The organism is Stenotrophomonas sp. 71799_Sma (assembly GCF_056482505.1).
In genome coordinates this window covers 282782-375000 of record NZ_CM151202.1, presented here as the reverse complement: position 1 = coordinate 375000, position 92219 = coordinate 282782, and the positions used below count along the sequence as shown (strand labels likewise).

Genomic DNA, 92219 nt, shown 5'->3' with positions numbered 1-92219 from the left:
TCTACAAAAGGAAGGGCCGGCTGCGCCGGCCCTTCCCTGGTGTCAGGCAGCGACCAGGCGCACGCGGGCGAAGGTGCGCTTGCCGACCTGCAGCAGGCCTTCGAAGCCCGGCTGCAGCACCTGCTGGCCGTCTTCGACCACTTCACCGTCCACCTTCACCGCGCGCTCCTTGAGCTTGCGGTTGGCTTCGGAGTTGCTCGGGGTCAGGCCGGCCGCGGTCAGCAGCGCGGCGATGCGCAGGCCTTCGGCCGGGATCGCCACGTCCTGCAGCGGCAGCTGGGTGATGTCGCCCTGCCCGGTCACCGCCGCTTCCCAACCGGCAACCGCCTGTTCGGCCGCTGCGGCGTCATGGAAGCGGGTCGCCAGTTCACGCGCCAGGCGCAGCTTGACCACGCGCGGGTTCAGGCCGCCATTGGCCACCTGCTCGCGCAGCTGTACGGCTTCGGCCTGGCTGATGTCGAAGGACAGCAGCTCGATCCAGCGCCACATCAGGGTGTCGTCCACCTTCATGGTCTTGGTGACGATGTCGATGGCCGGCTCGCTGATACCAATGTAGTTGCCCAGCGACTTGGACATCTTGTTGACGCCGTCCAGGCCTTCCAGCAGCGGCATGGTCAGCACCACCTGCGGCTTCTGGCCGTGGTGCTCCTGCAGGCCGCGGCCCATCAGCAGGTTGAACTTCTGGTCGGTGCCGCCGAGTTCGACGTCGGCTTCCAGGGCCACCGAGTCGTAACCCTGCACCAGCGGGTACAGGAACTCGTGGATGGCGATGGACTGCTGGGCGGCATAGCGCTTGGCGAAGTCGTCGCGCTCCAGCATGCGCGCCACGGTGTGCTGGCCGGCCAGGCGGATCATGTCGGCCGCGCCCATCTTGCCGAACCACTCCGAGTTGAAGCGGACTTCGGTACGGCTGCGGTCCAGCACCTTGAACACCTGCTCCTCATAGGTACGGGCGTTGGCCAGCACGTCCTCGCGGCTGAGCGGCTTGCGGGTCAGGCTCTTGCCGGACGGGTCGCCGATCATGCCGGTGAAGTCGCCGATCAGGAAAATGACCTGGTGGCCGAGGTCCTGGAACTGGCGCATCTTGTTCAGCAGCACCGTATGGCCCAGGTGCAGGTCGGGCGCGGTGGGGTCGAAGCCGGCCTTGATCCGCAGCGGGCGGCCTTCCTGCAGGCGCGCACGCAGATCCTCGAGCTTGAGGATCTCGTCGGCACCACGGCCGATCAGGGCAAGGGCTTCTTCAATCGAGGACACGTGACTACTCCCGGCAACGCCGATTCTTGTGTGGGGTGTTAAAGCAAAGTTAACCCGATTGGCTTCACAAAAGCCAATGGGCACAAGGGTTTGACGCGGTTTTCTCAGGTGTCTATGGTAACCGGCGATCAGGCCCGCGCTCCCGGGCTGCCAGGAAAGAACCGCCGATGCACAATTCCGAACAAGGGCGCGCACGCAAGCAGCGCTTCCAGGAACGCCTCCACGTCCTGCACGACAACGCCCTGCATCGGAAGCTCAGGCAACATCTTCCCGCCGCCTTCAATGAGCGCTGGACGCGCCGTCATTGGATGCATGCCAGCCTGTTCGCGACGATCGGCGCCCTGGTGGCGACCATCGTCCCGGGTTTCTCGCACACCATCGACGCGCCCTTCGCCGACAGCCACACCAGCCTGGCGCTGCCGTTGCCGCCGCTGACCATGGCCCGCCAGCAGCAGGTGCCCGGAGACAGCTGGCAGGTGCTGCGGGTGCAGCGCGGCCAGACCCTGAGCGACCTGTTCGACAAGGCCGGCATTCCGGCCACCACCCTGCACCGGGTACTGGACCACCCGGGCGCGCGCGAGGCCCTGACCAAGCTGCGCCCGGGTGCCGAGATCGCCTTCGACATGCCGCTGTCCGGTGACCTGCGCAGCATCCGCTTCGACCGCGATGCCGACAACCGGGTGGAACTGAGCCTGGCCGGCGATGACATCAAGGAGAAGGTGACCAAACGCGAGACCTCCACGCGCACGGTGGTCACCAGCGGCGAGATCACCAGCTCGCTGTATGCCGCGGCCCGCCGCGCCGGGCTGTCGCCGTCGGCGATCGCGACGATGACCGACGACATCTTCAAGTACGACATCGACTTCTCGAAGGACCTGCAGCCGGGCGACCGCTTCAGCGTGGTGATGGATGAAACCTGGCGCGAAGGCGAGAAGGTGGACACCAGCAAGATCCTGGCGGCGACCTTCACCACCGGTGGCAAGACCTATTCCGGCTTCCGCTTCGACCGCAACGGCAAGTCCGAGTACTACGACATCAACGGCCGTTCGCTGAAGAAGAGCTTCATCCGCATGCCGATCCCGTTCGCACGGCTGAGCTCGACCTTTGGCGCGCGCAAGCACCCGGTGCTGGGCAAGATGCGCATGCACAAGGGCGTGGACTACGCCGCGCGCACCGGCACCCCGATCATGGCCGCCGGCGACGCCCGCGTGCAGTTCGCCGGGGTGCAGCGCGGCTACGGCAACGTGGTGATCCTCGACCACGGCCGCGGCCACACCACCCTGTACGGCCACATGTCGCGCTTTGCGAACATCAAGACCGGCCAGCGTGTGGCCCAGGGCACGGTGATCGGCTATGTCGGCTCGACCGGCCTGGCGACCGGCCCGCACCTGCACTACGAATTCCGCGTCAACGGCGAGCACCGCAACCCGCTGACCGTGACCATGCCGCCGCCGGAGCCGCTGAAGGGCGCCGAGCTGGTCGCCTTCCGCGCGCAGACCGCACCGGCGATGGCGCGCATCCAGGGCATGGAGAAGCTGATCTACGCCGACGCCAGCCCGGCACCGACCAGCCGCGACGAGGCCGCCCCCGAGGTTGCCAGCGCCAAGGACAAACAGGCAACCGGCCGCAAGCGCGGCTGAGCCCCTGCGTTGACGAAGAAGGACGCGGCAGCCCAAGCTTGCCGCGTCCTTTTTTTATGCCTGCCATGAACACAACTGTCGACGCTGACGCCCCCCTGTACCTTGGCCTGATGTCGGGCACCAGCGCCGATGGCATCGATGCCGCGCTGGTGCAGTTCCCCAGCGGCGCTGGCTGCCGCTTCGTGCATGGCCTGACCGCCCGCTGGGAGCCGGTGCTGCGGGCGCGGCTGGTGGCACTGGGCGAAGGGGGCCCGCTGGACTCGCTGGAGGAGCTGGGCGAACTGGACGCGCGGATCGCGATCAGCTTCGCTGAAGCCGCCAATCAACTGCTGGCCGAGGCCGGTGTGGACCGCAGCCAGGTCCGCGCGATCGGCTCGCACGGCCAGACCGTGCGCCATCGCCCGCTGGCCAATCCGGCCTTCACCGTACAGCTGGGCGACGGCAACCGCATCGCCGAGCTGACCGGGATCACCACGGTGTGTGATTTCCGCCGCCGCGACGTGGCAGCCGGAGGCCATGGTGCGCCGCTGATGCCGGCCTTCCACCTCGGCATGCTGGGCACGGCTGATGAAGACCGCGCCGTGCTCAACCTGGGCGGGATCGCCAACCTGACCCTGATCCCGCGCGAAGGCGCGGTGCGTGGCTTCGATACCGGCCCGGCCAACGCGCTGATGGATGCCTGGTGCCAGCGCCACACCGGCCGCACCTTTGATGCCGACGGCGCGTATGCCGCCAGTGGCGCGGTGGACGAGAGCCTGCTGGCGGGTTGGCGTTCGGAGCCGTGGTTCGCGCTGCCGCCGCCGAAGAGCACCGGCCGCGAACAGTTCCACCTGGCCTGGGCCGAGGCCCACATGGGCGAAGGCCAGTACGCTGCCGCCGATGTGCAGGCCACCCTGCTGGAGCTGACCGTGGCAACGGTGGCCGATGCGCTGCTGGCGCAGCAGCCGCAGACCCGGCGCCTGCTGGTCTGCGGCGGCGGGGTGCGCAACCGGCAGCTGATGAAGCGGCTGGCTGCACGGCTGCCGGGGGTGCAGGTGGAGTCCAGCGCGGTGCATGGGCTGGACCCGGAGTACGTGGAAGCGATGGGCTTCGCCTGGCTGGCGCAGCGGACGATGGACGGGCTGGCCGGCAACCTGCCGAGCGTGACCGGGGCGACGGGGCCGCGGATCCTGGGTGCAATCCACCTGGCGTGAGGTGGTGCCATCCACGCATGGCGTGGATCTACCGGGAACGGCAGTCGAGCGGAGCTCGACGCTACAAGGGCGCTAATCGAAGCCCTGCCCTGCGGGCAGGGCCTGCAGGGCGGCGATGGCGTCGGAGAGCGCGTTCACTTCGGGATCGCCGAAGCCGGAGCGGACCTCCAGTTCACTGCTGAACAGGCCCTGCTCCAGCAAGGCGGCGCAGGTCTGTTCGTGGGTCCAGCCGCGGGCAACCGCGACACGTCGGATACGTTCCAGCAGCAGCGGGTCCAGGTCCCGCAGCACAACGTCGGCCATGCTCACTTCCCCGTTCGCAAGGCACCGCCCCCTCGGCGCGTCGGGGGCGATGATCCCGCAGACCGGGCGGGCAGGCAATCAGGCGACCGGCGGTGGCCCGCGGTCGGCGATGCGCGGCCACAGCCAGGCCAGCAGCAGCAGGGTCGGCACCACGGTGACCGAGCTGAGAATGAAGAACGTGCTGTAGGACGTGGCTTCGACGATGTAGCCGGAGACACCGCCGACGAACTTGCCGGGCAGGTTGGCCAGCGAGACCAGCAGCGCGTACTGGGTTGCGGTGAAGTTGCGGTCGGTCAGCGACGACATGAAGGCCACCAGCACGGTGCCGGCAAAGCCCTGGAACAGGTTGTCGGCACTGAGCGCGGCATAGAATGCCCACAGCTTGCCTGGGTTGTGCGCCATCAGCAGGAAGGCCAGGTTGGACAGCGCCACGCCCAGTGCGGCCACCAGCAGCATGCGGCGGAAGCCGAACGCGGCCACTGCGATACCGCCCAGGAAAGCACCGCCGATTCCCATCCACACGCCGAACAGCTTGGAGACGGTGGCGATGTCGGCCTTGTCAAACCCCGAATCAAGATAGAACGGACCGGCCATCACACCAATGACCTGATCGGGGAACTTGAAGAACCCGACAAATGCGAGCAGCGCCAGCGCCAGTGCCACACCATTGCGGGTAAAGAAGCTGGAAATGGGTTGGACGAAGGCTTCGGCAATGTCGATGCGGCGCTGCACCGCGGTGGCCGGGCGCTCTGGTTCGGCACACAGCAGGGTGGTGACGATCGGCAGCAGCATCAGCGCGGCCATCGCCAGGTAGGCGACGATCCAACCTTCGAACTGAGCCAGGTACAGCGCACCAGCGCCGGCCAGAATCAGGCCGATCCGGTAACCCAGCGTATAGGTTGCGGCCAGCGCGGCCTGCGCAGACTGCGGCGCGATCTCGATGCGATAGGCATCGACCGCGGAATCCTGGGTGGCACCGGCGAAGGAGGCCACCAGTACCCACATCACCAACGACCAGACCCCTTGCTCGGGCCGCACGAAGGCCAACGCAACCAGGGCCACCAGCACAACGACCTGCGATACCAGCAACCATGAGCGGCGGCGTCCAAGCCCGCCCAGCAACGGGAACGCATAGCGGTCCAGCAACGGTGCCCACAGGAACTTGAGCAGGTAGAAGAAGCTGGCCAGGCTGATCAGGCCGATGCTGCCCAGGTCCAGGCCGACGTCGCGCAGGCGCGTGGACAGGGTCTGCGAAGCGATCAGCAGGAACGGCAGGCCGCTACCGAAGCCAAGCATGGCCATGGTCAGCGCCGACGGGGTACCGAAGGCACGCTTGATTCCTGCCCAGCCCTTGTAGCTGACCGGCGTGGCCGCCTCGGTCACAGGTCGTAGTCCACGATGAACGGCGCGTGGTCGGAGAAGCGCTCGTCGCGGTAGATCGAGCAGCTGCGCAGGCGGTCACGCAGGCCCGGGGTGATGAACTGGTAGTCGATGCGCCAACCGACATTGTTGGCACGGGCCGCGCCACGGTTGCTCCACCAGGTGTAGTCCTCGCCGGTGGGGTTGAGCAGGCGGTAGGCGTCAGCCCAGCCACGGCCGGCGGCGACATCGGTGGCCTGGCCGTGGTCGGCGCACAGGGCGTTGAGCCAGTCACGCTCTTCCGGCAGGCAGCCGGAGTTCTTCTGGTTGGACTTCCAGTTCTTGATGTCCAGCGCCGAACGCACGATGTTCCAGTCGCCACACAGCACGTAGTCGCGGCCGCTGCGCGCCCATTCCTCGAGGATCGGCCGCAGCCATTCCATCACTTCGAACTTGAAGCCCTGGCGCAGGTCGCCCGAGCTGCCCGACGGGATATAGAAGGAGACCACGCTGAGGTTGCCGTAGCGCGCCTCGATGTAGCGGCCTTCGTCGTCGAACGGGGCCCAGCCGAGCGAGGTGATCACCTGGTCCGGCTCGCGCTTGCTGTAGATCGCCACACCGCTGTAGCCCTTCTTGGTGATGGCGTCGCGGTAGAAGCAGTGGTGGCCGTCCGGGCGGAACATCGGGTCGGTCAGCTGGTCTTCCTGGGCCTTGGTCTCCTGGATGCACAGGACGTCGGCGTCCTGGGACCGGAACCAGTCGAGGAAGCCCTTGGTCGCGGCGGAGCGGATGCCATTGGCGTTGAAACTGATGATGCGCATGCGGGGGACCTGCGGCGGGAAACCGGGCAAGCATACCGGTTGCCCGCGGGGCTGCGCAGTCCGCCAGGCCGGGCCGCGACACCCTTCACAGGGCCCCGGACGAGCGCGAAACGCCCAGCTGGATTAGGATTTGTGCTCCAAATGAAGATGAATCGAGTTTTGATGAGCGACCACCGCCACCGTTTCCTGCAGCTGGCCCTGACCGCCGACGCCCTGCGCTTCGGCCAGTTCACCCTCAAGTCCGGCCGGCTGAGCCCCTATTTCTTCAACGCCGGTCGTTTCGACTCCGGTTCGCTGCTGTCGCAGCTCGGCGCCTGCTACGCCGATGCCATCGATGCCACCGGGATCAAGTACGACGTGGTGTTCGGCCCCGCCTACAAGGGCATTCCGCTGGCCACCGCGATGGCCTGCGAGCTGGCCCAGCGTGGCCGTGACCTGCCGCTGTCGTTCAACCGCAAGGAAGCCAAGGACCACGGTGAAGGCGGCCAGCTGATCGGCGCCGACATGAACGGCAAGCGCGTGCTGATCGTCGATGACGTGATCACTGCGGGTACCGCGATCCGCGAAGCGCTGGGCATCATCCGCGCCGCCGGTGGCACCCCGGCCGGCATCGTGGTGGCACTGGACCGCCAGGAGATCGCTTCGGAAACCGATCGCCGTTCGGCGGCACAGTCGGTGGCCGAAGAGGCCGGCATTCCGGTGATCGCCGTGGCGTCGCTGGCCGACCTGCTTGATTTCGCCTCCGGCAACCCGGAACTTGTGGGTTACCGGCAGCCGCTGGAAGCCTACCGGGCCCAGTACGGCGTCCGTTCGATCCGCTGACCGACCCAGGGGAAAGGTCATGTCCCGAGTTCCTGCTGTGCTCTTTGCCGGCCTGCTGCTGGCCGTGCCGTTCACCGTACTGGCGCAGTCGCGCGACAGCGGCAAGACGGAAAAGAAGCTGTACTGCTGGAACGAGGGCAAGGAGCGGATCTGCAGTGATTCGCTGCCGGCCGACGCGGTCAACCATGCCCGCGAGGAGTTCAACGCGAAGAGCGGCCTGCGCAATGCGCAGGTCCAGCGCGCGTTGACCGACGAAGAGCGCGCCGCCGCCAGCACGGAGGCGGCGCAGCAGCAGCTGGACCTGATGGCCGCGCAGACCCGCCAGCGCACCGAGCAGGCGATGCTGACCACCTATGGCAGCGAGGACGACCTGCGCCGGGTGTTCGCCGAGCGCCAGGAAGTGCTGGACAACAACCTGAAGACCGCCGAGTACAACGTCACCAGCCTGCGTGAGTCGCTGGTGGCGCTGCTGGCGGCCGCAGGTGACCGCGAACTGGCCGGTGGCAAGGTGGCCGACAAGCAGGCCAAGGCGATCCGCCAGCGGCACGTGCAACTGCAGTCGCAGCAACGGCTGCAAGCCGGGTTCCTGCAGCAGCAGCAGGCGTTGAAGGCCGAGATCGACAGCACCCTGCAGCGCTATCGCGAGCTGAAGGGGCTGGTGCCGGCGAGCCAGGCTCCGGCGGGCTGACCACGCTCCTACCGCCGGGCATGGCCCGGCGCTACCCAGGGCCTGGTTACGGATTGGCCCACGGAATTTATGCACTCTTTACGCGTCGGCCCGGTCCGGCGCGTAGTGCGTTTATGGGCGGCAGGACGACGATGACGGCCTGAGGTGGAGGGGTTCCACCAGGACGCTATTGCAATGTCCCCCTGGCTGTCGTTGTTGTGTGGCGTGCTGGTGCTGGTCGCCGCCGCCTATCTCCTTTATGTCGTGCTGCGGCCCGAGTCGTTCTGAGCGGAGCCGGCCATGACTGAGATGCTTGTGATTATTGCCGCCAGCCTGCTGCTAGCGTGGCCGCTGGGCCTGTACCTGGCCCGCGTGATGCGTGGCACGCCGATGAAGGTCGACGTGCTGTTCCACTGGATCGAGAAACCGCTGTACAGGGTGTTCGGGGTCGATCCGTCGCGCTCGATGTCCTGGCGCGGCTACGTGCTGGCCTTCGTGCTGAGCAACGTGGTGGTTGCTGTGTTGACCCAGGCGGTGTTCATGACCCAGGCCTGGTTGCCGCTGAATCCGGACCAGATCCCGAACATGCGCTGGGACACCGCGCTGCACACGATGATCTCGTTCCTGACCAACACCAACCAGCAGCACTATTCGGGTCAGGCGCAGCTGTCCTATCTCTCGCAGATGACCGGCATCACCGGCCTGCAGGTGGTCACGCCGATGATGGGCCTGGCACTGGCGGTGGCCACACTGCGCGCGTTGTTCGCGCGTTCGCCGCAGGCCGCAGCGGCCAATGGTGCCGGTGATGACCGCCAGGTGGCGGTGGGCAACTACTACGTGGACGTGGTGCGCCTGTGCGTGCGCTTCCTGTTGCCGCTGTGCCTGGTGTGGACCCTGCTGCTGACCAGCCAGGGCGTGCCGTCGACGATGACCGGTGGGCCGCAGGCCACGCCGATCGACGCCAGCGCCGGCATGGCCGAACAGAAGCTGCCGCTGGGCCCGGTCGCGGCGATGGTCGCGGCCAAGCAGCTGGGCGCCAACGGTGGCGGCTGGTACGGCCCGAACAGCAGCTTCCCGCTGGAGAACCCGACCCCGCTGTCGAACGCGCTGGAAATCGTCGGCATCCTGTTGGTGCCGATGGCAGTGATCTTCATGATCGGTGCGTTCACCGGCCGACGTCGCTTCGGCGCCCTGGTGTTCAGCTGCATGCTGGGCATGTCGCTGCTTTCCACCGGCGCGATGATGTGGAGCGAAGGACATAGCGCCAGCGCCGCCACGCCGCTGCTGATGGAAGGCAAGGAAGTGCGCTTCGGCGCCGATGGCACCGCGCTGTGGGCGGCAGTGACTACCCAGGTCTCCAATGGCTCGGTCGACGGCATGCACGATTCGCTGGCGCCGCTGAGTGGCGGCATCGCGATGGTCAACATGCTGGTCAGCGCGATCTGGGGCGGCATCGGCTGTGGCCTGCAGCAGTTCATCGTGTACCTGCTGCTGGGTGTATTCCTGGCCGGGTTGATGACCGGGCGTACGCCGGAACTGTTCGGCCGCAAGCTGGAGACGCCACAGGTGCGCCTGCTGGCCCTGCTGGTGCTGCTGCAGCCGATCACCCTGCTGGTGTTCACTGCGATCACCCTGGCCGTGCCCGGCCTGGCGGGCACCTCCAACCCCGGCTTCCATGGCATCAGCCAGGTCTTCTACGAGTACGTCTCGGCCTACGCCAACAACGGCTCGGGCTTCGAAGGGCTGGGCGACGCCACGCTGTGGTGGAACCTGAGCTGCTCGCTGGTACTGCTGCTGGGCCGCTTCCCGCTGCTGATCATTCCGCTGGTGGTGGCCACACAGCTGGCTGCCAAGCGCCAGGCCCCGGAGTCTGCCGGCAGCCTGCAGATCGAAACCCCGACCTTCGCCCTGACCCTGGTCTCGGTGATCGTCATCCTGACCGTGCTGCAGTTCATGCCGGCGCTGGTACTCGGCCCGATCGCCGACCACCTGAGCCTGGGACTGCACTAAGGACACCCTGATGAGTACCCAAGCAAGTTCAACCCGTAGTACCCATGCAGCGCGCCCTGCCCTGCTGGATGGCGCCGGCCTGCGCCGTGCGCTGGTCGAAGCGGTTCTCAAGCTGTCGCCGATGCATCTGGTGCGCAGCCCCGTGATGGCGGTGGTGATGGCCGGCACGATCGTCGCCGCGATCGTCACCCTGACCGGCAACGCGCCGCTGGGCTTCGGCCTGGCGGTGACCGCGATCCTGCTGGTGACCGTGCTGTTCGGCAACTTCGCCGAAGCCGTAGCGGAAGCGCGTGGCCGTGGCCAGGCCGCGTCGCTGCGGCGTGCCCGCCAGGACCTGGTGGCACGCCGGCTGGCGGCGCCGCAGCCAGGCGCCGCCGAAACCCAGGTGCCGGCCGCCGAGCTGCGCCCGGGCGACCACGTGATCGTCAGTGCCGGTGAGCTGGTGCCGGCCGATGGCGAGATCGTGCAGGGCCTGGCCACCATCAACGAAGCGGCGGTGACCGGCGAATCGGCACCGGTGTTGCGCGAGGCCGGTACCGACCGTTCCGGCGTGATCGGCGGCACCAAGGTGCTGTCCGACCAGATCATCGTGCGGGTGACCGCCGAGCCGGGCCACAGCTTCCTGGACCGGATGATCGCGCTGGTGGAAGGTGCCAACCGCCAGAAGACCCCCAACGAGATCGCGCTGACCCTGCTGCTGGCGGCGATGACACTGACCTTCCTGGTGGTGGTGGCGACGCTGCCGGCGATCGGCGCGGCCGTAGGCGTGCAGGTCGATCCGCTGCTGTTGATCGCGCTGCTGGTGTGCCTGATCCCGACCACCATCGGCGGCCTGCTGCCGGCCATCGGCATCGCCGGCATGAACCGTGCGCTGGCCGCCAACGTGCTGGCCAAGTCGGGCAAGGCAGTGGAGGTGGCCGGCGACGTCGACGTGCTGCTGCTGGACAAGACCGGCACCATCACCTACGGCGACCGTCAGGCCAGCCACTTCCATCCGCTGGCCGGCATCGATGCCAGCCAGCTGCGCGAGGCCGCACTGCTGTCCTCGCTGGCCGACCCGACCCCGGAAGGCAAGTCGATCGTGCGCCTGGCGCGCGAACAGGGCTGCGCTACCGCCGAACCGCACCACGCCGAGTACCTGGCGTTCAGTGCGCAGACCCGCATGTCCGGCGTGGACCTGGAACACGGGCGGCAGATCCGCAAGGGTGCCGCCGATGCGATCCGTGCCCACGTGCAGGCGCTGGGCGGCAACGTGCCGGCGGAACTGGCCGGGCGCGTCGAGCAGGTCGCACGCAACGGTGCCACCCCGCTGGTGGTGGCCGAGGGCCGCCACGTGCTGGGCGTGATCGAGCTGTCGGACGTGGTCAAGCACGGCATGCGCGAGAAGTTCGCGCAGCTGCGGGCGATGGGTATCCGCACGGTGATGATCACCGGCGACAACCCGCTGACCGCCGCCGCAATCGCCGCCGAAGCCGGCGTCGACGACTACATCGCCGAGGCTCGCCCGGAGGACAAGCTGGCACGCATCCGCCAGGAGCAGGCCGGCGGCCGCCTGGTGGCGATGGTCGGCGATGGCACCAATGACGCGCCGGCGCTGGCCCAGGCAGACATCGGTCTGGCGATGAACTCCGGTACGCAGGCGGCGAAGGAGGCCGGCAACATGGTCGACCTCGATTCGGACCCGGCCAAGCTGCTGGCGGTGGTGGAAGTAGGCAAGCAGCAGCTGATCACCCGCGGCGCGCTGACCACCTTCTCGCTGGCCAACGACGTCTCCAAGTACTTCGCGATCCTGCCGGCGCTGTTCGCCGCGGCCGTTCCGACCATGGCCGCCTTGAACGTGATGCAGCTGTCGAGCCCGCGCAATGCGGTGCTGGCAGCGCTGATCTTCAACGCCCTGGTGATTCCCGCCCTGATCCCGCTCGCCCTGCGTGGCGTGCGCTTCCGCCCGGCCACTGCAACCGCACTGCTGCGCCGGAACATGCTGGTGTACGGCCTCGGCGGCGTGCTGCTGCCGTTCGCAGCGATCAAGGTAATTGACCTCCTTCTTGTCCTGGTATTCGGCGCATGAACCGTTCCGCTTCCACCTCCACCTCCCTGTCCCGCGAAGCAAAAGCCGAGGCCCGCGTGGCCAGCCTGCAGGACGGCGCCAGCTGGCGCCCGGCGATCGGCCTGGGCCTGGCCACCCTGCTGCTGGCCGGTGCGGTCTACGCCGGTATCGCCACCGGTTTTGCCGGCCTGGCCTACCCGACCCAGGCCGAGGGCAGCCTGCTGCGCGATGGCAACGGCCAGGTACGCGGCTCGGCATGGTTGTCGCAGCCGTTCACCGGTGACGGCTACTTCCAGGCACGTCCGTCGGCAGCCAACTACGACCCCATGGCCGCGGCCGGTTCCAACATGGCGCGCAGCAACCCGGCCCTGGCCGAGCGTGTTGCCGCCAGCACGGCTACAGTGGCCGCGCGCGAAGGTGTCGCCCCGGCGCAGGTGCCAGCGGACCTGGTCACCCAGTCCGCCGGCGGCCTGGATCCGCAGCTGTCGCCGGCGGCGGCGCGCCTGCAGGTGGCACGCGTGGCACGTGCCCGCGGCCTGCCGGTGAAGCGCGTGCAGGCACTGGTGCAGGCGCATACCGAAGGGCGCCAGTGGGGCCTGTTCGGCCAGCCGCGGGTGAACGTGGTGACGCTGAACTTCGCGCTGGACCACGCGGCCGCGGCCAAGGCACCGTGATGCCGGCCTGCACCGGCTGCGCGCACAATGGCACCCATGACTGATGCGCGTACCCGCCAGGCCGATGCCCTGGTCGAAGGCCTGCAACGCGAAGCCGGCGGCAAGCTGACCGTGTTCCTCGGTGCGGCGCCGGGCGTGGGCAAGACCTACACCATGCTGACCCGCGCACAGGAACAGCTGCGCCGCGGTGTCGACCTGGTGGTGGGCCTGGTGGAAACCCACGGCCGCGCCGATACCCAGGCGCTGCTGGAGGGCCTGCCACAGCTGCCGCTGAAGGCAGTGGCCTACCACGGCCACACCCTGCAGGAGATGGACCTGGATGCCGTGCTGGCACGGCATCCGGCGCTGGTGCTGGTGGACGAACTGGCCCATCGCAATGCGCCCGGCAGCCGCCATGAGCGGCGCTGGCAGGATGTGATGGAGCTGCTGGACGCCGGCATCGACGTCTGGACCACGGTCAACATCCAGCATCTGGAAAGCCTCAACGACGTGGTGATGCGGATCACCGGCGTGCGCGTCAGCGAGACCGTGCCGGACGGCGTGCTCGACCGCCTGCACGACATCGTGCTGGTCGACCTGCCGCCGCGCGAACTGATCGCGCGCCTGCAGCAGGGCAAGGTCTATGTGCCCGAACAGGCCGCACAGGCCCTGCAGGCATTCTTCTCGCCGGCCAACCTGACCGCGCTGCGTGAACTGGCGATGCAGGAAGCGGCCGACCGCGTCGACAGCAGCCTGCGCGAAGCACGCGCTGCACGCGGCGAGAGCAACCTGCCGCTGCGTCGCGGCGTGCTGGTGGCCATTGATGGCGGCGGTCAGAGCGAATACCTGGTGCGGGTGGCGCGTCGCATCGCCGAACGCCGCGATGCGCCGTGGACGGTGGTGACCGTGCAGGGCCGGCGCCAGGATGACGCGACCCGACGCGAAATCGATGCGGCCTTCGCACTGGCACGTCGGCTGGGCGGCGACGCCGAACTGCTGCACGGATCGAGCATCGCCGATGCCCTGCTTGACCATGCCGCACATAACGGCGTGTCGACCCTGGTACTGGGCCGCACCCGCGAGCGACCGCTGGCGCGGATGTTCAACCGCACCCTGACCCAGCAGCTGATCCAGCGCGGCGCGCATTACGAGATCACCATCATCAGCACGCCGCAGGCACGTGCGCGCTCGCGCCGCGAGGGCCTGCTGCCGCCGGTGCGCGGCATCAGCTACGAACCGGCGCAGGCACTGATCGCCACCGCGTTGGCCTGTGCGGTGGCATGGCTGGCCGAACGCTGGGTGGGCATGGCCGACCTGTCGATGGTGTTCATCGTGGCGGTGGTAGTGGTGGCCGCGCGCACGCGCGCCAGCGTGGCGGTGATGGCGGCGATCCTGTGTTTCCTCGCCTACAACTTCCTGTTCATCGCACCCCGCTTCACCTTCGCCATCGGCGCGCGCCAGGGCGTGATCACCGTGTTCCTGTTCCTGGCCGCCGCGCTGGTGGCCGGACGCCTGGCCTCGCGCCTGCGCATGCAGGTGATCGCGCTGCGTGCGGCGAATCGACATGCGCGTGCGCGCCAGCAGCTGGGACGGCAGCTGGCCAGCGCGGCCGGCAACGGCGAGGTGGCGCAGGCGGGTCGGCATGCACTGGAACAGGCCATGGACGTTCCAGCCTGGCTACGGATCGGCGCCGATACCGCAACCGGTGGCCGCAGCCAGCCCGGCGACACCGACCTGGCCGCCGCCGACTGGGCGCTGCGCCATGGCCAGCCCAGTGGGCGCTTCACCGATACCCTGGCCGGTGCGCAGTGGTGGTTCCTGCCGTTATTGGATGGCGAGGACCGCGCGATCGGCGTGGCCGGCCTGTACCTGCCCGGCGCACAGGCGCGCCTGCTGCCCGAACAACGGCAGCTGGCCGAAGCAATGGTCGATGACATCGCGCAGGCCGCGCTGCGCACGCGGCTGGTGGCGGAACTGGAGCAGGCGCACGTCAGCAACGAGACCGAGCGGTTGCGCTCGGCGCTGCTCTCTTCGGTGTCGCACGACCTGCGCTCGCCACTGGCGGCGATGATCGGCTCGGCCGACAGCCTGGCCAGCTATGGTGCGGCAATGGATACGGCCGATCGCCGTGCCCTGCTCGACACCATCCTGGTCGAGGGCGAACGGCTGGACCGCTACATCCAGAACCTGCTGGACATGACCCGCCTCGGCCACGAGGGATTGAAGATCAACCGCGACTGGATCGGCGTGGACGAACTGATCGGCTCGGCCGCACGGCGCCTGCAGCGCTACCAGCCGAAGGTGCGGCTGGAGCTGGACATTCCGGCCACGCTGGCGCCGATCTGGGTACACCCGGCGCTGGTCGAACAGGCGGTGTTCAACGTGATGGAAAACGCGGCCAAGTTCTCACCGCCGGATGCTGCCGTGCAGGTGCAGGCGCGTGAACTGGACGGCCAGCTGCGCATCGACGTGATCGATGCCGGCCCCGGCATTCCCGACGACGAGCGTGCGCGCATCTTCGACATGTTCTACAGCGTTGAACGTGGCGACCGTGGCCGCCATGGCACCGGCCTGGGCCTGACCATCTGCCAGGGCATGATCGGCGCGCATGGCGGCAGCGTGCAGGCGCTGCCCGGACGCGACGGTCGCGGTACCCTGATCCGCATCACCCTGCCCCTGCTCAAGCCAGCCTCCCACGATGAGCCCGACCCCGATTGATGCCAGCGTGCCGGCCGCGCGCGTGCTGGTGATCGATGATGAAACCCAGATCCGCCGGTTCCTGGACATCAGCCTGCGCGCGCAGGGCTACCAGGTGCGGCAGGCCGCCACCGGCCAGGAAGGCCTGCAGCTGGCCGCCAGCGAGGACATGGATCTTGTGATCCTGGATATCGGCCTGCCGGACATGGAAGGCCACGAGGTGCTGGAACAACTGCGGCAGTGGAGCCAGGTGCCGGTGATCATGCTGACCGTGCGTGCCGGCGAGGCGGAGAAGGTGCGTGCGCTGGATACCGGCGCGAATGACTACGTGACCAAGCCGTTCGGCACGCAGGAGCTGATGGCGCGGGTGCGGGCGCTGCTGCGCACGCGCAGCGTACCCAGTGATGGCACGCCACCGGTATTCGACGATGGCCACCTGCATGTGGACCTGGTCCGCCGTGAAGTGGCGCTGGATGGCGAGCCGGTAGCGTTGACCCGCAAGGAGTACGCGCTGCTGTCGCTGCTGCTGCGCAACGCCGGGCGGGTGGTGACCCAGCCACAGATCCTGCAGGAGATCTGGGGCCCGACCCACCAGCACGACACCCATTACCTGCGCATCCTGGTCGGCAAGCTGCGGCACAAGCTGGGCGATTCAGCGCTGGATTCGCGCTACCTGTTCACCGAACCGGGCGTCGGGCTGCGGTTCAAGGGGTGAGGGTGTGCCGACCAACGGTCGGCACCCACCAAAGCGAATCCGGAAGAGCATCCACGCATGGCGTGGATCTACTGTGTCGACCAAGGTCGACACCTACCAACAGCGGTCCATGCCGTTCCGACAGATCGCGGAAATTGTCAGGGGTGGGGCGGTGTCGGAGTGCGGGGTGTCAGGCTGCCAAGCCTACAGGGACGTACTTGCGGCGTCCCCGCACTCCGACACCGCCCCGCCATCCCGCGGATAGCTCGCTTTTGATGTTGATGTTGATGTTGCTGCTGCCGTTGCTTCGGCGGGCGCCGGGCGCAGCCCGGCCCCACCTCAGAACCCCAGCGGGGTTTCGCCCAGCACCGGCTGCAGCTGGCTGCGGAACAGCGCCTGGATGCGTTCCAGCGCCGCCTCGTCATTGCCCTCGAAGCGCAGCACCAGCACCGGCGTGGTGTTGGAGGCGCGCACCAGGCCCCAGCCATCGGGGAAGTCCACGCGCAGGCCATCGATGGTCGACAACCGACCGCCCACATACGGGTTGTCCGGCGACTGCGCCGCCGCCACCAGCATCGCCACCAGCGCGTGCGGCGTACCGTCGGCCACCGGCACCTTCAGTTCCGGCGTGGCCACCATCTCCGGCAGCTCTGCCAGTACCTCGTCCGGAGTCTCCTCGCGCTGGGCCAGGATCTCCAGCAGGCGCGCAGCCGCATACAGGCCATCGTCGAAACCGAACCAGCGCTCCTTGAAGAAGAAGTGGCCGCTCATCTCGCCAGCCAGCTCAGCATCGGTCTCGCGCATCTTCGCCTTCATCAGCGAATGCCCGGTCTTCCCCATCAGCGGGCTGCCACCATTGCGCAGCACGTGGTCGGACAGCTTGCCGGTGCACTTCACGTCGTAGATCACCATCGCGCCCGGATTGCGCATCAGCACGTCGGCGGCGAACAGCATCAGCAGGCGGTCGGCATAGATGATCTTTCCTTCGCCGGTGACCACGCCCAGGCGGTCACCGTCGCCATCGAAGGCGACGCCGAGATCGGCACCGAAGCGCTTCACCGTCTGCACCAGGTCTTCCAGGTTGGCCGGCTCGCTGGGGTCGGGATGATGGTTGGGGAAGGTACCGTCGACATCGCAGTACAGCGGGATGACTTCCGCACCGATCGCTTCCAGCAGCTGCGGCGCGAGCGCGCCGGCCACGCCGTTGCCGGCATCGGCCACGACCTTCAACGGGCGGTCCAGCTGCACGTCGTCGGCAATGCGCTGGATGTAGTCGGCACTGACATCGCGCTGCTGGTAATCGCCCGGCTCGGCGGCCTGTACCAGGCGGCCTTCGACGATGCGCTGGTACAGATCGGTGATGGCATCACCGGACAACGTCTCGCCGCCGATGACCACCTTGAAACCGTTGTACTCGGGCGGGTTATGGCTGCCGGTGACCGCCACGCAGGTGCCGGTACGCAGATGGAAGGCGGCGTAGTACACGACCGGGGTCGGTGCCAGGCCGATGTCGATCACCGCGCAACCGGCGCGCCTCAGGCCCTCGGCCAACCCTGCGGCCAGTTCCGGGCCGGACAGGCGGCCGTCGCGGCCGATCACCACCTCGCGCAGGCCCTGCTCCAGGGCCACGGTGCCGATGGCCTGGCCGATCAGCGCCGCCGTTTTCGGCGTCAGTTCACTGCCAACCACGCCGCGGATGTCGTAGGCGCGGAAGATACCGGCCGCCAGTTCCTCGGCCGGAACCGGTGGCGGGGGCGGCGGTGCACTTTCAGTTGTGCTGGCCTCGGCCACCGGCGGCGGCGCCATCTGCAGGCTCTCGCTCAGGGTCGGGCCATGATCGGCTTCCGCCACGGTCGCCCGACGCGGCAGCGGCAGCGACTTCGGCAGGCGGCCGCGCCCCACCACCAGCAGCACGGCGATGAACGCCAGCAGCAGCGCAACGATGGCGCTGGCCAGCGAACCCAGGCCCAGCGGACCAGGTTCGACATTGGGTACCGCGGCCACCAGCCGCAACGGCGTCCCCGAAATCGGCCGCGCCAATGCTTCGGCGCTTTCGGCCAGGCCGGCATCGCCCTGGGCGACGAGGTCATGCGCGCCCTGGCGCAGGCCAAGGAAACCGGCCGATGGCGCACTCACCTGGTCCAGCGGCGAGGTCAGCCGCAGCAATGGCTGGCGCACGTAGAGCACCGCCGGGCCGAGACTGCCCAGTTGAACCGGCGCTGCCAGGCCCAGGCGATTGCCACCGCCATCGCGGACCACGCGCAGGCTGGGCTTGCCTTCGGCCAATGCCGCTTCCAGCAGCGCCAATCGGGCATAGCCAAAGGCGGCCGGGTCGGCGTAGGCGTTGGCCAGATCGGCGGTCAGTACCTCGGCGTGCTCGACGCCGGTCCAGCTCTCGCGGACCGCGAGTGCCGCCGCAGCGGCATCACCGGCCTGCAGCGCCTGCTGCACGCGCTCGTTCTTCAGCTGCTGCTGCAGCTGCTTCAGCTGGCCGGCAGCGGCCTCCTGCAGGCCCTGCACGGCCTGGTCACGAGCAGCTTCCAGCGCCTGGCCGTTGGCCTCCTGGCGCCATTGCTGCACTGCGCTCCATCCGAACCAGCCGGCCAGCAGGATCAGCAGCACCCCCAGTAGTGGCGCACTGCGTCCCAACGACCGTCCCCGCTGTCCTTCCCCGATGCCGCTCATCGATGTCCCCTGTCAACGCACCCCGGTATGGCCGAATCCACCCGTTCCCCGCACGCTGTCGGTGAAAGTATCCACCACCTGCAGGCTGACGCGGGCAATCGGCACGACCACCAGCTGCGCGATGCGATCGCCCGGCTCGATGGTGAAGGCCTCGCGACCACGGTTCCAGACGCTGATCAGCAGCGGGCCCTGGTAATCGGCGTCGATCAGGCCGGTGCCATTGCCGAGCACGATGCCGTGGCGATGGCCCAGCCCCGAGCGCGGCAGGATCACCGCGCACAGGTTCGGATCGGCGATGTGGATGGCCAGGCCGCTGGGAACCAGCGCGGTGTCGCCCGGCTGCAGGGTCAGCGCGGTATCCAGCGCCGCGCGCAGGTCCATGCCGGCGCTGGCCTCGGTGGCGTAGGCCGGCAGCGGCCAGCTGTCGCCGAAGCGCGGATCGAGCAGCTTGACCTGCAGCGGTTGGGAAGTGGATGCCTGGGTCATGCCTGGAGTCTCCGCGCGATCAGCGCCAGCAGTTGTTCGGCCAGCTCGCGCTTGGAGGTGGCCGGGAATACCTGTTCACCGTCCTGCCAGAAGGCAGTGGCCGCATTGTTGTCGCTCTCGAAACCGCCGCCGCTGATGCCGACCTGATTGGCGATCACCAGGTCCAGGCGCTTGTCGACCAGCTTGCCACGCGCGTATTTCTCCACGTCGTGGGTTTCGGCGGCAAAGCCGACCACCAGCTTCAGCGACTGGGTCTGCGCAGCCACCTCGGCAAGGATGTCCGGCGTGCGCACCAGCTCGATCACCAGCGACTGGCTGTCGGCGGTCTTCTTCAGCTTCTGCGGCGCGACCTGGCGCGGCGTGTAGTCGGACACTGCAGCGGCACCGATATAGATGTCGGCCGGCAGCGACTTCAGCACGGCATCGCGCATCTGCGCAGCCGAGCGCACGTCGACGCGCTGCACGCCGAGCGGCGTCGGCAGCTGTACCGGGCCGCTGACCAGCACCACCTGTGCGCCCATCGCGGCGGCGGCCGCGGCCAGGGCAAAGCCCATCTTGCCGCTGCTGCGGTTGCCGACATAGCGCACCGGATCGATGTCTTCATAGGTCGGGCCGGCGCTGATCAGCAGGCGCAGGCCCTGCAGCGCGCGGGTTTCCGGCGCGGCAACGGCCGCGGCGCTGCTGCCATTGGCGGCCAGCGCGGCCACGATGTCGCCCGGTTCGGCCAGACGCCCCGGACCGGACTCGCCTTCGGCCAGCGGGCCGTCGACCGGGCCGATCACCTGCGCGCCGCGCTGGCGCAGCAGGGCGATGTTGGCCTGGGTGGCCGGGTGCAGCCACATGCGATGGTTCATCGCCGGGCAGATCGTCAACGGCGCGGTACTGGCCAGGCACAGCGTGCTGACCAGGTCATCGGCATGGCCCTGGGCCAGCCGGGCCAGCAGATCGGCGGTTCCCGGGGCAACCACGATGCGGTCGGCCCAGCGCGCCAGCTCGATGTGGCCCATGGCCTGTTCGGCGGCGCTGTCCCACAGCGTGGTGCGGGTGGGCTGCCCGGACAGGGCCTGGAAACTGAGCGGAGTGACGAACTGCTGGGCACCGGCGGTCATCGCCACCTGCACCTGGGCACCGGCGTCGCGCAGGCGCCGCACCAGTTCCAGGGCCTTGTAGGCCGCGATCCCGCCTCCGACGCACAACAGCAGTTTCTGACCTTCCAGCGCGCGGGCCTGCGCGGGGGAAGCGTTGGGGGAGTCAGCCACCTGGAATTCCTGTGCAAACGAGGGCGCTAGCTTACCCGATGGTCGGTAATGTCCCGGTGCAGGGTGCACATAGCGGACAGCTATCAGTAGATGGAGCGCGCTGCGCCTGACCCTGGGTTAGCCGGGCATCGGTTTCGGACCTTTCCTATACCTCTACGGGTCTGCGCTTTTGCAGAATCAGGCATTGGCTGCCGTCTGCCGTGGCCTGTTCGACCTTCGAGGAGCCTCGTGCATCCACGCATCATCATTGCCGACGACCATCCCGTGGTCCTGCATGGCATCCGTATCGTGCTGCAGACCCAGCTGATGGACATCGTCGGCAGTGCACGTGACGGCGCCCAGCTGCTGGAGCTGGTGGACCACCACGACTGCGATGCGGTGTTGACCGACCTGTCCATGCCGGGTAACGGCCCGGACGGTCCAGAGCTGATCGACGCGCTGCGCGTGCGTCACCCCGGGCTGCCGGTGGTGGTGCTGACCGGCGCCCGCCATCCCGGGCTGCTGGACGGACTGCTGCGCGAGGGCATCAGTGGGCTGGTCGACAAATGCGCCGATTTCGCCGAACTGCCGCAGGCACTGAACGCCGCACTGGCCGGGCAGGTCTTCGTCTCCCAGCAGCTGCGCCACCACCTGCAGGCGCGCGACCTGCTGTTTCCACGCGAACCGTCGCCGCTGTCGGCACGCGAACAGGAAGTGCTGGATCTGCTGGCGGCCGGGCTCAGCGTGAATGCCGTCGCCGAGCGTTGCGGGCGCAGCCCGAAGACCATCAGCCGGCAGAAGGCCGAAGCCAAGCGCAAGCTGGGCCTGCAGAACAACCAGGAACTGTTCGACTATCTGCAGACCCGACGCGGGTGAGGCATCGTCCGACCCGGTGCTGCGGTATGCACCGATGGGAGCCGTCACGCAGGCTGGCGATGATGCAGGCATGCCCATCCATGACTGGCCCGAACAGGAACGCCCCCGCGAGAAGCTGATCGCGCGCGGGCCCACGGCACTTTCCGACGCCGAACTGCTGGCCCTGTTTCTCGGCTCCGGGTTCGGTGGCCGCGATGCCGTGCAGACCGCGCGCGACCTGCTGCAGGCGCACGGCCCGTTGCGGGTGCTGCTGGACCGCCCCGCGCGTGACCTGGCCCGCCTGCCCGGGCTCGGCCCGGCGCGCAGCTGTACGCTGGCTGCCGGGCTGGAACTGGCCCACCGCTACCTGGCTGCCGAGCTGGAACACGGCGAAGCGGTCGGCAACAACCCGGCCGCGGTCGGCCGCTATCTGCAGCACCGCCTGCGGGGGCAGGCCCGGGAGATCTTCATGGCCCTGTTCCTGGACAACCGGCACCGCCTGATCGCCTGCGAGGAGCTGTTCCACGGCACCATCAACGCCGCACCGGTCTACCCACGCGAAGTGGTGCGGCGCGCCCTGCTGCACAACGCGGCGGCGGTGATCCTCAGCCACAACCACCCTTCCGGCGACCCGGAACCCTCCAGCGCCGATACCCGCATCACCGACGAACTGCAGCAGGCACTGGCGATGGTGGACGTGCGCCTGCTGGACCACTTCGTGGTCGGTGAGGGCCGCCCCGTTTCGTTTGCTGAACGAGGCCTGCTGTCGCCGCCCCAGCCCCGCCTGTTCGGCTGAGCGCCCGCCCTCCAGGCGCCATCGGTCGCCCCCACAGGCAGGTTTCGGTCAGCGTGGCCGCTGGTATCTGCGCTAAAATGGGCGATTCCGCCGCTCATTCTCACAGCAGGCCTCGTGAAAAATCTCCTCCGCGCCCTGATCAGCCAAGGCATCGAAGCCTTGCGCGCCAATGGCACCCTGCCCGCCGACTCCCTGCCGCCGGACTTCGTGGTCGAGCGCCCGAAGACCCGTGACCACGGCGACTTCGCCACCAATGCCGCGATGCTGCTGGCCAAGGCCGCGCGCAGCAATCCGCGCGCACTGGCACAGGCGCTGGTCGAGGCACTGCCGCGCAGCGAGGACGTCAGCAAGGTCGAGATCGCCGGCCCCGGCTTCATCAATTTCCACCTGGCGCCGGCCGCGTACCAGCGTGAAGCCGCGTCGGTCATCAAGGAAGCCCACGACTACGGCCGCAACCTGTCCGGCAATGGCCGCACGGTGGGCGTGGAGTACGTGTCGGCCAACCCGACCGGCCCCCTGCATGTCGGCCATGGCCGCGCGGCGGCGATCGGCGACTGCGTGGCGCGTGTGCTCGACGCCAACGGCTGGAACGCCAAGCGTGAGTTCTACTACAACGACGCCGGCGTGCAGATCGAGAACCTGGCGCTGTCCACCCAGGCGCGGATCAAGGGCATCGCGCCGGACCAGGATGGCTGGCCGGAAGGTGGCTACCGCGGTGAGTACATCGCCGACGTCGCCCGCGCCTACATGGCCGGCGCCAGCGTCGATCTGGAAGGCAGCACCGTGGTCGGCGCCAAGGACCCGGACGACATGCAGGCGATCCGCCGCTTCGCCGTGGCCTACCTGCGCAACGAGCAGAATCTGGACCTGGCCGCGTTCGGCGTCGACTTCGACATCTACTTCCTGGAAAGCTCGCTGTACGCCGATGGCAAGGTGGCCGAAGCGGTGGCCAAGCTGCAGGCGTCGGGTCATACCTATGAAGAAGGTGGCGCGCTGTGGCTGCGCAGCACCGACTTCGGTGACGACAAGGACCGCGTGATGCGCAAGTCCGACGGCACCTTCACCTACTTCGTGCCGGACGTGGCCTACCACCTGTCCAAGTGGCAGCGCGGCTACGAGCGCGCGATCACCGAGCTCGGCGCCGATCACCATGGTTCGCTGGCACGCGTGCGCGCCGGCCTGCAGGCGATGGAAGTGGGCATCCCGCAGGGCTGGCCGGAGTACGTGCTGCACCAGATGGTCACCGTCATGCGTGGCGGCGAGGAAGTGAAGCTGTCCAAGCGTGCCGGCAGCTACTTCACCCTGCGCGACCTGATCGAGGAAGCCGGCCGCGATGCCACCCGCTGGTTCCTGATCGCGCGCAAGCCCGATTCGCAGCTGACCTTCGACATCGACCTGGCCCGCCAGCAGAGCAACGACAACCCGGTGTTCTACGTGCAGTACGCGCACGCCCGCGTCTGCAGCCTGCTGCGCCAGGCACAGGAGAAGGGCCTGGTGTACGAACAGGGCAATGGCCTGGCCAACCTCGGCCGCCTGGCCGACGACGCCTCGCTGCTGCTGATGAACGAGATCTCGCGGTACCCGGAAGTGGTGGAGGCGGCCGGCGTGGCGCTGGAACCGCATCTGGTGGCGCAGTACCTGCGTGAATTGGCGCACGCGTTCCACACGTGGTATCACGGGACGCCGGTGCTGGTGGAAGACGCTGCGGATCGCAACGCCAAGCTGACCCTGGCCTGCGCCGCGCGCCAGGTGCTGGCCAACGGCCTCGAACTCCTGGGCGTCAGCGCCCCGGAAAAAATGTAAGCATCAGGAGACGCAGTACACATGGCAGCACGACGCGGCAAAAACCAGGCACGACGCAACAGCAGCAGCCAGGGCACACCCGGATGGGTGTGGCTGGTCGCTGGCGTGGCGATTGCGGCCGTGGTGTTCCTGGCGGCGCCGAACCTGTTCAAGGGCGAAGGCGATGGCTTCCTGCGCGCCGGTCCGCAGCCGAACCCGAACGCGCAGCCGGCCCCGGTCGCAGATGCCGACAGCGATGTCGGCACCCAGCCGGCCGCGCAGCCGGCCACGCCGAAGCCGGCCGAACCGGAAAAGCCGGCCGCCACCCAGTACGACTTCTACACCCTGCTGCCGGGCAAGGAAGTTGAAATGTCCGACGCCGAGCTGGCTGCCAGCGCGCGTGCTGAAGACCAGCGCCGGGCCAAGGCTGAAGCGCAGCGCGCGCAGGCGGCACTGGAAGGCAAGCCGGTTCCGCCGCCAGCGGCTACCGCGCCCGCACCGACGGCAACCGCCAGCGTGGCCAGCACCGCGCCGGTGACCGCCACCAGCCGTCCGCTGCCGGCACCGCTGAGCGAACGACCGGCTGCGGCAACGCCTCCGGCCAGCACGCCGACGGCGTCGACCAGCACCGCCGCCGCCACTCCGGCAGCGCGTGCGGAAACCGCGCCGACCGCGGCCACTACCCCCGCCGCTGCGGCACCGGCTGCCGCCGACAATGCCCGCTACATCCTGCAGGCGGGTGCGTTCGGTGCCTCCGGCGATGCCGAAGCGACCAAGGCCAAGCTGGCGATGATGGGCCTGGCGGCACGCGTCGAATCGGCGCAGATCAACGGCAAGACCGTGTACCGCGTGCGCATGGGACCGTATGGCAGTGCAGGTGAACTGTCTGAAGCCAAGCAGAAGCTGGATGGCACCGGCCTGCAGGCGATGGCGATCAAGGCACAGTGAGTCTGCCGAAGTGAATGAAAAAGCCGGGCACTGCCCGGCTTTTTTTGTCTGTGTAGAGTCGAGCTTGCTCGACTGCCGTTCAAAGCAGTCGAGCAAGCTCGACTCTACAAAGGGCGAAGAGCAGTCGAGCATGGCTCGACTCTACAAATGAACGTCAGCCTTCGCGGGCGACCTGGAAACCGGCGAAGGACTGGCTGACCGGCATCAGTTCCAGGCGATTGATGTTCAGGTGCGGCGGCAGGCTGGCCACCCAGAAGATCTGTTCGGCGATGTCTTCGGCGGTCATCGGGTTGGCGCCGGTATAGAGCTTGTCCGACGCCGCCTGGTCGCCATGGGTTCGCACCACGGTGAACTCGGTTTCGGCCATACCCGGCTCGATCGTTGTCACGCGCACGCCGGTGCCGTGCAGGTCCGAACGCAGGCCGAGCGAGAACTGGCTGACGAAGGCCTTGGTGCCACCGTAGGCGTTGCCACCCTGGTACGGGTAGACGCCGGCCACCGACGAAATGTTGATGATCGCGCCCTTGCGCTCCACCAGCTGCGGCAGCAGGCGGTGGGTCAGCGTCACCAGCGCGGTGATGTTGGTGTCGATCATCGTGGTCCAGTCCGACAGCTTGGCGCTCTGTGCCGGCGCGGTGCCCTGCGCCAGGCCGGCGTTGTTGACCAGCAGATCGATCTCGCCGAAGGCCGGCGGCAGTGCCAGCAGCGCCGCTTCCATCGCCACCGGATCGCGGATGTCGAAGGCGGCGGCATGCACCACGTCCTTGCCGTAGCGCTCGACCAGCGGCTGCAGGCGTTCAGCGCGGCGGCCGGTGGCGATCACCTTCCAGCCCGCCTGGGCGAAGCGGTGGACGGCGGCGGCGCCGAAGCCGGACGTGGCGCCGGTAATCAGGACAGTGCGGGTCATCAGGCAACTCCAGGGGGAAAACCAGACCCCCATTCTGGCACCGTCGGCCGGGGGTTGCGTTGCCTGATCGGCCAGATCCGGCCCCACCTGTCGGGGTGACCGGTACAATTGGGGCCATGATCAACAACGATGTCCTGCGCAGCGTGCGCTACTCCCTGGACCTGGGCGACCACCACGTGGTGACCCTGTGCCAGATGGCCGACCCGGCCTTCGCCGTAGATCCGGAACAGGTGAAGGCCTGGCTGCGCCGCGAGGACGAAGCCGGTTTCGAGGCGATGAGCGACAGCGCGCTGGCGCACTTCCTCGACGGCCTGATCGTGCACCTGCGCGGTCGCGACGAAAGCCAGCCGCAGCGTGCGGTGGAAACCCGCATCGACAACAACCTGGTGCTGAAGAAGCTGCGCGTGGCCTTCCAGCTGCGCGACGTCGATCTGATGGAGATCTTCGCCAGCGCCGGTTTCAACGTCTCCAAGTCGGAAGTGGGCGCATTGTTCCGCCAGCCCGGGCACACCAACTACCGACGCTGCCTGGACCAGATGCTGCGCAATTTCCTCAAGGGCCTGAGCCTGCGCCTGCGCGGCTGAGCACGGCCTCGACGAACGCCCGCGCCGCCGGTGTCGGCAGTCGCTGCCAGACCAGGTGCACGCGGCGGGTCGGGGTCGGCTGCAGCGGAATCTGTACCACCCCCTGGAACCCGTCGGCGATCAACGCTGGCACGATGCCAACCGCCAGCCCATGGCGGACGAAGCGCTCGATCAGTTCCATCAGATTGACCTCGAAGCGCACCGTGTGCGGCAGGCCAGCGGCAGCGAAGGCATCGTCGGTCTGCCGCCGCGCACCGGTGCCGCGCGGAAAGTCGACCAGCGCCTCGTCCTGCAGTTCGGTCAATGGCAGCCGCTTGCGGCGGGCCAAGCGGTGCGACGGCGCCAGCACCGCCACCAGGTCTTCTTCCTGCAGCATCTGGTGGCAGACCCCGTCCAGCCCTGCCGACGGCGCCAATCCGACCAGCGCCACGTCCAGCTCTCGCGACTGCACCTGCGCGATCAGGTCCTCGCTCTTGTCGACCCGCAGCTGGAACTCCACCTGCGGGTGCGCCTGCTGGAAGGCCGCCAGCATCGCCACCACATCGATGTCGGTCAGCGAGGAGATCTGCCCGATCGCCAGCAGGCCACGCACCTCGCCAGTGACGGCGGCCACGTCGGCGCGCAGGTGGCGCAGGCTGGCCAGCACCTGGCGTGCATGCACCAGCAGCGCCTCGCCGGCGGCGGTGGCCCGCACCTGGCGCGGCAGGCGCTCGAACAGCGTTGTGCCCAGTTCCTGCTCAAGATGGGCGATCTGGTGACTGAGCGCGGACTGCACCACGTGGCAGCGCTCGGCGGCGCGGGTGAAGTTGCCCTCCTCGGCCAGGGCGACGGCGAACTCGAGCTGCTTGAGATTCACGCAACCATCTCATTTCCAGATGACAGGGATGATGATGATTCATTTCCATCATGACTGCAGCAGGCGGACACTGTGCTCCCCCGCTTCCTGGAATACCGCGTGAGTCCGTCCCTCCCCCCTCTGCACCGCTGGCAGGTGCTGCTGATGTCGGTGGCTACCGGCGTGGCCGTGGCCAGCAACTACTATGCGCAGCCACTGCTGCACACCATCGCCGATGCCTTCGGCGTGCCGTTCGGCCAGGTCGGCATGGTGGTCACTGCCGCACAGCTGAGCTATGCCGCCGGACTGATCCTGCTGGTGCCGCTGGGAGACCTGTTCGAACGCCGCCGCCTGATCGTGGTGATGAGCCTGCTGTCGGCAGGCGGACTGGTGATCAGTGCCTGTGCACCGTCGCTGACCTGGTTGCTGGTGGGCACCGCGATCACCGGCCTGTTCTCGGTGGTGGCGCAGGTACTGGTGCCGTTTGCGGCCACGCTGGCCGCGCCGGAACATCGTGGCCGCGTGGTCGGCACATTGATGAGTGGCCTGCTGCTGGGCATCCTGCTGGCGCGCACCGTGGCCGGCCTGCTTTCCAGCCTGGGCGACTGGCGCCTGGTGTATGCGATCGCCGCCGGCACCCTGGTGCTGACCGCGCTGGCGCTGCAGCGCGGCCTGCCGCGATTCCACCACAGCGCCGGCCTCGGCTATTTCGCATTGCTGCGCTCGATCGGCGTGCTGTTCGTGCAGGAGCCGGTGCTGCGCCAGCGCACCCTGCTGGGCGCCTGCAGCTTCGCCATGTTCGCGATCTTCTGGACGCCGCTGGCGTTCCTGCTGGCACAACCGCCCTACGCCTACAGCGATGCCACCATCGGCCTGTTCGGGCTGGTCGGCGCCGCCGGTACGCTGGCGGCCGGCCTGGCCGGGCGCATGTCCGATCGTGGCCAGACCGGACGTGCCACTGCCATCGCACTGATGCTGTTGCTGCTCTCGTGGCTGCCGTTGGGGCTGTCGGCACACTCGCTGCTGGCGCTGCTGGTCGGCGTGGTGGTGCTGGACCTGGCCGCGCAGCTGCTGCACGTGAGTAACCAGAACCTGATCTATGCACTGCAACCGGCAGCGCGCAACCGCCTCAATGCCGGCTACATGACCGGCTACTTCATCGGCGGTTCGCTGGGTTCGCTGCTGTCGGCGCAGGTCTACCAGCGCTTCGGCTGGACCGGCGTCTGCGTGGCCGGTGCTGCGGTGGCCATGCTCGCCCTGCTGCTGTGGCTGCCCGGCGCGCTGCGCGCGCGCCAGGCTTCGGTGACTGACTAGAAGCTGCCCTGCAGCGCCAGCTCCCAGCGTCCGCCGGCATTGCCCGGAAACAGCCGCTTCGCTGCGTTGTCGGTGTCATGCACGGTGGCGCGCAGTTCCCATGCCGGGGTCAGCGAGGCGATGGCACTGAGCTGGCCATGCAGGTAATCAGGCCCCTGTGCGGTGGCCAGCCAGTACTGGCCTACCGCCGCTTCGAGGCGGAACCGTTCGTGCAACGGCACCCGCACACCCAGCTGGGCGTAGGTGCCGCGACGGCCGCCCGCCAGCGCGTCGTTGGAATGCGCCAGCTGCAGCCAGGCGCGCTGCTTCCAGGTCGCGGTGGTGTTGAGCTCGGTCCAGTCCAGCGCGCGGCCGGTGCCCGGGTACACGTAGCGGGTCAGGTTGGCATCCAGTGCCCAGTCCGGTGCCAGTGCACCACTCCAACCGGCCACCAGGTCGAACTCGCTGCGCGCGCCGTTGTCCGGCTTGAACGATACGTTGGACCCCCAAACGCTGGCGTACCAGCCCGATGGGATCGAGACCTTCGCGCCGGCCTGCACCGCCGGGTCGCCGTCGCTCTGCGAGCTGCCGCGCCACACGTAATCGCTGGTCAATGCGGCACTGCCACTCACCTGCGCCTGGGCGGTGCCGATGCCGAGCAGCCCTGCCAGGGCGGCCACCACTGCCGCCATCATTCCCTTGCTGTTCACTGCACTGTGTTCCTCGTCGAAGGCGGTCACGCCGCCGGGACCGCAGTGTCGAGGCGGTGGCCGTAACGGATCGAGGGTGCTGCCGGGCCCGTGGCGCAAATTCGGCGTAAATCCCGCGGACCGGGGCCACATGCCAGCAGCGCGGTATCATGGCGCCCTGTTTCCAGGAACCAACCGCGTGGACGCCATCCTGACTCCGGTATCGATCGGCGAGCTGATCGACAAGATCACCATTCTCGAGATCAAGGCCGAGCGCATCGACGATGCCGCCAAGCTGAGCAACGTGCGCACCGAGCTGGACGGCCTGCTGCCGTTGCTGCAGCTGCAGCTGCAGACTCAGCCGGCGCTGGCCGTGCTGAAGCAGCAGCTGAAGGCGATCAACGAGCGCATGTGGGACATCCAGGACCAGCTGCGCGACAAGGAAGCGGCCCAGGTGTTCGACGATGCCTTCATCCAGTTGGCGCGTGGTGTCTATGGCACCAATGGCGAGCGCGTGCAGGTGAAGAACGAGATCAACCGCGTGGCCGGTTCGGCTCTGGTGGAAGAAAAGCAGTACCAGGGCGAGTAACGCCACCTCAATCAGCGTCGATCAGATGGCGGAAGCGGAACAGCTCGCCATCGTTGCGGATGCCCAGCTTGCGGTACGCCGCTCGCTTCTGCGTGCTGATGGTGCTGGCTGCACGCCCACTGCGGCGTGCCATCTCGCCGGTGCTGCAACCACGCAGCACCCACTGCAGGACGGTGCGCTCGCGGGTACTCAACCGTGGTGAACGCATGGACTGCTGGCGCTGCCGACGGGACTGGTTCAACTGTGCACGCAGATCCGGCGGCACGAAGCGCCCGCCACGGGCAACCACGCTCACTGCCCGCAGCAGCATCTGCGGCGCGCAGGCCTTGGACAGGAATCCGCGCGCACCGGCCTGCAAGGCCAAGGACACGACACCCGCGTTGCAGTGTGCGGTCAGCACCAGGATCGGCACTGCCGGCCAGTGGCGTGATAGGTGCCGCAGCAGTTCCAGGCCTTCGCCGCTGTCACCGATCGGCAAGGCGTCGACCAGCAGCAGATCGATCGCGGCCGCCTGCTGCTGCAGGCGCTGCAGCAGATCACCGCTGCGGCCGTAGCTTCCATCGACCTGCAGGCCCGCCTGCCGGGCCAGGACTTCCTGCACGCCATGCCGCAACAGCGGGTGTGGATCCAGCAACAAGAGGCGGCAGGGAGAATCGCGGGGCGACGGAAACGTGGGCATCGTTGCATTCCTGCAGAACAGGCCACTCACCCTAGGGCGCAGCCGACGCCTGCGGAATCCAATTCGTTGCAATGCCGCCCTTCCGCCGCGACACGGTCAGGTAGCGTTTGCCCAGCCGGAAACGCAACAGGCCCGGCATGGGCCGGGCCTGTCGAGGCATCTTCGGCGCGCAGGCGCGCCGAGGAAGCAATTACCAGCTGAAGCGCGGGCCGACGGTGTATTCCTTGTCGCCGTCGCGGTTCATCTTCAGCTCGCCATTCAGGCCCCAGTTCTGGTTCAGCTTGACCTGACCACCCAGGCGGCCGTACCACTGGCCTTCCGGATTGATGCCGTGCTTCTTCGAGAAATCTTCGTAGCCGACCATGCCGTAGACTTCGGCGTGGGCACCGAAGGCGGTGCGGATACCGGCTTCAGCGCTGTAGCCATTGAAGTCCAGGCCGTGCTTCTGGTCGCGCTTCTGGTAGGCAACGCGGGCAACGAAGTCGGTGGTCGGAGCGATTTCAACGTTGTAGCCGGCACCGATCTTCCACTGGTCCAGCTTGATGTTGGTGTTGTCGATTTCCTGGCGGCTGTAATCACCGAAGGCGTGGAAGTTCGGCAGGAAGCCGTACGAACCCTTCACGCCCCAGCCGTCGGCCTTGAACGCGTCGATGTCGGTCTTGGCGTAGTCGGCTTCGGCGTAGTTGTACGACAGGTTCTCAGCAGCCGAGGCGGTGAACGGCAGGGCAGCGGCCAGCGCCAGAGCAATCAGCGAATTCTTCATGGGGGTACACCTTTACTTTCTTATGGTGTGCAGCAGCGCCAAGGCGCCATCGCATCGGGAATGTAAATTCTCCGTTATTCGCCACAACGCTCCCTGAAAACAGCGGTCTTCGCATTGCTGAATTTTTTGCCTTGATTCAGGCTGTCTCTGGCATACGCGCGAGGCGCGCGTGCATTTGTGATTCGTCGTCGATTGCAACAGGAGGTTGCCTTGTACGTTTCCGATCCGCCGCTGGTGCCTGTTCGCGCCGCGCTCCTGGCATGCGCTGCCCTGTTTCCGATCCACGCTGCGCACGCACTGCAGGCCGCTGACTACCAGCGCGCCGAACGCGTGCATGACAGTCACCTTCGCGGTGCGCTGCGCAATGCTTCGGTGCTGCCCCACTGGCTGGCCGATGGGCGCTTCTGGTACGAACGCGAAACCACGCAGGGCCGGCGCCAAGCGGTACTGGTCGATCCAGTCCAGGCCACACGCCAGATCCTGTTCGAACCCGATGCGCTGGACGCTGCGGTTGCACCTCTCGGCGCCAGCGGACCACGCCTGCGCTTGAACAACGTGCAGGTACTGGATGGAGGCCTGCGCCTGCAGTTCAACGGCGAGGCGGCGATCAGCTGTCAATGGCCACGCCTGCAGTGCGTGCCTTCGCAGGATGCAGTGCCAGCGGGCGATGCACTGCCATCGCCCGGCGGTGATGCCTGGCTGCAGGTACGCGATCACAACCTGTGGCTGCAGTCGCCCGGAATGGCAGCACGAGCGCTGACCAGCGGCGGTGAACCCAATCATGGCTTTGGCGTGCTGCCGGACTTCACCCTGCGCGGCATTCCACGCCGCCAGGGCCGGATGCCGACGCGGCCGTTCGCGGTCGGCTGGTCACCGGATGGCCGCTACGTGGCCGGCATCCGCTACGACGAACGCGCGCTGCAGGACTACCCCTATCTGGAAAGCAGCCCGGCCAACAGCGCGCGGCCGCGCGTGCATACGGTGAAGCTGGGGCTGCTGGGTGACACCCGGCAGGTGCGCGACAGCCTGTATGTGGTCGACACCCGCAACGGCCAGCAGCATGACATCGCCTTGCCGGAAGGCTGGAACACCCTCAGCGAGGCCGGCGTACTCGGCTGGGACGGCGACCGGTTGTATGCCGTGATCGCGCACTTCGGCGCACCGCGCAGGCTGCGTCTGCTGGAGATCGATGCCAACAACGGTGCGTTGCGCACGGTTCTGGAAGAAGCCAGCGACACCCGCCTGCAGCTCAACGTGTATTCCTACAACCGGCCAGCGGTGGCCATCCTGCCCGGCCAGGACACGGCGGTGTGGTTCTCGCAGCGCGATGGCTGGGGCCATCTGTACCGGGTCCGCCTGTCCGACGGCAAGGTGCTGCGCCAGCTCACCCGCGGCCAATGGGCGGTGCGCTACCTGCTGGGCGTGGACGCTGCGGGTGGCCGGGCGTACTTCAGCGCCGGCGGCGTCGACGGTGGCGACCCCTACGTACGCGGCCTGTACCGTGTATCGCTGCAGGGGGGACCGGTCCAGCGCCTGGCCGCCGATGGCAACGACCATCTGGCCGATGCCGGCACCGGCGCGTTGTTCGGCGGGCGCGCCCCCCAGGCGCTGTCGCCTGGCGGTGGCTATCTGGTGGATACCGTTTCCCGTCTCGACCAGCCACCACGCACCGTGCTGCGGGCCAGCGATGACGGTCGCGAGCTGCTGTTGCTGGAAGCGGCGGACAACCGGGCAGTGCTTGCTGCGGGGTGGCGCCCACCGCGGCGCGAACGTCTGCTGGCCGCCGACGGGCGCACGCCGATCTTCGCCACCGTCTACCTGCCCCGCGACTATCGCGATGACGGCAGCTTCCCAGTGATCGATGCGATGTACGGCGGCGCCTTCATCAGCAATGCCCCGGTGACCTACGCCGAGGCGGTGTCCGCGCTGAATCCGGTGTCACGGGCCAGCCTGGCCGAGCTTGGCTTCGTGGTGGTCAGCATCGATGCGCGCGGCACCGGCGGCCGCGACAAGGCCTTCCATGACAGCAGCTTCCTGCACGGCGCCGATGTGCAGCTGGATGACCATGTGGCCGCGCTGCGCCAGCTGGGCGAACGCTACCCGGGCATCGACCTGCAGCGGGTCGGCATCTACGGGCATTCGTTCGGCGGTTACAGCGCGGCGCGGGCATTGCTGCGCTACCCGGCGTTCTACAAGGTTGGCGTGGCCTCGGCCGGCAGTCACAATTTCCAGGGCATGTACGGCGGCGCCCTGCACGGCATGGACCGGCTGTTCGGTGGCGTGCTGCCAGCCACGGCCATGACCGATGGCGTGCCGGCGCCCTTTGCCGGGCTCGACAACGCAGCGCTGGCCGACAACCTGCGCGGGCATCTGATGCTGGTCTATGGCGAGCTGGACGAAAACGCACCGCCGGCGCTGACCCTGCAGCTGGCCGCCGCCTTGAACAAGGCCCAGCGCAGCTACGACCTGCTGTACCTGGCCCGGCAGGACCACGAGCTGTTCCGCAACGACGCCACCTACACGCACCGCATGTGGGACTACTTCGTGCGCCACTTGGCCGGCCAGCAGCCACCGGAGACGGTGCTGGCGCCGCTGCCCGGTGGGCCGGGCTGAACAGGCGCACACAGGATGTCGATCCACGGCGCCCTGGTTCGTCGGGTACTTGAAGGCCGTGCATGCGGCACGGTCCATCCGGAGGCAGGCAATGAGCTACATCGATGGTTTCGTCCTGGCGGTGCCCACCGCCAACAAAGAGAAGTTCCTCGCCCATGCACGCACAGGGGATCCCGTTTTCATCGAGTACGGCGCGCTGCGCGTGGTCGAGTGCTGGGGTGACGACGTACCGCACGGCAAAACCACCGACTTCTTCGGCGCGGTGAAAGCCACGCCAGATGAGACGGTCGTGTTTTCCTGGATCGAATGGCCAGACAAGCCGACCCGCGACGCCGGCATGAAGAAGATGATGGAAGACCCGCGGTTTGATCCCGCGACGAATCCGATGCCGTTCGACGGCGCGCGGATGATCTACGGTGGGTTCGTGCCGATCTACGAGCTGACGCGCTGAACCGGGCGGACGTGCTCAGCGCGCGTCCGTCTCATCGCTGGCGGAGGCATGGCCGGCGCCCAGTGCGGCGCCGGCGCCGAGGCCCATGCCGCCCATTCCGGCCCCCATTCCGCCACCGCCGCCACCGCCACCACCCGCACGACCGCCCTTGGCATCGCCATCGTTGCGGCCCTTGCCACCGCCACTGGCAGCGGGCCGGGTCGGGCCCTGCGGTGGAATCTGCAGGTCGGTCGGAATCGGCGCCAGATCCAGCGCTTCGCGCACGAAGTCGCGCAGCGAGACCACCAGTTCGTGGAGGTGCACCGGCCGCCCCTGTGCCAGTTCGTTGGCCGCACGCGCGGCCAGCCGCACCTGCTCGTCGGTGCCCAGCAACAGGATGTCCGACAGTGCCGCTTCAACCGCATCGCGGATGCGGCGCGCGCGATCCGAGCGGGGTTCGGCGATGCCTTCGGCATCTTCGCGCTGGCGCAGGTCGCGGCGATGGCTGGGATCCACACCCAGTTCGCCAGTGAACGACCCGCCCAGGGTCTTGTAGGCCGCCATCAGCGTGCGCAGCCGTTCGTTGATCTGCCGGTTCTCGCGCTCGCGGCGCTGTTGCAGGGTCTGCATCACCAGCAGGCGGATGCCTACGCCCAGCAGGGTGATCAGGACCAGGCCGGCCAACGTGGACAGCACGCCCTGCCAGGAACTGAAGTCGATACCACGCATGCCCGGGGCTCCTGCAGGAAGAACCTGCATCTTGCCCCAGACCGTGCCCCAGAAACGCGAAAGGCCCCACCACCCGTTGGGTGGCAGGGCCTTCGGTCACGGCGCGATTACTTGCGCTTGGCGACCTTGCGCACGGCCTTCTTGGCCGGAGCCTTCTTGGCGGCGACCTTCTTCAGCGGCGCAGCCTTCTTGGCGACCGTCTTGCGGGTGGCGGCAACCTTCTTGCCCACCGCCTTCTTGGCAACGGCGGTCTTCTTGCCGACAACCTTCTTGGCAGCAGCGGTCTTCTTGCCGACGGCCTTCTTGGCGACAGCAGCCTTCTTGCCGACAACCTTCTTGGCGGCCGCGGTCTTCCTGGTGGCGACCTTCTTGGTAGCGGCAACCTTCTTGCCGACAACCTTCTTCGCAGCCACGGCCTTCTTGCCAGCGACCTTCTTGGCGGCGACGGTCTTCTTGGCCACGGCCTTCTTGGCGGTGGCGACCTTCTTGCCGACAACCTTCTTGGCGGCCGCGGTCTTCTTGGCAACGGTCTTCTTCGCGACGGCGGCCTTCTTGGTGGCAGTCTTCTTCACGGTAGCGACCTTCTTGCCAGCAGCCTTGGTGGCAGCCTTGGTGGTCTTCTTGGCAGCGGCGGCCTTCTTGGTCACGGCCTTGCCTGCAGCCGCCTTCTTCTTGGCCACTTCCTTCTTCAGGGCAGCGGCTTCGGCCTTGGCGTTCTTCTTGGCGGCTTCCAGCTTCTTCTTGGCGTTGGCAACAGTCTTGCCGACCGACTTGGCAGCCTTCTCGGCCTTCTTGGCAACGGTCTTCTCGACCTTCGCCACGGCCTTCTTGGCCTTGGCAACGCGGGTGCCGGCAGCCTTGGTGGCGCGCTTGACGGTCTTCTTGACCGACTTCACTGCGTCTTCGGCAGCGTGGGCGATGGTCTCGCCAACGTTGGTGGCGGTTTCTTTGACGTTCTCGACGGCGTCGGTCACGACCGACACACCATTACCGTTGCTCATGTTGCCCTCCTGCGGGCCTTAAGTATCAAAACGGGGCGATGCTATACCGACATTGACGATCGTGGAACGGGGCATGCGCCCGCAATCGCATCTGCTGCGACGGTAATGGTGTAGCCCAGCACCCTCTCGAGCACAGTGGGTTGACAGGAAACCCCTTTTTTTCAGTGCTGCGCCGCACGGTGCGGGTAGCGGCAGGTGCTGCCTGCGCGCACCTGCCAGAGTGCTGCGAAAGGCATGCGATATGGCGCATCGCGGCACCAGGATGCGCAGAACTGCGCAAGTATCAGCCTGTATCCACACGCGCTTCGGCAGACGTCGGCACATTGCGAAGCACGCCCGACGTTGTCGCCACCGCCCCACAGATGGCGACGCCGACCCGCGTTCCGGGCGCCCGGTTTTCATGGCGCATTTATCCAGATCGCGACACACTCATTCAGCTTGTTTTACCGTAGGGCCGAACCGCCCCCACCCACGCCAGCGAACCGACTCCCATGCGACCGCTTCCCACCCTGCTCACGCTCGCAATCGCCGCCGCCTTCGGTGGCTTCGTTGCCACCGGCATCAATGCCCACCTGGACAACCGCGCCGACGCCGCGCCGCTGCCTGCGGTACTGCCGACCACGGCGGCATTGCCGGCCTCGGTGGCCGGACAGGCGGTGCCGTCGCTGGCACCGATGCTGGAGAAGGCGATGCCGGCCGTGGTCAGCGTCAACACCAAGCAGGTGGTGCGCGTGCGCAACCCCTTCTTCAACGATCCGTTCTTCCGCCGCCTGTTCCCGGACATCCCGCAGGAACGCATCAACGAATCGCTGGGCTCGGGCGTGATCATCGACGCCAAGGAGGGCCTGGTGCTGACCAACCACCACGTCATCGACAACGCCGATGACGTGCAGGTGACACTGGCCGACGGGCGCACGGTCAAGGCCGAGTTCCTCGGTTCGGACCGCGATACCGACATCGCGCTGATCCGCATCCCGGCGCAGAACCTGACCGACATCAAGCTCGGCAACAGCGACCAGCTTCGGGTCGGTGACTTCGTGGTGGCCATCGGCAACCCGTTCGGTTTCAGCCAGACGGTCACCTCCGGCATCGTCTCGGCGGTGGGCCGCAGCGGCATCCGCGGGCTGGGCTACCAGAACTTCATCCAGACCGATGCGTCGATCAACCCGGGCAACTCCGGTGGCGCGCTGGTCGACCTGCAGGGCCAGCTGGTCGGCATCAATACCGCCAGCTTCAACCCGCAGGGCAGCATGGCCGGCAACATCGGCCTGGGCCTGGCGATCCCCTCCAACCTGGCGCGCAGCGTGGTCGACCAGCTGGTCAAGCACGGCGTAGTGGTGCGCGGCACGCTGGGCGTGGAGAGCCAGAACCTGACCGCGCAGATCGCGCAGGGCCTGGGCCTGGGTGAAACCCGTGGCGCACTGATCACCCGCGTGCTGGCCGGTTCGGCCGCTGCGACCGCCGGACTGAAGCCGGGCGACGTGGTGGTTTCGGCCAACGGCCAGCGCGTGGACAGCGCAGAAGCCCTGCACAACGTGGAAGGCCTGGCGGCGGTCGGCAGCACGCTGACGCTGGACGTGCGCCGCGAGGGCAAGCCGCTGCAGATCAAGGCAACCTTGAAGGAACAGGCGCGCGCGGTCACCGGCGAGAGCCTGGACCCGCGCCTGACCGGGGCCACCTTCGTCGACCTGCCCGAGTCGCTGCGCCAGTCCGGTGTCGGTGGCGTGCTGGTCAGCGAGGTCAAGCGCGGCAGCCGCGCGGCCACCAACGGCCTGCAGCAGGGCGACATCATCACCGATGCCACCGTGGGCGAATTCGCCGACCTGGCCAGCTGGCGCGCCAACTTCCAGCAGCGCCCGCCGACCCTGGTGATACGCGTGCTGCGCAACAATGGCCAGCAGCAGGGCCAGCTCGTGATGCGCTGATCGCCCTGCCGTAACACCCCCTATACCCCGGCAATGCTATTGCTGTCAGTCCAGGTCGGCACCGCCGACTCCCGTTCCCCCATCGCAACAGGAGTGATTCGATGAGCCCCACCAATACCGAGAACCTGAAGGAACACCTGGGTGAAGCCGGTTCCCACCTGAAGCAGGCCGCGTCGGCCGCCGGCGGTGCGATCAAGGGTGCAACCGGCGCAGCCGGCGACGAACTGCGCATCGGCAAGGCCAACGTCAAGGCTGAACTGTCCGACAGCGCGCTGTCCGGCCTGGCCGCCGCCGAGTTTGGTGGTGCAGCCGCCAAGGAACAGGTCGACGCACTGATGGACAAGGGCAAGGACCTGATCGACAGCGCCGCTGAGCTGATCCGTGAACGTCCGCTGGCCTCGTTCGGTGTCGCCTTCGCTGCCGGCTGGATCATCGCCAAGCTGGCCCGCGGCAGCAGCGACAAGTAAGCCGCGGCGTGAGCGAAGACAACGCGCAAGCGCCTGATCCGGCGGCTACCCCGCCGCTGGATGAGAGCATCCGCCAGGTCGGCGCGGCCGGTCGTGCCGCTGCCGATTCTGCCAAGCACACGCTGCGCTCGCTGCGCCGGTTGGCCTCGGCCGACTTCGCGCTGGCGCGTAGTGCATTCGGTCGCGCGCTGGCCTGGGCCGGCGTGGCGATCGTGTTCGGTGCCTCGGCCTGGCTGCTGATGGCCGCCACCCTCATCGCCCTGCTGCAGAGCTGGGGCCTGAGCTGGCTGCAGGCGCTGCTGATCACCTCGCTGCTGAGCCTGGCCGTCACCGGTTATGCGATCTGGCGGGTGTCCTACTTCTTCCACCACACTGGCATGCACGCTACCCGGCGCCAGCTGTCACGCCTGGGCCTGTTCGACGAACCCAGCGAAGACGATCCCGATGCCGAAGTGCAGCTGCCCGAGGGCAAGCCATGAAGTTCGGCGCGCTGCAACGGCGTGTGAAACGCTGCGAACAGGTGGTGACCGTGCGCCTGGGCGAAACCCAGGACCACTGGTCCACGCTCAGCGACGTCTGGCGAAAGGGCTGGTCGCCGCTGCGCATCGTGGTGGTCGGCCTGGCCGGTGGCTTCATCGCCGGCAAGCTGGAAGTGCCGGGCAAGGTCAACGGTGCCCGCTGGCTGCAGATGGTGGGTTCGGTCTCGAACCTGTTCGCCAGTGCACAGGCGGCGTTCGCCACGGCGATGGCGGCGCAGGCCGCAGCCACTGCCGACGACGCGGCTGAGGAAGCCGACGAAGCCAGCGAACAGGCACAGGCGGCGGCCTCCGCTGCCGAGCCACGGCCGGCACCGGCTCCACGTTCCGTGCCGGAGCCAGAACCGGAACCGGACCTGCGCGGACCGCGTCCGGCCGAAGCGGCTACCGAGCTGTCCGAACGTTGATCCATGGAATCCGCCGCGCCGATCGCGGCCGGCGGATAATGCGCTCCCCTTCCCGGTTGGTGCGTCGATGAGCGAGTCCCTCCTGTCCCCGTCACCGGCCGGCCCCGAACAGCCCGACGCCCCGTTGCCGCCACCGTCGCGTCCGCGCGGACCGATGTCGCTGGTGGTGCTGGCGACCCTGGCGGTGGGCTACACGCTGTGGGCGGCACAGGACATCATCCTGCCGGTGCTGCTGGCGATGTTCTTCGCACTGGTCGGCAATCCGATCCTGCGCCTGCTGCAGAAGCTGTGGATTCCGCGTGCGCTGGGCGCTCTGCTGATCCTCGGCGCGGGCCTGGGCGTGACCGGTTCGCTGGCGGTGCAGTTGATCGGCCCGGCAATGGAATGGGCACAGGAAGCACCGCAGCAGCTGCGCAAGATCGCCCGCCAGGTGCAGGACCTGACCAAGCCGGTGCAGCAGGCCAACCAGGCCGCGGAGAACTTCGCCCGCGTGGCCGGTGGCGACAGCAACCGCAAGGTGCAGGTGATCCGCGCCCAGCTCGATGACCCGTACCGCATGTTGACCCGTGCGCCGCGGCTGGCCGCCTCGGTGCTGGCGGTGGTGCTGCTGACCCTGTTCTTCATGATCTACGGGCAGAGCCTGCAACGCGCGGCGATCGCCTTGTTCCCGAACCGTCAGCAGCAGCGCTTCACCAGTGACATCCTGCGTTCGATCGAGCGCGAGGTGTCGCGCTATGTGCTGACCATCAGCGTGATCAACACCCTGGTCGGGCTGGTGTTCGCCGGCGTACTGATGCTGCTCGGCATCGGCCTGCAGGAAGCGTTGCTGTGGGGCACGGTGGCCGCACTGCTGAATTTCGCTCCGTATGTGGGTCCGTTGATCGGCGTGGCGCTGATGCTGCTGATGGGCTTCGTGGAATTCCGCGACCCGCTGCAGGCCCTGCTGCCGGCCGCCGCCTACCTGGGCCTGCACACCCTGGAAGGGCAGATGGTGACCCCGATCGTGCTGGGCCGTCGCATGAAACTGTCGCCACTGGTGCTGATCCTTGCGCTGATGGTGTTCGGCTGGGCCTGGGGCATGATCGGGCTGCTGCTGGCGGTGCCGCTGCTGGTCTGCATCAAGCTGGTGCTGGCGCGGCTGGACGGGATGCAGGGCTGGGCGCGTCTGCTGGAATGAAAGCCCGCGCGGGCAGGGGTAGAATGGCGGGGTGAATTTCCCCGTCCAAGCCATTACCCTCGACCTTGACGACACGCTGTGGCCGTTCGCTCCGATCGGCGCCCGCATCGACCTGGTCCTGCACGAGTGGATGCGTGAACACAGCCCCGCCACGGCCGAGATGTATCCGGTGGCGGCGATGCGCGAACTGCGCGAGCGCCTGTACCACGCCCATCCGCACCTCCATCACGACCTGAGCGCACTGCGCCGGCTGACCCTGCACGAAGCGCTGCACACCAGTGGTGCCAGCCTGGATCTGCTGGAGCCGGCGTATGACGTGTTCTTCGCCGCGCGCAACCAGGTCGAGTGCTACCCCGATGCGATCGACGCACTGGCGCGGATTGCCGCGCGAGTGCCGGTGGCGGCGCTGAGCAACGGCAATGCCGATCTGGAGCGGATCGGCCTGGCCCATCATTTCGCCTTCCAGCTGGGCGCGCGCGAACACGGCGCGGCCAAGCCGGAGGCGAGCATCTTCCACGCCGCCTGCACCCGCCTGGGTGTTGCGCCGGCACAGGTACTGCACGTCGGCGACCACGCCGAAATGGACGTGGCCGGGGCGATCGCCGCCGGCCTGCGCGGCTGCTGGATCAACCGCGAAGCAGCCACCTGGACCCATCCGCAGCTGCAGCCGGACCTGCAGTTCGACACCCTCACCGGCCTGGCCGACTGGTTGGATGCCAACCTCGACGCTGCCGCACCCCGGAGTACCTGACGCATGAGCGAGATCACTGGTTTCACTGCCGACACCGCCGCAGCACTGCCGCTGTACGTGCTGGACCGCGAGCAGTTCGCGTCCTGGAAGGACGGCCAGCCGGCCGCCACCCAGGCATGGCTGGCGTCGCAGGGCTTCACCGCCGGTGCCTTCACCACGGCGTTGCTGCCCGGCGCCGATGGCCTGGCCGGTGCGGTGATCGGCGTGGGTGATCGTGGCGATGCCTACAGCTACTCGCATGCCCCGCATGCCCTGCCGGAAGGCAGCGTGTGGCAGCTGTCCAGCGAACTGCCGGCCGCCGAACTGGCGCTGCTGCAGCTGGGCTGGGGCCTGGGCAGCTACCGCTTCGATCGCTACCGCAAGCGCCACCGTGCACCGGCACGCCTGGTGGCTGAGCCGACCGGCGAAGTGGCCGACCTGATCGCCGCCAGCCTGCGCGTGCGCGACTGGGTCAACACCCCGACCGAAGACATGGGTCCGCAGCAGCTGGAAGACGCCGCGCGCGCGCTGGCCGATGCGCACGGTGCGCAGGTCGAGGCGATCACCGGCGATGAACTGCTGAAGCAGAACTTCCCGGCCATCCATGCCGTCGGCCGCGCCTCGCACCGCGCTCCGCGCCTGGTCGTGCTGCGCTGGGGCAAGGACACCGATCCGGCACTGGTGCTGGTCGGCAAGGGCGTGTGCTTCGATACCGGCGGCCTGGACATCAAACCGGCCGACGGCATGCGCAACATGAAGAAGGACATGGGCGGTGCCGCGCATGCACTGGCCCTGGCAGGCCTGGTGATGGCGCGCGGCCTGCCGGTGCGCCTGACCCTGCTGGTGCCGGCGGTGGAAAACGCGATCGGCCCCGATGCCTTCCGCCCGGGCGAAGTGATCGCCACCCGCAAGGGCCTGAGCGTGGAGATCGACAACACCGACGCCGAAGGCCGCGTGATCCTGTGCGATGCGCTGACCTTCGCCAGCGAACAGAAACCGGACCTGGTGCTGGACTTCGCCACCCTCACCGGCGCCGCGCGCATCGCGCTGGGCCCGGACCTGCCGGCGCTCTTCAGCAACGACGACAGCGTGGCGCAGCAGTGGCTGCAGGCCGGCGACGCGACCCGCGACCCGGTCTGGCGCATGCCGCTGTGGCGCCCCTACCTGCGTTACCTGAGCAGCGGCATCGCCGACCTGGCCAACGCCGGTTCGCGCATGGCCGGCTCGGTCACCGCCGCGCTGTACCTGGAACGCTTCCTGGAAGACGGCCAGCGCTGGGCGCATCTGGACGTGTATGCCTGGAACGACGGCGAACGCCCGGGCCGGCCGGCTGGCGGTGAAGCACTGGCGCTGCGTTCGGCGTGGGCGATGCTGAAGCAGCGCTACAGCTGATCGGGTGGGTGCCGACCTTGGTCGGCACGCCGTCCCCGGCAAACTTGACGAAAAATTGAATACCGGGCCTGGAAGGGTTCTGCGAGGATGTGTGGGTCGACCACCCACACGCTCCGTGAAGGCAGGACTCCGACCATGTCGCTCTTCCGCTACACCCGCGCCGGCCAGACACCGGGCGCGCCGCGCAAGCATTCCCCCCTGCTCTGGATCGCACTGATCGCGCTGATTCTGGGCGCGGTCGCGTTGACCTTCGCCTGGTTGGCCGGCTGGATTGGCAACCGCCTGACCGCGCAGCGCTTCACCGACACCATCGAAGCTACCGGCCCGGCCCATCCCGGCTTCCGCCGCGCGCACAGCAAGGGCATCTGCGTGAGCGGCTGGTTCGAACCCAGTGCGCAGGCGCCTACGCTGTCCAGCGCACGGGTGTTTTCACAGCAGAAGGTGCCCGTGATGGGCCGCCTGTCGATCGGCGGTGGCGACCCCTACGGCGCGGACAACACCGCACGCGTGCGCAGCCTCGCTGTGCAGATGGTCAGCGACGACGGCCAGGAATGGCGGATGGCGATGAACAGCTTCCCGTTCTTCGCCGTGCCCAACGCCGAGGCGTTCTACGCGCAGACGCGCGCCTCCATCCCGGACCCGGCCACCGGCAAGCCCGACCCGCAGAAAATGGCCGCGGTGCTGGCGAAATACCCCAGTGCACAAGCGTTCCAGCAGTGGGCCAAGTCTGCGCCGTGGACCAGCAGCTGGGCTGACACCACCTTCAACAGCGTCAACAGCTTCTGGTTCACCAACGCGCAGGGCCAGAAGCGCGCGGTGCGCTGGCGCTGGCAGCCGCAGGCGCCGGTGGTCGAGATGGATGCGGAAACCCGCAAGCAGGCCAGCGTCGATTTCCTCAGCCAGGAACTGCAGCAGCGCCTGGCCAGCGGCCCGGTGAGCTGGAACCTGGTCGTGACCACCGCCGAGCCCGGCGATGCCATCGATGATCCGTCGGTGCCGTGGCCCGAGTCGCGTGATCAGGTGGTGGCCGGCGTGCTCAGCCTGGACCGCATGCAGTCGCAGGAACAGGGCGCGTGCGGCCAGATCAACTTCGATCCGCTGATCCTGCCCAGTGGCGTGCGTGGCAGTGACGATCCGATCCTGGCGGCCCGCTCCGCCGTGTACTCGCAGTCCTTCAACCGCCGCGAACGCGAGCGCGCCACCGGCAACGTCGAGCAACCGAAGGAGGCCGCACGATGAGCACCGGCAACGGCCACTTCAACCTGCTCGCGCGCGTGCTGCACTGGTCCATGGCACTGATGATCATCGCCATGCTGTTCATCGGCGTGACCATGGTCGCCTCGCTGCACCTGCGGCCGATGCTGATCGACCTGCACCGCCCGCTGGGCATCGCCATCGGCGTACTGGTGCTGTTGCGCCTGTACAACCGGCTGCGCCATCGCCCGCCGCCGTTGCCGGCGGATCTTCCCGTATGGCAGGCGATGGCGGCCAAGGCCTCGCACTGGATGCTGTATGCACTGATGCTGGCGATGCCGCTGATCGGCTGGGCGATGCTGTCGGCCGGCGGTTATCCGATCGTGCTGTGGGGCGGCCTGCACCTGCCGCCGATCGTGCCGCACACCCCGGCGCTGTATGCCGCGTTGCGCAACGCGCACAGCCTGCTGGCGTATGTGTTGTTCGCCACGGTGCTGATGCATGTGGGTGCGGCGCTGTTCCACCTGTGGGTGCGCCGTGATGGCGTGTTCCAGGCGATGGCGCGCGGGAAGGATTGAGCGGGTTCGCCGGGCGTTCCCGGCGGATCGTTTCCGCGACCGCGGGGGGTGTCACTTTTCTTTTCGCGCGAAAAGAAAAGTAACCAAAAGAAACGCGCCGCCAGAGCGCGAGCCGGTGCTGCGCACCGGTGCCCTGTGCTTCTCGGTGAATCAGGGGACGGCGCCGAACTCGCTGCGCTCAAACACCGGCGCCTCTTCGTCCCTGATTCCCCTGCGATGCTCGGCTCGCTCAAGGCGGACCCAAGGTCAAATGCCACAGCTGCACCCAGTAGATCCACGCCATGCGTGGATGCTCTAGCTGTTGATCTTGCCCTTCAAGTCCGCCTTGAGCGAGCCGAGCACCGCAGGTCCGGCGAGGGCGAAGAGGTGCGGGTGTCTGAGCGCAGCGAGTTCCCGCACCGTCCCTCGCCGGACCGAGGAGCGCAGGGCACCGGCGTGCGAAGCGCGCCGGCTCGCGGCCGGCGGAGCGTTTCTTTGGTTACTTTCTTGATGGCGCACATCCATGTGCGCCACCCTGCGGGCCGGCTACGCCGTTCCACGCTGCTCCTGCAGCGTGGTGCACGAGCAAAGAAAGTGACACCTCTCCGCAGGCGCGGAAATGATCCGCTACAACCACCCCTTCTGCCGCGCCAGCCGATACGCCTCGATCCGATTGGCCACGCCCAGCTTACCGATGCACTCGGACAGGTAATTGCGCACCGTACCGTGCGACAACCCCAGCTGCTCGGCGATCTCACTGGCGGTGCGACCCTCGCCCGCCAGCCGCAGCACGCGGCGTTCGCGGTCGGTCAGCGGGTCGGCCTGCGACCACGCATCCAGCGCCAGCTGCGGGTCGATCGCGCGGATGCCCCGTTTCACCTTGCGCAGGGCATCGGCCAGGTTCTCGGCCGGTGCGTCCTTCAGCAGGTAGCCCAGCACGCCAGCTTCCAGCGCGCGGCGCAGGAAACCGGCGCGGGCGAAGGTGGTCACGATCACCACCTTGATCGGCAGTTCGTGGCGGGCGATGCGCTGCGCCAGTTCCAGACCGGACAAGCCAGGCATCTCGATGTCGGTGACCAGAATGTCCGGCTGCAGCTGCTGCAGCATCCGCCACGCGGTTTCGCCATCGGCGGCGCTGCCCAGCACTTCGATGTCCGGCTCCAGGCCGAGCAGCGCCGACAGTGCGCCGCGCACCATGGCCTGGTCTTCGGCCAGCAGGATGCGGATCATGCGACACCGTCCTGCGCCAACGACGTGGGCGACAGCGGCGTGGTCGCGGCCATCAACGGCACGCGTACCGTCAGCACGGTGCCCGCCCCGCGCGGCGACTGCAGCGTCAACTGGCCACCCAGTGCTGCGGCCCGCTCACGCATGCCACTCAACCCATTGCCCTCGGCCTGCACGCCGCCACGGCCGTCATCGCGTATCTGCATCGCCAACTGTCGGTCCTCAAGCATGAAATCCACCTGCACCCGGGTCGCCTGCGCATGGCGCACGATGTTGGTGGCGGCCTCGCGCAACACCAGCGCCAGCCCGCGTTCCACCTCCACCGGCATCGCTGGCGGCGCCGTGTACTGCAGGTGCACCTGCTGGCATTCCAGCAGCAGACGCGCCGACGCCAGTTCCCCCGCCAGATCACTGGCGCGGATGCCGGTCACTGCACTGCGCACCTGTGCCAGCGCTTCGCGTGCAATGTCCTCGGCCTCGCCGATCTCCTGCCGTGCACGCGCGTCATCGCGATCGTAAAGCTTGCGTGCCAGCTCCAGCTTCAGCGTGATCAGCGACAGCGTGTGCCCCAGCAGATCATGCAGGTCGCGGCCGATACGCTCGCGCTCGGCGGTGGTGGCCAGTCGCCGCACCTCGTCCTGCGACAGCTGCAGGGCAACGTCGCGCTGCTGGCTCAGGGCCTCCACGTTCACCACCAGCCCGACGATGAACGACACCGCCGGCATCCACACCATGGCCTGCCACGGATAGCCGAAGTACAGCGCGGTGCCGCAGAACAGCAGGTTCAGCGCGGTCAGCTGCAGCAGGTACGCCCACCAGCTGCTGCGCCCGCTCATGCGGATCATCACGCAGCCGAACACGAAGTAGCTCAGTCCCGAGGGGTACCAGGGCAGCAGTACCAGGGCCATCACGATCATACCCAGCGCATAGCGCCACCCATGGTGCCGTGGCGACAGCATCACCCTGGCATAGAGCAGCAGGAACAGCGGGTAGCTGGCCAGGGTCAGCAGCAGCCAGCGCAGCGTGAAGCCATTGCCCAGCACCGGGGTGAGGAAGATCCATACCGACCACAGCAGGTGGATCGCTCCGCTCCAGGGCGACTTGCCACGTCGCAGCAGTTCGGCCACCGCCGAATCCGGCGCAGGGCGCAGCAGGGACGCAAGCCAGCTCGACGACACGGGAGAATCCAGGCGGGGACGATCGCTGCCGATCATGCCAGTTCAGCCGATCCGGCGCAGGCGACGGCGCGCCAGCAGCAGCGCCACCACCGTGACCGCCAGCAGCACCAGCAGGTGGCCGGCGAGGCTGCCCACCGACGGCAGCCCGACCACCGGCAGCGCCAGCTGCGCCAGATGCCAGGTCGGCCACAGTGGGGCCATCGTCGAGAACAGCGTGGGCAGCACAGACAACGGCAGCCACAGGCCCGACAGCAGGGCCAACGGCAGGTAGACCAGATTGACCATCGCCGGTGCCGCGCTGGCACTGACATGGCTGCCGATCAGCAGGCCAATCGCCCCCAGCGGCAGTGCCGCCAGGCCCGCCACCACCAGCAGCTGCACCATCTGCAACGCCTGCAGCTGCACACCACCGAACACGCGTGCGACGCCGATCAGCAGCAACGCCACCAGCAGCGCGAACATCACCGCCATCGCCAGCCGTGCCAGCAGCGGTGCCGCCGCCGGCATCGGCAGCGCGCGCTTGAGGGTCAGCAGGCCGCCTTCACGATCCAGCGCCAACTGCACGCCGAAGCCGAACAGGGCCGGGGCCATCGCGCCGAACACGCAGTAGGTGGCCAACAGGTACAACGGCGCATGACCGCGCCCCAGCAGCACGCCGAACAGCAGGTAGAACAGCACCGGGAACAGCAGCGAGGGCACCGCGAACGCCGGCGTGCGCCAGGCGCGGCGCAGTTCGGCCATCAGCTCGGCGCGGTACGGACGTAGTGCCTGTCGCCATGCAGGCAGCGGCAATCCGGTGGTACGGACAAGGGTGTTCATGCGGCCTCCCGGGTCATGTCGAGGAAGGCGTCGGCCAGCGCCGCGCCCTGTACTTCCAGTTCGCGCAGCTGCGCATCGGCGGCCAGCAGGCGCGCCACCACAGGCTCGGCCGGGCTCGCCAGCAGCTGCAGGTGCTCGCCGTCGCGCTGCACCTCCTGCACGCCCGGCCACTGCTGCACGTCCGCAATGGGCAACCCGCTGCGGCAGCGGATGCGGCGCGGCCGATCGGCCAGCCGCAGCTCGCTCAGCGGCGCGTCGGCCAGTACCCGGCCCTGCTCCAGCACCACCACCTGCTGCGCCAGCGCTTCGGCTTCCTCCAGGTAATGGGTGGTCAGCAGCACACCACAGCCTTCGGCCACCAGCTGCCGGATCGCCTGCCACATCGCCTGCCGCGCCTGGATGTCCAGGCCGGTGGTGGGCTCGTCCAGGAACAGCACGCGCGGGCGGCCACACAGCGCGATGGCGAACTGCACGGCGCGCTGCTGGCCACCTGACAGCTGGCCGTAGCGGCGGCGCGCGAGCGCCTGCAGGCCAGCACGCTGCAGCACCTCCTGCAACGGCATCGGGTCGGGATAGCAGGCGCTGGCCTGTGCCACCAGTTCGTCCACCTGCAGCATCGGCGGCAGGCTGGTGCTCTGCAGCATCACGCCCAGGCCGATACGGCTGGCGCGCTGCTGCGGGTCGCCGCCGAGCAGTTCGACCTGCCCGCCATCGGCGCGGCGCAGGCCCAACAACACGCTGATCGCGGTACTCTTGCCGGCACCGTTGCGGCCCAGCAGCGCCAGCACCTGGCCAGCGCGGACCTGCAGGTCGATGCCATGCAGGGCGGTATGGTCGCGGTAACGCACCTGCACCTGCTGCAGGCGGGCCAGCGACGGGGCGATCGGATCCATGGGCGGTACCGGTAGCGGGGACGTTGCCATCCTGTGCCGCCGTGGTCACATTTCGCAGTTGCCGCCGTCAGTGTCATCGGGTGACAGCTGTCACTGCCGTCATCGCTGTGCCTGCCTTCATGCTGTGCCGCACGCTCCACCGCCGGAACCGCCGCCGTCCGCCCTTCCGGTCACACCCGCCCGAACGCCTGTGATGGAACGAATGAACGCTTCTGCCGAGCTGTTGAAGGAACTCCGTATCGACCGCAAGTCCCCGCCGCCCGCCTCCGGAGGGAGTGGCAGTGGTGGTGGCCGCCGCTGGCTGTGGATCGCGATCATCGTGGTCGTCTTGTTGCTGGCCGCTGTCGCTTTCGCCCTGTTCGGGCGTACGCCAGCGGTGGACGTGGAAACCGCGCCGGCGGTGGCCATCCAGCAGGGCAACGCCAGCAGTTCGGTGCTCGACGCCAGCGGCTATGTAGTTGCGCGGCGCATGGCCACGGTCTCGGCCAAGATCACTGGCAAGGTTCGCGAGGTGATGATCGAGGAAGGCATGCGCGTGGAGCAGGGCCAGATCATGGCCACGCTGGACCCGATCGATGCCGACGCGCAGCGCAGCCTGTATGCCTCGCAGCTACAGGCCGCACGCAGCCAGGTGGCCGGTCTGGAGGCACAGCAGAAGCAGGCCGCCGCCGAAGCCAGCCGCCTGCAGGCACTGGTCGGCCAGCAGCTGGTGTCGCGCTCGCAGTACGACCAGGCGGTGGCCCAGCGCGACAGCCTGCGGGCACAGCTGGACACCGCACAGCGCAACGTCAAGGTGGCCAACGACCAGCTGGCCATCGCCGACCTGGGCGTGGACAACAACATCGTGCGCGCGCCGTTCTCCGGCGTGGTCACCGCCAAGGCTGCGCAGCCCGGCGAAATCGTTTCGCCGCTGTCGGCCGGCGGCGGCTTCACCCGCACCGGCATCGGCACCATCGTCGACATGGACTCGCTGGAGATCGAAGTCGAGGTCGGCGAAGCCTTCATCGGCCGCGTGCAGCCGAAGATGCCGGTGGAAGCCACGCTCAATGCCTACCCGGAATGGAAGATTCCCGGCGAGGTCATCGCCATCATCCCCACCGCCGACCGCGGCAAGGCCACGGTGAAGGTGCGCGTGGCGCTGAAGGTGAAAGACCCGCGCATCGTGCCGGAGATGGGCGTGCGGGTCAGCTTCCTGGAACAGGCGCAGCCGCAGGCGGCCGCCAAGCCGCAGGGCGTGCGCGTGCCGGGCGGCGCCGTGGTGCAGCGCGGGGGCGCCTCGGTGGCCTTCGTGCTGGGTGATGAGAACCGCGTGCAGCAGCGCACGGTCGAGGCTGGCCAGGCGATGGGCAAGGACCGCCAGATCCTCAAGGGCGTGAGCGCGGGTGAATCGGTGGTGGTGAACCCGCCCGACACCCTGCGCGATGGCGCCAAGGTGCAACAGAATCAAGCGCAGTAACGGCCTGGCGCCTGCGGGCGCTGCCGGCAACACCGCTCGACGCATGCCTGCGGCCACCGCCGTGGTGCTTCCCCGTTTCCCGCCTTCCGTGGAGAACCACCCATGTCGACCCTGGTTTCATTGCGCAACATCACCAAGACCTACCAGCGCGGCCCCGAAAAGGTGCAGGTGCTGCACGGCATCGACCTGGACATCGCCAGCGGCGACTTCGTCGCGCTGATGGGCCCGTCCGGCTCGGGCAAGACCACCCTGCTCAACCTGATCGGCGGCTTGGACAACCCCAGCGGCGGCGAGATCAGCATCGAAGGCGAGCGCATCGACCAGATGAGCGGCGGCCAGCTGTCGACCTGGCGCAGCCACCACGTCGGCTTCGTGTTCCAGTTCTACAACCTGATGCCGATGCTGACCGCGCAGAAGAACGTGGAACTGCCACTGCTGCTGACCCATCTCAATGCGGCGCAGCGCAAGCGCAACGCCGAGATCGCGCTGACCCTGGTCGGCCTGGCCGACCGCCGCAGCCACCGCCCGAATGAACTGTCCGGCGGCCAGCAGCAGCGCGTGGCGATCGCGCGGGCGATCGTCTCCGACCCTACTTTCCTGATCTGCGACGAACCGACCGGCGACCTCGACCGCCAGTCTGCCGAAGAAATCCTCGGCCTGCTGCAGCAGCTCAACCGCGAGCACGGCAAGACCATCATCATGGTCACCCATGACCCGAAGGCCGCCGAGTACGCCACGCACACGGTGCACCTGGACAAGGGCGAGCTGGCCGACGCGCCGCTGGCCCACTGACGGAGGCCACGGCGATGAAATATTTCTCGTTGGTATGGGCGCAGCTGTTCCGCAGCCGTACCCGCACGTTGTTGACCCTGCTTTCGGTGGTGGTCGCCTTTCTGCTGTTCGGCATGCTCGATTCGGTACGCGTGGCGTTCAATTCCGGCGGCAGCGTGGAGGGCGCCAATCGGCTGGTGGTGGCCTCACGACTGTCGATCACCCAATCGCTGCCGATCCGCCTGGAAGCGCAGGTGCGGCAGGTGGCCGGCGTGCGCGACGTGGCCTACGGCATGTGGTTCGGCGGCATCTACCAGGACCCGAAGAACTTCTTCCCCAACTTCTCGGTGTCACCCAACTACTTCGACGTCTACCGTGAACTGCAGATCGATCCGGCGCAGCTGGAAGACTGGAAGCAGACCCGCACCGGCGCCATCGTCGGCGAAACGCTGGCCAAGCAGTTCGGCTGGAAGATCGGCGACACCATCCCGCTGCAGGCAACCATCTTCCCGCGTGGCGGCAGCAATGACTGGCCGCTGGAGCTGAAGGGCATCTTCCGCTCGAAGGACCGCACACAGGCGGGCAACGAAGAACGCCAGTTGATGATGAACTGGAAGTACTTCGACGAATCCAACGACTACATCAAGAACCAGGTGAGCTGGTACACGGTGACGCTGGACAACCCTGACCAGTCCTCGCGGGTGGCGCAGGCCATCGATGCGATCTCTGCCAACTCCGACCACGAGACCAAGACACAGACCGAATCGGCGTTCCAGCAGGCCTTCGTCAAGCAGTTCGCGGACATCGGCATGATCGTTACGTCGATCATGGGTGCGGTGTTCTTCACCCTGCTGCTGTTGACCGGCAACACCATGGCGCAGGCGGTGCGCGAGCGCGTGCCCGAACTGGCCACGCTGAAGACGCTGGGCTTCAAGGATGGCACCGTGCTGTCGCTGGTGATGATCGAGTCGGTGCTGCTGGTGGGCCTTGGCGGCCTGCTCGGCATGGTGCTGGCCTCGCTGGTGCTGCCGGTGGTGGCCGCGAACTTCGGCGGCGTGCTGCCCGCGCATGTGCCGTGGAATACTTGGCTGCTGGGCGTCGCCCTGGTGCTGCTGATCGGCACCATTGTCGGCCTGCTGCCCGCGCTGCGTGCCAAGCGCCTGAAGATCGTCGACGCACTGGCCGGCCGCTGAGGAGAACGCAGACATGTTCAAGAGCAAACTCAAGAAGTGGCTGGGCAACGGCGTGACGGTGCTGCTGCTGGTGATCGGCCTGGTGCTGTGGATCAGCCTGCCGTGGATCGGCGTGCTGGCCGTGGCCGTGCTGGTGGCACTGTGGCTGCTGCTGACCCGCGGTGGGCGACTGGCACTGGCCGCCACCCGCATCGGCGTGGCCAGCCTGCCGCAGCGCTGGGGCGCGTCCTCGGTGATCGTGGTCGGCATCGCTGGCGTGGTCGGCGTGCTGGTGGCGATGCTGGCGATGGGCGAAGGCTTCCAGGCCACGCTCAACAACACCGGCGATGACACCACTGCCATCGTGCTGCGCGGCGGCTCGCAGGCCGAAACCAACTCGGTCATCACCCGCGAACAGGTGCCGACGCTGTCCACTCTGCCCGGCATCACTCGCGATGCCGAAGGCCGGCCGCTGCTGTCGCCGGAGCTGTCGCAGGTGGTCAACCTGGTATCGAAGTCCGACGGCACCGACGTCAACGCGCAGTTCCGCGGCGTCGGCCCGCAGGCGTGGGCGGTGCATGACAAGGTCAAGATCGTCGAAGGCCGCACGTTCGCCACCGGCCTGCGCGAGATCGTGGTCGGCCAGGGCGCCAAGGGCCAGTTCCGCGATCTGGACGTTGGCAAGACGCTGACCCTGGGCAACCAGACCTGGACCGTGGTGGGTGTGTTCGCCACCGGCGATGCGCATGACTCGGAACTGTGGACCGACGCCGATACGCTGGCCACCACCTACCAGCGCAGTGCGTGGCAGTCGATCAGCGTGCGCACCGATGGCAAGGCCGGCTTCGAGCAGTTCAAGGCCGCCGTCGCCGCCGACCCGCGCCTGAAACTGGACGTGGAAACCACCCGCGTCTACTACAGCAAGCAGGGCGGCGGGCTGACCAAGCTGATCGACATCCTCGGCAAGGTGATCGGCACCATCATGGCGGTCGGTGCGGTGTTCGGCGCGCTCAACACCATGTACGCGGCGGTCGCCACGCGTGCGCGCGAGATCGCCACCATGCGCGCGATCGGCTTCCGCGGCCTGCCGGTGGTGACGGCGGTGATGCTGGAGACGATGCTGCTGGCACTGCTCGGCGGCCTGCTGGGGTGCGCGGTGGCATGGCTGCTGTTCAATGGCTACAGCGTGTCCACCATCGGCAGCAACTTCAGCGCAGTGGTGTTCAAGTTCCATGTGTCGCCGGAACTGCTGTGGACCGGCCTGAAATGGGCGCTGGGCATCGGCCTGGTCGGCGGCCTGTTCCCGGCGCTGCGCGCGGCGCGGTTGCCCATCACCACGGCGTTGCGCGAAACCTGAGCATCACGCAGCGATACAACGCGCATTGCGCAGGGGACGGAGCGAACGCTCCGTCCCTTTTTCTTGCGCGTCATCCGCGAATGGCGTGGATCTACTCAGGGCGATGCAGCCAGGCCGGGTGATGAACCAGTACGTCCAGTAGATCCACGCCATGCGTGGATGGATGCCTGCGCACACGCACTGCTACAGATTGCGGGAAATCCGCCGCTATCGATGCCTCTGCCCATCGCAAACGCAGCGCGCGTGACGCTGCGCACAGCGCATCTGTGGATTGTTGGTTGCGATTCATTTTCGCGCACATCCGTGGCGCAGAGACAAACAGTTACGAATGGAAACATTCTAGAATCGCGCCCCCCACGTTGGTTTGCAGCACCCCACGCGCCCATAGAACGGGCGCTTGTTTTTACTGAAACACGAGATTTCACGGATGTCCCTGAAAACCAATCCGCTGCGCAACGCGATCGTCATCGCGCTGGCCGCCAGCTGCACCACCCCCGCCTTCGCACAGAGCACCGGCGACGCCACCACCACCCTCGACCGCATCGAAATCACCGGCTCGCGCATCCGCCAGGCCAGTGTCGAGACCGCACAGCCGGTGATCGCGCTCAACCGCGCCGAGATCGAGAAGAAGGGCTACGTCAACGTCGCCGACATCCTGCAGGACATTCCCGCTGCTGGTTCGCCGAGCATGAGCCGCGCGTCTTCGCTGACCTCCTCGCGCGACTTCGGCGGCATGTACGTCAGCCTGCGCAACCTCGGCCCGGAACGCAGCCTGGTGCTGATCGACGGCCGCCGCATGGGCGTCAGCGCCGGCGGCTACTCCGACCTGGCCTCGATTCCGTCGGCCATCGTCGAGCGCGTGGAAGTGCTGACCGATGGCGCGTCCGCGCTGTACGGCTCGGACGCCATCGCCGGCGTGGTCAACATCATTACCCGCAAGAACTTCGACGGTGGCGAAGCCAGCGTCTACGTCGGCCAGTACGGTGAAGGCGACGGCCAGAAGCGCTCCTACAGCGCCACCTTCGGCAAGACCTTCGACCGCGGCTGGTTCACCGTGGGTGCTGAGCGCACCAAGGAAGACGAAGTGCTGGGCAAGGATCGCGAGTTCAGCCGCTATCCCAACGGCCCGCGCCACCCGACCGACAACCTGAACGGCAACACCCCGTGGGGCTACGTCACCGTCGGTGGCAAGAACCTGACCGTGGGCCCGGGCGGCGATCCGAGCCAGAAGGGCAACTTCCACGCGCCGGATCCGGCCGATGGTGCCAACAGCAAGACCAACATGAGCCTGCTGACCGGCCTGGAGCGCACCTCGGTGTTCGCCAACGGCGGCTTCTCGATCACCGACGACCTGCGCATCGTCGCCGACGCGCTGTACAGCAAGCGCGAATCGACCAAGCAGCTGGCCGGCTACCCGTACTCGGTCAGCGCCGCCCAGGCGCGCAACGGCAGCCGTGCCGCCCTGTCCAAGGACAGCACGTTCAACCTGTGGGGCCAGGATGTGCTGTTCGCGCACCGCTCCGAGGAGCTGCCGCGCGGCACCGAGAACAATCTGGAGACCAAGCGCGCCAGCATCGGCCTGGAAGGCAGCTTCGAAACCGGTTCGCGGTACTGGGACTGGAACGTCAGCTACATGTACAACCGCAATGAAGGCGAGCGCATCGGTACCGGCAGCATGTACCAGCCGCACGTCAACCAGGCCGTCGGCCCGTCCTTCATGGATGGCAACGTGGCCCGCTGCGGCTCACCGGGTGCGGTGATCGCCGGCTGCGTGCCGTGGAACCCGGCTGCGCCGATGGGTTATACCGGCCCGGGCTCGCTGAGCAACCAGGACGTACAGGACTACCTGTTCGCCCGCTTCGTCGACAAGATGAAGAGCACCACCAAGGTGGCCAGCGCCAACATCTCCGGTTCGCTGTTCACCCTGCCGGCCGGCGACATCATGGGCGCGATGGGCTTCGAGCACCGCAGCGAAGAAGCCAGCTACACGCCGGACATGCGGGTGCAGAAGGGTGAGATTACCGGCACCAGCGGCCAGCCGACCCGTGGCGACTACTCGCTCAACGAGGTCTACCTGGAGCTGCAGGTGCCGCTGCTGGCCGATCTGCCGTTCGCGCGCGAACTGTCGCTGGACGTGGCCGGTCGCTACTCGGATTACAACAACTTCGGCTCGACCACCAACAGCAAGTTCGGCCTGAAGTGGAAGCCGATCGACAGCCTGCTGGTCCGCGCAACCTATGGCACCGGCTTCCGTGCGCCCACCGTGGATGACCTGTACGGCGGTACCGTCAGCACCCGCGATTCGTTCACCGATCCGTGCGATACCTCGTTCGGTACCGCGGCCACCAGCCCGACCGTTGCTGCCCGTTGCCAGGCGCTGAAGGTGCCGGCCAACTTCCGCCAGCTCAACAGCGATGGCACCGTTGCCACCAAGCCGGGCCAGCAGTCGACCGTCGACTTCAACTCGGGTTCCAACGCGGCGCTGAAGCCGGAAACCGCCAAGACCTGGACCGTGGGCCTGGTGTACAGCCCGGACTTCGTGGCCGGCCTGGATGTCAGCCTCGACTGGTGGAAGATCCGCATCAACAACGCCATCGTCTCCGAGACCACCAACAGCATTCTCGAGCAGTGCTATGTGCAAGGTTCGGACGCCGCCTGTGGTCGCTTCACCCGTGGCAGCAACGGCCAGGTCAACAGCCTGGACCGCTCGCTGGTCAATGCCGGTTTCCGCGAAACCGCCGGCTATGACATCAACGTGCGTTACCGCCTGCCGGAAACCACGTTCGGCCAGTTCGCCGTCAACTGGAACACCACCTACACCGACTACCTGAAGCAGCGCAACGACAACGCCGCGACCACGCCGGTGGAGCAGCGCACCAGCTGGGGCGGCGACTTCCGCGTCCGCTCGACCTTCAACCTGGATTGGCAGTACGGCGACCTCGGCATCGGCTGGACCGCGCGCTACTACTCCAGCATGAAGGAGAAGTGCTCGTACATGGACGAGTGCAACCTGCCGGGCTTCAGTTCGTCGTACACCAGTGCATCGCCGACCAACAAGGTAGGCTCCAACACCTTCCACGACCTGCAGGTGCGTTACAGCCTGCCGTGGGACGGCACCGTGTCGCTGGGCGTGAACAACGTCTTCGACCACCAGGGTCCGATCATGTACAGCCAGCCGAACAGCAGCTTCACCTACTACGGTGGCTTCGACATCGGCCGCTTCATGTACATGAAGTACCAGCAGCGCTTCTAAGCCTGCAACCGCGTTCCCGTCACAGCCAACTCTCTCCTGGCTGTGGATGGAAGCAGAGCGGCGCCCCTCGGGGCGCCGCTCTTTTTTGTGCACACGTGTCAGCCGAGCGGACGCGGCGCTAGCGCTTGGCGCGCATCGTGCGGATGTTGTCGCCGACGAACAGCACCAGGCCGGCCCAGATCGCGGCAAAGCCGATCGCCTTGGCGGTGTCGAACGCTTCGTGGAAGAAGAACACACCCAGCAGCAGCTGCAGGCTCGGCGCGATGTACTGCAGGATGCCGACCAGCGACAGCGGAATGCGCTTCACGCCGTAGGCGAAGCCGATCAGCGGCACGGCGGTGACTGCGCCGCCGAAGATCAGCAGCAGGTCGTTGCGCCAGCCCCAGCCATGGAAGAACGCGCCACCGTGGCCATTCTCGGCCCAGATCGCGAAGGCCAGCGCCGGCAGGAACAGGTACATGCTTTCCACGCCCAAGCCGGCCACCGGGTCGACCGAAACCAGCTTGCGCAGCAGGCCATACAGGCCGAACGAACAGGCCAGGCCCAGCGCGATCCACGGTGGTGTGCCGGCGTCGATGGTCAGCCAGGCCACGCCCACCGCCGCCATCGCCACCGCCACCCACTGCAGGCGGCGCAGGCGTTCCTTCAGCACCAGCACGCCCAGCAGCACGTTCACCAGCGGGTTGATGAAGTAGCCCAGGCTGGTCTCGATGACATGGCCGGCGTTGACCGCCCAGATGTACAGGCCCCAGTTGAAGGCGATGGTCAGGCTCGACACCAGCAGGATCGGCAGCGCGCGCGGCTGTGCGGCGATCTTCTGCCACCAGCCCAGGCGCGAGCTGATCAGCAGCCAGCCCAGCACCAGCACGGTGCTCCAGATGATGCGGTGGGCGATGATCTGGAACGAGGGCACCTCGTTGAGCAGGTGCCAGTACACCGGGACCAGGCCCCAGATCACGAAGGTGGACGCAGTGACCAGCAGGCCCCGGCGTTGTTCTTTCTCATCCATGCTCATTTCTTTCTCGTCCTTGCCATCGTCAGCACCACCACACCCAGAAGAATCACCACCATCGCCAACAGGTCGCGCCAGCCGAACCGTTCACCGTTGAGCAGTGCGCCCAGCAGCACCGCGATCACCGGATTGACGTACGCGTAGCTGCCCGCCAGCGCGGGGCGCACGTTCTGCAGCAGCCACACGTAGGCGGTGAACGCGACGATGGAGCCGAACACGCACAGGTAGGCCATCGCCAGCAGGCCACCGGTATCGGGCAGCGTGGTCGGGCGCTCGCCTACCGCCAGGCCGATCAGCACCAGCAGCACGCCACCGCAGACCATCTGCCCGGCAGCGGTCATGAACGGGCCCGGCAGGTCCAGCCCACGCGCCCACACCGAACCGAAGGCCCAGCCGATCGGCGCGATCAGCAGCAGCACCAGCCCGGTCGGCGAGGCCGTCAGGCTGCTGCCGGCGTTGAGCCAGACCACGCCCAGGAAACCGATGGCGATGCCCAGCCATTCGCCCTTGCTGGCGTGCTGGCCACGCAGCGCCGAGAACAGCGCCATCCACAGCGGCACCGAGGCCACTGCGGTGGCGGCCAGGCCCGAGGACACCTCGCGCTCGGCCAGCACCACCATGCCGTTGCCCAGCACCAGCATGGTCACGCCCATGATGACCAGGTTGCGCCACTGCCGCAGGGTCGGGTTCGGCATCTTCCAGAACAGGCGCAAGGCCAGGAACATCAGGCCACCGGCAATGATGAAGCGGCTGCCGGAGACCATCGTCAGCGGCAGTGCGCCGCCGTGCAGGGCCTTGGCGATGCCCAGGTAGGTCGAGCCCCAGACCACGTAGACCAGCAGCAGTGCCAGCGCGACAAGGCCACCCCGGGGGGCAGCCGCAGACGAAGAGGGGGGAGCCGACATGACACACCAGGGAGCCGGGGGAAGGCGGATTCTAGGACGTTTTGAGTATGGTCCGGGACCCCATACGGTGGCACGCTGTCATCCATCCATGCACCCTGCTCTGGTCTGCTACCCCGTGTTGACGGTCGATGCAGTACCAAGAGGGCTGCCCGGCCGCGCCGCCCCAAGGCCGGGCGCCGTTTTCCCTGCGCACGGACGCGCCGCATCGAGGATTCCCACCCAGATGAGCACCACGTCCCAACCTGCTGTCCCCGCGAACGACCGCGCCGCCCTGCGGCGGTCGATCTCCAACACCCTCAAAGGCTCCGCCGGCAACCTGGTGGAGTGGTACGACGTCTACGTGTACTCGGTGTTCGCCGTGTACTTCGAATCGCAGTTCTTCTCGCCCGACGACAAGAACTCCACGATGTACGTGTGGGCGATCTTCGCGGCGACCTTCCTGATGCGCCCGATCGGTGCCTGGTTCTTCGGCCGCTTCGCCGACCGCCATGGCCGCCGCCTTGCGCTGACCGTCTCGGTCACGCTGATGGCGCTGTGTTCGTTCCTGATCGCCATCACCCCCACCGCCGCCAGCATCGGCATCTGGGCCGCGGTGATCCTGCTGTTCGCGCGCCTGCTGCAGGGCTTCGCCACCGGTGGCGAATATGGTGCCAGCGCCACCTACATGTCCGAGGCCGCCATTCCCGGCCGCCGCGGCTTCCTGTCGTCCTTCCACTACGTCACCCTGGTCGGTGGTCATGTGCTGGCCCAGCTGACGCTACTGCTGATGCTGACCTTCTGGGGCAAGCCGGAAATCTCCGAGTGGGGCTGGCGCATCGCCTTCGGCATCGGTGGCATCGCCGCAGTGGTGGTGTTCTGGCTGCGTCGTGGCATGGACGAGTCGCTGTCGGAGTCGTCCATCGAGGCCGCACGCGAGGGCAAGGCGCAGAAGTCCGGCTCGATGTACGAACTGTTCGTGCACCAGTGGCGGCCGCTGCTGCTGTGCTTCCTGATCACCGCCGGCGGCACCGTGGCCTTCTACACCTACTCGGTGAACGGCCCGAAGATGATCCAGAGCGCCTTCGCCGGCAACGATCCGATGACCGGCACCCTGATCAACCTGGGCGTGCTGGCGTTCCTGATGGTGCTGCAGCCGGTCGGTGGCTGGCTGTCGGACATCATCGGGCGCAAGACCCTGCTGGTGTTCTTCGGCGTCGGCGGCGTGCTGTACAGCTGGTACCTGATCACCCAGCTGCCGCACCAGCATGACGCCACCCTGGCCTTCCTGACCCTGGCCATGGCGTTCGTCATCCTCACCGGCTACACCTCCATCAACGCGGTGGTGAAGGCCGAGCTGTTCCCCACCCATGTGCGCGCACTGGGCGTGGGCCTGGGTTACGCACTGGCCAACTCGCTGTTCGGCGGCACCGCCCCACTGCTGTACCAGGGCGCGCTGAAGACCGGCCACGTCGACTGGTTCGCCATCTACGTGACCGCGACGATCGCGGTATCGTTGGTGGTCTATGTGTTCTTCCTCACCAACAAGGGCCCGAACTGGCTCGACGGCACCCGCAAGTAAGCGCGTTGCCCTGATCGCGGCCACCGGTGCAATGCCGGTGGCCGCTGCGTCTCCCGCCACGCCGTTGATGTGGATCGCGGCGACGCTGGCCACAGCCACGGCATTGGCCTGGCTGCTGCGCCGCCCCAGCGCACAGGCCGCGTGGCCGCGCATCGGATTCGGGATTGCCCTGCTGGTGTTCTGCGCCGCGCTGGCGCTGCAGCTGGCGGTGGACCTGGGCAGCGGCCACAGCTCGCTGCAGCTGCGCCTGCATCGCGGCATCAATGCAGGGTCGCCGGTTGGACTGCGCACGATGGTGGCGTGCTATCTGGCAGCGCTCGCCGCCAGTGGCTGGGGTGCGTGGACGCTGCTGCGCCGGCGCTGACGAATACCCGGGCGTGCCGGCCGCTGGCCGGCAACGCCACCTCTTTCGGTAGTGCCGGCCGCTGGCCGGCAACCTCATGAACCTCCAGAAAGAGCAGGGAGTTGCCGGCCAGCGGCCGGCACTACCTCAACGGCGGGCCGCTTCGCTCTTGTCGCGCGCGCCGCGGAACTCCGATTCCTTTTCCCACGTCGGCCAGCGGCGGCTGTTGGCCAGCTCGGCTCCCAGGTCGTAGACCAGCAGGGTGTCGGCGGCGTGGCCACTCGGGTCCCAGCTCGGCGTCCACGCATCGCAGGCCTGGTGGTAGCAGTCGGCGAAGTACTTCTCGCGCAGCGCGCGGCCGGCTTCAACGCCACCGTCCAGCTTGTCCAGGCCCGGGCCGATGGTGATCGCCGGCACGCCCAGGCGGGCGAAGGCGAAATGGTCGGCACGGTAGAAGAAGCCGGCTTCCAGGTTCGGGTCCGGGCTGTAGCTGCGGCCGCGGACCTTGGCCACGCGCTCCAGGTCACCCTCCAGTGAGACCCGGCCCTTGCCCCACGACGCGATGTCACGGGTCGCGCCATCCGGGCTGAACATTTCGATGTTCAGCACTGCAGCGGTCTTGTCCAGCGGCGCCAGCGGGTGCGCGGCGTAGTAGCTGGCACCCAGCAGGCCCTTCTCTTCGGCGGTCAGGGCCACGAAGTACAGCGTGCGCTGCGGCTGCGGGCCGGCGGCGAACACGCGGCCCAGTTCCAGCACGGTGGCCACACCGGTGGCGTTGTCGATCGCACCGCGGCGGATGCGGTCACCCTTGGCGTCCGGCTGGCCGATGCCGAAGGCATCCCAGTGCGCGGAGAAGATCACCGCCTCGTCGGCGTGTTCACCACCGGGCAGCTTGGCCACCACGTTGCGGGTCACCACCTGCTCGCGCTTCAGCGCGAAATCAACGCTCAGCTTCGCGTTATCCAGCGCCACCGGACGGAAGTCGGCGCGCATCGCCTTGCGCTTCTCGGCATCGAAGTCGAGGCCGGCGTCGGCGAAGATCGCCTCGGCCAGTTCGCGCTGCATCCAGCCACGCAGCGGGGTGTGCTGCGCCATCGCCTCGGCCTGGCCGCGCTCGATGTCGAACAGCGGCGAGGTACCCGAGCTCTTCACCGTGGCCCAGCCATAGGCGGCCGGTGCGGTCTCGTGCACGATCAGCACGCCCTCGGCGCCACGGCGCGCGGCTTCCTCGAACTTGTAGGTCCAGCGGCCGTAGTAGGTCACCGCCTTGCCGTCGAACGCGCCCGGCGCATCGGCTTCGAAATCGGCGTCGTTGATCAGCACGACGGCGATCTTGCCGTGCAGGTCCACGTCCTTGTAGTCGTTCCACTGGCGTTCCGGCGCGTCGATGCCGTAGCCGACGAACACCAGCGGCGCATCCTTGATCTGCACGCGCTTACGCGGCTGCAGGCTCTGCAGGGTCACGTCCACGCCGTTGGCCAGCGCGCGCTTGCCCTGCTTCAGCGACAGGCTGGCCTTGGCCGCGCCCTCCAGCTGTGCGCGCACCAGCGGCACCGGCTGCACCCAGCTGCCATCCACGCCACCCGGCTGCAGGCCGTAGCTGCGGAACTGCTCGATCAGGTACTGCACCGTGCGCTCTTCGCCCTCGGTGGCCGGCGCGCGGCCCTCGAATTCATCCGACGCCAGCACATGCACGTGGCGCGATAGTGCCTGCGGATCGATACCGCCACCCGGCAGGTCGTTGGCCGCATGGGCCAGGCCACCGACGAACAGGCAGGACGACAGCAGCAACACGCGCATCGGATTCACGGCAGTACCACGGCTAGCTTGGAAGTCACCAGAGTGTAACGTGGTCGTGACATCACGGCGCAGCCTGGGCCCACGTCATCCACGCATGGCGTGGATCTACTTGCTGATGCGATCCAGCCAGCACGCCAGGCCCTGCGCGTTGAGTTCGATGTCCATCGCCAGCACTGCAGTCACCGCGGCATCGTCCAGCGCACAGCCATGCAGCTGTGCGCGTTCCAGGTACAGCGCCTGCAGCGCAGCCAGCAGGCAGCGGTGGCGGTCCGGTCGGCCATCGCACTGGCGGCCGATGGCGGCCATCGCATCGATCTGCTCGAACAGGTCGTCGGCCAGTTTCTCCACCTGTTCCACACGACCGTAGTGGGTCAGGTACATCGCTTGCGGCGCGTAATCGAGCATGCGCCGGATCGAGGCCTTCATCGCCTCCGGATCGAACTGCACCGGCGATGAGGTGGGGAAGATGAAAGCACCCTGCGCACTGTCCAGCTCACGGTAGGAGATACCGAACGTATCGCCGGTGAACCAGCTGCGGCTGCGCGCATCCCACACGCAGTAGTGGTGCAGCGCGTGGCCCGGGGTATGCAGCAGCACCAGCTCGCGGCCGGCCAGATCGATGCGGTGGCCGTCTTCGGCCACCACCACACGGTGCTCCGGAATCGCCTCGATGCGGCCATAGCTGCGCGCGATCTCTTCGGCGCCATATACCGCCGTGGCACCCGCAATCAGGCGGGTCGGATCGATCATGTGCGGCGCACCGCGCGGGTGCAGCACCGCCTTCGCATTCGGCAACTGCTGCATCAGCAGGCCTGCACCGCCTGCATGATCCAGATGCACGTGGGTGAGCAGCAGCCAGTCCACCGCCTCCACGCCCAGGCCGGCCTCCGCCAGCGCCTGCAGCATCGCCGGCACCGACAGGCCGGTACCGCAGTCGACGAACGCAGCGCGGCCGTTTTCAACGATCAGGTACGCCGCGTCGAAATCCGGGCGCTGGAAGCCGGTATCGATGGTGTGGATGCTGGGGTCGGCGGTCATCGGCACGCACCTGGCAGGATCGGGAACAGACCCCCATGGTAGGCGCGCAGGCGGCCCGGGTTCGATGCGGCTTTGGTCGGGTAGTGCCGGCCGCTGGCCGGCAACCTCGGGATAGCCAGGAGAATGTATGTGCCGGCCAGCGGCCGGCACTACCGATCAGCCGGAGCGCAATGCGAACCGCGGCCGCAGCAACAGGGCCAACACCAGCACCGCCAGGAACGCGCCGTAGGCGTACAGCACCGCCAGCACCTGCGGCCAGATCGGGCCGGCGCCCGGCTGCACCACGCCAATGCGGTAGCCCCACAGCATCGACACGATGCTCAGCGCGAATGCGAGCACCAGGGTGGTGCTGTCGAACAGGCGCCGCCGCGCGGTGCGCGGCTGGCGCGGGAACAGCCAGTACAGGCTGCCCAGCAGCAGGAACCAGGGCAGGAACAGCAGCAGCGACAACCAGGCCATCGCAGACTCCATGTCATCGCGCCGGAGGCGCGCGGACATCATGCCATGACCTTCGTTCACGGGTAGTGCCGGCCGCTGGCCGGCATCCGCCCTTCAACGGCGCCGACCAAGGTCGGCATCTACCGATCAGTCGGCTCGCAGCGCCGCCAGCGCGGCCAGCACTACATCCACTTCCGCTTCCAGCTTGAACAGCTCGCTCTGCAGCTGGTCACCCTGCTCGGCCTGCTTGATCACCGCGATCAGCTGGCCCGCATCGCGCGGCGAATCGAAACCTTCGCTCTGGATCAGCAAGGTGCCGTCACCAGCGGTCAGCTTGAAGTAGAAGCGGCCATCCTTTTCGCGGTACTGCTTGAACAGCGGCGGTGCCACGCGGGCCACGCCGGCATCCTCGCTGGCGATATCGCCCGCGCTGGACAGATCACGCAGGCCCACCGCGTGGCGCAGCTCGTCCAGCAGCGGTGCCGCCAGCTGCTCGCGCAGCTGCTGGCCACGGCGCTTGAGCAGCGCTTCGATCTTCTCCGGCTCGGCCATCAGCGCGTTGTAGCGCTCGCGCAGCGGCGACAGCTCGCTGTCGATGCGCTCGAACAGCTGCTGCTTGGCATCGCCCCAGCTGATGCCGGCGGCGAACGCCTTGGCGAATTCCGCGGTCTGTTCCGGGGTGGCGAACGCCTGGTACATCTGGAACAGCGCCGAGCCCTCGGTGTCCTTCGGCTCGCCGGGTGCGCGCGAGTCGGTCAGGATCGAGAACACCAGCTTCTTCAGCTCCTCGCGCGGCACGAACAGCGGAATGGTGTTGTGGTAGCTCTTGCTCATCTTGCGGCCATCCAGGCCCGCCAGCGTCGCCACCTGCTCGTCGATCACCACGTCCGGCAGCGGGAAGTACTCCTTGCCGTACACATGGTTGAAGCGCTGGGCGAAGTCGCGCGCCATCTCGATGTGCTGGATCTGGTCGCGGCCCACCGGCACCTGGTTGGCCCTGAAGATCAGGATGTCGGCGGCCATCAGCACCGGGTACATGAACAGGCCGGCGCTGACGCCTGCATCCTCGTCCACGCCTTCCTCGCGGTTCTTGTCCACGGCCGCCTTGTAGGCATGCGCGCGGTTGAGGATGCCCTTGCTGGCGATGGCGGTCAGGAACCACATCAGCTCGGTGGTCTCGCGGATGTCGCTCTGGCGGTAGAACCACACGTGTTCCGGGTCCAGCCCGCAGGCCAGCCAGCTGGCTGCGATCTCCAGGGTCGCGCGCTGGGTGCGCTGCGGGTCCTGCGACTTGATCAGGCTGTGCAGGTCGGCCAGGAAGAAGAAGCTCTCGATCCCCGGCGCGCGGCTGGCCGCGATGGCCGGACGGATGGCGCCAACGTAGTTGCCCAGGTGGGGCGTGCCGGAGGGGGTGATGCCGGTAAGGACTCGGGTCGTCATGACTGCGTGGGGTAACCTTCGATGAACGGGGCCAGTTTACCTTGCACGCCACCAACCCCGTCAGGGCCTGCGGCGCGTTCATTCACGCAACCCCGCTGGAGACGCCCGATGAAACGCCTGCTGCCCCTGCTGCTGATCCTGCCCCTGGCCGGCTTCCGCCCGGCCCCGATGCCGCCGCCGGTGTACGAGGGCGGCCCCGTGCGCATGGCCCTGGTCGACCGCAACCGCGGCACCGAACTGCGCAGCTACCCCGCCGAGGGCCAGCGCTGGGTGGCCGGCGAGCGCGGCCACCGCTACGCCGTGCGCCTGTACAACGACAGCCCGCGCCGGGTGCTGGTGGTGCTGTCGGTGGACGGCGTCAACGCCATCTCCGGCGAAGATGCCGATCCCTCGCAGACCGGCTACGTGCTCAATCCCGGCCAGCGCGCCGACATCACCGGCTGGCGCAAGAGCCAGGACGAAGTGGCGCAGTTCGTGTTCAGCAGCCCCAGCGGCAGTTATGCCAGCCGCACCGGCCGCCCGGACAACATCGGCGTGGTGGGCGTGGCGGTGTTCGAGGAAGCGCGCCGCTGGTACCCGCAACCGATCCTGCGCCGTGGCCTGCCGCTGCCAGCCCCGGCGGCGGAAGCGTCGGCCGATGCCAGCGCGAGCAGCAGCCGCATCGAGGGCTATTCCAGCAAGTCGCAGGCGCCAGCGCTGGGCACCGGCCACGGTGCTCGCGAGCAGTCTTCGGTGCGCGATACCGACTTCGAACGCGCCAGCCGCAGCCCCGCACAGGTACTGCAGCTGCGTTACGACAGCGCCCGCAACCTGCGCGCACGCGGCATCCTGGTGGATTCGCCCTCGCGCCTGCCGCGCGAGCCGCAGGCGTTCCCGAACCGCTATGTGCCGGACCCGCCGGCGCGCTGATCGTCCCGCCCAGACAACACAACGCCCGCAACCTCTCGGTGCGGGCGTTGTGTTGTGGGGGAAACCGAAGTGCTTACTTGTAGTCCGGGTAGTCCTTGCTCACGGCGTCCTGGAACTCACGCACTTCCTTCTCCGCGCGGTCCTTGGCCCAGCCATAACGTTCCTGCAGGCGACCGGCCAGATACTCGGCATTGCCTTCGGCCACATCGAAGTCGTCGTTGGTCAGATCGCCCCACTTGGCCTGGGCCTTGCCCTTCAGCTGCGACCACTTGCCGGAAATGATGTCTTTGTTCATTGCTGGGAGTCCTTGGTTGCAACGGCGTTCTTACCGTGGCTCCAGCTTCGCGCAGCGGCTGTTGAATACCGGTCAACCAGCAATGAAATAGATGCTCACCTGCTTGAATGGTTCACTCCGCTTCGACAGCACGCAGCGAAAAGCACGCACAAAAAAGGCCGGGGAAATCCCCGGCCTTTTCTCTTTCCGTTCCGTGCAGGGCTCAACGGCCCTTCGCGGTGTCCTCGACCTTCTCGCCCGCCTTCTGCACGTCCTTGCCGGCACCGGCAATGGTGTTGCAGCCGGCCAGCAGGGCCACCGAGAACATCGACAACAGCATCAGGGCAACTACGCGCTTCATGGGCTTCTCCTTGGGTTTGCCGCTACACCGCTTCATTCGCGGATGGGATTGTTTCGCTCGGCGGGAGAAGGCCAACGCCCACCACCGCCGCGTGAAGTGCAATCTGGCGGCAGTGGCGTGGAGCGGGCGTGAACGGATCACAGATCCGTTCAGGCGGCGCCGTCAGTCACGCATCAGGGTGGACTTGCCGAACAGGCTTTCGACCAGGTCCACGGCCAGTTCGGCGGTGGCATTCTGCTTGTCCAGCAAGGGGTTGAGCTCGACGATGTCCAGCGAACCCATGCGCCCGGTGTCGGCGATCATCTCCATCACCAGCTGCGCCTCGCGGTAGTTCACCCCGCCCGGCACAGTGGTGCCCACGCCCGGCGCGATGCTCGGGTCCAGGAAGTCCACATCGAAACTGACATGCAGGTGGGTGTTCTCGTCGATGCCGGCCAGTGCGGCTTCCACCGCGCGCTTCATGCCGTTCTCGTCGATGTAGCGCATGTCATAGACATCCACCTTGTGGGTCTTGATGAGGCGCTTCTCGTCCGGGTCCACCGAACGGATGCCGATCTGGTGCATCTGCGCCGGGGTGATCGCTGGCACGGTGCCGCCGAGGCGGGTCAACGCATCCGGGCCGAGGCCGCACAGGCAGGCCACCGGCATGCCGTGGATGTTGCCCGACGGGGTCACGTCGCTGGTGTTGAAATCCGAATGGGCATCCAGCCACAGCACGCGCAGGGTCTTGCCCTGTTCGCGGCACCAGCGCGCCACGGCGGTGATCGAACCAATGCCCAGGCAGTGGTCGCCACCGAGCATGATCGGCATGCGGCCAGCCTGCAGTTCGGCGTAGCTGGCTTCCATCAGTGCATGGTTCCACGCCACCACTTCATCCAGGTGGCGGTAACCCTCGACCGGGGCGGTCCACGGGTTGCGCGGGCCGTCCAGGTTGCCCAGGTCGCGCACGTCCACGCCGCGCGCCTCCAGCGCCTCCGGCAGGCCCGCCACGCGCAGCGCTTCCGGCCCCAGCCGTGCACCGCGATGGCCCGCACCGACATCGGTGGGAACGCCAATCAGGGATACGGAAATGGGATGGGCCATGGGTGCCTCCTGCGGTGGGGAAAAAGAAGCACAGTCTAGCCAGAGCTGTGTGACACCACTCGCGGCGGTGCAGCAGGGCGATCACATGGCATGATGCCGCGCGGACCCGACCGTCCTTCATGGAAGATTGCGATGTCGCCCTTCATCAATACCGCTTGGCCGCAATACAGAACAGTGGGATCCCCAACGTACAGGTTCAGCGCGTCACTACCCCGGCTATCGAATCAGGCAGACCCGCTCCTGGGATGAGCACACCCTATCCAAACCTGAAACCTGTTCTCGTTGAGCTGCAGCTGAACGAAGTAGATTCGCGCGGCGGCGCTGTTGCAGAGATGATCGACTCCACCGCGCGCCCCATGGCGCTTTCGATAAGCCCCGAACTCATGTGGTAGAGCTTCGTGCTGAATGACCGTGCCATCACCCGGATCACGCCTGGCACGCGGGCACACTGCGCGATCTCATTCGTCAACCATGACGGTGCGAAAGAGGTATTCCCCTGTGGCACGTTGGCCGCCTTCGGAGATGGATCGTCGACCAAGGGGTTGATCCGCATCATCCAGTTTGATTGAGCCTGTTCGCGCCTGACGTCTTGAGCTGGCAACGGTTGACAAGCAATGCATCGATGCGCCGCGTGACACACGAGCTGCTTCGAACCAGAATGGCCCAACGACTCCTCCTTTGCTGCGTCATTGAATTGACTCACCGGCTCGGGACGAAAAACCGCCGAAAGGCGGTTTTTCATGTTCGTTCCACCACCTTTGCGACCGGCGGCGCGCCGACGCATCAAGATCGGCGCATGTGCTTATGCTGCGCTGGCATGCAGGCGAACACCCAAGGCACGGGTGACTTTGAGGATGGTCGCGAAATCAGGGCTGCGCTCGCCCGACAGTGCGCGATACAGACTCTCACGCGAGAGGCCCGCCGCTCGTGCGACCTTGCTCATCCCTTGAGCGCGCGCGATGTCGCCGAGCGCCTTGGCAATGAACGCAGAATCGCCATCGCTTTCTTCGATGCAGGCATCGAGATAGGCCGCCATCTCCTCCGGTGTCTGAAGGTGCTCGGCCACATCAAATGCTTTGAGTTCTATCTTCTTCTTGATGGCCATGATGGGACAGCTCCAGTACTTCGGTATTGAGTCGTTTCACCTACAGCTAATTTGATACTCACAGGGCATGCGCAATCTCCTGGCCCTCTCGATATCGCGCTGCTGCACACCCTTGCCGCCTCTAGCCAGCAGACAAGTTAACTACCTACGCTACTGGCCGCAGCCTAAAAGCTACGCTCCTCAGAAGCTTGGTGGGCAATTCCACCGCAACAGCAGCCCGCAGGAAAATTCAGGTCGCTGGCCGCACGCCAGACTGGAGAACTTGGCAAGAACGGAAGCGAGAACGCGTTACCGGGATCAGCGTTTACTCGCTCTGATCACCTCACACAAACACGCAATACCCTGCGTTCTTATCAGTCGCATTGCGGCAACCTCCAACCCGCCCAGCCGTCTTGGCCGGGGTACATCGCAGTTCGATTGATCCAGTGAGCATCCATATCCCCAAACTCGCGCTCCCACAGTGTCCACTCCGAGGTGGCCAGCAATCGCCCGTCGCGGCTGTACACCCTGTAGTAGTAGCTGCTGCCGAACAGCGATGCGATGCGCCCTCCGAGTCCGGCGGCACTGTAGCGCCGCGTATAGGTCTTGAGCACGCAGCTGCCATTCTGGCTGTCGGCACTGCGCAGCTCTTTCCCGGCATCGGAAGCCATCTGCCGCACCATCAGCCAGCTGGCAAACAGCAATAAAAGCAACGCAACCAGGCAAATCAAGACGCCTCCTGCAGCCCGCCTAGACTTGTGGCTACCTGCATCATCTGAATTGTTACCTATCAACTTCGACTTTACCCAGAGGAACAAGCGAAAATGCTTCTAGTGGATCGCGGGCAGCATCCAATGAGAGCTGCAAACGAGGATCACCCAGCTCCAAGTCACAGGGTGAGAAGATGCGATGCGAAGCTACCAGCGTTGCACCCGTATCGAGAAAGAACGGCGCCGCCTACCTTTTTGCAGGGTGCGTCGGCGCGCAGGTCTCGAGACTAACTATCCCACCGAATCAATGGTGGGCGCTTCCCGCATCAGTTCTGGTCAAACCTTGCGTACCAGCGACTTGATGGGTCCTTGTCACGGTCCTCGCCATCGAAAGAGTAGGATTGCAGTTCGTCTTGGTCCGGCGAGCGCAATGGCCTCATCACCCGATTGACAGTTACATATCTCACAGGCGGCTCAGTCTCTGAGCCAAGCTCGGGCCGCGCACCCGCCCTGATCGCCAATCCACCGGCATACTCCAGGCATTGGATGCCTTCGTGCGACGAAAGATCGGTTCGAACCAGATCCAATCCGCCCAACCTCTCCAGCAGAGGGCGACTCACGAGGGTGAGCCAGTTGATCCCTTTGATGAAGCCGGCCAGCTTGAGCGAAGCTGCATAGGCGTGCGTATCGGCCTCCAGGCCCGGATACGTCCGCGCGATCGCATACTCCAGGTGTGAACAACTGTCGAAGTCGTAAGGCAGCACAGGAGACAGACCGGCATAGCCATGCTCAGCATCGACGCGGTCGGCTAGTCGCATCACCCATGCCTGAAAGCGGTCAACATCATCCTGGCTCTTCAGCATCTGCCAAGGCATTGTCATTTTGATGTATGAGCGGCTGACGGACTCACATACTTCACGCTCTGTCAGCACCTGCAGGCAATGCGATTCCGCTTCATGCACCGACCTCGCACTGTTGATGTTTAGCTCACGACCTTCCCCTTCCGCGCTGAATCGCTCCAGCGCGCTCTGCAATTTCCCGGGCGTCAACCGACCACGACGCCGGTATACGATCGCGCGAAGGACGTCACCGAACTCCGCATGGAAATCGCTGAAGCAGGCCGCTATCCTCTTTCTTACCGCAGGGTGGTAGCCATGTCGAAAGTAGAGCGTGGCAATCAGGCCAAGCCTGATGACTGGCCGGCCTTTTGCGTTATTGAGTTCGATCTTGTCGACTTCACGTTCGATGTCGTCGATGCAGCTCATCGCGATCTTTGGTCTCTGTGTTCCCGAATCGTGCTAGGCGCGTTCAGTCGGGATCGGTGGGGATCATCGCGACCTGCATTGCTGCGCAGCGACGATAGACGGGGCAGCCGATCCAGCGCGCCAGATGGAGACGCGGCTTGTCGCGAACCTTTGGGCAATGGGACGGGTCCGGTGAGAATGGAAGAAGGTGACGGTCACGGATCACCTTCCGCGAAGGACCGCAGCTTGCGCAGCAGGGTCTCGAGTGGATCCGTGTAGCGTGTTCTTGCGTCTACGTCCCGAATCACTGAGACAAGCCCGCTGCAAATAGCAACTCTAGAGCCACTCGGGCGCCAATGGAATGCAACAAGTTTGAAATTGATGCGGCACCTTGGTGCAGAAGAAGCGGCCGAGCTGTGCGCCGGATGCTTAGCCCGGGACACAACGGCGCTCAGGCTTGGTCGTTGAGCCGAGTCGCCCGCTATGGCTGCAACCAGAGCTCCCTGGCCCTGCCCCGCACCTAAAGACAGATACTGAACGCGATGGAGGCGATTGCGGCCTTGCCTATGACGGACTTTGTCGCTATCAGCACGATGATCGCCAGCGCCTCTGGCAGAAAGCGAGCCAACAGTGTGCCGCCACAGGCATCGCTCAATCCCGACGGGCAATCCGATACGTGTGTCAGGGCTGCCGATTTAAACTGAAGCTTGCTCGGACTCAAGCCTGCCCCTTCATTTCGCTTTATCTTGGTTACGCAGAGTCAACCGCCAGGTGATGCCATTCCGGCTGATGACCTGACCATCAGGCAGATCGATCTTACCTGGATCGTCATCCATTCGTTAGTCGACGTCAGATGCCTGATCCGAGTATGCGCTGGAGCTCCAAGGAGCACTGGACTCGGACCGCACAAGGGTGAACGCTGGCGAGGAACGGCAGGTGGAACTGGGCTTGCCAGCATTCTCCTCTCCAGTGATGGAGCACCGAGGCACATTGCACCTCCCTTGACTATCGCACAGCCACGACGCACTAGCACCCAGAGCGCGCCGCTGGGGAAGCTCAAAGCGCGCTGCGTTATGAGCTGCATCGCCACTGCAGCCAGTACCGGGCGGCACCAGACGGCGGATTCGATCAAACTGGCGGGAGGGTTAAACAGCAAGCTGTATTTGCCTAGCCCTACAGGGGGTGAATCAAGAAAAACCTGCACTGGCTTTACCGCGCGCGAGAACAAGATACAGGATCAACGGCGCTAGGCCGATCCAAGACAACCGAGGGATACAAATGAATTTTCAAGAATTCTCTAATCTTGTTGCCAATAAAATGCGCACGAACCCTATCTGGTTTCAATTGGAGAGTGATTCACCCAGCAGCAGAGAAGAAATTTCTCAGCTGGAGGCGAATATCGGCGCACAATTGCCGGATGAATACAAACAGTTCACAACCAAGTATGGCAGCGGGTACTTTGCTTTCGGGATTGTTTACTCGCCTAGCCTTAGTAGCGCCTTTCCATTGGAAAAGAAAAATCTAACAAATCAAGCCATTCGAAAGAACTACATAATATTTTCTGAAAACGGATCAGGCGATTACTACGGATTTCGGTCGACAGAAGAAAAATGCTCCTCTGAAGTATTTTTATGGGACCACGAGTCGGAAGAATGGAGTGAGACAGAGCACTTCAATCTTTTTGCATTCCTTGCCTCAACAGCGCTCAACAACAGATAAAACTCAGCTTACAACTACCGTATGTGCGCCCCAATTGCCCCCCACGCAGGCGGATGCTCATGGACAACCGGGGACAAAAAATCACAAAAAAACCCGCCATTTCAGCGGGTTGATTGTTCCCCGTGGACATGTGCGGATGCCAAGGGATCGAAGATGGTGCCGCTTATCCGAATCGAACGGATGACCTACTGTTTACAAGACAGTTGCTCTACCAACTGAGCTAAAGCGGCAAGGTTGGATCACCGGCGGCAGCGCCGCGGTGGGGGGATTCTAGCGCAACCGTGTGCATTCCAGCGACCGGCTCTGTGCCGCCCCGCTGCGCTGCTGGGCCTGGGCCGGCTGCGTGCCCGCCGCCAGCTGCCCTTCCAGCCACCACTGGCCGGCGTCGCCACTGGCGACCAGGCGCGGCTGGAAGCCGGCGGCCTGCACCGCCGCCATGCGGCGCTCGGCGCCTTCACGGTTGCGGTACTGGCCCAGCGCCACGGCGTTGATGTCCTCGCCCTGGCTGATGATGTAGTAGTCGCTCAGGCCGGCGGCGACGATACGCTTCACCGTGGCTTGGGCTTCTTCGCGGCTGGCGGCGGCCGGCAGCATCACCCGGAAACGTGCGCTGCCGCTGGCAGCAGGCTGTTCGCGCAGGCGCACCTTACTGATGACGTTGCCGGCCTTGCCTTGCGCACTGGTCGCAGCAGCGCGGTCGGCGAACGGGCCCAGCGCGATGCAGCGCGGCGGCTCGGCAGCCACGGGTGGGGTTACGGGTTTTTCCGGCGCCGGGGCCGGTGCAGGCGGCGTTACCGGCTTGGCAGCGGCAGCAACCGGCGTAGCCTCAGCCACCTGTGGCTTGGCAATTTCCGGCGTGGCCGGCGTGGCCGGTGCAGGCGTCGCAGCCACAGCGGTCTTCTCCGCCGGTTCGCGTTCCACCAGCGGCGCGGTCGGGGCGGCGGCAGTGGCCTCGGCGGCCGCAGCGGCATCCACGCCACCGGGCACCCACCGCAGCTCGGCTACGCCAGCCGGTTGCGGCGGCGGCGCGGGCGGTTGCGGTGCATCGCGCAGCAGCCACCAGCAGGCGACGCCAAGATTGAGGATGGCCAGTACGACGATCAGGGCACGGGTCAGCATGCGCGGATACTAGCCTGCGGGCTGGTGCACCGCCCAGCGGGCGAGGCCATCCAGCACCAGCGAGGGGTGGTAGTCGGCGCCGGGCAGCAACGGCATCAGCGCCGGTGCGCCGCCACCGTGCACCAGCAGCGACGGTGCCACGCCCAGCAGCGCATGCGCCTGCTGCGCGCTGCGTTCGATCAGCGCCACGGCGGCGCCATCGCAGCCGGAGGCCAGCGCATCGGCGGTGTCGTTGGCGAACTCGCTGTAGTCACCCCCGGTGGCCGGCAACTGCACGGCACGCGCGTGCAGCGCTTCGCGCATGGTGGTGGGCGACGCGGAAATGCGCCCGCCGTGATGCTGGCCATTGGCGTCAAGGAGATCAATCGTCAGTGCGGTGCCCACGCCGACCACCAGCACCGGGCGCTGCGCCTTGGCCGCAGCCAGCAGGGCCAGGAAGCGGTCGACGCCGAACTTTTCCGGCTTGGCATAGGCAATGCGCACGCCCGCGCATTCGGCGCTGGTGCGCACCACGTGCACGTGTTCGAAGCGGCGCTGTAGCTGGTCCAGCATGGCGCTGGTCAGCGACGGTGCGGCCACGCTGGCCACGAACGCGGTGGTGCCGCTGGGCAGGCTGTGCGGCGGCTGCCCGGCCATGCCTTCGGCGCCGTGCGCCCAGGCCTGTACGTCGCCGGCGCGGTCACCCTGCAACGGCGCGAACTTGAAGCGCGAGTTGCCGAGGTCGAACAACCAATCGCTCATGCCGCCCTCACGCTGACTTCGCCGGCGTGCAGCAGGCGTTCCTGGCCATCAATGCGCACGCGCAGCGCGCCGTCATCGGCCAGGCCAAGTGCGGTGCCGTGCTGCCACTGCCCGTCCAGTTCCACGCGCACTTCGCGGCCGGCCAGCATGTCGAAGGCGGCGTAGCGCGGCAGGAACGGAGCGAGGCCTTCGCGATCGAATTCTTCCAGCGCCGGCAGCAGCCGCGTCAGCACGGCAGCAACGACCACGTTGCGGTCCACCGGCTTGCCAGCCAGCGTATCCAGGTCTACCCACGGCTGGGTGATCTGCTCGGCGAACGACGGCGGCATGTGCGTGTTGATGCCGATGCCGATCACCGCGCGCGCCGGGCCGGCGTACTCGCCACCGCCTTCTGCGAGCAGGCCGACCAGCTTGCGCTTGCCATCGACGATCAGGTCGTTCGGCCACTTCAGCTGCGCCTGGGTGTAGCCCAGGTCGTGCAGCGCTTCGGCCACGGCGATACCGGCCACCAGGCTCAGCCCGGCCAGGCGGCCGAGGCCACCGGAGTACAGGCGCAGCACCGACAGGTAGATATGCGCGGCCAGCGGCGAGGCCCAAGCACGGCCGCGACGGCCACGGCCGCCGGTCTGGCGTTCGGCCAGCAGAACGCTCACCCCGCGCTGGGGCGCGCTGCAACGCAGCAATTCGGCGTTGGTCGAGTCCACCGTCCAGGCCACCTGCAGCTCGTGCAGCAGGGTCTGGACGTCGGCAGGCAAGCCGGCGCGGATCGCGTCCGGGTCCAGCAGGTCGACCGGACGGGTCAGGCCATAGCCTTCGCCAGCACGGCCCTCGATGTCCACACCGGCGGCCCTAAGTCCTTGAATACGCTTCCAAATGGCCGCCCGGGTCTGGCCCAGCTCACGGGCCAGGGCGTCGCCGGACAGGCGACCGGCAGCGAGTTTGGCCAGCAATTGGCGATCGTCCACGGCAGCTTCCACGAAGTCAGGAAGGAATTATGCGGGAAAGCCGCCAGCGACGCCCGCCACGCTGGGTTCCGCGGGGGCTTCCAACGGGGCGCCGGGTTCGGGCTAGAATCGGGAACTCACCCTCCCTTAACGTGGATGTCGTCAATGCGCCGTTATGCCCATTGCCTGATCCTGCTGCTGATGCCCTTCGCGGCGTCTGCGACGGCAGCGCTGGACGACAGCCGTGGGGCCTGCGTGTCCTCCAATGGCGATGCCGCCTCGCAGCGCGCGCCCACCGCCAGCGCATCGGCCGCCAGTACCAAGGCGGCGCCGGTACGCCCGGCGGCCAGCACCACCACCGGTGGCGGTGGCAGCGACGACGACGTGCTGCCGCGCATCCGCGCGCCGAAGTGGCACAGCTACCTGCCGGGAATGTTCCGCTGATCAAGTCGTTGCTGCAGTGGCTGCGGCCTGCGCCGCGGCCGATCGACGATGCACTTTGGGAAGACGCCTGCCGTCGCGCGGCGTGGCTGCACGGACTGGACGACGAACGCCGCGCGCGCCTGCGTGTGCTGACCACGCGCTTCCTGCATGAGAAGACCATTACCCCGATTGGTGAGCTGCAGCTGCAGACCGGCGATGGCGTGCTGCTGGCCGCGCTGTGCTGCCTGCCGCTGCTGCAATTCGGCGAGGTGGGACTGGAAGGCTGGTCGCAGCTGATCGTCTACCCGGATGCATTCCGCGTGCACCGCAGCCACATGGATGCGGCCGGCGTGCTGCACGAGTGGGATGACGAACTGATTGGCGAATCGTGGGACAGCGGACCGTTGATCCTGTCCTGGGCCGACGTGCAGGCCGACCTGGCCGCGCCACACGAGGGCTACTGCGTGGCGGTGCACGAGATGGTGCACAAGCTGGATGCACTGGATGGTGCGATGGACGGCACGCCGCCGCTGCCGCGCGCATGGCAGCGCGAGTGGGCGGCCACGTTCCAGCAGGCTTACGATGCCTTCTGTGCCCAGGTCGATGCGGGCGAAGAAACGCTGATCGATCCGTATGCGGCCGAGGCACCGGAAGAATTCTTCGCGGTGACCAGCGAGTACCACTTCTCCGCGCCGGATCTGCTGCAGCAGGCGTTGCCGGACGTCGCTGCGCAACTGCGGCGGTTCTATGGCAAGCCGCCGACGATCGAAACACGGTAGTGCCGGTCGCTGGCCGGCACCTTGGCAATGCCACCGAAGATCATGAGGTTGCCGGCCAGCGGCCGGCACTACCGGAACACCACGCGTTATTGCGCAGGCGATGGCCGGCGGACGGGAACGCGCGGCTGCGGCGGTTCTATGGCGAGCCGCCGGCGATCGAAACACGGTAGTGCCGGCCGCTGGCCGGCACCTTGGCAATGCCACCGAAGATCATGAGGTTGCCGGCCAGCGGCCGGCACTACCGGAACACCACGCGCTGTTGCGCCAGGCGATGGCCGGCGGACGGGAACGCGCAGCTGCGGCGGTTCTATGGCGAGCCGCCGGCGATCGAAACACAGTAGTGCCGGCCGCTGGCCGGCAACCTGGCAATGCCACCGAAGCTCATGGGGTTGCCGGCCAGCGGCCGGCACTACCGGAACACCACGCGCTGTTGCGCCAGGCGATGCCCGGCGGACGGGAACGCGCAACTGCGGCGGTTCTATGGCGAGCCGCCGGCGATCGAAACACGGCAGTGCCGGCCGCTGGCCGGCACCTTGGCAATGCCACCGAAGTTCATGAGGTTGCCGGCCAGCGGCCGGCACTACCGGAACACTACGCGCGGTTGCGCCAGGCGATGCCCGGCGGACGGGAACGCGCAACTGCGGCGGTTCTATGGCAAGCCGCCGGCGATCGAAACACGGTAGTGCCGGCCGCTGGCCGGCACCTTGGCAATGCCACCGAAGTTCATGAGGTTGCCGGCCAGCGGCCGGCACTACCGGAGCACTACGCGCTGTTGTGCCAGGCGATGCCCGGCGGACAGGAACGCGCGAGTTACGGCCCCGGCGGCAGGCGCACTTCGAAACGGGCGCCGCCCAGTTCCTCGGAGCGGCCCACAGCCAGTTCACCGCGATAATCCTTGATAAGGTCCTGCACGATCGACAGGCCGATGCCGTGGCCCTGCACGCGCTCGTCGCCACGCACGCCACGCTGCAGCACCTTGCCGATGTCGTCCGGGGCGATGCCCGGGCCATCGTCGTCCACCGCCAGCAGCAGGCCGGCGCGGCGCGCGTTCGGTGCCGGCAGCGGCTGCGCGGTCAGCAGCACGCGGCGGTTGGCCCACTTGAAGGCATTCTCCAGCAGGTTGCCCAGCAGTTCCTGCAGGTCACCCGGTTCGCCGTGGAAGCGTGCGGCCGGGTCGATATCGAATTCGCACAGCACGCCCTTCGAGGCATAGACCTTTTCCAGGCCACGCACGATTTCCTCGGCGTTGGATTCGATCGGCAGCGGCGCGGAGAACAGCTTGTGGCCCGACGACGCAGCACGTGCCAGCTGGTAGGAGACCAGGTTGTTCATGCGCTGCAGCTGCACGTCCAGCTCCTCGCGCAGCGCACCATCGCCCGCGCCGCTGTCCATCTGCGTGCGCAGCACCGCAATGGGCGTCTTCAGGCTGTGCGCCAGGTCGGCCAGGGTATTGCGCTGACGCTCGAGGTTCTCGCGCTCGCTTTCAATGAAGGCGTTGATGCTGTCGGTCAGGGGTTCCAGCTCGCGCGGGTGGCGCTCGCTCATGCGCGCGGTCTCGCCACGCTGCACCTTGGTCAGCTCGGTGATCACGCGACGCAGGGGCCGCAGGCTCCACTGCAGGATGACGGTCTGCAGCAACAGTAGGATCAGGCCGATGCCGCCCAGGTAGAACCAGACCCGGCCACGGAACACACGCAGCTGCGCACCCAGCGCGCGCGAGTCTTCCATCACATAGATGGTGTACGGGAATTCGGTAGCGGGGTCGGCGTCGGCGTCCCACACCAGGCCCAGGCCGTACCGGTACACCGAGCCCTGGCTGCCGTCGATCTGGATCATCGGCAACGGGCCTTCGAACACTTCCTGGCGTGGCGCCAGCAGGCCGCCGCCGACGGTGGGCAGCATCGGGCCTTCGGCGGACATCGAATTGCCCTTGCCGTGCGGCATCACCACCTGCAGGTACAGGCCACTGCCCGGCACGTCGAAGCGCGAATCCGGCGGCTGCTCGCGGATGTACAGCGAGCGGTCGCGGGTGAAGTCGATGCCGGCCGCGTAGGCCGTCGCGTAGTTCTTCAGGCGCTCACGCAGGTTCGCCTTCGCCGTATCGGCGAAGGCGGCATCGAGCGCGTAACCGGCCAGTGCCAGGAACGCGACCAGGCCCACGGACGCGGCGAGCATCTGGCGCGCCTGCAGTGAGCGCGGCCGCCAGCGTCGGAAGAACCACAGACGGCCGGACATCGTGTTATCGCCAGGGTGAGCCGGCTCAGCCCTCGTTGCGCGGGATCGCGAAACGGTAGCCGCGACCGCGCACGGTCTCGATCGGCTTCAGCTCGCCATCCGGGTCCAGCTTCTTGCGCAGGCGGCCGATGAAGACTTCCAGCACGTTCGAGTCGCGGTCGAAGTCCTGCTGGTAGATGTGCTCGGTGAGGTCGGCCTTGGAGACCAGTTCACCGGCGTGCATCATCAGGTACTCCAGCACCTTGTACTCGTAGCTGGTGAGGTCGACATTGCTGCCGGCCACGCTAACGGTCTGGGCAGCCAGATCCAGGGCGACCGGGCCGCATTCCAGCGTCGGCTTGCTCCAGCCAGCGGCGCGGCGCAGCAGCGCGTTGACACGGGCCAGCAGTTCTTCGACGTGGAACGGCTTGACCAGGTAATCATCGGCGCCTTGCTTCAGGCCTTCGACCTTGTCCTGCCAGCTCGAACGCGCGGTCAGGATCAGCACCGGGAATTTCTTGCCTTCGTCACGCAGGGCCTTGATCAGCTCCATGCCCGACATCTTGGGCAGGCCGAGGTCGATGATGCCGACATCGAACGGAACTTCGCGCCCCATGTAGAGGCCTTCCTCGCCGTCCTGCGCAGCATCGACGGCAAAGCCTTCGCGCTTGAGCCGGGCTGCCAGGGTCTCACGCAGCGGGGCTTCGTCTTCGACCAGAAGGATACGCATGAACTCTCCCTAGTGTCCTGGGTGTGGCCCGGAGGCCTGTGGGGTACGGGTTGATAGCGACGACTATCCCTGTTCAGGGGTTATCGCCGCGTAGTGATGACATATCCGACCGCGGCGTGCGCGGCTGTGAACGCGACGGCGCGGGGTCGTCCATGTAGCGGACCCGGCCCCGATCGTCCATGTACTTCACCCGGTTGATATCACGACCGTCGAACGGCACGCGCTCGGCGCCGAGGATGTGGCCGCCGGTGGTGCGCTGCACGCGGCGCACGGCATCGGACAGCGAACGCTCGTCGCCACGGCCACCGCGCTCGCCCCGCTCCATCATCTCCGCCCGCCCCTGGTCGCCGCGCGGCGGCTGTTGCGCCAGCGCCGAAGACAGCGGCGCAGCCGCCAGCACCACGCAGGTGGCCAGGGCAATGCGGCGATGGAAGGGAGCGGAAGACATCGATGCGATCCTAGCCGAGCACGGCGATTCGTTCAAAAGTCGTAAATCCGGCGCCGGGTTCGAAACCCAGCGTTTTACAAATCTTTTGCAAATTCTTGGTTTACAGCGGTGAATCCGGTCTGAACTTTTCCGGCCCTGCGCCCGAGTCGTTCAGCTAAGTGAACATTCGGGACGAATCGCCGTCCCTTGTCAAGTCAGGAATGTGACTGCGGTCACGCTGCGGCGCGATCAGCTTCGCGGTCGGTGACCGCCAGGGCCTGTTCGATCAGGCTCCAGCCGGCGCCCGGACGGTGTGCGCCCTCGCTCAGCACCTGGCGGAATGCGCGGCCGCCGGGCTGGCCGTGGAACAGGCCGAGCACGTGGCGGGTGATGTGCTTCAGCGCCAGGCCTTCGCCCAGCCGCGCCTCGATGTAGGGGCGCATCGCGCGCAGCAGATCGCCACGGGCCTGCAGCGGGACGCCGGTGTGCAGCGCGTCCAGCTGATGCAGCAGGTAGGGGTCGTGGTAAGCCGCACGGCCCAGCATCACGCCATCGACGTGCGCGGCCTGCGCCTGCACCGCCTCGAGGCTGGCCAGTCCACCGTTGATCACCACCGGCAGTGCCGGGCGCTCCTGCTTCAGGCGGTAGGCCCAGTCGTACTTCAGCGGCGGAACCTCGCGGTTCTCCTTCGGCGACAGGCCCTTCAGCCACGCGTTGCGCGCGTGCACCACCACCATCGCCGCACCGGCGGCAACCTGGCAGTCGACGAAGCTGGCAAACACGTCGTAGTCGTTGTCCTCGTCCACGCCCAGGCGGCACTTCACCGTCACCGGGATATCAACCGCGTCGACCATCGCCGCGACGCACTTGGCCACCAGCGCCGGCTCGCGCATCAGGCACGCGCCAAAACGCCCGGCCTGCACGCGATCAGACGGGCAGCCGCAGTTGAGGTTGACCTCGTCATAACCCCATTCGGCGGCGATGCGGGCGGCCTGCGCCAGCAGCGCTGGATCACTGCCACCCAATTGCAGGGCCAGCGGCTGTTCGCTGCGGTCGAAGCCGAGCAGGCGCTCGCGATCGCCGTGGATGACCGCGTTGGCGTGCACCATTTCCGTGTACAGGCGCGCGCCCGGCGCCAGCACGCGATGGAACACGCGGCAATGGCGGTCCGTCCAGTCCATCATCGGGGCAACGGACAGGCGCAGGGAATCGGCGTAACGGGCGGTGGCGGACGTCATCGGGGCATTGATCGTGGAGACTGGCATTGCCAGTGAGATCAATAGTTTACACCGGGCGGCTGAATGCGCCCGGTCAGCCGCGCGGCGAGCGCCGGTTGGGCCCGGCTCCGGCTGGCGGCCGGGGCGGGCTGGGCGGTGGCGGCGGACGCTTCCTGCCCTCGGGGAGCTTGGGGTTCGCGTTCTCCATGGATACGACCAACTGGTCCAGTGGTGGGTTGGAACCCTTCCTCAACTTAGCCATCGTCTGTCTCCTGGAGAATCTCGACCCACTGCACATCCACTGCGTGAATCAGTATGCCATCGAGCTGCGGAAGCTCGACCACGGCGGGGCTGGCCACGGGATCCGCTGCTGGATCGGCACCTTCATCGGGTGGATCCGCATCCACCAGCCAGGCCGGCATCTGCATGTAGAACTGTCCCGCAGCGGGGCTGATCGGCCACTCCTTGGGGTAGCCGGTCAATCGACGGCCATCCTTCAATTGCAGCACCACGAAGGCAGGACGCGTACCCAGCACGCAGTACCACTCGCTCGGGTGGGATGTCCTCGTGGTGAAGCCTGCACGACGGAGAACCCTGTGGAGGGAATCCTTGTTCGCAGCGAGGGCCAATCCTGCCCCCAGCAGTGCGGCGAGGACAAAACCCCATAGCAGGCTGCTGGTCTCGGTCCAGGTCCCCAGCACAAAGCAGCGACCCGCCAGCAGGAGCATCAGTTCGGTGAACTTCACCAGCACCTGGACCGCGAAGGTGAACACCAACGCTTCCACGGTCCGTTCGAACTGCGGCGGCTTGGGATGGGATGTCAGCCCATAGAACACCCATGCAGACAGGAAACCCGGCAGCAGAAAGGTCAGCAGCGTGGTGGCGTTGTTGAAGAGCGAATCCATTCCGGCAGAAGTACTCCGTCGTGAGGATCACAACGGAGCACGATCGCGGCGATTCTTCCACCTTGGGTGGGGTTCACAGGCTGAAGATGCAGCAACCGCAACAGCGGCCATGGCGTTGCAGTTGCTCCACGAGAGCCGATAGCGTCAATGCGCGCTGCCAGCAGCGCCTTTGCCACCCACCTGTTCAATGAGGGTCTGGCTGGCCGCATTGAGCCCCACCACCGTCACCTCCGCCCCATGCGCGGCCAGCTTTTCCTGCGCCCGCTCCAGCGCGGCCACGGCAGTCAGGTCCCACAGGTGCGCATCGCGCAGATCAATCTGTACCTTCGGCGCCACGTGCTGGTAATCGAACGCCGCACCCAGCTGCCCTGCCGAGGCAAAGAACACCTGCCCACGCACGCGGTAGACCTGGGTGTCACCGGCATCGTCGCGCTGCACGTCCAGCATGCGGCCGACCTTGCGTGCGAAGAACAGGGCCGACAGCAGCACACCGCTGAGCACGCCCTTGGCCAGATCATGGGTGGCCACGGTGACCACCACGGTCAGCAGCATCACCGCGGAGGAACTACGCGGATGCGTGCGCAGGTCGCGCAGCGAGCGCCAGCTGAAGGTGCCGATGCTGACCATGATCATCACCGCCACCAGCGCCGCCATCGGGATCTGCCGCACCAGATCGCTGCCGTACACCACCAGCACCAGCAGGAACACGCCGGCCACCAGGCAGGACAGGCGGCCGCGGCCACCGGAGGTCACGTTGATCACCGACTGGCCGATCATCGCGCAGCCGGCCATGCCGCCGAGGAAGCCGGTCACCGTGTTCGCCACGCCCTGGCCGACACATTCGCGGTTGCGCTCGCTGGGCGTCTCGGTGATGTCCTCGACGATCTGCAGGGTCATCATCGATTCGAGCAGGCCGACCACGGCCAGCGTGGCCGACACCGGCAGCAGGATGCGCAGCGTTTCCCAGGTGAGCGGCACATCGGGAATGAGGAAATGCGGCAGGCTGTCAGGCAACTGGCCCATGTCACCGACGCTGCGTACGTCAACGCCGAAGCCGATCACCACGGCGGTCAGCACCACAATGGCCACCAGCGGTGATGGCACGGCGCGGGTGAGGCGTGGCAACAGGTAGATGATCGCCAGCGCGGCGGCGCACAGCACATAGACCGTAGGACCGCGACCGATCAGCTCGGGCATCTGCGCCAGGAAGATCAGGATCGCCAGCGCGTTGACGAAGCCGGTGATGACCGAGCGCGAGACGAAGCGCATCAACGAGCCGAGCTTGAACACGCCGGCCAGCACCTGCAGCAGGCCGGCCAGGATGCTGGCGGCGAACAGGTACTGCAGGCCATGGTCCTTGACCAGGTCGACCATCACCAGCGCCATCGCACCGGTGGCGGCGGAGATCATGCCAGGGCGGCCGCCAGCAATGGCAGTGATGACGGCAATCGAGAACGCGGCGTACAGGCCAACCTTGGGGTCGACGCCGGCAATGAGCGAGAACGCGATGGCTTCGGGAATCAGGGCCAGGGCGACGACGATGCCGGACAGCAGGTCGCCACGGATGTTGCCGAGCCATTGCTGGCGCAGGGGGTAGGACGTTTGCATGGGAAAGCTCCGCGCACAGGCGGGCGTGGCCGCATGGCGCTGCAGTGGAAAGACACGGGTTCCTGAGCCGGGCGGGCCGGCTGCCGATGTGCGGCAAGGGTCAGGGTGGCGTGATCACTGCAGGCGGGCGTCGGTACGTGGGAGGGGCGCAGTCTACGGGAAGCGGCCCCACGGGGGTAGCGCGGTTGGCCGGCGAAGGCAGCGAAAGGCAGCGGAGCCTGGCTCCGCTCTACAATTGAACCATGGCCGCCAACCGCCCGCAGTTCTTCGACCCCGCCACCGAACAGGGCGTGCTGCGCCTGTCGATCGCCGCCTCGCTGCTGCTGGCCGCCGCCGCAGTGGTGTTCGGCCTGCTGGCCAATTCCTCGCTGATCATCTTCGACGGCATCTACGGCCTGATCGACGTGGTAATGACCTGGCTGTCGCTGCTGGTGGCGCGGTTGATCGCGCTGTCCACGCAGACCGACGCCCTGCAGTCGCGGCTCAACCAGCGCTTCACCATGGGCTTCTGGCACCTGGAGCCGATCGTGCTGGGGGTGAGCGGCACGCTGATGATCGGCGCGGCGCTGTATGCGCTGGTCAATGCGGTGGACGCGTTGATGTCCGGGGGCCGCCACATCGCCCTCGGCCCGGCCATTGCCTTCGCCGGGCTGTCGATCGTGGGCGAAGGCGCGCTGGCCTGGTTCATCCTGCGCGCCAACCGCCGCATCGGCTCGGAGTTCATCGCATTGGACGCGAAGAACTGGGTGATCGCGGCCAGCATGTCGGCCTGCTACCTGCTGGCTTTCCTCGGCGGCGTACTGGTGCAGGGCACGTCGCTGGCGTGGGTCGGGCCGTACATCGACCCGGCCATCCTCGCCTTCGTCTGCGTGCTGGTGATGATCGCCCCGCTCGGCACGGTGCGCCGGGCGCTGGCCGGCATCCTGCTGGTCACCCCGCCGGAACTGCAGGCCCATGTGGATGCAGTGGCACGCGGGATCGTGGCCAAGCACGGCTTCGTCGAGCACCGCAGCTACGTGGCCCAGGTGGGGCGTGGCGAGCAGATCGAGCTGTTCTTCGTGGTACCGGAAAACGACCCGCCGCGGCCCCTGGTGGAATGGGACCAGCTGCGCGACGAGATCGGCGATGCACTGGGCGAGGCCTCGCCGGACCGCTGGCTGACCATCATGTTCACCACCGACCGCGAGTGGACGATCTAGGCCAGCAGGACGATCGATCAAGTTTTTCGTACGCATTGCAACCCAACGTACGCAGAAACCGGGCAAAGTAGGCTCCAACGCAACACCCACCCACCGACCAGGAGCATCCCGATGTCCATCGAAAAGGTTCTGTACACCGCCCAGGCCACCTCCACCGGCGGCCGTGAAGGCCGTTCCGTCTCCTCCGACAACGTGCTGGATATCCAGCTGTCGACCCCGCGCGAGCTGGGCGGCGCCGGCGGCCCGGGCACCAACCCGGAACAGCTGTTCGCCGCCGGCTACTCGGCCTGCTTCCTGGGCGCGCTGAAGTTCGTGGCCGGCCAGGCCAAGGTCGCGCTGCCGGCCGACACCACCGTGACCGGCAAGGTCGGCATCGGCCAGATCCCGACCGGTTTCGGCATCGAAGCCGAGCTGACCATCAACGTGCCGGGCGTGCCGCGCGAGCAGGTGGAAGATCTGGTGCAGAAGGCGCACATCGTGTGCCCGTACTCCAACGCCACCCGCGGCAACATCGACGTGACGCTGATCGTTGCCTGATGCGGTGATGCCGGCCAGCGGCCGGCACTACCACTGCAGAAAAAAATGGGCGGATGCCGGTCGAAACCGAACATCCGCCCATCCCACCTTCGTTGTCCCGCACGGGGGCATGAGGTTGCCGGCCAGCGGCCGGCACTACCAGGTCACTTCTCGCTCGTAATGAGCTGCACGACGCTGGAGAAATCCAGCTTGCCGCGGCCAGCCTGGTGATTCATCGAGTACAGGTTGCGGGCCACTTCGCCCAGCGGGATCGAGGCGCCGACACTCATCGCCGCTTCCACCGCCAGGCCCATGTCCTTCAGCATCAGATCACTGCCGAAGCCGCCGCTGTAGCCGCGCGAGGCCGGGGCGTTTTCCAGCACGCCCGGCCACGGGTTGCACACTTCGGTGGCCCAGCTGCGGCCGGTGCTGACCGCCATCATCTGCGACAGCACCTTCGGGTCCAGCCCGTGCGCCACGCCGAGGGCGATGGCTTCACCGGTGACGGCCATGATCACGCCCAGCGCCATGTTGTTGCACAGCTTGGCCACTTGGCCGGCACCACTGGCGCCCACATGGAAAATGTTCTTGCCCATCGCCTGAAGCACCGGGCGGGCGCGCTCCAGCGCATCCTCCTCGCCACCGACGATGAAGGTCAGGGTGCCGGCCTGGGCACCGGCGGTACCGCCGGACACCGGTGCGTCGATCATCTGCAGGCCACGTGCGGCAGCGGCTTCAGAGACCTTGCGGGCGCTGGCCGGTGCGATCGTGCTGCAGTCGATGACCAGTGCGCCTGCCGGAATCGCGGCCAGAATGCCGTCATCGCCCAGGTACACGCCTTCGACGTGGCGGCTGGCCGGCAGCATCGAGATCACCACCTCGGCATCGGCCAGGGTTTCGCGCGCCGATGCGGCCGCGCTGGCGCCGGCATCGACGGCGGCCTGCACCGCGGCCGGGACCAGATCGAACACGCGCACGGTGTGGCCGTTCTTGACCAGATTGGCGGCCATCGGGCCACCCATGTTGCCCAACCCGATGAATGCAATGCGGCTCATGCAAGGCTCCTTTCAACAAGGGGAGTGCCCAGGTCGGCCAGCGGATGCGCGGCATCGGCCCAGGGGGAAGCGAAGAAGGTGTCGGCCCACGCGCCGGTGGCCTCGGCCAGAGTGGCCGGGTTCCACTGCGGATTGCGGTCCTTGTCGATCAGCAGCGCGCGGATGCCTTCGGCGAAATCACCGTGGGCGGCGCAATGCAGGGCGACGATGTACTCCAGGCGATAGATCGCGGCCAGGCCCTGGCCGGCACTGCGTCGCTGCAGCTCGTACGACAGCCGTGCCGAACCGGGTGCACCGGCGGCGAGGGTCTTCTGCGCCGCCTGCAGCCAAGCATCGTCGGTCTGCAGAGTGGAGATGCGGCCGATGATCGCTGAGAGGTCATCGCCTTCGCACAACGCATCAACCTGCGCCGCATTGGCCAGCAGCGGGCCGGTGACGGCGTCACTGGCATGCGACTGCAGCAGATGGCTGAGCCGTTCGTGGTTGTGTGCGGCATCGCTGGACCACGCGACCTGCAGCAGCGCATCGAACACCGCGCTGCGGCGTTCTTCGGCCACGTGCACGTCGGCCAGGCCGGCGTAGATGGCGTCGCCCGGATTGAGCAGCGCGCCGGTCAGCGCCAGGAACAGGCCGCCCTTGCCCGGCACGCGCGGCAGCAGCCAGCTGCCACCCACATCGGGGAAAAGGCCGACGGTGATTTCCGGGAAGGCCAGCTTGGAGCGCTCGCTGACCACGCGGTGGCTGGCGCCGGACATCAGGCCGATGCCGCCGCCCATCACGATGCCGTGGCCCCAGCACAGGATCGGCTTGGCGTAGGTGTGGATGAGGTAATCGACGCGGTATTCAACGTCGAAGAACTCGGCGGCGTAGTCGTTCTCGCGGATGTCGCTGCGGCCGGCCTCGCGGAAGGCGACCATGCTCTGGTACAGGCTGTGCAGGTCACCGCCGGCGCAGAACGCCTTTTCACCAGCGCCCTGCAGCACCACCATGGCGATGCCATCGTCGTCGGCCCAGGCATTCAACTGCTTCAGCAGCAGGTGCGCCATCGGCAGCGAGAAGCCGTTGAGCGTACGCGGCGCATTGAGCGTGGCGATGCCGATGCGCGTGCCGTTGCCGGCCACGCGCTCTTCGAACAGCACCGGTGCGTCGTCGGCAGCGGTGTCGGTGCTCATGCGTTCTTCCACTGCGCGGCGCGCTTTTCCAGGAAGGCGCTCACGCCCTCGACCTGGTCGGCGGTGTCGAACAGGTCGACGAAGGCTTCGCGCTCGGCCACCAGCGCCGAGGCGTGGGTGCCGGTGCGGGTGGCCTGCACCAGGGTCTTGCAGGCGGCGATGCTGGTCGGGCTCTGCTTGCCCGCCTTGGCCGCCCATTCCAGCGCCAGTGCCTTGGCTTCGCCCTTGCCGACCTTTTCTTCGGCCAGGCCAATGCGCACGGCGGTTTCAGCGTTGATGCGCTCGCCCAGCAGGATCATGCGCTTGGCCCAGCCCTCGCCTACCAGGCGCGGCAGGTTCTGGGTGCCACCGGCGCACGGCAGCAGGCCGACGGTGGCCTCCGGCAGCGCCACCTGGGCGTGGTCTTCGATGATGCGCAGGTCGCAGGCCAGCGCACATTCCAGGCCACCGCCCATGGCGTAGCCGTTGATGGCGGCGATGGACACGCCACGGAACGCGGACAGCGCTTCGAAGGCTTCGCCGAAACGGCGTGCGGCTTCGCGTGCGGCTGCCTTGTCGCCCGAGGCGAACTGGTTGAGGTCGGCACCGGCGGAGAAGAACTTCTCGCCATCGCCGGTGATCACCAGCGCGTAGATGTCGCGGTCTGCGTTGAGCGCGCCCACCAGATCGCGCAGCGCCGACAGGCTGTGCACGGTCCAGGTATGCGCCGGCGGGTTGTGCAGGGTGATGACCGCGGTGTGGCCATCGGCCTCGACCTTCAGGCCCACGTGTTCCTGGGTACGCCAATCCTTCATCGCAGTTCCTCTTCGGTGTTGAGCAGGTGACGGGCAACGATCACCCGCATGATCTCGTTGGTGCCTTCCAGGATCTGGTGCACGCGCGAATCGCGCAGCAGGCGTTCGATCGGGTATTCGCGGATGTAGCCGTAGCCACCGTGGATCTGCAGTGCTTCGTTGCAGATGTTGAAGCCGGCATCGGTGGCGAAACGCTTGGCCATCGCGCACCACACGTTGGCATCGCTGGCACCGGCATCGAGCTTGCGCGCAGCGGTGTGCACCATCTGCCGGGCGGCCACCAGCTGGGTGACCATGTCGGCCAGCTTGAACTGCAGGGCCTGGAACTCGGCCAGTGCCTTGCCGAACTGGCGGCGCTCGCCCATGTAGCGGCGTGCAGCGTCCAGCGCACCCTGCGCGGCGCCCAGCGAGCAGGCGGCGATGTTGATGCGGCCGCCATCGAGCCCCTTCATCGCCAACTTGAAGCCGCCGCCTTCCTCTCCCAGAAGGTGGCTGACCGGTACGCGGACGTTTTCGAAGGTGATGCCACGGGTGGGCTGGCTGTTCCAGCCCATCTTCTCTTCCTTGCGGCCGAAGCTGATGCCCGGCAGGTCCGCCGGCACCGCAATGGCGCTGACACCGCCGGCACCGGCACCACCGGTACGCGCCATCACCACCAGCAGTTCGGTGGCACCGGCGCCGGAAATGAAAGCCTTCGAGCCGTTCAGCACATAGAAGTCGCCATCGCGCACGGCGGTGGTCTTCAGCGAGGCCGCATCGGAACCGGCGCCCGGTTCGGTCAGGCAGTACGAAGCCAGCTTGGTGCCCGAAGACAGATCGGTGCCCCACACATCGCGCAGCGCCGGCTGGCCCCACTTGGACACCATCCACGAGGCCATGTTGTGGATGCTGATGTACGCCGCGGTCGACGGATCGACATTGGCGAGCTCCTCGATGACGACGGCGGCGTCCAGTCGGCTCAGACCGCTGCCGCCCACTTCCGGGTCCATGTACAGACCGCAGAAGCCCAGTTCACCGGCCTTGGCGATCGCCTCGCGCGGAAAGATGCCCTCCGCATCCCATCGCGCGGCGTGCGGCGCCAGTTCGGCCTGTGCGAAGTCACGCGCAGCTTCGCGGTACGCCTGCTGCGCTTCTTCCAGTTCCGTCGTCATCGAGTGGCTCATGGCTGCTCCTGCCGTTACTTCAGGCTGATCGTGGTGTTGACGCCATGGCTGAGCGTCTCGTCATCGAACCAGCGCGCGGTGACCGTCTTGGTCTGGGTGTAGAACAGCACCACCTGCTTGCCGTACGGGCCCAGATCGCCCAGCTTGGACGCGCGCGAACCGGTGAACGAGAACAGCGGCACCGGCACCGGAATCGGCACGTTGATGCCGACCTGGCCAACGTCGATGTCTTCCTGGAACTTGCGCGCGGCGGCGCCGGACTGGGTGAACAGTGCGGTGCCGTTGCCGTTCGGGTTGCTGTTGACCATCGCGATGGCCTCTTCCAGCGTCTCCGCTTCGAGGATGACCAGCACCGGCCCGAAGATTTCTTCCTGGTAGATGCGCATGTCGGTGGTGACACCGGCAAAGATGGTCGGGCCGACAAAGTTGCCCTTCTCGAAACCATCGACCTGCGGCTTGCGGCCATCCAGCACCAGCTTGGCGCCCTGCTCCACGCCCGAGGCGATCAGGCCTTCCACGCGCTCGCGGGCGCTGCAGGAAATGACCGGGCCTACATCGGTGCCGGCGACGGTGCCGCCGCTGACCTTCAGGCTCTTGGCCTTGGTGACCAGGTCCTGCACCCAGTTGCGTGCTTCACCGACCAGCACCAGGGTGGAGGCCGCCATGCAGCGCTGACCGGCCGCACCGAAGGCGGCGCCGACCATCGCGTTGAGGGTCTGTTCCTTGTTGGCGTCCGGCAGCACCACGGCGTGGTTCTTGGCGCCCATCATGCACTGCACGCGCTTGCCGGCCAGCGAGGCACGGTTGTAGACGTGGGTGCCGACGCGGGTGGAACCGACGAACGACACGGCCTTGATGTCCGGGTGGTCGCAGATCGCGTTGACCACTTCCTCGCCGCCGTGGACGACGTTCAGCACGCCCTTCGGAATGCCTGCTTCCAGCGCAAGCTCGACCAGGCGCATGGTGACCATCGGGTCTTGCTCGGACGGCTTGAGGATGAAGGTGTTGCCCGTTGCAATCGCCATCGGGAACATCCACAGCGGGATCATCGCCGGGAAGTTGAACGGGGTGATGCCGGCGCACACGCCCAGCGGCTGCATGATCGTGTAGGTGTCCACGCCATTGGCCACGTTGTTGGCCAGCTCGCCCAGCTGCAGGTTGCCGATGGCGGCGGCGTGCTCGACCACTTCCAGGCCGCGGAACACGTCACCTTCCGCGTCCGGCAGGGTCTTGCCCTGTTCGGCGGTGAGGATGTGGGCCAGCTCGCTCATGTTCTCGCGGATCAGCTGCTGGTACTTCAGGAAGATGCGCGCACGGGTGCCGATCGGGGTCTTGCGCCAGGTCTTGAAGGCTTCCTTGGCGGCGGCGACGGCGGCGTCCACTTCGCCGGTGGTGGCGAACGGCACCTTGGCCAGCACGTCCTGGGTGGCCGGATTGATCACGTCCTGCCAGTGGGAGGTGGCCGATTCAACGAACTGGCCATCGATCAGCATGCGGATACGGGGCGCTGCAACAGTCATGACGACAATCCCACAGGGTGCGAAAGATGCTTGGCATTATTCACAGCACCCACCTCGATTTCCGGGCTGAATCCGCTTAATCTGGCCAACACGCCAGACGATTCATGTTAATTCTGTGAATTATTCAGCTCCCCAGCGACAACTTGGCCTGCGCCTGCTGCGGCTGCGCGAGCAGCGCGGCTACAGCCAGGCGGATCTGGCACGGGCGCTGGGGCTGTCGGCCAGCTACCTGAACCAGATCGAGCGCAACAAGCGCCCACTGACGCCGGCCGTGCAGAAGAAGCTGGGCGAGGTGTTGGGCGATGTTTCCGCCCTGTTCGACGACGATGAGCCCGCCGCGCTGCAGGAAGCGCTGGGCGAGACCCTGCGCGACCTTGGCCTGGCCGAGGTCAGCGCCACCGAACTGCGCGCGCTGGCCGGCAACCTGCCGCAGGTCAGCCGCGCGCTGCTGGACCTGCACCGCCGCCACCTGGCGCTGCGCGAGCATGCCGCCGCGCTGGAATTCCAGCTGGGCGAGCCCGGCGCCGGCAGCACCCTGCCCGCTGGCGATCAGGTGCGCGAGTTCTTCAACCGCATGCACAACCACATTCCCGAGCTGGACGAGCTGGCCGAGCAGCTGTTCGCCGAGTGGGGGCTGTCGCCCGGGCACGTGGCACCGCGGCTGCGCCAGCTGCTGGCCGACCGCCATGGCGTGCTGGTGGAAGTGGCCGCACTGCAGGCCGGGCGCGAAAAGCGGCAATACGATGCCGGTGCGCGGCGGCTGTGGCTACCCGATTACCTGGAGCCCGGACAGCAGGCGTTCCAGATGGCGGCCGAGCTGGCCCTTCATGGCTACCTGCCGCAGATCGATGCGGTGGTGGCGCGCGCAGGGTTTACCGATGAGGCACGCATCGCGCAGGCGCGGATTGGTCTCTCCAACTATTTCGCCGGCGCGCTGGTGATGCCGTACATGCGCTTCCTGCGTGCGGCCGAAGCCAGCGGCTACGACATCGAGCTGCTGGCGCATCAGTTCGGCGTCGGCTTCGAAGCGGTTTGCCACCGGCTGAGCACGCTGGCACGGCGCAGCGCACCCGGCCTGCCGTTCTTCTTCATCCGCGTGGACCGCGCCGGCAATGTGTCCAAGCGTCATTCGGCCACCGATTTCCACTTCTCGCAGGTGGGCGGCTCGTGCCCGCTGTGGATCGTCTACGAGGCGTTCAACC

87 protein-coding genes and 1 tRNA gene (1 of these 88 cut by a window edge) are annotated in these 92219 nt (G+C 67.0%); 42 read left to right on the top strand and 46 right to left on the bottom strand.

Annotation, left to right across the window (positions count from 1 at the left end; genetic code table 11):
* Positions 1-42: 42 nt before the first annotated feature.
* Positions 43-1254 carry a tyrosine--tRNA ligase gene (gene tyrS, locus ACZK4Z_RS01680; protein WP_106466834.1) on the bottom strand — a complete coding sequence of 404 codons (1212 nt, stop codon included), beginning with the start codon at positions 1252-1254 and terminating at the stop codon, positions 43-45.
* 167 nt (positions 1255-1421) lie between these two features.
* On the opposite strand from tyrS, the gene ACZK4Z_RS01675 reads away from it, so the two are divergent.
* Positions 1422-2894 (top strand): M23 family metallopeptidase, encoded by a 1473-nt coding sequence (locus tag ACZK4Z_RS01675; RefSeq protein ID WP_032128447.1) that lies wholly within the window; start codon positions 1422-1424, stop codon positions 2892-2894.
* A gap of 65 nt (positions 2895-2959) precedes the next feature.
* Entirely contained in the window at positions 2960-4087 is a 1128-nt protein-coding gene (locus ACZK4Z_RS01670) for an anhydro-N-acetylmuramic acid kinase (RefSeq protein ID WP_293797980.1), read from the top strand.
* A gap of 72 nt (positions 4088-4159) precedes the next feature.
* On the opposite strand, the gene ACZK4Z_RS01665 is transcribed toward ACZK4Z_RS01670, so the two are convergent.
* From ACZK4Z_RS01665 to ACZK4Z_RS01655, 3 genes are all read right to left on the bottom strand, one after another.
* Positions 4160-4390, bottom strand: coding sequence for a hypothetical protein (locus tag ACZK4Z_RS01665; RefSeq protein WP_279913194.1), 231 nt, complete (start codon positions 4388-4390; stop codon positions 4160-4162).
* 78 nt (positions 4391-4468) lie between these two features.
* Positions 4469-5773 carry an AmpG family muropeptide MFS transporter gene (locus tag ACZK4Z_RS01660; protein WP_293797984.1) on the bottom strand — a complete coding sequence of 435 codons (1305 nt, stop codon included), beginning with the start codon at positions 5771-5773 and terminating at the stop codon, positions 4469-4471.
* On the bottom strand, positions 5770-6570 hold the full coding sequence (locus ACZK4Z_RS01655) for an exodeoxyribonuclease III (protein WP_032128444.1): 801 nt from the start codon (positions 6568-6570) through the stop codon (positions 5770-5772). The genes ACZK4Z_RS01660 and ACZK4Z_RS01655 overlap by 4 nt, the downstream gene beginning before the upstream one ends.
* 162 nt (positions 6571-6732) lie before the next feature.
* On the opposite strand from ACZK4Z_RS01655, the gene pyrE reads away from it, so the two are divergent.
* The 8 genes from pyrE to ACZK4Z_RS01615 all read left to right on the top strand — a co-directional run bounded on the left by pyrE (position 6733) and on the right by ACZK4Z_RS01615 (position 16181).
* Positions 6733-7392 (top strand): orotate phosphoribosyltransferase, encoded by a 660-nt coding sequence (gene pyrE / locus ACZK4Z_RS01650; RefSeq protein WP_010486876.1) that lies wholly within the window; start codon positions 6733-6735, stop codon positions 7390-7392.
* A gap of 19 nt (positions 7393-7411) precedes the next feature.
* Positions 7412-8080, top strand: coding sequence for a hypothetical protein (locus ACZK4Z_RS01645; RefSeq protein WP_293797989.1), 669 nt, complete (start codon positions 7412-7414; stop codon positions 8078-8080).
* A 174-nt stretch (positions 8081-8254) separates the two neighbouring features.
* Entirely contained in the window at positions 8255-8347 is a 93-nt protein-coding gene (locus tag ACZK4Z_RS01640) for a potassium-transporting ATPase subunit F (protein ID WP_005407770.1), read from the top strand.
* A 12-nt stretch (positions 8348-8359) separates the two neighbouring features.
* On the top strand, positions 8360-10069 hold the full coding sequence (gene kdpA / locus ACZK4Z_RS01635) for a potassium-transporting ATPase subunit KdpA (RefSeq protein ID WP_293797997.1): 1710 nt from the start codon (positions 8360-8362) through the stop codon (positions 10067-10069).
* A gap of 10 nt (positions 10070-10079) precedes the next feature.
* Positions 10080-12137 (top strand): potassium-transporting ATPase subunit KdpB, encoded by a 2058-nt coding sequence (gene kdpB, locus ACZK4Z_RS01630; protein ID WP_253146022.1) that lies wholly within the window; start codon positions 10080-10082, stop codon positions 12135-12137.
* On the top strand, positions 12134-12790 hold the full coding sequence (gene kdpC / locus ACZK4Z_RS01625; protein WP_293798000.1) for a potassium-transporting ATPase subunit KdpC: 657 nt from the start codon (positions 12134-12136) through the stop codon (positions 12788-12790). Before kdpB ends, kdpC begins: the two co-directional genes overlap by 4 nt.
* Before the next feature lie 36 nt (positions 12791-12826).
* A complete protein-coding gene (locus ACZK4Z_RS01620) occupies positions 12827-15487 on the top strand; it encodes a sensor histidine kinase (RefSeq protein WP_180838587.1) in 2661 nt (886 codons plus the stop codon).
* A complete protein-coding gene (locus ACZK4Z_RS01615) occupies positions 15468-16181 on the top strand; it encodes a response regulator transcription factor (protein ID WP_004153862.1) in 714 nt (237 codons plus the stop codon). Before ACZK4Z_RS01620 ends, ACZK4Z_RS01615 begins: the two co-directional genes overlap by 20 nt.
* Positions 16182-16499: 318 nt before the next feature.
* On the opposite strand, the gene ACZK4Z_RS01610 is transcribed toward ACZK4Z_RS01615, so the two are convergent.
* Genes ACZK4Z_RS01610 through coaBC form a run of 3 tightly spaced genes read right to left on the bottom strand, consistent with a single transcriptional unit; the run spans position 16500 to position 20590 of the window.
* On the bottom strand, positions 16500-18845 hold the full coding sequence (locus ACZK4Z_RS01610; protein WP_478451138.1) for a phosphomannomutase/phosphoglucomutase: 2346 nt from the start codon (positions 18843-18845) through the stop codon (positions 16500-16502).
* 12 nt (positions 18846-18857) lie between these two features.
* Complete coding sequence (gene dut, locus ACZK4Z_RS01605; protein ID WP_057499902.1) at positions 18858-19331, bottom strand: dUTP diphosphatase; 474 nt, start codon at positions 19329-19331, stop codon at positions 18858-18860.
* Entirely contained in the window at positions 19328-20590 is a 1263-nt protein-coding gene (coaBC, locus tag ACZK4Z_RS01600) for a bifunctional phosphopantothenoylcysteine decarboxylase/phosphopantothenate--cysteine ligase CoaBC (RefSeq protein ID WP_125894864.1), read from the bottom strand. Before coaBC ends, dut begins: the two co-directional genes overlap by 4 nt.
* A gap of 228 nt (positions 20591-20818) precedes the next feature.
* Here coaBC and ACZK4Z_RS01595 point away from each other — a divergent pair, with 228 nt between their 5' ends.
* The 4 genes from ACZK4Z_RS01595 to ACZK4Z_RS01580 all read left to right on the top strand — a co-directional run bounded on the left by ACZK4Z_RS01595 (position 20819) and on the right by ACZK4Z_RS01580 (position 24950).
* Positions 20819-21445 (top strand): response regulator, encoded by a 627-nt coding sequence (locus ACZK4Z_RS01595; RefSeq protein ID WP_125894866.1) that lies wholly within the window; start codon positions 20819-20821, stop codon positions 21443-21445.
* Positions 21446-21515: 70 nt separating this feature from the next.
* The gene (gene radC, locus ACZK4Z_RS01590) at positions 21516-22220 is read left to right on the top strand and encodes a RadC family protein (RefSeq protein ID WP_032130338.1); all 705 of its coding nucleotides are present in this window, start codon (positions 21516-21518) and stop codon (positions 22218-22220) included.
* Between the two features lie 114 nt (positions 22221-22334).
* Complete coding sequence (gene argS / locus ACZK4Z_RS01585; protein WP_012478915.1) at positions 22335-24023, top strand: arginine--tRNA ligase; 1689 nt, start codon at positions 22335-22337, stop codon at positions 24021-24023.
* A gap of 21 nt (positions 24024-24044) precedes the next feature.
* Complete coding sequence (locus ACZK4Z_RS01580) at positions 24045-24950, top strand: SPOR domain-containing protein (protein WP_049399052.1); 906 nt, start codon at positions 24045-24047, stop codon at positions 24948-24950.
* Between the two features lie 154 nt (positions 24951-25104).
* Here ACZK4Z_RS01580 and ACZK4Z_RS01575 read toward each other — a convergent pair whose 3' ends face one another.
* On the bottom strand, positions 25105-25857 hold the full coding sequence (locus ACZK4Z_RS01575) for an SDR family NAD(P)-dependent oxidoreductase (protein ID WP_125894870.1): 753 nt from the start codon (positions 25855-25857) through the stop codon (positions 25105-25107).
* A 116-nt stretch (positions 25858-25973) separates the two neighbouring features.
* Here ACZK4Z_RS01575 and ACZK4Z_RS01570 point away from each other — a divergent pair, with 116 nt between their 5' ends.
* Positions 25974-26441, top strand: a complete 468-nt coding sequence (locus tag ACZK4Z_RS01570) for a YehS family protein (RefSeq protein ID WP_005411992.1) — start codon at positions 25974-25976, stop codon at positions 26439-26441.
* Here ACZK4Z_RS01570 and ACZK4Z_RS01565 read toward each other — a convergent pair.
* Positions 26410-27297, bottom strand: a complete 888-nt coding sequence (locus ACZK4Z_RS01565; protein WP_049398095.1) for a LysR family transcriptional regulator — start codon at positions 27295-27297, stop codon at positions 26410-26412. The genes ACZK4Z_RS01570 and ACZK4Z_RS01565 overlap by 32 nt on opposite strands.
* 144 nt (positions 27298-27441) lie before the next feature.
* On the opposite strand from ACZK4Z_RS01565, the gene ACZK4Z_RS01560 reads away from it, so the two are divergent.
* Positions 27442-28590: an MFS transporter gene (locus tag ACZK4Z_RS01560; RefSeq protein ID WP_336684602.1), complete on the top strand. Its 1149-nt coding sequence runs from the start codon at positions 27442-27444 to the stop codon at positions 28588-28590.
* On the opposite strand, the gene ACZK4Z_RS01555 is transcribed toward ACZK4Z_RS01560, so the two are convergent.
* Positions 28587-29279 carry a TorF family putative porin gene (locus ACZK4Z_RS01555; protein ID WP_125894874.1) on the bottom strand — a complete coding sequence of 231 codons (693 nt, stop codon included), beginning with the start codon at positions 29277-29279 and terminating at the stop codon, positions 28587-28589. The two genes, ACZK4Z_RS01560 and ACZK4Z_RS01555, sit on opposite strands and share 4 nt — an antisense overlap.
* A 178-nt stretch (positions 29280-29457) precedes the next feature.
* On the opposite strand from ACZK4Z_RS01555, the gene ACZK4Z_RS01550 reads away from it, so the two are divergent.
* Positions 29458-29847: a DUF6165 family protein gene (locus ACZK4Z_RS01550; RefSeq protein ID WP_125894876.1), complete on the top strand. Its 390-nt coding sequence runs from the start codon at positions 29458-29460 to the stop codon at positions 29845-29847.
* Between the two features lie 7 nt (positions 29848-29854).
* On the opposite strand, the gene ACZK4Z_RS01545 is transcribed toward ACZK4Z_RS01550, so the two are convergent.
* Both ACZK4Z_RS01545 and ACZK4Z_RS01540 read right to left on the bottom strand, forming a co-directional pair.
* On the bottom strand, positions 29855-30526 hold the full coding sequence (locus ACZK4Z_RS01545) for a response regulator transcription factor (protein ID WP_100470066.1): 672 nt from the start codon (positions 30524-30526) through the stop codon (positions 29855-29857).
* Positions 30527-30716: 190 nt separating this feature from the next.
* The gene (locus ACZK4Z_RS01540) at positions 30717-31289 is read right to left on the bottom strand and encodes an OmpO family porin (RefSeq protein ID WP_012509803.1); all 573 of its coding nucleotides are present in this window, start codon (positions 31287-31289) and stop codon (positions 30717-30719) included.
* A 210-nt stretch (positions 31290-31499) separates the two neighbouring features.
* Between ACZK4Z_RS01540 and ACZK4Z_RS01535 the strand changes: the two genes are divergently transcribed.
* Together ACZK4Z_RS01535 and ACZK4Z_RS01530 are read left to right on the top strand one after the other, a co-directional pair.
* A complete protein-coding gene (locus ACZK4Z_RS01535; RefSeq protein ID WP_125894878.1) occupies positions 31500-33902 on the top strand; it encodes a S9 family peptidase in 2403 nt (800 codons plus the stop codon).
* A gap of 91 nt (positions 33903-33993) precedes the next feature.
* On the top strand, positions 33994-34353 hold the full coding sequence (locus tag ACZK4Z_RS01530) for a DUF1428 domain-containing protein (protein WP_005407745.1): 360 nt from the start codon (positions 33994-33996) through the stop codon (positions 34351-34353).
* A gap of 15 nt (positions 34354-34368) precedes the next feature.
* On the opposite strand, the gene ACZK4Z_RS01525 is transcribed toward ACZK4Z_RS01530, so the two are convergent.
* Both ACZK4Z_RS01525 and ACZK4Z_RS01520 read right to left on the bottom strand, forming a co-directional pair.
* Positions 34369-35061, bottom strand: a complete 693-nt coding sequence (locus ACZK4Z_RS01525) for a hypothetical protein (protein WP_125894880.1) — start codon at positions 35059-35061, stop codon at positions 34369-34371.
* Between the two features lie 107 nt (positions 35062-35168).
* Positions 35169-36062 carry a histone gene (locus ACZK4Z_RS01520; protein ID WP_180838490.1) on the bottom strand — a complete coding sequence of 298 codons (894 nt, stop codon included), beginning with the start codon at positions 36060-36062 and terminating at the stop codon, positions 35169-35171.
* Positions 36063-36553: 491 nt separating this feature from the next.
* Here ACZK4Z_RS01520 and ACZK4Z_RS01515 point away from each other — a divergent pair, with 491 nt between their 5' ends.
* The 9 genes from ACZK4Z_RS01515 to ACZK4Z_RS01475 all read left to right on the top strand — a co-directional run bounded on the left by ACZK4Z_RS01515 (position 36554) and on the right by ACZK4Z_RS01475 (position 44468).
* Complete coding sequence (locus ACZK4Z_RS01515; RefSeq protein WP_049421476.1) at positions 36554-37987, top strand: Do family serine endopeptidase; 1434 nt, start codon at positions 36554-36556, stop codon at positions 37985-37987.
* A gap of 101 nt (positions 37988-38088) precedes the next feature.
* The gene (locus tag ACZK4Z_RS01510; protein ID WP_032128158.1) at positions 38089-38454 is read left to right on the top strand and encodes a hypothetical protein; all 366 of its coding nucleotides are present in this window, start codon (positions 38089-38091) and stop codon (positions 38452-38454) included.
* 8 nt (positions 38455-38462) lie between these two features.
* Positions 38463-38933 carry a phage holin family protein gene (locus tag ACZK4Z_RS01505; RefSeq protein WP_049398102.1) on the top strand — a complete coding sequence of 157 codons (471 nt, stop codon included), beginning with the start codon at positions 38463-38465 and terminating at the stop codon, positions 38931-38933.
* Positions 38930-39397 carry a protein sip-5 gene (locus tag ACZK4Z_RS01500; protein ID WP_071229379.1) on the top strand — a complete coding sequence of 156 codons (468 nt, stop codon included), beginning with the start codon at positions 38930-38932 and terminating at the stop codon, positions 39395-39397. The genes ACZK4Z_RS01505 and ACZK4Z_RS01500 overlap by 4 nt, the downstream gene beginning before the upstream one ends.
* A gap of 67 nt (positions 39398-39464) precedes the next feature.
* A complete protein-coding gene (locus ACZK4Z_RS01495) occupies positions 39465-40574 on the top strand; it encodes an AI-2E family transporter (protein WP_032128161.1) in 1110 nt (369 codons plus the stop codon).
* 31 nt (positions 40575-40605) lie between these two features.
* Positions 40606-41325, top strand: coding sequence for an HAD family hydrolase (locus tag ACZK4Z_RS01490; protein WP_049398104.1), 720 nt, complete (start codon positions 40606-40608; stop codon positions 41323-41325).
* A gap of 3 nt (positions 41326-41328) precedes the next feature.
* Entirely contained in the window at positions 41329-42696 is a 1368-nt protein-coding gene (locus ACZK4Z_RS01485) for a leucyl aminopeptidase family protein (RefSeq protein WP_125894884.1), read from the top strand.
* Positions 42697-42831: 135 nt separating this feature from the next.
* Complete coding sequence (locus ACZK4Z_RS01480; protein WP_125894886.1) at positions 42832-43935, top strand: catalase family peroxidase; 1104 nt, start codon at positions 42832-42834, stop codon at positions 43933-43935.
* Positions 43932-44468 (top strand): cytochrome b, encoded by a 537-nt coding sequence (locus tag ACZK4Z_RS01475; RefSeq protein WP_032128165.1) that lies wholly within the window; start codon positions 43932-43934, stop codon positions 44466-44468. The genes ACZK4Z_RS01480 and ACZK4Z_RS01475 overlap by 4 nt, the downstream gene beginning before the upstream one ends.
* A 606-nt stretch (positions 44469-45074) precedes the next feature.
* Here the strand turns inward: ACZK4Z_RS01475 and ACZK4Z_RS01470 are convergent.
* The 4 genes from ACZK4Z_RS01470 to ACZK4Z_RS01455 are packed head-to-tail and all read right to left on the bottom strand — an operon-like array spanning position 45075 to position 48564.
* Complete coding sequence (locus tag ACZK4Z_RS01470; protein WP_125894888.1) at positions 45075-45677, bottom strand: response regulator transcription factor; 603 nt, start codon at positions 45675-45677, stop codon at positions 45075-45077.
* Positions 45674-46888, bottom strand: coding sequence for a sensor histidine kinase (locus ACZK4Z_RS01465; RefSeq protein WP_125894890.1), 1215 nt, complete (start codon positions 46886-46888; stop codon positions 45674-45676). The genes ACZK4Z_RS01470 and ACZK4Z_RS01465 overlap by 4 nt, the downstream gene beginning before the upstream one ends.
* 6 nt (positions 46889-46894) lie before the next feature.
* Positions 46895-47671 carry an ABC transporter permease gene (locus ACZK4Z_RS01460; protein ID WP_125894892.1) on the bottom strand — a complete coding sequence of 259 codons (777 nt, stop codon included), beginning with the start codon at positions 47669-47671 and terminating at the stop codon, positions 46895-46897.
* Positions 47668-48564 carry an ABC transporter ATP-binding protein gene (locus ACZK4Z_RS01455; RefSeq protein WP_125894894.1) on the bottom strand — a complete coding sequence of 299 codons (897 nt, stop codon included), beginning with the start codon at positions 48562-48564 and terminating at the stop codon, positions 47668-47670. The genes ACZK4Z_RS01460 and ACZK4Z_RS01455 overlap by 4 nt, the downstream gene beginning before the upstream one ends.
* A 202-nt stretch (positions 48565-48766) precedes the next feature.
* On the opposite strand from ACZK4Z_RS01455, the gene ACZK4Z_RS01450 reads away from it, so the two are divergent.
* The 5 genes from ACZK4Z_RS01450 to ACZK4Z_RS01430 all read left to right on the top strand — a co-directional run bounded on the left by ACZK4Z_RS01450 (position 48767) and on the right by ACZK4Z_RS01430 (position 56573).
* Positions 48767-50020, top strand: a complete 1254-nt coding sequence (locus ACZK4Z_RS01450; RefSeq protein ID WP_125894896.1) for an efflux RND transporter periplasmic adaptor subunit — start codon at positions 48767-48769, stop codon at positions 50018-50020.
* 102 nt (positions 50021-50122) lie between these two features.
* Complete coding sequence (locus ACZK4Z_RS01445) at positions 50123-50812, top strand: ABC transporter ATP-binding protein (protein ID WP_049399872.1); 690 nt, start codon at positions 50123-50125, stop codon at positions 50810-50812.
* 14 nt (positions 50813-50826) lie between these two features.
* Positions 50827-51984, top strand: coding sequence for an ABC transporter permease (locus ACZK4Z_RS01440; RefSeq protein ID WP_121505141.1), 1158 nt, complete (start codon positions 50827-50829; stop codon positions 51982-51984).
* Between the two features lie 13 nt (positions 51985-51997).
* The gene (locus tag ACZK4Z_RS01435; protein WP_032128171.1) at positions 51998-53320 is read left to right on the top strand and encodes an ABC transporter permease; all 1323 of its coding nucleotides are present in this window, start codon (positions 51998-52000) and stop codon (positions 53318-53320) included.
* A 427-nt stretch (positions 53321-53747) separates the two neighbouring features.
* Positions 53748-56573: a TonB-dependent receptor gene (locus ACZK4Z_RS01430; protein WP_125894898.1), complete on the top strand. Its 2826-nt coding sequence runs from the start codon at positions 53748-53750 to the stop codon at positions 56571-56573.
* A gap of 118 nt (positions 56574-56691) precedes the next feature.
* Here ACZK4Z_RS01430 and rarD read toward each other — a convergent pair whose 3' ends face one another.
* Together rarD and yedA are read right to left on the bottom strand one after the other, a co-directional pair.
* Positions 56692-57588, bottom strand: a complete 897-nt coding sequence (gene rarD, locus ACZK4Z_RS01425) for an EamA family transporter RarD (protein ID WP_032128173.1) — start codon at positions 57586-57588, stop codon at positions 56692-56694.
* Positions 57585-58490, bottom strand: a complete 906-nt coding sequence (gene yedA, locus ACZK4Z_RS01420; protein ID WP_125894900.1) for a drug/metabolite exporter YedA — start codon at positions 58488-58490, stop codon at positions 57585-57587. The genes rarD and yedA overlap by 4 nt, the downstream gene beginning before the upstream one ends.
* Before the next feature lie 223 nt (positions 58491-58713).
* Here yedA and ACZK4Z_RS01415 point away from each other — a divergent pair, with 223 nt between their 5' ends.
* Together ACZK4Z_RS01415 and ACZK4Z_RS01410 are read left to right on the top strand one after the other, a co-directional pair.
* The gene (locus ACZK4Z_RS01415; protein ID WP_010486964.1) at positions 58714-60048 is read left to right on the top strand and encodes an MFS transporter; all 1335 of its coding nucleotides are present in this window, start codon (positions 58714-58716) and stop codon (positions 60046-60048) included.
* Positions 60049-60115: 67 nt separating this feature from the next.
* Entirely contained in the window at positions 60116-60412 is a 297-nt protein-coding gene (locus ACZK4Z_RS01410) for a hypothetical protein (protein WP_125894903.1), read from the top strand.
* A gap of 126 nt (positions 60413-60538) precedes the next feature.
* On the opposite strand, the gene ACZK4Z_RS01405 is transcribed toward ACZK4Z_RS01410, so the two are convergent.
* From ACZK4Z_RS01405 to ACZK4Z_RS01390, 4 genes are all read right to left on the bottom strand, one after another.
* Positions 60539-62191, bottom strand: a complete 1653-nt coding sequence (locus ACZK4Z_RS01405) for a M28 family metallopeptidase (RefSeq protein WP_125895969.1) — start codon at positions 62189-62191, stop codon at positions 60539-60541.
* 105 nt (positions 62192-62296) lie between these two features.
* Positions 62297-63229, bottom strand: coding sequence for an MBL fold metallo-hydrolase (locus ACZK4Z_RS01400; RefSeq protein ID WP_049462315.1), 933 nt, complete (start codon positions 63227-63229; stop codon positions 62297-62299).
* Positions 63230-63385: 156 nt separating this feature from the next.
* Complete coding sequence (locus ACZK4Z_RS01395; protein WP_065724234.1) at positions 63386-63688, bottom strand: hypothetical protein; 303 nt, start codon at positions 63686-63688, stop codon at positions 63386-63388.
* 126 nt (positions 63689-63814) lie between these two features.
* Complete coding sequence (locus ACZK4Z_RS01390; protein ID WP_125895967.1) at positions 63815-65107, bottom strand: tryptophan--tRNA ligase; 1293 nt, start codon at positions 65105-65107, stop codon at positions 63815-63817.
* A gap of 108 nt (positions 65108-65215) precedes the next feature.
* Here ACZK4Z_RS01390 and ACZK4Z_RS01385 point away from each other — a divergent pair, with 108 nt between their 5' ends.
* Positions 65216-66016 (top strand): hypothetical protein, encoded by an 801-nt coding sequence (locus ACZK4Z_RS01385; protein ID WP_478450312.1) that lies wholly within the window; start codon positions 65216-65218, stop codon positions 66014-66016.
* Positions 66017-66089: 73 nt separating this feature from the next.
* Here ACZK4Z_RS01385 and ACZK4Z_RS01380 read toward each other — a convergent pair whose 3' ends face one another.
* The 7 genes from ACZK4Z_RS01380 to ACZK4Z_RS01350 form a co-directional block, all read right to left on the bottom strand.
* A complete protein-coding gene (locus ACZK4Z_RS01380; RefSeq protein WP_004153772.1) occupies positions 66090-66311 on the bottom strand; it encodes a CsbD family protein in 222 nt (73 codons plus the stop codon).
* Positions 66312-66513: 202 nt separating this feature from the next.
* Positions 66514-66651, bottom strand: coding sequence for an entericidin A/B family lipoprotein (locus ACZK4Z_RS01375; protein ID WP_008266021.1), 138 nt, complete (start codon positions 66649-66651; stop codon positions 66514-66516).
* A 162-nt stretch (positions 66652-66813) separates the two neighbouring features.
* Positions 66814-67734 carry an arginase gene (rocF, locus tag ACZK4Z_RS01370; RefSeq protein ID WP_049462319.1) on the bottom strand — a complete coding sequence of 307 codons (921 nt, stop codon included), beginning with the start codon at positions 67732-67734 and terminating at the stop codon, positions 66814-66816.
* A 256-nt stretch (positions 67735-67990) separates the two neighbouring features.
* On the bottom strand, positions 67991-68476 hold the full coding sequence (locus ACZK4Z_RS01365; RefSeq protein ID WP_185749984.1) for a hypothetical protein: 486 nt from the start codon (positions 68474-68476) through the stop codon (positions 67991-67993).
* A 60-nt stretch (positions 68477-68536) separates the two neighbouring features.
* A complete protein-coding gene (locus ACZK4Z_RS01360) occupies positions 68537-68839 on the bottom strand; it encodes an addiction module antidote protein (protein ID WP_125895924.1) in 303 nt (100 codons plus the stop codon).
* A gap of 353 nt (positions 68840-69192) precedes the next feature.
* Complete coding sequence (locus ACZK4Z_RS01355; RefSeq protein WP_125895925.1) at positions 69193-69549, bottom strand: hypothetical protein; 357 nt, start codon at positions 69547-69549, stop codon at positions 69193-69195.
* A 305-nt stretch (positions 69550-69854) separates the two neighbouring features.
* Entirely contained in the window at positions 69855-70793 is a 939-nt protein-coding gene (locus ACZK4Z_RS01350; RefSeq protein WP_049399856.1) for a type VI immunity family protein, read from the bottom strand.
* Between the two features lie 1257 nt (positions 70794-72050).
* Here ACZK4Z_RS01350 and ACZK4Z_RS01345 point away from each other — a divergent pair.
* A complete protein-coding gene (locus ACZK4Z_RS01345) occupies positions 72051-72491 on the top strand; it encodes an SMI1/KNR4 family protein (protein WP_125895926.1) in 441 nt (146 codons plus the stop codon).
* Positions 72492-72645: 154 nt separating this feature from the next.
* Here ACZK4Z_RS01345 and ACZK4Z_RS01340 read toward each other — a convergent pair.
* From ACZK4Z_RS01340 to birA, 4 genes are all read right to left on the bottom strand, one after another.
* Positions 72646-72721: transfer RNA gene (locus ACZK4Z_RS01340), tRNA-Thr, on the bottom strand.
* Between the two features lie 40 nt (positions 72722-72761).
* Positions 72762-73610 carry an SPOR domain-containing protein gene (locus tag ACZK4Z_RS01335; RefSeq protein ID WP_125895927.1) on the bottom strand — a complete coding sequence of 283 codons (849 nt, stop codon included), beginning with the start codon at positions 73608-73610 and terminating at the stop codon, positions 72762-72764.
* A gap of 9 nt (positions 73611-73619) precedes the next feature.
* The gene (locus ACZK4Z_RS01330; RefSeq protein WP_012509777.1) at positions 73620-74351 is read right to left on the bottom strand and encodes a type III pantothenate kinase; all 732 of its coding nucleotides are present in this window, start codon (positions 74349-74351) and stop codon (positions 73620-73622) included.
* Positions 74348-75316: a bifunctional biotin--[acetyl-CoA-carboxylase] ligase/biotin operon repressor BirA gene (gene birA, locus ACZK4Z_RS01325; RefSeq protein ID WP_125895928.1), complete on the bottom strand. Its 969-nt coding sequence runs from the start codon at positions 75314-75316 to the stop codon at positions 74348-74350. Before birA ends, ACZK4Z_RS01330 begins: the two co-directional genes overlap by 4 nt.
* A gap of 144 nt (positions 75317-75460) precedes the next feature.
* Here birA and ACZK4Z_RS01320 point away from each other — a divergent pair, with 144 nt between their 5' ends.
* Both ACZK4Z_RS01320 and ACZK4Z_RS01315 read left to right on the top strand, forming a co-directional pair.
* Entirely contained in the window at positions 75461-75739 is a 279-nt protein-coding gene (locus ACZK4Z_RS01320) for a hypothetical protein (protein ID WP_125895929.1), read from the top strand.
* The gene (locus ACZK4Z_RS01315; RefSeq protein ID WP_478451131.1) at positions 75706-76497 is read left to right on the top strand and encodes a M90 family metallopeptidase; all 792 of its coding nucleotides are present in this window, start codon (positions 75706-75708) and stop codon (positions 76495-76497) included. Before ACZK4Z_RS01320 ends, ACZK4Z_RS01315 begins: the two co-directional genes overlap by 34 nt.
* A gap of 810 nt (positions 76498-77307) precedes the next feature.
* Here the strand turns inward: ACZK4Z_RS01315 and ACZK4Z_RS01310 are convergent.
* From ACZK4Z_RS01310 to ACZK4Z_RS01285, 6 genes are all read right to left on the bottom strand, one after another.
* A complete protein-coding gene (locus ACZK4Z_RS01310) occupies positions 77308-78732 on the bottom strand; it encodes an ATP-binding protein (protein WP_032128221.1) in 1425 nt (474 codons plus the stop codon).
* Between the two features lie 25 nt (positions 78733-78757).
* A complete protein-coding gene (locus ACZK4Z_RS01305; RefSeq protein ID WP_004136763.1) occupies positions 78758-79441 on the bottom strand; it encodes a response regulator transcription factor in 684 nt (227 codons plus the stop codon).
* A gap of 73 nt (positions 79442-79514) precedes the next feature.
* Positions 79515-79889 (bottom strand): hypothetical protein, encoded by a 375-nt coding sequence (locus tag ACZK4Z_RS01300; RefSeq protein ID WP_005407693.1) that lies wholly within the window; start codon positions 79887-79889, stop codon positions 79515-79517.
* 212 nt (positions 79890-80101) lie between these two features.
* The gene (gene dusA, locus ACZK4Z_RS01295) at positions 80102-81133 is read right to left on the bottom strand and encodes a tRNA dihydrouridine(20/20a) synthase DusA (RefSeq protein WP_293794165.1); all 1032 of its coding nucleotides are present in this window, start codon (positions 81131-81133) and stop codon (positions 80102-80104) included.
* Between the two features lie 206 nt (positions 81134-81339).
* Complete coding sequence (locus ACZK4Z_RS01290; RefSeq protein ID WP_049399849.1) at positions 81340-81990, bottom strand: DUF6338 family protein; 651 nt, start codon at positions 81988-81990, stop codon at positions 81340-81342.
* Positions 81991-82134: 144 nt separating this feature from the next.
* The gene (locus ACZK4Z_RS01285) at positions 82135-83598 is read right to left on the bottom strand and encodes a SulP family inorganic anion transporter (protein ID WP_125895196.1); all 1464 of its coding nucleotides are present in this window, start codon (positions 83596-83598) and stop codon (positions 82135-82137) included.
* A 242-nt stretch (positions 83599-83840) separates the two neighbouring features.
* Between ACZK4Z_RS01285 and ACZK4Z_RS01280 the strand changes: the two genes are divergently transcribed.
* A complete protein-coding gene (locus ACZK4Z_RS01280) occupies positions 83841-84797 on the top strand; it encodes a cation diffusion facilitator family transporter (RefSeq protein ID WP_032128195.1) in 957 nt (318 codons plus the stop codon).
* A gap of 111 nt (positions 84798-84908) precedes the next feature.
* Entirely contained in the window at positions 84909-85334 is a 426-nt protein-coding gene (locus ACZK4Z_RS01275; protein ID WP_065724136.1) for an organic hydroperoxide resistance protein, read from the top strand.
* A 143-nt stretch (positions 85335-85477) separates the two neighbouring features.
* Here the strand turns inward: ACZK4Z_RS01275 and mmsB are convergent, their stop codons facing one another.
* The 5 genes from mmsB to ACZK4Z_RS01250 are packed head-to-tail and all read right to left on the bottom strand — an operon-like array spanning position 85478 to position 91017.
* A complete protein-coding gene (gene mmsB, locus ACZK4Z_RS01270; RefSeq protein ID WP_004136647.1) occupies positions 85478-86368 on the bottom strand; it encodes a 3-hydroxyisobutyrate dehydrogenase in 891 nt (296 codons plus the stop codon).
* Complete coding sequence (locus tag ACZK4Z_RS01265; RefSeq protein ID WP_125895194.1) at positions 86365-87540, bottom strand: enoyl-CoA hydratase/isomerase family protein; 1176 nt, start codon at positions 87538-87540, stop codon at positions 86365-86367. The genes mmsB and ACZK4Z_RS01265 overlap by 4 nt, the downstream gene beginning before the upstream one ends.
* Positions 87537-88334 carry an enoyl-CoA hydratase gene (locus ACZK4Z_RS01260; protein WP_125895192.1) on the bottom strand — a complete coding sequence of 266 codons (798 nt, stop codon included), beginning with the start codon at positions 88332-88334 and terminating at the stop codon, positions 87537-87539. Before ACZK4Z_RS01260 ends, ACZK4Z_RS01265 begins: the two co-directional genes overlap by 4 nt.
* Positions 88331-89497 carry an acyl-CoA dehydrogenase family protein gene (locus ACZK4Z_RS01255; RefSeq protein ID WP_125895190.1) on the bottom strand — a complete coding sequence of 389 codons (1167 nt, stop codon included), beginning with the start codon at positions 89495-89497 and terminating at the stop codon, positions 88331-88333. Before ACZK4Z_RS01255 ends, ACZK4Z_RS01260 begins: the two co-directional genes overlap by 4 nt.
* Positions 89498-89511: 14 nt before the next feature.
* Positions 89512-91017, bottom strand: a complete 1506-nt coding sequence (locus ACZK4Z_RS01250; protein WP_125895188.1) for a CoA-acylating methylmalonate-semialdehyde dehydrogenase — start codon at positions 91015-91017, stop codon at positions 89512-89514.
* Between the two features lie 115 nt (positions 91018-91132).
* Here ACZK4Z_RS01250 and ACZK4Z_RS01245 point away from each other — a divergent pair, with 115 nt between their 5' ends.
* A protein-coding gene (locus tag ACZK4Z_RS01245; protein WP_293794145.1) for a helix-turn-helix domain-containing protein crosses the window boundary here: on the top strand, positions 91133-92219 show its 5' portion. Its footprint extends 281 nt past the window's final position; the window shows 1087 of its 1368 coding nt (coding positions 1-1087); the start codon lies at positions 91133-91135; the stop codon falls past the right edge of the window.

Excerpts from the sequence above, each read along its gene's own strand:
- ACZK4Z_RS01675 (WP_032128447.1), top strand. The coding sequence starts at position 1,422 with ATGCACAATTCCGAACAAGGGCGCGCACGCAAGCAGCGCTTCCAGGAA.
- ACZK4Z_RS01670 (WP_293797980.1), top strand. The coding sequence starts at position 2,960 with ATGAACACAACTGTCGACGCTGACGCCCCCCTGTACCTTGGCCTGATG.
- ACZK4Z_RS01665 (WP_279913194.1), bottom strand. The coding sequence starts at position 4,390 with ATGGCCGACGTTGTGCTGCGGGACCTGGACCCGCTGCTGCTGGAACGT.
- ACZK4Z_RS01655 (WP_032128444.1), bottom strand. The coding sequence starts at position 6,570 with ATGCGCATCATCAGTTTCAACGCCAATGGCATCCGCTCCGCCGCGACC.
- pyrE (WP_010486876.1), top strand. The coding sequence starts at position 6,733 with ATGAGCGACCACCGCCACCGTTTCCTGCAGCTGGCCCTGACCGCCGAC.
- ACZK4Z_RS01645 (WP_293797989.1), top strand. The coding sequence starts at position 7,412 with ATGTCCCGAGTTCCTGCTGTGCTCTTTGCCGGCCTGCTGCTGGCCGTG.
- ACZK4Z_RS01640 (WP_005407770.1), top strand. The coding sequence starts at position 8,255 with ATGTCCCCCTGGCTGTCGTTGTTGTGTGGCGTGCTGGTGCTGGTCGCC.
- kdpA (WP_293797997.1), top strand. The coding sequence starts at position 8,360 with ATGACTGAGATGCTTGTGATTATTGCCGCCAGCCTGCTGCTAGCGTGG.
- kdpB (WP_253146022.1), top strand. The coding sequence starts at position 10,080 with ATGAGTACCCAAGCAAGTTCAACCCGTAGTACCCATGCAGCGCGCCCT.
- kdpC (WP_293798000.1), top strand. The coding sequence starts at position 12,134 with ATGAACCGTTCCGCTTCCACCTCCACCTCCCTGTCCCGCGAAGCAAAA.
- ACZK4Z_RS01620 (WP_180838587.1), top strand. The coding sequence starts at position 12,827 with ATGACTGATGCGCGTACCCGCCAGGCCGATGCCCTGGTCGAAGGCCTG.
- ACZK4Z_RS01615 (WP_004153862.1), top strand. The coding sequence starts at position 15,468 with ATGAGCCCGACCCCGATTGATGCCAGCGTGCCGGCCGCGCGCGTGCTG.
- ACZK4Z_RS01610 (WP_478451138.1), bottom strand. The coding sequence starts at position 18,845 with ATGAGCGGCATCGGGGAAGGACAGCGGGGACGGTCGTTGGGACGCAGT.
- dut (WP_057499902.1), bottom strand. The coding sequence starts at position 19,331 with ATGACCCAGGCATCCACTTCCCAACCGCTGCAGGTCAAGCTGCTCGAT.
- radC (WP_032130338.1), top strand. The coding sequence starts at position 21,516 with ATGCCCATCCATGACTGGCCCGAACAGGAACGCCCCCGCGAGAAGCTG.
- ACZK4Z_RS01580 (WP_049399052.1), top strand. The coding sequence starts at position 24,045 with ATGGCAGCACGACGCGGCAAAAACCAGGCACGACGCAACAGCAGCAGC.
- ACZK4Z_RS01575 (WP_125894870.1), bottom strand. The coding sequence starts at position 25,857 with ATGACCCGCACTGTCCTGATTACCGGCGCCACGTCCGGCTTCGGCGCC.
- ACZK4Z_RS01570 (WP_005411992.1), top strand. The coding sequence starts at position 25,974 with ATGATCAACAACGATGTCCTGCGCAGCGTGCGCTACTCCCTGGACCTG.
- ACZK4Z_RS01560 (WP_336684602.1), top strand. The coding sequence starts at position 27,442 with ATGTCGGTGGCTACCGGCGTGGCCGTGGCCAGCAACTACTATGCGCAG.
- ACZK4Z_RS01545 (WP_100470066.1), bottom strand. The coding sequence starts at position 30,526 with ATGCCCACGTTTCCGTCGCCCCGCGATTCTCCCTGCCGCCTCTTGTTG.
- ACZK4Z_RS01540 (WP_012509803.1), bottom strand. The coding sequence starts at position 31,289 with ATGAAGAATTCGCTGATTGCTCTGGCGCTGGCCGCTGCCCTGCCGTTC.
- ACZK4Z_RS01530 (WP_005407745.1), top strand. The coding sequence starts at position 33,994 with ATGAGCTACATCGATGGTTTCGTCCTGGCGGTGCCCACCGCCAACAAA.
- ACZK4Z_RS01525 (WP_125894880.1), bottom strand. The coding sequence starts at position 35,061 with ATGCGTGGTATCGACTTCAGTTCCTGGCAGGGCGTGCTGTCCACGTTG.
- ACZK4Z_RS01520 (WP_180838490.1), bottom strand. The coding sequence starts at position 36,062 with ATGAGCAACGGTAATGGTGTGTCGGTCGTGACCGACGCCGTCGAGAAC.
- ACZK4Z_RS01515 (WP_049421476.1), top strand. The coding sequence starts at position 36,554 with ATGCGACCGCTTCCCACCCTGCTCACGCTCGCAATCGCCGCCGCCTTC.
- ACZK4Z_RS01510 (WP_032128158.1), top strand. The coding sequence starts at position 38,089 with ATGAGCCCCACCAATACCGAGAACCTGAAGGAACACCTGGGTGAAGCC.
- ACZK4Z_RS01500 (WP_071229379.1), top strand. The coding sequence starts at position 38,930 with ATGAAGTTCGGCGCGCTGCAACGGCGTGTGAAACGCTGCGAACAGGTG.
- ACZK4Z_RS01495 (WP_032128161.1), top strand. The coding sequence starts at position 39,465 with ATGAGCGAGTCCCTCCTGTCCCCGTCACCGGCCGGCCCCGAACAGCCC.
- ACZK4Z_RS01485 (WP_125894884.1), top strand. The coding sequence starts at position 41,329 with ATGAGCGAGATCACTGGTTTCACTGCCGACACCGCCGCAGCACTGCCG.
- ACZK4Z_RS01480 (WP_125894886.1), top strand. The coding sequence starts at position 42,832 with ATGTCGCTCTTCCGCTACACCCGCGCCGGCCAGACACCGGGCGCGCCG.
- ACZK4Z_RS01475 (WP_032128165.1), top strand. The coding sequence starts at position 43,932 with ATGAGCACCGGCAACGGCCACTTCAACCTGCTCGCGCGCGTGCTGCAC.
- ACZK4Z_RS01470 (WP_125894888.1), bottom strand. The coding sequence starts at position 45,677 with ATGATCCGCATCCTGCTGGCCGAAGACCAGGCCATGGTGCGCGGCGCA.
- ACZK4Z_RS01465 (WP_125894890.1), bottom strand. The coding sequence starts at position 46,888 with ATGATCGGCAGCGATCGTCCCCGCCTGGATTCTCCCGTGTCGTCGAGC.
- ACZK4Z_RS01460 (WP_125894892.1), bottom strand. The coding sequence starts at position 47,671 with ATGAACACCCTTGTCCGTACCACCGGATTGCCGCTGCCTGCATGGCGA.
- ACZK4Z_RS01455 (WP_125894894.1), bottom strand. The coding sequence starts at position 48,564 with ATGGATCCGATCGCCCCGTCGCTGGCCCGCCTGCAGCAGGTGCAGGTG.
- ACZK4Z_RS01450 (WP_125894896.1), top strand. The coding sequence starts at position 48,767 with ATGAACGCTTCTGCCGAGCTGTTGAAGGAACTCCGTATCGACCGCAAG.
- ACZK4Z_RS01445 (WP_049399872.1), top strand. The coding sequence starts at position 50,123 with ATGTCGACCCTGGTTTCATTGCGCAACATCACCAAGACCTACCAGCGC.
- ACZK4Z_RS01440 (WP_121505141.1), top strand. The coding sequence starts at position 50,827 with ATGAAATATTTCTCGTTGGTATGGGCGCAGCTGTTCCGCAGCCGTACC.
- ACZK4Z_RS01435 (WP_032128171.1), top strand. The coding sequence starts at position 51,998 with ATGTTCAAGAGCAAACTCAAGAAGTGGCTGGGCAACGGCGTGACGGTG.
- ACZK4Z_RS01430 (WP_125894898.1), top strand. The coding sequence starts at position 53,748 with ATGTCCCTGAAAACCAATCCGCTGCGCAACGCGATCGTCATCGCGCTG.
- rarD (WP_032128173.1), bottom strand. The coding sequence starts at position 57,588 with ATGAGCATGGATGAGAAAGAACAACGCCGGGGCCTGCTGGTCACTGCG.
- yedA (WP_125894900.1), bottom strand. The coding sequence starts at position 58,490 with ATGTCGGCTCCCCCCTCTTCGTCTGCGGCTGCCCCCCGGGGTGGCCTT.
- ACZK4Z_RS01415 (WP_010486964.1), top strand. The coding sequence starts at position 58,714 with ATGAGCACCACGTCCCAACCTGCTGTCCCCGCGAACGACCGCGCCGCC.
- ACZK4Z_RS01410 (WP_125894903.1), top strand. The coding sequence starts at position 60,116 with ATGTGGATCGCGGCGACGCTGGCCACAGCCACGGCATTGGCCTGGCTG.
- ACZK4Z_RS01405 (WP_125895969.1), bottom strand. The coding sequence starts at position 62,191 with ATGCGCGTGTTGCTGCTGTCGTCCTGCCTGTTCGTCGGTGGCCTGGCC.
- ACZK4Z_RS01400 (WP_049462315.1), bottom strand. The coding sequence starts at position 63,229 with ATGACCGCCGACCCCAGCATCCACACCATCGATACCGGCTTCCAGCGC.
- ACZK4Z_RS01395 (WP_065724234.1), bottom strand. The coding sequence starts at position 63,688 with ATGGCCTGGTTGTCGCTGCTGCTGTTCCTGCCCTGGTTCCTGCTGCTG.
- ACZK4Z_RS01390 (WP_125895967.1), bottom strand. The coding sequence starts at position 65,107 with ATGACGACCCGAGTCCTTACCGGCATCACCCCCTCCGGCACGCCCCAC.
- ACZK4Z_RS01385 (WP_478450312.1), top strand. The coding sequence starts at position 65,216 with ATGAAACGCCTGCTGCCCCTGCTGCTGATCCTGCCCCTGGCCGGCTTC.
- ACZK4Z_RS01380 (WP_004153772.1), bottom strand. The coding sequence starts at position 66,311 with ATGAACAAAGACATCATTTCCGGCAAGTGGTCGCAGCTGAAGGGCAAG.
- ACZK4Z_RS01375 (WP_008266021.1), bottom strand. The coding sequence starts at position 66,651 with ATGAAGCGCGTAGTTGCCCTGATGCTGTTGTCGATGTTCTCGGTGGCC.
- rocF (WP_049462319.1), bottom strand. The coding sequence starts at position 67,734 with ATGGCCCATCCCATTTCCGTATCCCTGATTGGCGTTCCCACCGATGTC.
- ACZK4Z_RS01365 (WP_185749984.1), bottom strand. The coding sequence starts at position 68,476 with ATGAAAAACCGCCTTTCGGCGGTTTTTCGTCCCGAGCCGGTGAGTCAA.
- ACZK4Z_RS01360 (WP_125895924.1), bottom strand. The coding sequence starts at position 68,839 with ATGGCCATCAAGAAGAAGATAGAACTCAAAGCATTTGATGTGGCCGAG.
- ACZK4Z_RS01350 (WP_049399856.1), bottom strand. The coding sequence starts at position 70,793 with ATGAGCTGCATCGACGACATCGAACGTGAAGTCGACAAGATCGAACTC.
- ACZK4Z_RS01345 (WP_125895926.1), top strand. The coding sequence starts at position 72,051 with ATGAATTTTCAAGAATTCTCTAATCTTGTTGCCAATAAAATGCGCACG.
- ACZK4Z_RS01335 (WP_125895927.1), bottom strand. The coding sequence starts at position 73,610 with ATGCTGACCCGTGCCCTGATCGTCGTACTGGCCATCCTCAATCTTGGC.
- ACZK4Z_RS01330 (WP_012509777.1), bottom strand. The coding sequence starts at position 74,351 with ATGAGCGATTGGTTGTTCGACCTCGGCAACTCGCGCTTCAAGTTCGCG.
- ACZK4Z_RS01320 (WP_125895929.1), top strand. The coding sequence starts at position 75,461 with ATGCGCCGTTATGCCCATTGCCTGATCCTGCTGCTGATGCCCTTCGCG.
- ACZK4Z_RS01310 (WP_032128221.1), bottom strand. The coding sequence starts at position 78,732 with ATGTCCGGCCGTCTGTGGTTCTTCCGACGCTGGCGGCCGCGCTCACTG.
- ACZK4Z_RS01305 (WP_004136763.1), bottom strand. The coding sequence starts at position 79,441 with ATGCGTATCCTTCTGGTCGAAGACGAAGCCCCGCTGCGTGAGACCCTG.
- ACZK4Z_RS01300 (WP_005407693.1), bottom strand. The coding sequence starts at position 79,889 with ATGTCTTCCGCTCCCTTCCATCGCCGCATTGCCCTGGCCACCTGCGTG.
- dusA (WP_293794165.1), bottom strand. The coding sequence starts at position 81,133 with ATGCCAGTCTCCACGATCAATGCCCCGATGACGTCCGCCACCGCCCGT.
- ACZK4Z_RS01290 (WP_049399849.1), bottom strand. The coding sequence starts at position 81,990 with ATGGATTCGCTCTTCAACAACGCCACCACGCTGCTGACCTTTCTGCTG.
- ACZK4Z_RS01285 (WP_125895196.1), bottom strand. The coding sequence starts at position 83,598 with ATGCAAACGTCCTACCCCCTGCGCCAGCAATGGCTCGGCAACATCCGT.
- ACZK4Z_RS01280 (WP_032128195.1), top strand. The coding sequence starts at position 83,841 with ATGGCCGCCAACCGCCCGCAGTTCTTCGACCCCGCCACCGAACAGGGC.
- ACZK4Z_RS01275 (WP_065724136.1), top strand. The coding sequence starts at position 84,909 with ATGTCCATCGAAAAGGTTCTGTACACCGCCCAGGCCACCTCCACCGGC.
- mmsB (WP_004136647.1), bottom strand. The coding sequence starts at position 86,368 with ATGAGCCGCATTGCATTCATCGGGTTGGGCAACATGGGTGGCCCGATG.
- ACZK4Z_RS01265 (WP_125895194.1), bottom strand. The coding sequence starts at position 87,540 with ATGAGCACCGACACCGCTGCCGACGACGCACCGGTGCTGTTCGAAGAG.
- ACZK4Z_RS01260 (WP_125895192.1), bottom strand. The coding sequence starts at position 88,334 with ATGAAGGATTGGCGTACCCAGGAACACGTGGGCCTGAAGGTCGAGGCC.
- ACZK4Z_RS01255 (WP_125895190.1), bottom strand. The coding sequence starts at position 89,497 with ATGAGCCACTCGATGACGACGGAACTGGAAGAAGCGCAGCAGGCGTAC.
- ACZK4Z_RS01250 (WP_125895188.1), bottom strand. The coding sequence starts at position 91,017 with ATGACTGTTGCAGCGCCCCGTATCCGCATGCTGATCGATGGCCAGTTC.